Source organism: Sulfolobus acidocaldarius SUSAZ (assembly GCA_000508305.1).
GTDB classification, from domain to species: Archaea; Thermoproteota; Thermoprotei_A; order Sulfolobales; family Sulfolobaceae; genus Sulfolobus; species Sulfolobus acidocaldarius_A.
This window is the reverse complement of the sequence record CP006977.1, coordinates 516,268-631,610: the sequence shown is the minus strand read 5'-3', so window position 1 is coordinate 631,610 and position 115,343 is coordinate 516,268. Positions and strand designations below refer to the sequence as shown.

The 115,343-nt window shown below is 33.7% G+C and carries 130 protein-coding genes, 7 tRNA genes, 1 other RNA gene and 1 pseudogene (2 of these 139 only partly in view); 58 read left to right on the top strand and 81 right to left on the bottom strand.

Translation table 11 applies throughout. The annotated features are described in order from the left end of the window. Positions 1–268, top strand: partial view of a hypothetical protein gene (locus tag SUSAZ_03850; protein AHC51194.1) — the 3' portion only. Its footprint begins 62 nt before the window's first position; only the last 268 of its 330 coding nucleotides appear in the window; its start codon lies beyond the left edge, outside the window; the stop codon is at positions 266–268. On the opposite strand, the gene SUSAZ_03845 is transcribed toward SUSAZ_03850, so the two are convergent. From SUSAZ_03845 to SUSAZ_03825, 5 genes are all read right to left on the bottom strand, one after another. Further along, the gene (locus SUSAZ_03845; protein ID AHC52449.1) at positions 251–1,210 is read right to left on the bottom strand and encodes a hypothetical protein; all 960 of its coding nucleotides are present in this window, start codon (positions 1,208–1,210) and stop codon (positions 251–253) included. The two genes, SUSAZ_03850 and SUSAZ_03845, sit on opposite strands and share 18 nt — an antisense overlap. Then, positions 1,207–1,536 (bottom strand): hypothetical protein, encoded by a 330-nt coding sequence (locus tag SUSAZ_03840; GenBank protein AHC51193.1) that lies wholly within the window; start codon positions 1,534–1,536, stop codon positions 1,207–1,209. Before SUSAZ_03840 ends, SUSAZ_03845 begins: the two co-directional genes overlap by 4 nt. Before the next feature lie 17 nt (positions 1,537–1,553). Further along, entirely contained in the window at positions 1,554–2,321 is a 768-nt protein-coding gene (locus SUSAZ_03835; GenBank protein ID AHC51192.1) for a protein L-isoaspartate methyltransferase, read from the bottom strand. Positions 2,322–2,398: 77 nt separating this feature from the next. Further along, complete coding sequence (locus tag SUSAZ_03830; protein ID AHC51191.1) at positions 2,399–2,551, bottom strand: CopG family transcripitonal regulator; 153 nt, start codon at positions 2,549–2,551, stop codon at positions 2,399–2,401. Positions 2,552–2,588: 37 nt separating this feature from the next. Beyond that, on the bottom strand, positions 2,589–3,344 hold the full coding sequence (locus SUSAZ_03825) for a hypothetical protein (GenBank protein ID AHC51190.1): 756 nt from the start codon (positions 3,342–3,344) through the stop codon (positions 2,589–2,591). A gap of 49 nt (positions 3,345–3,393) precedes the next feature. Here SUSAZ_03825 and SUSAZ_03820 point away from each other — a divergent pair, with 49 nt between their 5' ends. Continuing rightward, positions 3,394–3,723 carry a 30S ribosomal protein S25 gene (locus tag SUSAZ_03820; GenBank protein AHC51189.1) on the top strand — a complete coding sequence of 110 codons (330 nt, stop codon included), beginning with the start codon at positions 3,394–3,396 and terminating at the stop codon, positions 3,721–3,723. Between the two features lie 16 nt (positions 3,724–3,739). Here SUSAZ_03820 and SUSAZ_03815 read toward each other — a convergent pair whose 3' ends face one another. Continuing rightward, positions 3,740–4,633 carry a nitrilase gene (locus SUSAZ_03815; protein AHC51188.1) on the bottom strand — a complete coding sequence of 298 codons (894 nt, stop codon included), beginning with the start codon at positions 4,631–4,633 and terminating at the stop codon, positions 3,740–3,742. A gap of 4 nt (positions 4,634–4,637) precedes the next feature. Then, on the bottom strand, positions 4,638–8,384 hold the full coding sequence (locus tag SUSAZ_03810) for a reverse gyrase (protein AHC51187.1): 3,747 nt from the start codon (positions 8,382–8,384) through the stop codon (positions 4,638–4,640). Positions 8,385–10,677: 2,293 nt separating this feature from the next. Between SUSAZ_03810 and SUSAZ_03795 the strand changes: the two genes are divergently transcribed. Beyond that, complete coding sequence (locus tag SUSAZ_03795) at positions 10,678–11,919, top strand: phosphoglycerate mutase (GenBank protein AHC51186.1); 1,242 nt, start codon at positions 10,678–10,680, stop codon at positions 11,917–11,919. A 52-nt stretch (positions 11,920–11,971) separates the two neighbouring features. Here SUSAZ_03795 and SUSAZ_03790 read toward each other — a convergent pair whose 3' ends face one another. From SUSAZ_03790 to SUSAZ_03765, 6 genes are read right to left on the bottom strand one after another with little or no spacing between them, the layout of a single operon-like run. Then, on the bottom strand, positions 11,972–12,508 hold the full coding sequence (locus tag SUSAZ_03790; protein AHC51185.1) for a hypothetical protein: 537 nt from the start codon (positions 12,506–12,508) through the stop codon (positions 11,972–11,974). Further along, a complete protein-coding gene (locus tag SUSAZ_03785) occupies positions 12,481–12,687 on the bottom strand; it encodes a DNA-binding protein (GenBank protein ID AHC51184.1) in 207 nt (68 codons plus the stop codon). Before SUSAZ_03785 ends, SUSAZ_03790 begins: the two co-directional genes overlap by 28 nt. Continuing rightward, positions 12,687–13,238, bottom strand: a complete 552-nt coding sequence (locus tag SUSAZ_03780; protein ID AHC51183.1) for a DNA-directed RNA polymerase subunit E' — start codon at positions 13,236–13,238, stop codon at positions 12,687–12,689. Before SUSAZ_03780 ends, SUSAZ_03785 begins: the two co-directional genes overlap by 1 nt. Positions 13,239–13,242: 4 nt before the next feature. Then, the gene (locus SUSAZ_03775; GenBank protein AHC51182.1) at positions 13,243–13,659 is read right to left on the bottom strand and encodes a nucleotide binding protein PINc; all 417 of its coding nucleotides are present in this window, start codon (positions 13,657–13,659) and stop codon (positions 13,243–13,245) included. Next, positions 13,641–14,891: a translation initiation factor IF-2 subunit gamma gene (locus SUSAZ_03770; GenBank protein ID AHC51181.1), complete on the bottom strand. Its 1,251-nt coding sequence runs from the start codon at positions 14,889–14,891 to the stop codon at positions 13,641–13,643. The genes SUSAZ_03775 and SUSAZ_03770 overlap by 19 nt, the downstream gene beginning before the upstream one ends. A gap of 8 nt (positions 14,892–14,899) precedes the next feature. Next, the gene (locus SUSAZ_03765) at positions 14,900–15,541 is read right to left on the bottom strand and encodes a 30S ribosomal protein S6 (protein ID AHC51180.1); all 642 of its coding nucleotides are present in this window, start codon (positions 15,539–15,541) and stop codon (positions 14,900–14,902) included. 63 nt (positions 15,542–15,604) lie between these two features. Here SUSAZ_03765 and SUSAZ_03760 point away from each other — a divergent pair, with 63 nt between their 5' ends. Further along, complete coding sequence (locus tag SUSAZ_03760; protein AHC51179.1) at positions 15,605–15,976, top strand: sirohydrochlorin cobaltochelatase; 372 nt, start codon at positions 15,605–15,607, stop codon at positions 15,974–15,976. Here SUSAZ_03760 and SUSAZ_03755 read toward each other — a convergent pair. The 4 genes from SUSAZ_03755 to SUSAZ_03740 are packed head-to-tail and all read right to left on the bottom strand — an operon-like array spanning position 15,950 to position 19,146. Next, a complete protein-coding gene (locus SUSAZ_03755; protein AHC51178.1) occupies positions 15,950–16,411 on the bottom strand; it encodes a 30S ribosomal protein S15 in 462 nt (153 codons plus the stop codon). The genes SUSAZ_03760 and SUSAZ_03755 overlap by 27 nt on opposite strands. A gap of 5 nt (positions 16,412–16,416) precedes the next feature. Beyond that, on the bottom strand, positions 16,417–17,436 hold the full coding sequence (locus tag SUSAZ_03750; GenBank protein ID AHC51177.1) for a methionine synthase: 1,020 nt from the start codon (positions 17,434–17,436) through the stop codon (positions 16,417–16,419). Further along, the gene (locus SUSAZ_03745; protein AHC51176.1) at positions 17,429–18,403 is read right to left on the bottom strand and encodes a 5-methyltetrahydropteroyltriglutamate--homocysteine methyltransferase; all 975 of its coding nucleotides are present in this window, start codon (positions 18,401–18,403) and stop codon (positions 17,429–17,431) included. Before SUSAZ_03745 ends, SUSAZ_03750 begins: the two co-directional genes overlap by 8 nt. Beyond that, positions 18,403–19,146, bottom strand: coding sequence for a DNA polymerase (locus tag SUSAZ_03740; protein AHC51175.1), 744 nt, complete (start codon positions 19,144–19,146; stop codon positions 18,403–18,405). Before SUSAZ_03740 ends, SUSAZ_03745 begins: the two co-directional genes overlap by 1 nt. Before the next feature lie 37 nt (positions 19,147–19,183). Between SUSAZ_03740 and SUSAZ_03735 the strand changes: the two genes are divergently transcribed. After that, positions 19,184–20,488 (top strand): cobyrinic acid A,C-diamide synthase, encoded by a 1,305-nt coding sequence (locus SUSAZ_03735; GenBank protein ID AHC51174.1) that lies wholly within the window; start codon positions 19,184–19,186, stop codon positions 20,486–20,488. Here the strand turns inward: SUSAZ_03735 and SUSAZ_03730 are convergent. Next, a complete protein-coding gene (locus SUSAZ_03730; GenBank protein AHC51173.1) occupies positions 20,459–21,223 on the bottom strand; it encodes a membrane protein in 765 nt (254 codons plus the stop codon). The genes SUSAZ_03735 and SUSAZ_03730 overlap by 30 nt on opposite strands. A 61-nt stretch (positions 21,224–21,284) precedes the next feature. On the opposite strand from SUSAZ_03730, the gene SUSAZ_03725 reads away from it, so the two are divergent. Genes SUSAZ_03725 through SUSAZ_03700 form a run of 6 tightly spaced genes read left to right on the top strand, consistent with a single transcriptional unit; the run spans position 21,285 to position 25,207 of the window. Beyond that, entirely contained in the window at positions 21,285–21,848 is a 564-nt protein-coding gene (locus tag SUSAZ_03725) for a hypothetical protein (GenBank protein AHC52448.1), read from the top strand. 40 nt (positions 21,849–21,888) lie between these two features. Then, the gene (locus SUSAZ_03720; protein AHC51172.1) at positions 21,889–22,551 is read left to right on the top strand and encodes a 3,4-dihydroxy-2-butanone 4-phosphate synthase; all 663 of its coding nucleotides are present in this window, start codon (positions 21,889–21,891) and stop codon (positions 22,549–22,551) included. Then, the gene (locus SUSAZ_03715; GenBank protein ID AHC51171.1) at positions 22,548–23,018 is read left to right on the top strand and encodes a riboflavin synthase; all 471 of its coding nucleotides are present in this window, start codon (positions 22,548–22,550) and stop codon (positions 23,016–23,018) included. The genes SUSAZ_03720 and SUSAZ_03715 overlap by 4 nt, the downstream gene beginning before the upstream one ends. Further along, positions 22,996–23,466 carry a 6,7-dimethyl-8-ribityllumazine synthase gene (locus SUSAZ_03710; GenBank protein AHC51170.1) on the top strand — a complete coding sequence of 157 codons (471 nt, stop codon included), beginning with the start codon at positions 22,996–22,998 and terminating at the stop codon, positions 23,464–23,466. The genes SUSAZ_03715 and SUSAZ_03710 overlap by 23 nt, the downstream gene beginning before the upstream one ends. Then, entirely contained in the window at positions 23,463–24,122 is a 660-nt protein-coding gene (locus SUSAZ_03705; GenBank protein ID AHC51169.1) for a GTP cyclohydrolase, read from the top strand. The genes SUSAZ_03710 and SUSAZ_03705 overlap by 4 nt, the downstream gene beginning before the upstream one ends. After that, entirely contained in the window at positions 24,119–25,207 is a 1,089-nt protein-coding gene (locus SUSAZ_03700) for an N-ethylammeline chlorohydrolase (GenBank protein ID AHC51168.1), read from the top strand. Before SUSAZ_03705 ends, SUSAZ_03700 begins: the two co-directional genes overlap by 4 nt. Here the strand turns inward: SUSAZ_03700 and SUSAZ_03695 are convergent. The 3 genes from SUSAZ_03695 to SUSAZ_03685 are packed head-to-tail and all read right to left on the bottom strand — an operon-like array spanning position 25,171 to position 27,580. Continuing rightward, positions 25,171–25,923: a DNA polymerase gene (locus SUSAZ_03695; protein AHC51167.1), complete on the bottom strand. Its 753-nt coding sequence runs from the start codon at positions 25,921–25,923 to the stop codon at positions 25,171–25,173. The two genes, SUSAZ_03700 and SUSAZ_03695, sit on opposite strands and share 37 nt — an antisense overlap. Then, positions 25,920–26,237 (bottom strand): RNA polymerase Rpo13 subunit HTH domain protein, encoded by a 318-nt coding sequence (locus SUSAZ_03690; GenBank protein ID AHC51166.1) that lies wholly within the window; start codon positions 26,235–26,237, stop codon positions 25,920–25,922. Before SUSAZ_03690 ends, SUSAZ_03695 begins: the two co-directional genes overlap by 4 nt. Before the next feature lie 2 nt (positions 26,238–26,239). Next, positions 26,240–27,580 carry a hypothetical protein gene (locus SUSAZ_03685; GenBank protein ID AHC51165.1) on the bottom strand — a complete coding sequence of 447 codons (1,341 nt, stop codon included), beginning with the start codon at positions 27,578–27,580 and terminating at the stop codon, positions 26,240–26,242. Between the two features lie 400 nt (positions 27,581–27,980). Between SUSAZ_03685 and SUSAZ_03680 the strand changes: the two genes are divergently transcribed. From SUSAZ_03680 to SUSAZ_03635, 10 genes are all read left to right on the top strand, one after another. After that, the gene (locus tag SUSAZ_03680) at positions 27,981–30,716 is read left to right on the top strand and encodes a helicase (protein ID AHC51164.1); all 2,736 of its coding nucleotides are present in this window, start codon (positions 27,981–27,983) and stop codon (positions 30,714–30,716) included. A gap of 44 nt (positions 30,717–30,760) precedes the next feature. Beyond that, complete coding sequence (locus tag SUSAZ_03675; GenBank protein AHC51163.1) at positions 30,761–31,051, top strand: 50S ribosomal protein L14; 291 nt, start codon at positions 30,761–30,763, stop codon at positions 31,049–31,051. Position 31,052: 1 nt separating this feature from the next. Next, positions 31,053–31,307, top strand: coding sequence for a tRNA pseudouridine synthase A (locus tag SUSAZ_03670; GenBank protein AHC51162.1), 255 nt, complete (start codon positions 31,053–31,055; stop codon positions 31,305–31,307). Positions 31,308–31,371: 64 nt separating this feature from the next. Beyond that, positions 31,372–32,079, top strand: coding sequence for a pseudouridine synthase (locus SUSAZ_03665; protein ID AHC51161.1), 708 nt, complete (start codon positions 31,372–31,374; stop codon positions 32,077–32,079). Between the two features lies 1 nt (position 32,080). After that, entirely contained in the window at positions 32,081–32,644 is a 564-nt protein-coding gene (locus SUSAZ_03660; GenBank protein ID AHC51160.1) for a methyltransferase, read from the top strand. A gap of 27 nt (positions 32,645–32,671) precedes the next feature. Continuing rightward, positions 32,672–32,755, top strand: a tRNA-Ser gene (locus tag SUSAZ_03655). A 480-nt stretch (positions 32,756–33,235) separates the two neighbouring features. Further along, positions 33,236–34,294 carry a glycosyl transferase gene (locus tag SUSAZ_03650; protein ID AHC51159.1) on the top strand — a complete coding sequence of 353 codons (1,059 nt, stop codon included), beginning with the start codon at positions 33,236–33,238 and terminating at the stop codon, positions 34,292–34,294. Between the two features lie 246 nt (positions 34,295–34,540). Beyond that, entirely contained in the window at positions 34,541–35,905 is a 1,365-nt protein-coding gene (locus SUSAZ_03645) for a phosphoglucomutase (GenBank protein AHC51158.1), read from the top strand. Next, positions 35,902–36,297 carry a hypothetical protein gene (locus SUSAZ_03640; GenBank protein ID AHC51157.1) on the top strand — a complete coding sequence of 132 codons (396 nt, stop codon included), beginning with the start codon at positions 35,902–35,904 and terminating at the stop codon, positions 36,295–36,297. The genes SUSAZ_03645 and SUSAZ_03640 overlap by 4 nt, the downstream gene beginning before the upstream one ends. A gap of 98 nt (positions 36,298–36,395) precedes the next feature. Next, the gene (locus tag SUSAZ_03635; GenBank protein AHC51156.1) at positions 36,396–36,773 is read left to right on the top strand and encodes a hypothetical protein; all 378 of its coding nucleotides are present in this window, start codon (positions 36,396–36,398) and stop codon (positions 36,771–36,773) included. Between the two features lie 57 nt (positions 36,774–36,830). On the opposite strand, the gene SUSAZ_03630 is transcribed toward SUSAZ_03635, so the two are convergent. Next, positions 36,831–37,283, bottom strand: a complete 453-nt coding sequence (locus SUSAZ_03630) for a hypothetical protein (protein ID AHC51155.1) — start codon at positions 37,281–37,283, stop codon at positions 36,831–36,833. 28 nt (positions 37,284–37,311) lie between these two features. Further along, positions 37,312–37,998: a D-arabino 3-hexulose 6-phosphate aldehyde lyase gene (locus SUSAZ_03625; GenBank protein ID AHC51154.1), complete on the bottom strand. Its 687-nt coding sequence runs from the start codon at positions 37,996–37,998 to the stop codon at positions 37,312–37,314. A gap of 70 nt (positions 37,999–38,068) precedes the next feature. On the opposite strand from SUSAZ_03625, the gene pyrG reads away from it, so the two are divergent. Then, positions 38,069–39,658 (top strand): CTP synthetase, encoded by a 1,590-nt coding sequence (gene pyrG / locus SUSAZ_03620; protein AHC51153.1) that lies wholly within the window; start codon positions 38,069–38,071, stop codon positions 39,656–39,658. On the opposite strand, the gene SUSAZ_03615 is transcribed toward pyrG, so the two are convergent. Continuing rightward, positions 39,629–39,925: an ArsR family transcriptional regulator gene (locus SUSAZ_03615; GenBank protein ID AHC51152.1), complete on the bottom strand. Its 297-nt coding sequence runs from the start codon at positions 39,923–39,925 to the stop codon at positions 39,629–39,631. The two genes, pyrG and SUSAZ_03615, sit on opposite strands and share 30 nt — an antisense overlap. Positions 39,926–40,059: 134 nt before the next feature. On the opposite strand from SUSAZ_03615, the gene SUSAZ_03610 reads away from it, so the two are divergent. Both SUSAZ_03610 and SUSAZ_03605 read left to right on the top strand, forming a co-directional pair. Then, positions 40,060–40,323 carry a Sm ribonucleo gene (locus tag SUSAZ_03610; protein AHC51151.1) on the top strand — a complete coding sequence of 88 codons (264 nt, stop codon included), beginning with the start codon at positions 40,060–40,062 and terminating at the stop codon, positions 40,321–40,323. Between the two features lie 33 nt (positions 40,324–40,356). After that, a complete protein-coding gene (locus tag SUSAZ_03605) occupies positions 40,357–41,568 on the top strand; it encodes an S-adenosylmethionine synthetase (protein AHC51150.1) in 1,212 nt (403 codons plus the stop codon). Here the strand turns inward: SUSAZ_03605 and SUSAZ_03600 are convergent. From SUSAZ_03600 to SUSAZ_03590, 3 genes are read right to left on the bottom strand one after another with little or no spacing between them, the layout of a single operon-like run. Then, complete coding sequence (locus tag SUSAZ_03600) at positions 41,560–43,377, bottom strand: hypothetical protein (protein ID AHC51149.1); 1,818 nt, start codon at positions 43,375–43,377, stop codon at positions 41,560–41,562. The two genes, SUSAZ_03605 and SUSAZ_03600, sit on opposite strands and share 9 nt — an antisense overlap. A 2-nt stretch (positions 43,378–43,379) precedes the next feature. Then, positions 43,380–44,240 (bottom strand): RIO-like serine/threonine protein kinase fused to N-terminal HTH domain, encoded by an 861-nt coding sequence (locus SUSAZ_03595; GenBank protein AHC51148.1) that lies wholly within the window; start codon positions 44,238–44,240, stop codon positions 43,380–43,382. Between the two features lie 33 nt (positions 44,241–44,273). Beyond that, on the bottom strand, positions 44,274–46,058 hold the full coding sequence (locus SUSAZ_03590) for an RNA-binding protein (protein AHC51147.1): 1,785 nt from the start codon (positions 46,056–46,058) through the stop codon (positions 44,274–44,276). A 32-nt stretch (positions 46,059–46,090) separates the two neighbouring features. Here SUSAZ_03590 and SUSAZ_03585 point away from each other — a divergent pair, with 32 nt between their 5' ends. Genes SUSAZ_03585 through SUSAZ_03565 form a run of 5 tightly spaced genes read left to right on the top strand, consistent with a single transcriptional unit; the run spans position 46,091 to position 48,978 of the window. Beyond that, positions 46,091–46,342: a hypothetical protein gene (locus SUSAZ_03585; GenBank protein AHC51146.1), complete on the top strand. Its 252-nt coding sequence runs from the start codon at positions 46,091–46,093 to the stop codon at positions 46,340–46,342. Then, positions 46,342–46,806 carry a hypothetical protein gene (locus SUSAZ_03580; protein AHC51145.1) on the top strand — a complete coding sequence of 155 codons (465 nt, stop codon included), beginning with the start codon at positions 46,342–46,344 and terminating at the stop codon, positions 46,804–46,806. The genes SUSAZ_03585 and SUSAZ_03580 overlap by 1 nt, the downstream gene beginning before the upstream one ends. Then, positions 46,778–47,461, top strand: a complete 684-nt coding sequence (locus tag SUSAZ_03575; GenBank protein ID AHC51144.1) for a hypothetical protein — start codon at positions 46,778–46,780, stop codon at positions 47,459–47,461. Before SUSAZ_03580 ends, SUSAZ_03575 begins: the two co-directional genes overlap by 29 nt. A 48-nt stretch (positions 47,462–47,509) precedes the next feature. Then, the gene (locus SUSAZ_03570; GenBank protein AHC51143.1) at positions 47,510–48,217 is read left to right on the top strand and encodes a glutaredoxin; all 708 of its coding nucleotides are present in this window, start codon (positions 47,510–47,512) and stop codon (positions 48,215–48,217) included. 53 nt (positions 48,218–48,270) lie between these two features. Next, on the top strand, positions 48,271–48,978 hold the full coding sequence (locus SUSAZ_03565; GenBank protein AHC51142.1) for a hypothetical protein: 708 nt from the start codon (positions 48,271–48,273) through the stop codon (positions 48,976–48,978). On the opposite strand, the gene SUSAZ_03560 is transcribed toward SUSAZ_03565, so the two are convergent. Beyond that, positions 48,968–49,486 (bottom strand): deoxycytidine triphosphate deaminase, encoded by a 519-nt coding sequence (locus SUSAZ_03560; GenBank protein AHC51141.1) that lies wholly within the window; start codon positions 49,484–49,486, stop codon positions 48,968–48,970. The two genes, SUSAZ_03565 and SUSAZ_03560, sit on opposite strands and share 11 nt — an antisense overlap. 146 nt (positions 49,487–49,632) lie before the next feature. Here SUSAZ_03560 and SUSAZ_03555 point away from each other — a divergent pair, with 146 nt between their 5' ends. Beyond that, entirely contained in the window at positions 49,633–51,429 is a 1,797-nt protein-coding gene (locus SUSAZ_03555; protein ID AHC51140.1) for an ATP-dependent DNA ligase, read from the top strand. Between the two features lie 53 nt (positions 51,430–51,482). Continuing rightward, a complete protein-coding gene (locus tag SUSAZ_03550) occupies positions 51,483–52,463 on the top strand; it encodes an RNA procession exonuclease-like protein (GenBank protein AHC51139.1) in 981 nt (326 codons plus the stop codon). On the opposite strand, the gene SUSAZ_03545 is transcribed toward SUSAZ_03550, so the two are convergent. The 14 genes from SUSAZ_03545 to SUSAZ_03470 all read right to left on the bottom strand — a co-directional run bounded on the left by SUSAZ_03545 (position 52,456) and on the right by SUSAZ_03470 (position 66,733). Beyond that, a complete protein-coding gene (locus SUSAZ_03545) occupies positions 52,456–53,565 on the bottom strand; it encodes an FAD-dependent oxidoreductase (protein ID AHC51138.1) in 1,110 nt (369 codons plus the stop codon). The two genes, SUSAZ_03550 and SUSAZ_03545, sit on opposite strands and share 8 nt — an antisense overlap. Beyond that, positions 53,562–54,956: a hypothetical protein gene (locus tag SUSAZ_03540; GenBank protein AHC52447.1), complete on the bottom strand. Its 1,395-nt coding sequence runs from the start codon at positions 54,954–54,956 to the stop codon at positions 53,562–53,564. Before SUSAZ_03540 ends, SUSAZ_03545 begins: the two co-directional genes overlap by 4 nt. Further along, positions 54,922–56,574 (bottom strand): nucleotide pyrophosphatase, encoded by a 1,653-nt coding sequence (locus SUSAZ_03535; GenBank protein ID AHC51137.1) that lies wholly within the window; start codon positions 56,572–56,574, stop codon positions 54,922–54,924. The genes SUSAZ_03540 and SUSAZ_03535 overlap by 35 nt, the downstream gene beginning before the upstream one ends. A 2-nt stretch (positions 56,575–56,576) precedes the next feature. Next, positions 56,577–56,843 carry a hypothetical protein gene (locus SUSAZ_03530; GenBank protein AHC51136.1) on the bottom strand — a complete coding sequence of 89 codons (267 nt, stop codon included), beginning with the start codon at positions 56,841–56,843 and terminating at the stop codon, positions 56,577–56,579. After that, positions 56,836–57,498, bottom strand: a complete 663-nt coding sequence (locus tag SUSAZ_03525; GenBank protein ID AHC52446.1) for a hypothetical protein — start codon at positions 57,496–57,498, stop codon at positions 56,836–56,838. The genes SUSAZ_03530 and SUSAZ_03525 overlap by 8 nt, the downstream gene beginning before the upstream one ends. Next, a complete protein-coding gene (locus SUSAZ_03520) occupies positions 57,473–58,363 on the bottom strand; it encodes a porphobilinogen deaminase (protein AHC51135.1) in 891 nt (296 codons plus the stop codon). Before SUSAZ_03520 ends, SUSAZ_03525 begins: the two co-directional genes overlap by 26 nt. Next, complete coding sequence (locus SUSAZ_03515) at positions 58,360–59,622, bottom strand: glutamate-1-semialdehyde 2,1-aminomutase (GenBank protein AHC51134.1); 1,263 nt, start codon at positions 59,620–59,622, stop codon at positions 58,360–58,362. The genes SUSAZ_03520 and SUSAZ_03515 overlap by 4 nt, the downstream gene beginning before the upstream one ends. After that, positions 59,619–60,629 (bottom strand): delta-aminolevulinic acid dehydratase, encoded by a 1,011-nt coding sequence (locus SUSAZ_03510; GenBank protein ID AHC51133.1) that lies wholly within the window; start codon positions 60,627–60,629, stop codon positions 59,619–59,621. The genes SUSAZ_03515 and SUSAZ_03510 overlap by 4 nt, the downstream gene beginning before the upstream one ends. Further along, on the bottom strand, positions 60,583–61,827 hold the full coding sequence (locus tag SUSAZ_03505; protein ID AHC52445.1) for a glutamyl-tRNA reductase: 1,245 nt from the start codon (positions 61,825–61,827) through the stop codon (positions 60,583–60,585). Before SUSAZ_03505 ends, SUSAZ_03510 begins: the two co-directional genes overlap by 47 nt. Further along, entirely contained in the window at positions 61,817–62,473 is a 657-nt protein-coding gene (locus SUSAZ_03500; protein AHC51132.1) for a siroheme synthase, read from the bottom strand. Before SUSAZ_03500 ends, SUSAZ_03505 begins: the two co-directional genes overlap by 11 nt. 57 nt (positions 62,474–62,530) lie before the next feature. Continuing rightward, positions 62,531–63,439 carry an endonuclease gene (locus SUSAZ_03495; GenBank protein AHC51131.1) on the bottom strand — a complete coding sequence of 303 codons (909 nt, stop codon included), beginning with the start codon at positions 63,437–63,439 and terminating at the stop codon, positions 62,531–62,533. A 153-nt stretch (positions 63,440–63,592) separates the two neighbouring features. Then, positions 63,593–63,817: a hypothetical protein gene (locus tag SUSAZ_03490; GenBank protein ID AHC51130.1), complete on the bottom strand. Its 225-nt coding sequence runs from the start codon at positions 63,815–63,817 to the stop codon at positions 63,593–63,595. Positions 63,818–66,234: 2,417 nt separating this feature from the next. Continuing rightward, a complete protein-coding gene (locus SUSAZ_03475) occupies positions 66,235–66,510 on the bottom strand; it encodes an elongation factor 1-beta (GenBank protein AHC51129.1) in 276 nt (91 codons plus the stop codon). Positions 66,511–66,520: 10 nt separating this feature from the next. Beyond that, entirely contained in the window at positions 66,521–66,733 is a 213-nt protein-coding gene (locus SUSAZ_03470) for an RNA-binding protein (GenBank protein ID AHC51128.1), read from the bottom strand. A gap of 39 nt (positions 66,734–66,772) precedes the next feature. Between SUSAZ_03470 and SUSAZ_03465 the strand changes: the two genes are divergently transcribed. Together SUSAZ_03465 and SUSAZ_03460 are read left to right on the top strand one after the other, a co-directional pair. Continuing rightward, positions 66,773–67,135 carry a peptidyl-tRNA hydrolase gene (locus tag SUSAZ_03465; protein AHC51127.1) on the top strand — a complete coding sequence of 121 codons (363 nt, stop codon included), beginning with the start codon at positions 66,773–66,775 and terminating at the stop codon, positions 67,133–67,135. Further along, positions 67,132–68,253 (top strand): tRNA pseudouridine synthase D, encoded by a 1,122-nt coding sequence (locus SUSAZ_03460; GenBank protein AHC51126.1) that lies wholly within the window; start codon positions 67,132–67,134, stop codon positions 68,251–68,253. The genes SUSAZ_03465 and SUSAZ_03460 overlap by 4 nt, the downstream gene beginning before the upstream one ends. Here SUSAZ_03460 and aspC read toward each other — a convergent pair. Then, entirely contained in the window at positions 68,250–69,539 is a 1,290-nt protein-coding gene (aspC, locus tag SUSAZ_03455) for an aspartyl-tRNA synthetase (GenBank protein ID AHC51125.1), read from the bottom strand. The genes SUSAZ_03460 and aspC overlap by 4 nt on opposite strands. Before the next feature lie 3 nt (positions 69,540–69,542). Continuing rightward, positions 69,543–70,049 carry a transcription elongation factor NusA gene (locus SUSAZ_03450; GenBank protein ID AHC51124.1) on the bottom strand — a complete coding sequence of 169 codons (507 nt, stop codon included), beginning with the start codon at positions 70,047–70,049 and terminating at the stop codon, positions 69,543–69,545. Between the two features lie 69 nt (positions 70,050–70,118). On the opposite strand from SUSAZ_03450, the gene SUSAZ_03445 reads away from it, so the two are divergent. Further along, positions 70,119–70,289: a 50S ribosomal protein L40 gene (locus SUSAZ_03445; protein AHC51123.1), complete on the top strand. Its 171-nt coding sequence runs from the start codon at positions 70,119–70,121 to the stop codon at positions 70,287–70,289. On the opposite strand, the gene SUSAZ_03440 is transcribed toward SUSAZ_03445, so the two are convergent. Beyond that, positions 70,286–70,846 (bottom strand): nucleotidyltransferase, encoded by a 561-nt coding sequence (locus tag SUSAZ_03440; protein AHC51122.1) that lies wholly within the window; start codon positions 70,844–70,846, stop codon positions 70,286–70,288. The two genes, SUSAZ_03445 and SUSAZ_03440, sit on opposite strands and share 4 nt — an antisense overlap. A gap of 70 nt (positions 70,847–70,916) precedes the next feature. Here SUSAZ_03440 and SUSAZ_03435 point away from each other — a divergent pair. Beyond that, positions 70,917–71,008 (top strand) — tRNA-Cys (locus SUSAZ_03435). Between the two features lie 39 nt (positions 71,009–71,047). Continuing rightward, complete coding sequence (locus tag SUSAZ_03430) at positions 71,048–72,670, top strand: acetolactate synthase (GenBank protein ID AHC51121.1); 1,623 nt, start codon at positions 71,048–71,050, stop codon at positions 72,668–72,670. 16 nt (positions 72,671–72,686) lie between these two features. On the opposite strand, the gene SUSAZ_03425 is transcribed toward SUSAZ_03430, so the two are convergent. Beyond that, positions 72,687–72,788: transfer RNA gene (locus SUSAZ_03425), tRNA-Lys, on the bottom strand. 316 nt (positions 72,789–73,104) lie between these two features. On the opposite strand from SUSAZ_03425, the gene SUSAZ_03420 reads away from it, so the two are divergent. From SUSAZ_03420 to SUSAZ_03410, 3 genes are all read left to right on the top strand, one after another. After that, the gene (locus tag SUSAZ_03420) at positions 73,105–74,034 is read left to right on the top strand and encodes an NAD-dependent dehydratase (GenBank protein ID AHC51120.1); all 930 of its coding nucleotides are present in this window, start codon (positions 73,105–73,107) and stop codon (positions 74,032–74,034) included. Beyond that, on the top strand, positions 74,015–74,257 hold the full coding sequence (locus SUSAZ_03415) for a hypothetical protein (protein AHC52444.1): 243 nt from the start codon (positions 74,015–74,017) through the stop codon (positions 74,255–74,257). Before SUSAZ_03420 ends, SUSAZ_03415 begins: the two co-directional genes overlap by 20 nt. 61 nt (positions 74,258–74,318) lie before the next feature. Next, positions 74,319–74,414, top strand: a tRNA-Lys gene (locus SUSAZ_03410). A 2-nt stretch (positions 74,415–74,416) separates the two neighbouring features. Here SUSAZ_03410 and SUSAZ_03405 read toward each other — a convergent pair. The 10 genes from SUSAZ_03405 to SUSAZ_03360 form a co-directional block, all read right to left on the bottom strand. After that, the gene (locus SUSAZ_03405) at positions 74,417–74,695 is read right to left on the bottom strand and encodes a signal peptide protein (protein AHC51119.1); all 279 of its coding nucleotides are present in this window, start codon (positions 74,693–74,695) and stop codon (positions 74,417–74,419) included. Further along, positions 74,692–75,078: a 30S ribosomal protein S8 gene (locus SUSAZ_03400; GenBank protein AHC51118.1), complete on the bottom strand. Its 387-nt coding sequence runs from the start codon at positions 75,076–75,078 to the stop codon at positions 74,692–74,694. Before SUSAZ_03400 ends, SUSAZ_03405 begins: the two co-directional genes overlap by 4 nt. A gap of 32 nt (positions 75,079–75,110) precedes the next feature. Beyond that, positions 75,111–75,899, bottom strand: a complete 789-nt coding sequence (locus tag SUSAZ_03395) for a UDP-diphosphate synthase (GenBank protein AHC51117.1) — start codon at positions 75,897–75,899, stop codon at positions 75,111–75,113. Then, positions 75,884–76,924 carry an acetyl-lysine deacetylase gene (locus SUSAZ_03390; GenBank protein AHC51116.1) on the bottom strand — a complete coding sequence of 347 codons (1,041 nt, stop codon included), beginning with the start codon at positions 76,922–76,924 and terminating at the stop codon, positions 75,884–75,886. Before SUSAZ_03390 ends, SUSAZ_03395 begins: the two co-directional genes overlap by 16 nt. Continuing rightward, a complete protein-coding gene (locus SUSAZ_03385) occupies positions 76,872–78,035 on the bottom strand; it encodes an acetyl-lysine aminotransferase (GenBank protein ID AHC51115.1) in 1,164 nt (387 codons plus the stop codon). Before SUSAZ_03385 ends, SUSAZ_03390 begins: the two co-directional genes overlap by 53 nt. Beyond that, positions 78,032–78,889 (bottom strand): alpha-aminoadipate--lysW ligase, encoded by an 858-nt coding sequence (locus tag SUSAZ_03380; protein ID AHC51114.1) that lies wholly within the window; start codon positions 78,887–78,889, stop codon positions 78,032–78,034. Before SUSAZ_03380 ends, SUSAZ_03385 begins: the two co-directional genes overlap by 4 nt. Further along, positions 78,886–79,056 (bottom strand): sulfonate ABC transporter, encoded by a 171-nt coding sequence (locus tag SUSAZ_03375; GenBank protein ID AHC51113.1) that lies wholly within the window; start codon positions 79,054–79,056, stop codon positions 78,886–78,888. Before SUSAZ_03375 ends, SUSAZ_03380 begins: the two co-directional genes overlap by 4 nt. A gap of 64 nt (positions 79,057–79,120) precedes the next feature. Further along, positions 79,121–79,543 carry an AsnC family transcriptional regulator gene (locus SUSAZ_03370; protein AHC51112.1) on the bottom strand — a complete coding sequence of 141 codons (423 nt, stop codon included), beginning with the start codon at positions 79,541–79,543 and terminating at the stop codon, positions 79,121–79,123. Next, positions 79,543–80,328: an acetylaminoadipate kinase gene (locus SUSAZ_03365; GenBank protein AHC51111.1), complete on the bottom strand. Its 786-nt coding sequence runs from the start codon at positions 80,326–80,328 to the stop codon at positions 79,543–79,545. Before SUSAZ_03365 ends, SUSAZ_03370 begins: the two co-directional genes overlap by 1 nt. Position 80,329: 1 nt before the next feature. Further along, positions 80,330–81,382, bottom strand: coding sequence for an N-acetyl-gamma-glutamyl-phosphate reductase (locus SUSAZ_03360; protein AHC51110.1), 1,053 nt, complete (start codon positions 81,380–81,382; stop codon positions 80,330–80,332). Between the two features lie 60 nt (positions 81,383–81,442). Here SUSAZ_03360 and SUSAZ_03355 point away from each other — a divergent pair, with 60 nt between their 5' ends. After that, a complete protein-coding gene (locus SUSAZ_03355) occupies positions 81,443–81,871 on the top strand; it encodes a hypothetical protein (protein AHC51109.1) in 429 nt (142 codons plus the stop codon). Here SUSAZ_03355 and SUSAZ_03350 read toward each other — a convergent pair. Together SUSAZ_03350 and SUSAZ_03345 are read right to left on the bottom strand one after the other, a co-directional pair. Beyond that, positions 81,851–83,644, bottom strand: a complete 1,794-nt coding sequence (locus SUSAZ_03350) for a hypothetical protein (protein AHC51108.1) — start codon at positions 83,642–83,644, stop codon at positions 81,851–81,853. The two genes, SUSAZ_03355 and SUSAZ_03350, sit on opposite strands and share 21 nt — an antisense overlap. A gap of 84 nt (positions 83,645–83,728) precedes the next feature. Continuing rightward, positions 83,729–84,316, bottom strand: coding sequence for a hypothetical protein (locus tag SUSAZ_03345; protein ID AHC51107.1), 588 nt, complete (start codon positions 84,314–84,316; stop codon positions 83,729–83,731). Positions 84,317–84,489: 173 nt separating this feature from the next. Between SUSAZ_03345 and SUSAZ_03340 the strand changes: the two genes are divergently transcribed. Continuing rightward, positions 84,490–84,780: a hypothetical protein gene (locus tag SUSAZ_03340; GenBank protein AHC51106.1), complete on the top strand. Its 291-nt coding sequence runs from the start codon at positions 84,490–84,492 to the stop codon at positions 84,778–84,780. Beyond that, on the top strand, positions 84,777–85,571 hold the full coding sequence (locus SUSAZ_03335) for a hypothetical protein (GenBank protein ID AHC52443.1): 795 nt from the start codon (positions 84,777–84,779) through the stop codon (positions 85,569–85,571). Before SUSAZ_03340 ends, SUSAZ_03335 begins: the two co-directional genes overlap by 4 nt. On the opposite strand, the gene SUSAZ_03330 is transcribed toward SUSAZ_03335, so the two are convergent. Together SUSAZ_03330 and SUSAZ_03325 are read right to left on the bottom strand one after the other, a co-directional pair. After that, the gene (locus SUSAZ_03330; GenBank protein AHC52442.1) at positions 85,531–86,385 is read right to left on the bottom strand and encodes a hypothetical protein; all 855 of its coding nucleotides are present in this window, start codon (positions 86,383–86,385) and stop codon (positions 85,531–85,533) included. The two genes, SUSAZ_03335 and SUSAZ_03330, sit on opposite strands and share 41 nt — an antisense overlap. Positions 86,386–86,391: 6 nt before the next feature. Continuing rightward, positions 86,392–86,682 (bottom strand): hypothetical protein, encoded by a 291-nt coding sequence (locus SUSAZ_03325; GenBank protein AHC52441.1) that lies wholly within the window; start codon positions 86,680–86,682, stop codon positions 86,392–86,394. A gap of 58 nt (positions 86,683–86,740) precedes the next feature. Here SUSAZ_03325 and SUSAZ_03320 point away from each other — a divergent pair, with 58 nt between their 5' ends. Then, the gene (locus SUSAZ_03320; GenBank protein AHC51105.1) at positions 86,741–86,968 is read left to right on the top strand and encodes a hypothetical protein; all 228 of its coding nucleotides are present in this window, start codon (positions 86,741–86,743) and stop codon (positions 86,966–86,968) included. A gap of 23 nt (positions 86,969–86,991) precedes the next feature. After that, positions 86,992–87,066 (top strand) — tRNA-Val (locus SUSAZ_03315). Positions 87,067–87,305: 239 nt separating this feature from the next. On the opposite strand, the gene SUSAZ_03310 is transcribed toward SUSAZ_03315, so the two are convergent. Beyond that, a complete protein-coding gene (locus tag SUSAZ_03310; GenBank protein ID AHC51104.1) occupies positions 87,306–88,496 on the bottom strand; it encodes a tRNA(Ile2) 2-agmatinylcytidine synthetase TiaS in 1,191 nt (396 codons plus the stop codon). A 113-nt stretch (positions 88,497–88,609) separates the two neighbouring features. Then, a complete protein-coding gene (locus SUSAZ_03305) occupies positions 88,610–88,861 on the bottom strand; it encodes an AsnC family transcriptional regulator (GenBank protein ID AHC51103.1) in 252 nt (83 codons plus the stop codon). A 56-nt stretch (positions 88,862–88,917) separates the two neighbouring features. Here SUSAZ_03305 and SUSAZ_03300 point away from each other — a divergent pair, with 56 nt between their 5' ends. Next, positions 88,918–89,415, top strand: a complete 498-nt coding sequence (locus SUSAZ_03300) for a hypothetical protein (GenBank protein ID AHC52440.1) — start codon at positions 88,918–88,920, stop codon at positions 89,413–89,415. On the opposite strand, the gene SUSAZ_03295 is transcribed toward SUSAZ_03300, so the two are convergent. The 6 genes from SUSAZ_03295 to SUSAZ_03270 all read right to left on the bottom strand — a co-directional run bounded on the left by SUSAZ_03295 (position 89,406) and on the right by SUSAZ_03270 (position 92,868). Beyond that, positions 89,406–89,713, bottom strand: an RNA gene (locus SUSAZ_03295) — archaeal RNase P. The genes SUSAZ_03300 and SUSAZ_03295 overlap by 10 nt on opposite strands. Positions 89,714–89,723: 10 nt before the next feature. Then, positions 89,724–89,903 carry a preprotein translocase subunit SecG gene (locus tag SUSAZ_03290; GenBank protein ID AHC51102.1) on the bottom strand — a complete coding sequence of 60 codons (180 nt, stop codon included), beginning with the start codon at positions 89,901–89,903 and terminating at the stop codon, positions 89,724–89,726. Then, positions 89,890–90,663, bottom strand: a complete 774-nt coding sequence (locus tag SUSAZ_03285; protein ID AHC51101.1) for a geranylgeranylglyceryl phosphate synthase — start codon at positions 90,661–90,663, stop codon at positions 89,890–89,892. Before SUSAZ_03285 ends, SUSAZ_03290 begins: the two co-directional genes overlap by 14 nt. Further along, a complete protein-coding gene (locus tag SUSAZ_03280; protein ID AHC51100.1) occupies positions 90,638–90,937 on the bottom strand; it encodes a transcriptional regulator in 300 nt (99 codons plus the stop codon). The genes SUSAZ_03285 and SUSAZ_03280 overlap by 26 nt, the downstream gene beginning before the upstream one ends. Before the next feature lie 139 nt (positions 90,938–91,076). Continuing rightward, the gene (locus SUSAZ_03275; GenBank protein AHC52439.1) at positions 91,077–91,412 is read right to left on the bottom strand and encodes a hypothetical protein; all 336 of its coding nucleotides are present in this window, start codon (positions 91,410–91,412) and stop codon (positions 91,077–91,079) included. Between the two features lie 301 nt (positions 91,413–91,713). Next, positions 91,714–92,868: an MFS transporter gene (locus tag SUSAZ_03270; protein AHC51099.1), complete on the bottom strand. Its 1,155-nt coding sequence runs from the start codon at positions 92,866–92,868 to the stop codon at positions 91,714–91,716. Between the two features lie 379 nt (positions 92,869–93,247). Here SUSAZ_03270 and SUSAZ_03260 point away from each other — a divergent pair. Further along, positions 93,248–93,523: pseudogene (locus SUSAZ_03260) on the top strand (Fuselloviral integrase). Next, positions 93,426–93,499: transfer RNA gene (locus tag SUSAZ_03265), tRNA-Ala, on the bottom strand. The pseudogene SUSAZ_03260 and the gene SUSAZ_03265 overlap by 74 nt on opposite strands. A 302-nt stretch (positions 93,524–93,825) precedes the next feature. Both SUSAZ_03255 and SUSAZ_03250 read left to right on the top strand, forming a co-directional pair. Then, a complete protein-coding gene (locus tag SUSAZ_03255) occupies positions 93,826–95,019 on the top strand; it encodes a cell division control protein Cdc6 (protein AHC51098.1) in 1,194 nt (397 codons plus the stop codon). Then, positions 94,997–95,524, top strand: coding sequence for a hypothetical protein (locus tag SUSAZ_03250; protein AHC51097.1), 528 nt, complete (start codon positions 94,997–94,999; stop codon positions 95,522–95,524). Before SUSAZ_03255 ends, SUSAZ_03250 begins: the two co-directional genes overlap by 23 nt. Before the next feature lie 14 nt (positions 95,525–95,538). Here SUSAZ_03250 and SUSAZ_03245 read toward each other — a convergent pair whose 3' ends face one another. The 3 genes from SUSAZ_03245 to SUSAZ_03235 are packed head-to-tail and all read right to left on the bottom strand — an operon-like array spanning position 95,539 to position 97,368. Next, positions 95,539–96,054 carry a nicotinamide-nucleotide adenylyltransferase gene (locus SUSAZ_03245; protein ID AHC51096.1) on the bottom strand — a complete coding sequence of 172 codons (516 nt, stop codon included), beginning with the start codon at positions 96,052–96,054 and terminating at the stop codon, positions 95,539–95,541. Continuing rightward, the gene (locus SUSAZ_03240; protein ID AHC51095.1) at positions 96,009–96,827 is read right to left on the bottom strand and encodes a hypothetical protein; all 819 of its coding nucleotides are present in this window, start codon (positions 96,825–96,827) and stop codon (positions 96,009–96,011) included. The genes SUSAZ_03245 and SUSAZ_03240 overlap by 46 nt, the downstream gene beginning before the upstream one ends. Further along, entirely contained in the window at positions 96,811–97,368 is a 558-nt protein-coding gene (locus tag SUSAZ_03235) for an adenylate cyclase (GenBank protein AHC51094.1), read from the bottom strand. Before SUSAZ_03235 ends, SUSAZ_03240 begins: the two co-directional genes overlap by 17 nt. Here SUSAZ_03235 and SUSAZ_03230 point away from each other — a divergent pair. The 6 genes from SUSAZ_03230 (at position 97,367) to SUSAZ_03205 (ending at position 102,561) form a co-directional block, all read left to right on the top strand. Continuing rightward, positions 97,367–98,383, top strand: a complete 1,017-nt coding sequence (locus SUSAZ_03230) for an RNA methyltransferase (protein ID AHC51093.1) — start codon at positions 97,367–97,369, stop codon at positions 98,381–98,383. The two genes, SUSAZ_03235 and SUSAZ_03230, sit on opposite strands and share 2 nt — an antisense overlap. 11 nt (positions 98,384–98,394) lie before the next feature. Then, on the top strand, positions 98,395–98,892 hold the full coding sequence (locus SUSAZ_03225; protein ID AHC51092.1) for a hypothetical protein: 498 nt from the start codon (positions 98,395–98,397) through the stop codon (positions 98,890–98,892). A 61-nt stretch (positions 98,893–98,953) separates the two neighbouring features. Next, entirely contained in the window at positions 98,954–99,919 is a 966-nt protein-coding gene (gene radA, locus SUSAZ_03220) for a DNA repair and recombination protein RadA (GenBank protein AHC51091.1), read from the top strand. Positions 99,920–99,956: 37 nt separating this feature from the next. Next, the gene (locus SUSAZ_03215; GenBank protein ID AHC51090.1) at positions 99,957–100,475 is read left to right on the top strand and encodes an HIT family hydrolase; all 519 of its coding nucleotides are present in this window, start codon (positions 99,957–99,959) and stop codon (positions 100,473–100,475) included. 27 nt (positions 100,476–100,502) lie between these two features. Beyond that, positions 100,503–101,717, top strand: a complete 1,215-nt coding sequence (locus SUSAZ_03210; protein AHC51089.1) for a threonine dehydratase — start codon at positions 100,503–100,505, stop codon at positions 101,715–101,717. 166 nt (positions 101,718–101,883) lie between these two features. Further along, complete coding sequence (locus tag SUSAZ_03205) at positions 101,884–102,561, top strand: prephenate dehydratase (protein ID AHC51088.1); 678 nt, start codon at positions 101,884–101,886, stop codon at positions 102,559–102,561. On the opposite strand, the gene SUSAZ_03200 is transcribed toward SUSAZ_03205, so the two are convergent. The 5 genes from SUSAZ_03200 to SUSAZ_03180 all read right to left on the bottom strand — a co-directional run bounded on the left by SUSAZ_03200 (position 102,539) and on the right by SUSAZ_03180 (position 108,137). Then, positions 102,539–103,504 (bottom strand): AsnC family transcriptional regulator, encoded by a 966-nt coding sequence (locus tag SUSAZ_03200; GenBank protein ID AHC51087.1) that lies wholly within the window; start codon positions 103,502–103,504, stop codon positions 102,539–102,541. The genes SUSAZ_03205 and SUSAZ_03200 overlap by 23 nt on opposite strands. Positions 103,505–103,541: 37 nt before the next feature. Then, complete coding sequence (locus SUSAZ_03195) at positions 103,542–104,945, bottom strand: FAD-dependent oxidoreductase (protein AHC51086.1); 1,404 nt, start codon at positions 104,943–104,945, stop codon at positions 103,542–103,544. Between the two features lie 2 nt (positions 104,946–104,947). Continuing rightward, positions 104,948–105,961 carry an adenylosuccinate synthetase gene (locus SUSAZ_03190; GenBank protein AHC51085.1) on the bottom strand — a complete coding sequence of 338 codons (1,014 nt, stop codon included), beginning with the start codon at positions 105,959–105,961 and terminating at the stop codon, positions 104,948–104,950. Positions 105,962–106,089: 128 nt separating this feature from the next. Next, positions 106,090–107,133, bottom strand: a complete 1,044-nt coding sequence (locus tag SUSAZ_03185) for a 5-formaminoimidazole-4-carboxamide-1-(beta)-D-ribofuranosyl 5'-monophosphate synthetase (protein ID AHC51084.1) — start codon at positions 107,131–107,133, stop codon at positions 106,090–106,092. Between the two features lie 2 nt (positions 107,134–107,135). Continuing rightward, positions 107,136–108,137 (bottom strand): 5-formaminoimidazole-4-carboxamide-1-(beta)-D-ribofuranosyl 5'-monophosphate synthetase, encoded by a 1,002-nt coding sequence (locus SUSAZ_03180; protein AHC51083.1) that lies wholly within the window; start codon positions 108,135–108,137, stop codon positions 107,136–107,138. Between the two features lie 41 nt (positions 108,138–108,178). On the opposite strand from SUSAZ_03180, the gene SUSAZ_03175 reads away from it, so the two are divergent. The 4 genes from SUSAZ_03175 (at position 108,179) to SUSAZ_03160 (ending at position 112,441) form a co-directional block, all read left to right on the top strand. Further along, positions 108,179–109,537: an adenylosuccinate lyase gene (locus tag SUSAZ_03175; GenBank protein ID AHC51082.1), complete on the top strand. Its 1,359-nt coding sequence runs from the start codon at positions 108,179–108,181 to the stop codon at positions 109,535–109,537. A 31-nt stretch (positions 109,538–109,568) separates the two neighbouring features. After that, a tRNA-Thr gene (locus SUSAZ_03170) sits at positions 109,569–109,670 on the top strand. Between the two features lie 62 nt (positions 109,671–109,732). Then, positions 109,733–110,617 (top strand): thiamine-monophosphate kinase, encoded by an 885-nt coding sequence (locus SUSAZ_03165; protein AHC51081.1) that lies wholly within the window; start codon positions 109,733–109,735, stop codon positions 110,615–110,617. A gap of 69 nt (positions 110,618–110,686) precedes the next feature. Beyond that, entirely contained in the window at positions 110,687–112,441 is a 1,755-nt protein-coding gene (locus SUSAZ_03160; GenBank protein ID AHC51080.1) for a hypothetical protein, read from the top strand. A 35-nt stretch (positions 112,442–112,476) separates the two neighbouring features. Here the strand turns inward: SUSAZ_03160 and SUSAZ_03155 are convergent, their stop codons facing one another. From SUSAZ_03155 to SUSAZ_03140, 4 genes are all read right to left on the bottom strand, one after another. Then, positions 112,477–113,055, bottom strand: a complete 579-nt coding sequence (locus SUSAZ_03155; GenBank protein ID AHC52438.1) for a hypothetical protein — start codon at positions 113,053–113,055, stop codon at positions 112,477–112,479. After that, a complete protein-coding gene (locus SUSAZ_03150; GenBank protein ID AHC51079.1) occupies positions 113,052–113,777 on the bottom strand; it encodes a phosphoribosyltransferase in 726 nt (241 codons plus the stop codon). The genes SUSAZ_03155 and SUSAZ_03150 overlap by 4 nt, the downstream gene beginning before the upstream one ends. Before the next feature lie 80 nt (positions 113,778–113,857). Further along, positions 113,858–115,276, bottom strand: coding sequence for a glutamyl-tRNA amidotransferase subunit B (locus SUSAZ_03145; GenBank protein ID AHC51078.1), 1,419 nt, complete (start codon positions 115,274–115,276; stop codon positions 113,858–113,860). Positions 115,277–115,317: 41 nt separating this feature from the next. Next, positions 115,318–115,343, bottom strand: the 3' end of a protein-coding gene (locus tag SUSAZ_03140) for a uracil phosphoribosyltransferase (GenBank protein AHC51077.1). 625 nt of this gene lie beyond the right edge of the window; only the last 26 of its 651 coding nucleotides appear in the window; its start codon lies off the right edge, out of view; it ends in the stop codon at positions 115,318–115,320.

Here is a 115,343-nt window from a genome sequence, read left to right as displayed (position 1 = left end):
TTACGATTATAATGATAGTATAAAGGACTTTGGAGTATATCTAAAGCCTTATCATTTAGTTTACAAGAACGATAGGAAGTACATTTACATTGGTAAATACTGGTACAAATTGGAAAAGAATAAAGGTAAACTTAGATGGATTTATCTAGGCAGGGAGAAACCATATCCAAATATGCCAGATCCACCTAACATACCTGATTATACAATAGTTAGAAATAAAGATGGTGAATATATAATAGATTCAAAAATTTTAGACTATATCAAATGAGAGTTGGTTCTTTATCTTGTCGTTTATTTTAAGAGCTATACCATTTAGTATTGTTACTAGATCCTCATAATCTAATTTTGTTAACTCCGCAATTGCCAAAATAGACACTACAGATGGTGAATTCATAAATGCGTTTATTGAAGCGTTTCGAGCAAGAACTCTAGCAGCACGTTTAAATGAGGCTAATAAATCATAAGGATTACCTAAGGTGAGAAGTTTTGCATAACTCGTTCTGCTCAATATATTACTAAGTTCATCTGGTCTAGCCATGTTAATTATATCTCTAATTATATCTGATGAAATTTTACATATAGACCTCTCCTGCTCCTTTAACGTGAATGCAAGGGAAACTGCGACATAGTCAACATAGCCACATATAATCTCTTGTGCCTTCATCCTCGCATCTCCGGTTATATTACTAATAATTTGATATAATCGATCGATGAAATAGTATTCTAAGTAGGAATTTATCCGAGATGGCGTTTTATTCCCTGCTTTATCTAGAGAAAATCTAAGAGCCTCCTTATAGGTTCCTTTCACAGTAGAAACTACATCCTCTAATGATTGTGGTCTTACATCAACAAGCTCCTTTAAGTACCTAACATTTACGCCATCTTTCTTGCCTAGAATACTAGCCGATATTACAGCTTCTATATCCTCCATAGTTAGTATAAATTCGTACAAATCCAAAATTTGAGCAGCCACCTTAGAGTTTAATGTATATTGTTTCAATGTTGCAACAGTTTTTACTGCCTTATCCCTCAATAAATTTTCCGCATCCTCTAACTTTGAGGGAATCTCTGGAATTAGACCTTTATCTTTAAGTATTGTAACAGCATCTTTCCAGTTCTTAGTGTCTAATAGCTCTAATACTGTGGATTTGGTTAGAGTATTAGCTTTGTATACCCTAGCTAATGCTGTTATATATACGTTTGTACTCATTTATAAGCCTCCAGAAGTTTTGATATAACAAAATCTACAGCCTTATCTAGATTAGCTTCTGCTAACTGCTTTATTTTATTAATCTCCTTACTTCTCTCTTCACCATATTTTAATCTAAGTTTATTTGCTTCTTCTGCATACTTCCTTTCCAACTCAGCAGAAATATTGGTTACGTATTCTTCTGCTACGGATTTCAATTTTTGGGTAAGACTTTCAGAAAGTAAAATAAGTTTCTTTCCGTCTTCAGCGATCTTTTTCTCTATCTCTTTCAGATTAGTTTCATACTTAACTACGGCGTCCGCATAAACTTTAATCTTTGAAGACATCTTGGTATGAATTAATATTAACTCACTTTTATTCGTTTTCTTCCTCTAATTATATATCCAGTATGGATTACTCCTATATTTCTTGGTCTAACAGCATTCTCCTTCATTTGATACTCCCTTATTATTAACTCCTCCGCATGAACGTCTACGAAATCAGTTAGTGATGGTATTACTTTTTCTATTTGATTTACAGTGGGAACAAATATGATTAAGGATCCAGAGGGCTTCAGTGCTTTTCTCACAGTCTCCATTGCATTCCAAGGGTCTGGCATATCTAAGAATATTGCATCTACATTGACCTCTTCTATACCTTCCCTTATATCCTTTAACTTAAATATTATTCTATCTGAGAGTCCTAAATAGGACGCATTCCTTTTGGCAATATCTTGCATATCTTCCCTAACGTCATAAGTTACGATTTTTGTCGAATTACCTAAAAAATATGCAAGTGAAAGAGTAAGGAATCCTGAACCTGTTCCTGCTTCCACAACAGTACTCCCTGGTTGAACGCCTGAAGAGTAGATTATATATCCTATATCTTTTGGATACAATACTTGTGATAGTCTTTTCAATCCTCTGTATAGATCTATAGGCGTTGGCTTCAGTAAATATGCCTTAATCCCAGTTGAAAGCAGTATTTCTGAACCATATTCTAAGCCTATTAATTTACCTAGATCAATGTAGCCCTTATCTGTACTAAAAACCTTGTTTTGGATTAGCTTAACTAAATATATTCTTTTTGGATCAACCCATATTACTACAGGATCTCCTTCATTTAATGGCATTGGGAAGAATATACTAGGAGTATAATTTAAAATCAGTTCTGATGTCTTATTTCACTGATCAAAAATACCAGCTTTCATCACTTACTATCACTTACCCATAGTTCCTTCCTTATAAAATCATTTAATGCAAGTCTTATAACTTCACTTCTAGATGTATACCTTCCCGTGTTTACCAACTCGTCTATGGCTTCTAGGAATTGCTCCGGAAGCTTTACTGTAATTATTCTCATCCTATATCGTATATATCACTTTGAAACGCTTACATTTTTAAGCGTTTTTCCCTAAATTCTCATACTGACCCCATAAATATTGAAAATAAACCTTTCCTATGTCTATGAAATAAACATGATTTGAATATAGCCCATATAACGATTCCTCAGATGACTTTATGATAAGTAAGATACCCTTATCCGTGATAAGACCACTGCCAAACATTGAATTAACATATTTCTTTTGAATGACTTGTGGCAACTCTATCTTTATATTATCTACCAAAATAACCTTGACGTCACTCCTATATGAATTGCTCTCCAACAATTTCACTATATGATCATTTAATATTCCGTCAAACGATAGTGCAAAATAGTAAATATTGGATGGTTCTGCTAATAATTGGGTAATCATATTAGGTAAATTCTCTGAGGACACTGATATGACGTTATATAGTGACGTCGTTGAAGAAAATAATATACTCATTGGAATGATCAATTCTCTCTCTATTCTTTCCACCATATCCATGATATTTCTCTTTACACTAACCCAGACATCCGTTACTGGATTAGCTGAATAAAGAGATGGCTTTTTTCCCACTCTCTTTATCCATCCCCTAGCCTCTAATTTAGATAGAACAGTATATACTTTAGTGTACGATATATTCATGTTGTTGGAAACGTCTTTAGCTGTCATTTTTCCGTTAACTAAAAGAAGGAAATACACTTTTAGCTCATTTCTACTTATACCGAAGACAGATCCTATCTTACCTATTCTTCCTATTATTTCATCTACTGAAATCTGTTTACTCATGAGAAACGTTTAATAGTTTAAAGGATTAAAGTATTAGCTGGTGTAAGTAATGGGCGGAGCAAGTAAAAAGCCAATCGGTACAATAGAAAAAAGAGTAAAGAAAATGGAGGAAGAACAGCAGAAAAAAGGACAGAAAAGAGCCACTTCAAAGACAGGTAAAGAAATAACATCTAAATCTATAACGATAGACAAAGATACTGTATCCAAAGTACAAGAGGAATTAAAGAAAGAGAAAATTATAACACCGTATGCGCTGGCAAGCAAAATAAATGTGACAATTAGTGTAGCTAAAAAGATTCTTGAGGAACTAGAAAGACAAGGGATGCTTGCGAAAGTTACAAAAAACAGAAGAATTGTAGTTTATCAATTAAATTCTTAAAAATTATTTGTTTTACTTAGTTATCTTCTATCTTTTCTTTATCTACAATCCTCTTTCTTTCTACACCTTTCATTTTCTTGGCGTTTTTACAAAGACCTAATATAATATTTTCTAAATTACCTACTTTACCTAATTTATCCTGACTCCCGCTCTCCTGTAGAAGCACTGTTGTCTCGACGTATAATACAGTATCATCTTCTTCAGCTTGCTTGTACACTAATGAGTTCACACTGGTAACAAAAGTTGGCGAACTACCTATAATATCTCCATTTTCGTCCTCTATCATTTCACCAACTAAAATATACGGTATTTCGTTTTCTAGAGTTCTTGATATAGCTACATGTTTAATAATGTCACTACTGTTGTTCTTTGAATATGCCTTAATTGAGCCAATAACAGCAACACTGCTTCCTAACGCCAAAATTCTATTTATTTCTGGCGAAAACAAATCGTCTTCTGATATAATTCCGTATCGCTTGTCTAATGACAAGAACATTGGCTCTTTTCCTGAAGATATTCCTAGCCTCGTATCTTTCTCGGATATTATGACTTTACGATATTTACCTATTATTTCACCTTGAGGTGAAATAATTAGACTGGTAAGAAATATTTTTGGACCGGCTTGCTCTAAAATTGGACCAGCCATTAAGTGAACTTCTCCCTCCATCGCTAAATTAATTAGCATTTCACTTATAGAACCTGGAATCTTCTCAGCTAAATTTCGTATTACACTACGAGATTTCTTCTCGTTTTCATAGACCTCAAAAAGATTCCCTATAGGAAATAATGAGGGAAGGACTACCAGTTTAGCTCCTTTCTCTTTAGCCACTTTTATTAGTCTACGAGCTTTCTCGATGTTAGCTTTTCTACTAGCTTCTTTTAATCTTAAATGAAGTAAACCTATGAGCATTTTTTCACCGTATTTCGTTTATTTCTTCATAAACTTGCTTCAACACTTCTTCATATTTTTCTTGACCCGCCTCAACCATATCCATCAACTGTAACAATTTTCTTGTTCTATCCTCTGAAACAAATCTACCGTAATTTTCATTTAAATACTTATTGACCTCTACGCCTAGCCTTGTTGGTATTAATTTTTTAGTTTTAAGACTTTCTAAGACATAACCTCTTCTAAGAATAGTACCTATAATTGTTGCATAAGTACTAGGTCTGCCGATCTTTTTATTCTTCATCTCCATAACTAAATCTGCCTGAGTATATAAATTAACTGTGCTTTTGATAAACGAATTGGAAATTTCAATTGAAAACTCTGCTGGTATTGAACGACCAAGTTCCCTCAACCTCTCTGCAACGGACCTTGATACATTCCTTACGGGTACATATGCAAATTTAGAGATTTCAGTATCGATACCGGGCAAAGTAATCCCCGTTATAACTTCTATTATATTTTGATTACTATTTATTTTTTCTTTCTTATTTTCGCCATATAATTCTATTTTAACAATTTCTTTGCGAACTTTTAAAGGAATTATTTGACTAGAAATAAATCGTCTAAATATTATATCATAGACTTTGAAATGATTATTAGTTAATTTTTTCGCTAACTCTAACTCACCCTCCTCTATTAACAATCTTAGTTGTTCTACATCGATAGGTTTAGTTGGTCTAATCCCTTCATGAGCTCCGCCGTCTCCCCAACTTCTTGGTTTAAAAATATTAGTGTACTTATTGCCAAGAACATCTTTCAAATAGTTCTCTGCTACACTAATTCCAGTATTTGATATCCTGTTACTATCAGTTCTATGATAAGTTATAAGTCCAAGTTCAAAAAGATCTTGAGCAATTCTCATGGTCTCTGGTGCAGAAAGACCAAAGAAATTGTTAGATTCAGAAAGTAATGTATCTGTGGTATATGGCGGTAGAGGACCAAACTCTTCCTCCAATTGATTAATATCATTAAAAACTACAACAATTTTACTATTCTTTCTAACACCATCTTGCTTAGGTACGTAGATAACTATATCTTGCAACTGGTCTATCTTTCCATAATATACCCTACTCTTATTTCTCTGATATTCGGTGTACCTGCCAACTATCCAGCTTAAGACAGGAGTTTGAACCCTGCCTGCACTCAGATTCTTATTTTCATTACAGTTAAGCTGTTTATTCGATGATAGAGATTTACAATATTCAGGCCAAAACCTAGTCTGTAATATTGACGATAGTTTAAACCCTATCCATCTATCCTCGATTCTTCTTACCAATTGTGATTTAACTAAATTTACGTTAAATTCTCTAGGCTGATTAATAGCTTGTAATATAGCTTTTCTGGTTACTTCATGAAATTCAGCTCTCCTGATATTACTGTTGTAAGGTCTTAAAGCTAAATACAGATCCCATGCTATTTTCTCACCTTCTGTATCAGGATCAGTGCCTATTAACACCTCGTCAGCCTCTACGGCTAAATTCCTTAAAACGTTTATAGATTTCAAACTATCGTAGCGCACCTTTGTTGTCATACACCTAGGACACTTATTTGATTCAAAGAAATCGGTAAACTGATGATTGTTTTCACACTTCTTTATACTATTATATATAGGAATGAAGACTAAAGAGGAATTCTGTTTCATTATATCTACTCCATAAATACCCATGTCCTGAGTCGTTAAGTCGTAAACATGACCACCAGATGCTGTAACCATGAGAACTTTATCACCTAGCACTGTCTCATATACTCTCATATTTCCAATTTGCCTAATACTAGGTCTTGAAAAGAAACTGGATATAGTTTTAGCTTTATTGGGAGATTCTACAACTAGAAGAACAGTCTTAACTTTTTGCAGTGCAGGCGCCACATTACCCTCATTTTTCAGTTTCGATATCTCATTCCTCTCTTCATTAATTTTTGAAATTAGATACTTTATTTCCACGTCTCCTGCTGTCCACTTTTCAACATCTAATTCTCGCCATTGTATATCATCTAATATATATTGCAACTTTTTATTTAGAAGTCTAAACAAATTAAAATCATCGACTAATAGAACAGATAGACCAGTGGTAACATCTCCTGCATATATCCTGGACGTTCTTCCGCTAGCCTGAACATAGGTAAGATAGTCTGGAATTAATATGTCATTATCAGGAGATAATACGAAATCGCCTATCTCGCTTATTCTCTTCAGGACATTTTGATTACTAAGATACTTATTCAACAAATCATATGCTTTAAGTAATATATTATCCTCTAGTTTACCTTCCTTTGCCTGAACTGATAACATGGTTAATGCTGCAGGAGATAGCCTTCGTATTTTATCCTTAACTCTTCTTGATATATATATAACTTCTTGATCCTTTGTAATGAGCGCTATCAAACTTAATAATCGACTTAAAGTGAGTAGATTTACCTTTTCTCCTAATCTGAACTTGAACTTAGGTATTCCGACAAATATTGAGTACTTTACCCTCCAGGGAAGATCTAACCCTCTTACAAGAATACCGTAATGGGTTGCAGAACCGATTAATACGTCTATTTCACCATTAGCGAAATCATCTATTTTAGTTGCTGATGTCGAGGTTATGGCAGCTACATTGAACTCATTACTTAACTCACTTTGTAATCTTTTAATATATTCTTGTTTTTTGTCTACTGGCACAAATATTAATCCGCCGTCGCCCAACTTATGCAGGAGAGATTTAATTAGGTTAAAAGTCTCTTGTTCTTTATCAGGCTGCTTAACATACATGTCATATACTTTTCTAATATATATCACTGAACTTCCTGGCTTAAATCCCACTAATGACGTCAAAATTGGATTACTACGATTTAAGGTTGCTGACGAAAATATAACAGTCTTTGATGCTAACCTATCTTTTCTAATTTTATCTATTTCCTCAAAAATGTATTCATTTTGTTCATTTTTCTGAGTATTTTCTCTATATTTTTTCAAAGTCTCTTTAATTTTGTCTTGGTCATTAGGCGTAAATCCTAATAATTTAAGAATAGCCTGTGCACTCTTGCTAGACTTCAATGCGGTATCCACATCGTCTACAAATAAGAACTGATAACTAGTTGAGGAAATCTGGTCTATATTATCAATCAAAAATCTATTTGTAGATATGAAAATATCAAATATCTTTGACTGTAATCCTTCATCTGCCTCTTTTCTCTCTGAAGCTGACATTCCTGAGTAATAATAAATGACTTTTGGAGGATTCTCCTTTATCTCGGCTAGATTTTGTATATAAGAGGATAATTTATCAATAGCTTGCCTTACAAGGCTTTTAGTTGGGAACACTAATATTGATTTCTTGCCTCTTAAATAGAGGTAAATAGATGAAATAAGACCAAAGGTGGTTTTGCCTAAACCAGGAGGAGCTATTATTGCAAAGCTCTCTCCGCTTAGCAACCTATATATCCAACTTTTTTGAGGACCGAAGGGTGGAAAGCCTAATAATCTCTTAAATATAGAAACAAAACTTTCATAATCATCTAGCACTCTCTGAATATCTTTCAATTTAATTAAATTCCCCTGTTTTTCTATGTCCTTTATTAAGTCCCCAATATTTTTATATTCTTTATCGTCCTCTAGACATATATTGCATACTGATCCTAGAAGTAACCTATATGTCGAAATAGATCTCCCACAATTAGGACATGAGAATAAATATATTGAGGGTGGAATATCACTCAAAGACTGCACACAGTATTTTATTACAGTTAGACTTATTTAAAAAGGTTAAAGTAATATGTCACATGAGTCAAAGTATTAAGTTTAGAGTTACTGAAGCTAGACAGAGAGACGTTGGAAAAAAAGTAGCTAGAATTTCAGAAACTTCCATGAGAAAATTAAATGTAGAAGCTGGAGATTATATAGAAATTATAGGACAAGATGGAAATTCTGCTTTAGCTCAAGTGATGCCTGCATACGATATATCAGATGACGAAATTAGAATAGACGGTTACATCAGAAAGTCTATAAAAGTTGGAATAGGAGATGACGTAACTGTCAGAAAAACCAATGTGTCACCAGCAAGTAAAGTAGTATTAGCACCGACACAGCCAATTAGGTTTGACAATAGTTTTGTAGAATATGTAAAAGATACACTAATGGACAAACCATTAGCTAAGGGAGAGACACTTCCAATACCAATCTACACAGGAACCTTAGAACTGACAGTTGTGAATACACAACCCTCAAATTACGTTTATGTTACAGGTAGTACAAATATTGAAATAAAAGAAGAACCGGTAAAAGAGAGCTCATTAGCTTATCCTAAAGTAAGCTGGGAAGATATCGGCGATTTAGAGGAAGCAAAACAGAAAATAAGAGAAATTGTGGAATGGCCCATGAGACATCCAGAACTATTCCAGAGACTAGGAATTGACCCACCCAAGGGAATACTATTATACGGCCCACCAGGTACAGGTAAAACCTTACTAGCAAGAGCGTTAGCAAATGAGATTGGAGCCTACTTTATAACCGTTAATGGACCAGAAATAATGAGTAAATTCTATGGGGAGAGCGAACAAAGAATAAGAGAGATATTTAAAGAAGCCGAAGAAAACGCACCGTCAATAATATTTATTGATGAAATAGATGCTATAGCACCAAAAAGAGAAGATGTTACTGGAGAAGTAGAAAAAAGAGTAGTAGCACAGCTATTAACACTTATGGACGGAATTAAAGGAAGAGGTAGAGTTATAGTTATTGGTGCCACTAACAGACCAGACGCAATAGATCCTGCTTTGAGAAGACCAGGTAGATTCGATAGAGAAATTGAAATAAGACCACCAGACACCAAGGGGAGAAAGGATATACTTCAAGTTCATACTAGAAATATGCCTATTACAGATGATGTTGATCTAGATAAATTAGCCGAGATGACATATGGTTATACTGGAGCAGATTTAGCGGCTTTGGCAAAAGAAGCTGCAATATATGCACTAAGAAGATTTGTAGACGAGAAGAAATTAAACCTCGATCAACCAACTATTCCTGCAGAGATAATAAAGGAACTAAAAGTATCTATGAACGATTTCCTGAATGCACTAAAATCAATACAGCCATCTCTATTGAGAGAAGTATATGTAGAAGTTCCTAAAGTAAATTGGAATGATATTGGAGGACTGGATTACGTTAAGCAACAACTAAGAGAGGCTGTGGAATGGCCTTTGAGATTCCCTGAGTTATTTACTAAGTCAGGTGTAACACCTCCTAAGGGTATTTTGTTGTTTGGTCCTCCTGGTACTGGTAAGACTATGCTTGCAAAGGCTGTTGCAACAGAGAGTGGTGCAAACTTCATAGCAGTAAGGGGACCAGAAATACTATCAAAATGGGTTGGGGAAAGTGAAAAAGCAATAAGAGAAATATTCAGAAAAGCAAGACAAGCAGCACCAACAGTAATATTCTTCGACGAAATAGACTCAATAGCACCAATAAGAGGACTATCAACAGACAGCGGAGTAACAGAAAGAATAGTAAACCAACTACTAGCAGAAATGGACGGAATAGTACCATTAAATAAAGTGGTTATAATTGCTGCTACTAATAGGCCTGATATTTTGGATCCTGCTTTGCTTAGGCCTGGTAGGTTTGATAGGTTGATTTATGTTCCTCCGCCTGATAAGACTGCAAGGTTTGAGATTTTGAAGGTTCACACTAAAAATGTGCCATTGGCCGAAGATGTGTCACTTGAGGATATCGCAGAAAAAGCAGAAGGATATACAGGAGCAGACCTAGAGGCTCTAGTTAGAGAAGCTACTATTAACGCCATGAGATCTATTTACTCTATGTGCGATAAACAGTCTAGAGATGAATGCAAGGGTAACATGGAATGCTATCAAAAGCACATAAAAGAATGCATGAACAAAACCTCATTTAAGGTAAGTAAAGAAGATTTCGAAAAAGCCTTAAATGTTGTAAAAGCTTCCCTTACTCAAGCTGATATACAAAGATATGAGAGATTTTCAAAGGAGCTAAAGAGGGCGATAGCATGAAGCAATATAAAATTCTCTTCTTCATTGCAGATGGTCTAGGAGACCGTCCTGTCACTAAACTAGAACATAAGACGCCTCTTGAGGCCGTGGAGAAACCAAATATAGGTGAATTACTTAAGAACTCTATAGCTGGGTTAATGGACCCTATATCCCCTGGAATAGTACCAGGAAGTGATACATCTCATTTAGCTATCTTTGGAATAGATCCATTTAAGTATTATAGGGGAAGAGGAGCGTTTGAAGCTATTGGAGCTGGTGCAAGACTCAAAGCAGGAGATGTAGCTTTTAGAGGGAATTTCGCAACTGTAGACAGTAACCTTACTGTGGTAGATAGAAGAGCGGGAAGGAAGGTTGATGAAGCAAAGGAGCTGGTGCAAGAGTTAAACACAAAGATTGGAGAAATAGACGGAGTTCAAGTTAAATTCTATCACGGCACAGAACATAGAGTAGCAGTTGTACTTAGTGGTAAAGGCTTAAGCGATAAAATCAGCGATACTGATCCTCATGAGACTGGAGTTAAAGTTAAAAAAAGTGAGGCAACTGAGGATACGAGAGAGGCTAAGATTACTGCTGAAGTTCTCAATAAACTTACAAATAAAATATACGAAGTGCTCTCTGGTTCAGAATTAAATAAAAAAAGAATTGAAAGAGGAGAGTTACCTGCAAATATAGTACTTCTTAGGGGGGCTGCACAATATGTTGAGCTACCCAAATTTTATGATTATACTAAGATTAATGCTGCAGCGGTATCTGCAACAGCGTTAATAAAAGGTATATGTAGCCAAATTGGAATGAATGTAGTTACTCCCAAGGGAGCCACAGGCGGGCTAGATACTAACTATATAGGTAAAGCAGAAGAAGCGTCGAAATTACTTAAAGAATACGACATGGTATTTCTTCACTTAAAAGCTACTGACGCAGCGTCACATGACGGAAATATTGAAGGTAAATTGTATGCCATAAGTATGATAGATAAAATGATAGGAAGAATATTGGACACTTATGGCTCAGAATTAATAATAGCTATCACAGGAGATCATGCAACTCCTGTTGAGGTAAAGGAACATACAGGTGACCCTGTACCTTTCCTGCTATACGTTCCATATAATATAGTGGCTGATAGCGTAAACGATTTTAATGAAAAGCAATTACATAAAGGGTCTCTAAGAATAAAAGGGTTAGATGTAATAAATCTATTACTGAACTACTCATATAGATACGAGAAATTTGGAGCATGAAGAGGCTCGAAAGGTCTGAAATTATGATGACCCCGCGCAGGTCGGATTTAGTTTAACATGAAGTGATCTGAAATTTTTTGAAAATCTCCAAAACTCTTCTTTTAATAAAATCGTTATTCAGCATTAATACTACGCCTGCATTAGGTTGACCGTATATTATCATATCACCAAAATTGCCATATATTATTACAGGAATAACCAAAAGATCCTCCTCTCCATCAACCATTAAAATCCTATCCTTTTCATTATAAACTAAAATATCTTTTATCACTCTTATAGTTGAAAGCCGTATAAGACCAGGTTCATTTTTAACTTTTAAGTATTCAAATTGTCCAAAATTTTCTTGAACTAACTTTCTCTTAGTTTTACCATCTACTATCGCCAAAAATGGTCTGATATTGAATTTAAGTATAGTTTGGGTGACGACATCGCCTACTGTTATTAGCCTACTGTTGGACATATTTTTAAGAAATTGCTTTAATTTATTTTCATTAATAAAAAGAACCCCATATGGTTTGCTAAGTTCTGCCCTTAAATTTCTTGGCAAGATAAAGCAAAGATCTATTTCACTATTATTGCGTATCTCCAAGGAGTTGTAGCCCCAAACATCTGTCCAACTTCTGATTTCTCATTTAGTATTATTATCATGCCATTCCACTCATCACTAAAGGAAGACGAATGACAAAGGGGACATATACTTGTTTCTGGAGGTACTAATGCTCTACAGTTTTTACATGCCTTAAAACTGGTACCCTTCTTCTCCGACATCACTTACTCGCCTTCGCAATTTCTTGATTTATCCATTCTATTTTCCCTAAATAGGGTTGCTTCATAGTTAATGCTATTCTAGGAAGTCTCCCACTACTCATAGATGCACTAATTATCATTGCTCTTACTCTATCACCTTTTTGTATGCTCTTCTTACTCTTCTCACCTATTAATATTCCTCTATTAGAGTCAAACTTCAAATTGTCATCAGTTATTTGAGATATATGAACTAGACCATCAACGGGACCCATATTAACATAAACACCGTAATTGTCGACTTGGCTTACTTCTCCTTCAATCACTTCATGTATTACAGGTGAATAAACTAACATATCAAATTCCACTTCATGATACGTAGCACCATCACCGAATATAATGAAACCTTCTTCACTAGCCTTAGCGTTTACAATACCTAATACAACACCGATATCTTTAATGAGCTTCTCCTGATATTCTTGCCTTAAAATTTTTATAGCGATTTCATCAACAGACTGACCAAAATACTCAGGGGGAATTCTAACAATACCTTTAGCTCTAACTAGCTTAAACATCAAACTAGATAATAAAATTAAGACTTATATTTTTACCTTTTGGTACGAGGTATATAACCTTTATTCCTTCTTTTAGTGCTCTGTTCTTCAATATCCTGTCTGAAGTGAAAATTATAAAGTTATACTGCTTGCATAGCTCTAATAATAAATTGTCCACTAGGATATTATCACCTTCCTCTATTAGTGTCCATGAATTCTTATTGGTCTCTAAATATAACATTGCGACTCTGGCTCTCTTCTGTTTTATGACACTTTTCTCCTCATTCAAAAACTTATCAAGCTCCATGATAGTAGCCTTTGAGACATAAAATTCAGGCTTATATTCAAGATAAGAAATTACCAATTCAAAAGGATCAATACCGTCATATACGTTCATAAGAATATTCGTGTCTACTAAGATCTTTAGCTTATTATTCCCCATCCTATTAATCTCCATCTTCCGCCTATTTGCCTACTAACTACTATTCTCAAATTCTTGTCCCATAATACTATAGGTCTTTTAAGTTCTACCTCAACTCTACCTCCCTTTACAGATTTTGTAACACCTATAGTGGTAGCTGAACCAAAGCTTATCATAAGGGATTCCTTAGGTCTTATGGAATCAACCTTAACTAATTCCTTTGTTCCTACAACTCTCTCTAATAACTGAAAATTCTCAATGGTCACTTCGGTTACTACTGGTATATCCCTATCAGCCTTCACTGCAACACTACCTATCAAATTGTCAGCCTTGACATATGATGGATCAAGTTTTGTTCCTATTGCTACTAATCCACCAGGTTTAGCTTCTTCAACCTCTAAGTCCATAAACCTTATAGATGATACTGTAGTATAGAGTGGAATATATTCAGCTTTTCCATCAGGTTTCTCAATCCTTATACCTGGCAATATCTTTATTTCGTCTCCTACCTTAAATTTACCTTGGATTATACTGCCCCCTATAACACCACCGCTCAACTTGTCATAACTGGTTCCTGGCTTATTTACATCAAAGCTTCTTATTATGAGCATTATTGGATCTTTACTCAAATCTCTCTCAGGTGTAGGTATATGATCCTGTAATGCACCAATAACAGCATCTATGTTAATCTTATGTAGCGAGCTTGCGGGAATTATAGGCGCATTTTCAGCCCACGTACCCTTCAGAAATTCCCTAATCTGTTTATACTGCTTTATAGCTTCTTCTCTACTTACTACATCTACCTTATTTTGAACTATTACCAATCTCTTAACATCAACTATACCAAGAGCGACAAAGTGCTCCCTAGTTTGTGGTTGAGGAAATGGTTCATTTGCAGCCACAACTAAAATTGCACCATCCATCAATGCAGCTCCGGAAAGCATAGTAGCCATTAATATCTCATGACCTGGTGCGTCTATAAATGAGACCTTTCTTAAAAATTTTGGTTCTTCACTAGAATTGCATTGTGAACATGATGGTTCAGTTACATAACCATCTGGTAATTTACAAGACTCACATAAACCTATGTTAGCTTCGGCATATCCCAGTTTGATTGTCATGCCTCTTTTTAGCTCTTCAGAATGTTTCGAAGTCCAAATTCCAGTTAGAGCCTGGACTAAAGTAGTTTTACCGTGGTCTACATGACCCACAACACCTATATTGGCTTCAGGTTGTACTCTTGGCCATGCCAAACGGATCATCACCTAATCATTATAGTATTAATTTGAACTATTTCAGGAGTTATCATATTCCCCCTGACAGTTCTCTTTCTCCTTAATCCATCTTCTTTAGGATAATAGCCTGGTGGACCACTAACTAGTATTTTTCTCTTGGCTCCGCCTCCTACGTCAAATCTCATAGAGAAGCCTGAGTTATCGGAACCTCCAGTTATCTTTAATTTAAGATTAATACCTGATACATTAATATCTATAACGTCAGCGATTTTAGTTCCAACCAAATTAGGTAATTTAGACTGATCTAAAGATAGTTGAAAGGCTCTAGTCCTATATGCTAAAGCCTCAAACTCTTCAGCACCAAATTTTTCTGCCATAGATTTTGATATCCACACTTCTCCGTCAGGCACTGTATTATCTACTTCTATCTTAAAATGACCTTTAATCTTTACTTTTTTATCACCTTCTTGCTTAGTTATTTCCAGTGTCAGAAAATCATCTAAGTTTAAAGCCTGTTTAATTTTATCATTAATTCTCGCCAAAGGTATGGCTTTTCCTTCTTTCTCACCCTGATTTGATTTAACCTTATCGGAAGCTTTTACTTTTAGTTTTTCCCTCTTATCCTCTTTCGTTTTGGGATCAGATACCACAATCTTAAAGTCAGGCAATATTTACCACTATTAAGGTAAATTAAAAAACAAGTATTTAAAATCGAAGTCGAAAGTTTATCTATGATAGGATTATTATTAGTGCTTCATGGAAGCAAGATAAAAGAGTGGCAAGAAATTGTAATTAATTATGCAGAGGAACTAAAACAACATTTTCCACTGGTAGAGTATGGATTCATAGAAATTAATGAACCTAAAATTGATGAAGCCGCTAAAAAGTTAGTAGAGAGAGGTGCTGATACAATTGTTGTAGTTCCATTACTGTTTGCTGCTGGCATGCATTTCAAGAGGGATATACCAAATCAATTAAAGGAGACGTCTAATAAAGCTAAGATCATTATAGCAGAACCAATAGGATTCGATAAAAGAATAGTAGATATACTTAAGGAAAAAGCAGAAAAGGCTTTATCAGTAGAGGGAACCAGTTACCAATAGTTCGGCTTTGGCTGGGTCGTAACTCCACTCTTGTGATAACTTGCCTGTTTCTTTGTAATAACTTGCTAATCTTCTTATCTTGGATTCAACTTCCTCCAATCCACGTTTAGCACTTTTATCCTTAGGGTATTCAAATAAGTGACGTCTAATGTTTACTGCCCTTCTCATAAGATTAAATAGATCTTCAGGTATCTTAGGCTTCATATTCCTATCCTGAAGAATTGCCGTAAGCTTCCTCCCCGTTATTTGTTTTACTAAAGGCACACCATACTGATCTCTCAACACCATTCCTATCATGCTAGGCGGATAGCCTCTCTTTGCTAACTCCTCTACTAATAGCTCTACCTCCTCTCTTGTGAACCTCACCCACTTAGGAGGTCCGCTCCTAACAGGTCTTATTGAGTGTGAGTTTCCCTTTGCCCTCTTCTTATTCAATCAGCTCACCTATTAATTAATGGCTTGAGTGTAGTATTTGTGTAACCTTTCTTTTTAAGTTCTTCTCTTACAATCAGCGTACCTTTTACCATATTAATAAGTTTCTGGAGAGCTATTTTTCTTGGAAGTAATTTTAAACCACAATCAGGATTTACCCATATCATTTCAGGTTTAAAATACTCGAGTAATTTTCTCAGATCTTCAGCTACTTCTTCCACACTTTCGATTTTCCTGTTGTGGACATCTATTACCCCTACTCCGATCTCCCTATCCCATTTCTTAAATAATTTCACAGGTGTATAATTGTAGTTCTTTAGGGCAAGATTAATTTGATCAACCTTCAATTTGTCCAAGTGGGGTTCTAAATACGAATATTCACCATAGCATACATGTAAGACTACTTTAACATTTACACCTTTAATAGACTCATTTATTGAATCAATAGCCCATTCAACATCTTCTTTTCTTGTATGTATAGCAGGCTCATCGACTTGAATAACCTTTATCCCTATATCAACTAAGTTCTTTATTTCTTGATTTATAACCTTAGCGAGGTCGAAAGCCATGTCCCTCTGAGTTTTATAATACTCGTTATAAGACCATTCTGAAATAGTATATGGTCCAGTAATTGTTACTTTAAGATTCTGCGTATAAGACACGCTTTTAGCAAAGTTTACTTCATCTAAAAGCATAGGATTGTTGTACTTTATTTTTCCAGTAACTGAAGGTTTCCTATAATAATGATCTCCCCAAACTCTAACGTGTCCATAAAATTTAAATCCTGACAGTCTCTCTGCAAAAAACTCCACCATTTCGTCTCTTCTCATTTCACCATCAGTTGGAACATCAATCCCTGCTTCTTGATGATCCCTAACTACTGTTACAACTGCATCATTAAATGCCTCCTCAAGATCCTCCTGGTTAACCTTTCCAGCTCTGTGTAGTCTAATAGTTTCCCTTAGCCACTTTGGTCTAGGATAACTTCCAATAACTGTGGTAGGTAAAATAGTGATTTCATCAGACATTTGCGACCAACCTCTTAGTTTTTTGAAGTAATTTAAGCTTTCTCCTCACCACAATCTCAGGTATGAAATCATTGAAACTCGAATTACCAATAATCAAACTTTTAGCACCTTTCTCATGAACTTTTTCAATTATCCTTCTAATGGTAGATATTTTATCCATTTTAGTATTTCTTGAGTCTATTACTCCTAGATAGACATTCATATCTTTCACATAACCGTATAATCTTCCAAGTTTAGTCTTGTTCTGTTCTGTTACGTCGAATCCAAAATAATCTGCAGGCAAGTTTAGTAAATACTGAATTCTATCAAACCTAATATCAAAATATGTTAAAACGTGTTTCTCCTTATTAATTCCATTAAACAGTTTTTCATATACTTGCTGAGAACTTTGAAGTAATCCTGCTTTAATTCCTTTCTGAAACAATGAAGGTTCATGAACCTCTACAACATCGTAATAGTCAATTAAGTCTCTCAATAAGCTATTAGTACTTTTAGCATAATCATCAATTATGTTTCCAACATCATCATAATAATTGTTTTCAGCCAGCTGTAGGAAAGTTAATGGACCTAATATTACTATTTTAATTTTTGACTTTAGATCCTTAGAAATTTCTTTTACTCGCTTAAAGTACTGTACATAGTCATTTTGAGATTTATAACCTAACTTTTGATTTATCACAATCTTTCTATAGTAGAAATTATTATCGAAAAACCTCTCCAAAGCGCCTTTTTCTACACCCTCTAGAAAAGATGTCGTGAGATCAGCAACATCATCCCATCCTACCATACCGTCTGTAGTATAATCTAGCTCGTATTCCTTTACCTCTTCTAAAATTCTTTTTTCAAACTTGATTAGCTCTTCATATGCCTTACTTTTCTCTATCTTGCCGCTTTTGAGCCTAGATATTACCTTAGCTATCTTTACAGGTTTAGGGTAGCTTCCTACTAATGCAGTATAAAATTTCATCAGGATAGTTTGGGTGCAAGTAAATAAGTAACTTTCCCTCCTCCTTCCATATTAAATTCCAATTCTAAAGGCTTCTTGGTAGAGAATGCTAAGCTAGTATAATCTGAAAGATTTGTCAAAGATAAGATATCACTGAGGTAATTTACATCATATGGAGACTCAGCCTCATTCTTAAACTCCATATCAGAAATAGCTCCAGTATCCTTGCTAAATTCATTTTCTATTTGACTACCCTCCTTTCCCTCCCCTTTCAAAATAACTCTATCCTCCACTGCAATAATATCCACTGTATCTGTTACTGCAGATATCTCGTTAATTGTAGTCTTAAACGCTTTTGATGATAATGAGGCTTTAACTTCAAATTCTAAATTAACTTCAGGAACCTCGGGCGGGGATACCTGAATATTATTTATTATAAACACTCTATTTAAGGCACCGCCTAATGTTATTTTAACCCTTTCAGGAGAATCAGACTCTATTGAAATTTCCTCTTTTCTTTTGGCGACACTCAAAATTTTAGCTAAGTACTGGCTGTTAAAACCAAATTTAAATTCGTCTTCTACTTCATACTCCTTGAATAGTTCTTTATACAATTCAATATTAATTAAGGATACATGCGCCTTGTCTACAGCCACTAGTCTTATGCCGTCTTGACCTATTTCAAACAAACCCTCATCTATAAACTTAGTCAAAGTCTCCACTATGTTTTTCAAGTCTCTTACGTCATCATAAACTATACGCATAATTAACAATTTATCTGACATAACTTTATTTTTTATCATGAGGTTTCCCCGTATTATTATTTCCTCTGATAGAAGTAACTCAGGTAAAACGTTAGTTACAGCCGGGCTAATCAAAGTATTATCGAATAGATATAAGGTAAGAGGATATAAAGTAGGTCCAGATTTTATCGACCCTATGTATCATAAAATAGCTAGTGGACACCCAGTGATAAACCTAGATTTATGGTTAATGGGAGAATCAGGGGTATATTCAAGTCTCACAAAATATGGTAAGCACTTTGACGTTGGAATCATAGAAGGAGTAATGGGTCTTTATGATGGATTATACGAAGATTATAGTACATATAAATTATCTGAATTGACTCATACACCTCTGATCCTTGTGATCAACTGTAGCAATCTATCTTCTACAGTTGGAGCTATAGTTAAAGGATTGAAAGAATACAGAAACGCTAACGTGAGAGGTGTAATATTCAACTACATTGCGTCTGAGAAACATTTAGACTACTGCAAAAAATCGATACCTGAAAACGTTGAAGTACTTGGGTATCTCCCTATAGATAAGAGTCTTTCTATACCCAGTAGACATCTAGGTCTTTATACCACGGAGGATTTTAAGAACGCAAAGGATGTCATTAATGCAACAGCTAACTTGATTGAAATGAATGTAGATGTTGACAAAATAGTGGAAATTGCAGAGGAAGCAAATGAACTACAGGACTCAAATGAAATTGAGGAACGAAATATAGTAGGTAAGGCTTATGTGGCGTATGATTCAGCGTTCTCGTTTTATTATAACGAGAATATAGATATTTTAAAAAAGAGGTATGACGTGGAATTCTTTAGTCCACTTAATAATGATGCCCCAGCTGACCAACCCTCCTTTATTTACATAGGTGGTGGATATCCAGAGTTACATTTAGAGGAACTCGAAAATTCTACTAGAACTAAGGATTGGATAAAGAGAAACGTGGAGAAAGGAGTAAAGCTTTTAGCGGAATGTGGTGGATTCATGTTTTTGTCAAACGAAATAATAAATGAAAAAAGTTACAGAATGATAGGACTATACGATATACAGATAAAGGCAAAGGATAAACTGACTATTGGCTATACCGAACTTGAGACGGAAAAGGATAACTTACTTTCCATCAATGGAGAAAGTATAAGAGGACATGAATTTCATGTATCGAAAGCTATAAGTGTTGGAGATGTAAATTTTGCCTTCAAAAATAAACATGGAAAGGGCATATGGAATGGAAAAGATGGAGTTTACGTGGAGAATAGTTTAGGATCTTACTCACACTTCCACTTTTCAAGAACTAGAAGATTGTTGTCTTTTTAACTCTAATCTCTTTACTCTGTTTATTGCGTCCAATATCCTATCTATATCATTACTATATAGTCTTAATTTATATGGAAGTTTTAGAGTAGTAGGAGATATTTCAACGTACTTCTTATCCCTGTTCTCTAATATAGATGCATTTACGAGATGTCTAGAGTGTAAAAATACTGCACTTCTATCAGTTGAAACTATACCTTTTTCAGTTATCTTGTATGTAAATGGTGCCATTATTTCCATCATTTGAACCCTCATTATTCTTCTGTTAACAAACATACCAAATAGGAATAATGCTTCTGAATAGACTAGGAATACTATCAATTTTTGTATCTGCGTCACATTACTAACATATCTGAGAACTACAAAATTATAGAATATTAGTATGACTATCAAGTAAACAAACATTATTCCAAATGATTTTAGATTAGCACTAGTTATTGCTTGGAACTTTTTAATATACTCCTCATCATTTTGTATTAACTCACCAGCCTTCTTCTCCTCAAGTATAGTTCGTGCATTAACTATCTCTGAAAGGTATTTCCTCTCAGATAGCATAGGATTACTTCTAGCCATTAAAGTAGTCATTATTATGAAGTAAATTATCAAATATGCAATATACACTGGCAAGAAATATTTCGAATAAAGAGACAGTACAAAAGATATTATAACTATAGAAGTTTGTGATAGTAAAATCATTTTCCAGTTGTATGGATTGTAAGGCTGATTTTGATTAGACATATCAACTATACACTATTTATCAAAGCTAATAAAATATACGTTAAAATAAACTGAACTATAAATGAGCAAAAAAATCCTTCCGCTAATACTCTTAATCATAGTCATATTGCCATTGAGATGTGATATCCTATTTGGGTATACGTCATTATACTCGAACACGATATCTTATCCTGGATTACCTGAATTCGAGATAAAGATAATTCAAAATTTCACTTATAAACCACTAGATATAAACTACTCCATAGCCCAGTCTGGAAGTATAGTGTTGTCAATTTCTAATAACGTATCTCCATTGCGTATCATCTACCCTAAAAATCTAACTTTAATTATCAATAGCCAGAATTCAACTTTGAGCATTGTATTAACTGGTAATGCAATAATAAATTATTTCAGTCAAAATAATGAAACAAATATAGATATCGTAAGTAACCCTCAGAACGCTACTATTATTATTTATTTTACCGGTAGCGAAAGTGAATATAATAGTTCTAATTTTCAGCAGGGAAACGAAACTACACACAATATAGAAAGTGGTGGCATATTAAATACAGATTATATTTTTATTATTATAGCTGTAATTGGCATAATAGTATTTTTAACATTAAGAAGATATAAAAACAGATAGTACATACGCTTAAATATTTTAGATTATTATGTATTAAACAATGCTGGATAGGATCACTTTAAGAAGGCATTTAGAGCAAGGTCTTCCTATTTTAATATATGATTTTGATGGAAGAGAAGAGGAAACAGATATGGTTTTCTACGGAGAGAAAGTGACATGGAAAGTAATTAATACTCTAAGGACACAGGCAGGCGGATTAATATGTTATGTCACCAGCAAGGATATAGGACAACAGATCGGCATTACTTTTATCTCCGAAATAATAAAAAATAATTATCCAAAACTTTACAAAAGACCAAAATATGGGGATGAGCCGGCATTCTCGTTATGGGTAAACCACATCGATACAAAGACAGGAATAAGTGATGAAGATAGGGCTAAAACTATAAGAGAATTACATACAGTCATAGAATTAATTGAGAATAATAACATAGATGAAGCAATTCAAAAATTCTACAATGAATTTTATTCACCAGGTCATGTACCAATTTTACTTTCTAGGGGTTTATCGACAAGAAAAGGACATACTGAACTGACAATGGCTTTATTCAGTTATTTAGGATTAAAGAAAAGCGCTATAATAGCAGAGATGCTAGATAACAATATAAGTTTATCGAAAGAAAAATCGCTCATTTATTCCCGAAATAATGGGTTTCCTTTGATAGATGGGAAAGAGATTATTAAGGAGGTGGTAGGACTATGAGGAGAAAATATGGCGTAGCAGATACTACATTTTCTAGAATAGATATGGGCGCAATTGCAATTAAGACTATTACAAAGGAAGACCCTGAAGCAGAAATAGTAAGATATACGGTACCAGGAATCAAAGATTTACCTGTCGCTGCAAAGAGATTACTGGATAGCGGCTGTGAGGGGGTAATTACACTTGGGTGGGTTGGAAAAAGTATGTTAGATAAATATAGTTATTTAGCAGCAAGTATAGGTTTGATAACAACTCAAATAATTACAAGTAAGCACGTAATAGACGTTACAATCCATGAAGATGAAGCCGAGGACGAGGAGCAACTTAAAAATATAGCAATAGACAGAGTAACCAAGCACTCAATAAACTTAGTTAAGTTAATAAGAGATGGTAAAAATTCACTAACACCTTTTGCAGGAAAAGGTTTAAGACAGGGTTATGGAAATGCAGGACCAATTGAAGATTAATTTAGGTATAGTAGTAAGTGAATTTAATTATGATATAACATCTTTAATGTTGCAGAGAGCCTTATCTCATGCAGAGTTTCTTGGAGTTACAGTGAAAGTCGTAGTGAAAGTTCCTGGAAGCTATGATATGGCTGTAATAGTTAAAGAACTGCTAAAGAGAGATGAAATAGACGGAGTAGTAACTTTAGGAGCTGTAATTAAAGGTGAAACTAAACACGATGAAATAGTTGCAACGCAGACTGCAAGAAAACTAATGGATTTATCAGTAGAATATGGTAAACCTGTCACTTTAGGAATAATAGGGCATGGAGTTACCCATGAGCAGGCTGTTGAAAGAATAGAAGAATACTCCATGAGGGCAGTAGAAAGCGCTGTTAAATTAATTAAAAGATTAAAAAAGCTAAGAGAAATAGACCTTACAAAGGAAACTAACGTGAGCATAGAATGAAAACTATAATATTAGATTTAGTGGGATATAAGGAATGGACAGAAAGTCTGGGATGCGATAGGGAATGGAGAATACAAGCTTTTCAGCATTATTTTGCATCCATTCTATATAGTAAATTAGCTGAGGTTAATGCTTTCCCCATACCAATTAGATATGACTCTTACATTGTATTAGTGGATGGTGTAAAGGAGAAGGAAGTGCTTCATGTAATTAGAGAAGTGAGTGAAAAATATTCACCAACGAAAATGCAAATTTGTAAAGGATATGGTGAAACAATCTATGAATCAATATTCAATTGCGTAGATACATTAGATGATAAGCCTGATGATAAAATAGTTGTAGCACATTATGATATCAATGGTATAACAAGATTAGATAAAAGAACAGCTATGCAAGAAATTGAAGAACTAAAGGGTAATGTATTTTCTTTGTCGGAAAAAGTTGGCGGGATAGCTTATTATTTTGGTGGAGATAATGTAGGTCTCTTTGCCAGCAAGAAAGATTTAGATTCAATGCTTACTATTACTAATTTATATGATAACGTAAAGACTGGAATTGGAATAGCAGAGAATCCCAGAAAAGCCTTAATGAAAGCAACTACTGCATTGGAATACGTAAGAAAAAATAGGGAAATAAAATGGAAAATTTTAGAATAAATGTAGGTGCTGCTTTTTTAGGGTCTGAATTTGATTACGTTGAAAAGGTAAACGTTGAAATTTCTGATGGAATAATATCTCACATAGGTCACGGATATGACACTAATGCAAAAGATTTTAGAAATTTCATTCTATTTCCCCCATTAGTAAACTCACATACACATACAGCCGATTATTCATTCCCTGAGTACGGTATTAGACAAAGCATTAAGGAAGTCGTAGGTGACCCATTAAGTCAAAAATACACTTATTTTAAGTCAATAGATCCAAGTATTATACGCAATGGCATAGAGAATTTTATAATAGATTCACAGAAGTTTGGTGTCTTAGCAATAGTAGATTTTAGAGAACAAGGTATAAATGGTGCCAAATTGGTCAGTGAGCTCAGAAGACGAAATGATATTAAGTACATTATCTTAGGAAGATTGGATTTCTTTGATACTTATGAATTGAATGAGTTGTCTAAAATTACAGACGGCTATGGACTCCCTTCAATTTCCTCAAATAGTAAACAGGAATTACTTGAGATTTTTAATGCTTTTTCAACCAAGATAAGAGCAGTTCATATTTCTGAGACCTTAAAACAGTATCTTTTGGATGACTTTAGATACATCACTGAATCCTATAAGCCTAATCTCTTAATTCATGCAACTCATTTTAAATATCCTGACTTTCGGGAATTAGGAACGTCAGTGGTATTTTGCCCAAGGAGCAACATGTGGTTTGGTGTGGGAGTTCCTAGAATAGTAGACGCAATAAATGCAAACATAAATATCCTTTTTGGTACAGATAATGCAGGTCTCCTTTCTCCAAACTTATGGCTAGACCTAGAATTAGGTCTATTAATAACTAGGATTCAAGAACCAATGTCCGATTATTCAAAAGAAATTTTGAGAGGAGCTACATATAATGCGTATAAACAATTTAACTTAAATTGGGGTATAGAAGAGGGAAAAGAAGCGAAGTTTGTACTTATAAGTGGAAATACAATATTTAATGCTGTAAACAAACATATTGCTATTATTAAGAGAGCTTCTGGTAATCTCATCTACGATAATCTGGGTGCTATCCAAAATATAAGCTGACCACCAGACTGCACTGGAGCTTCTATTTTCATCGGAATATTATTTCCAAATCTAACTGTTAAGTTTTCAGAGAATGCAGAAGCCCTAAGTGCAGTTTTTAGTACCTCAACACCATATGATGATTTTCCACTTGATTGTATTTCAAGCCCCTTTAGAGGCTTATCCATTACCAAATAAGCTTTGTATCCTCTTCCACTTTCTTCTGTGCTAAAGATTATTTGGTTATCATTACCTTCAATCTGAATCTGCTCACTTATACTGCTGGCTTCATCCACAACATTTTTTATTATATTTCCACTGCAAGTAAAAGATATAGTTAAGCCAACTTTTGGTTCAACTATATTTTCTATATTAGTTATTTTCTCGCCCTTGAGGTAAATAGAACTCTTAAGTCCAGTTTTTTCGTCTCTTACTGTTATCTTCATCCCAGCATCTGTCTCCTCTATATTTATTACTGCGCTCTTACTCTTAGCTTTATTAAGAACTTTCTTCAATTCATTTAACTGTATTTTTATCCCTAGTGGTTTTTCTATAATATATTCTTCCATGTACTCCTTGGATATTTTAAGTAAAACCATCAATGTTTTATCTTCAGTTAAGTATCTTGATATTACTTCCTCTTCGGTAAAGTATAAAGTTATAGAATCGGTTACATTAGATACGCCTTGAATAATATCATAAAAATCTTTAGCACTGCCATATATTGCTTTAATCATTCTTCTTCCTCATCAGATTTCTTAGTCACTTTTCCTTTTTTAGGCTTTTTCTCTACTCTTCTTTTCTTCTTATCGGCTTTTGAGTACGATCTAGCTACGTCATCAAACATTTTTTTAGCTTCCTCGATACTTAATTCGTTCCTTAATAGTTTGTCCCATATTTCTGTATCTTTTAGTAACATCTCAATATCTGAAATAGTGACTGTAGAAAACTCTCCCCCCTCATCATCCTCTTCTCTGCTAATTTCTTCGTGCTTTAATTCTGCCTCAGTTTCTTCCGGCTCAGGCTCCTTTTTAGAATCGTCCTCAGACATAATTACTCACCAATGTCAGCCTGAACTAAATATATAAATCTACCTAATAAATCCCTTACAATAAAAAATCCTCTGGGTAATTTTTGTAAAGTCTCATATACAGCTAAGTACATGTCATTATCTTGTCCACCAAAATATCTACTCAAATATTCCGATTCTCTAGGTTCCAATACATTTAATACAAAAGTAAGATATGCATTTCCAAACAGATCTTTGACATAATCTACTGTCTGCGAAATTACCACAAAACCAAACCCGAACTTTCTCCCTTCTGAAAATAATCTTTTAACCAACTCCCTTGATGAATCCTTACTCAGTAGAAATGGTGCTTCATCTATGATTATCATTTTCCTTACGTCAGGAAACTTCTCCAAGTACATGTAGCTCTGTATTGCCTTAAGAATAGTCTCCATTACTATGTGTTTAACCTCATTGGTTGGTATAGTAGAAAAATCAAGTACATAATTCTTTTCTAGGATATCAGTAATATTGACGTTATTTTGGGTAAATATTGTAGAGGAAAGAAATATCAAATAAGGTTCTATTGACTGGTATTTGGATATATCCTGTGAAGTTATGGCGGCTTTTTTCTTACGTTCGAGCAAGAGAAGCAAATCCCTAAAATTTGGCGTAGGATTCTTCCATGTGTCTATATCATCAGGATCTATTCCTTTCTCCATATAAGCCTCAAGTATTAGGTTAGATAGCTCAATTGTCTGGATATTGCCCAGATTAAAGAGACTCTTGAGCATGTAACTTACTTCTAATGCTCTTTCCTTTGGACTTCGACCAAATAGACTTAGTGGATTTATGGTAACTTTTGACATATCAATTTTAACTGCATTAGGAATAGAATATTCTCCATGAAGATCAAATATGGTAAATGAGACGTTAAGCTTTTTTGAAATCAGAGTAGCCAAACTGGACTTGCCCGATCCGCTTGTACCTATAATTATTGAGTTGAAATTTTTAGAATTACTAAAGTTAACACAAAAATCCTGATTTAATTTTATCCACTTGTACTTAGAAGTTGTGATGATATTGTCTAAAGAAGAATCTAGAATGCTACCCTTAGATAAAACTCCAACTATTTTACCTATGCATATACCCTTATTTTCAGTGTGAATTTTTGGAGAAATCGAATAAGGAAAGATTATCCATGAAAGAAGAACCAACGGAACATCTGTAACCTCTCCAAAAAATGAAAGACCGATAGAAGAAAGAAGTGAACCAAAAAATAAATAATAATTTTTAAGAAGAATTAATTCAACTACACTTATGACTAAAGAAATAGCGAGTCTCTTGATAGAAAACTTATGACCGTAAGTTCTTATCTGATCCAACCATGAATCTGATATATTCCTTCTTATAATCCACGTAATTATTGAAATGAAAAATAAAAGATAAAAATATCCTATTAGACTTGGCAATAGAACATTTGTTAGGAATGAAATTGTAATATTACCTGCTATAAGTTGATAAATGAATAATTGAACAGGAAAATAGGAAAATGAAATAATTAAGGAACCAGTCAAAATAAAGATTATTACTCCATTTATAGCTATAATAACACTTATGAGATATAAAGTGAATATATATAGATTTATATTTGAAATATTCAAATATCCAGTATTAACTAAATACGTAAATATGAGAAATTCAAGGACTAAAAAGACTATTATTATAATGTGTTTTCTCAACATATCTTATATTAGTCTCAGAAATAAGGTTATTATGTAGTTTATGATAAGTGTTTCTCAGACATTTATCAATAAGTTGAACGAACTTGGCTATAAGAGTCTTACCCCTATACAAAAAATAGGAATACCAATTATACTTAAGGGTAAGAACACTATTGTTATTGCACCAACTGGCTTTGGAAAAACAGAAACTGCTATTTTCCCAGTTTTTTATAAAATACTAAGCTCAAATACTGAGAAAATTTCTACTATATATATCACTCCGTTAAGAGCATTAAATAGAGATCTTGAAGATAGATTAAGTAAGATAGGTAGTGTATTAGGAATAAAAATAGCGATTCGACACGGAGATTCGACGGAGAGGCAAAGAAAAAGGATCTTAGAAGATCCACCTGATTTACTTCTCACAACACCTGAAACATTACTCTATTTACTAGTAAACCAGAAAATAAGAGAATTACTAGGAAATATAAGATGGATCATTATAGATGAATTACAAGAAATGCTTGATGAGAAACGGGGTTATGAATTACTTTTAGCTATTCAAAGATTAAAGAGGTTAAGTAAGCATGAAATTCAACTAATTGGACTCTCAGCAACAATAGGCGATATCGAATTAGCGAAGAGGTTTATTGGAAGGAATGTAGAGGTCGCTGAATACAATACCAGAAAAGATGTAAAAATAGAGCTGGTCATACCAACAGTTTCAAAGGATCTTGCTGAGTTATCATATAAGACAGGCTTACATCCAGATACGCTGGCTAGAATAAGAGAACTTGAAAGATTGATAAGAGAGAATAGACCAGTTCTTGTTTTCACTAACGTTAGAGAGAGTACAGAATTTCTAGCCTCTGAATTATCAAAATTGTCTCAACTAAAAGTGAGAACACATCATGGATCTCTATCAAGAGAAATAAGATTAGAAGCTGAAAAAGAATTTAAGACTGGCAATCTTGATGCATTAATAGCCACTTCAAGCTTAGAACTTGGAATAGATATAGGAGCAATAAATGGAGTAATTCAATATACCTCTCCAAAGCAAGTTATAAGACTTGTACAAAGAATCGGAAGAAGTGGGCATTCAATAAATAAAGTTTCTAGTGGTTTTCTATTACCTTCTCATGATATTTTTGACATATTAGAATGCAAAAGTATAATTGACAATTTAAAGGAAGGATACCTAGAAAAACCAATAGTAGAACCTAAACCTTATGATGTTATGGCCCACGAAATAGCAGGTCTAGTACTAGAAGGCATTACAGATAAGAAAGAAATCTTTAACTTAATCAAATCATCATTTCAATACAATGACTTAACAGAAGAGGAATTTGAAGAAACATTAAGTATACTTGAATCTGCAAGAATAATTAGAAATAATAAAGATAAGATATCACCGGCAGGAAGATTATGGAGGTATTATTACAGTACAAATATGATACCGGATTCTATAAAAGACTACATAGTCATAGACCATATTTCTAACACTAAAATAGGAACGTTAGACTATGAATTCGTGGCTACACTGGACGAAAATACCGTATTCATACTGGGAGGAAAAATTTGGAGAGTAGTATCAATAGAGGAAAATCGTATTTATGTCGAAAACGCACAACTAAAAAGCGGAGTCTTGCCAAGCTGGTTTGGTGAATCAATACCAGTTGAAAGAGAAATTTCCATTAAGGTCTATGATTATATCGAAAGAATAGAAAGAGGAGAGCAAATAGACCTACCAAAAGAAATACTCGAAAAGATCTCTTCGTTACTAGAAGAGCAAAAAAGACGAGGATACCCTGTTCCAACTAAAAGTAAAATCCTTGTAGAAATAAACAATGATCTAATAGTTTTACATGCAGGATTAGGAAGTAGAGGTAATAACACCCTAGGTGCGTTACTATCACTTTTATTAACCCAAGTAAAAGGAGTGAGAACTACATATAGGTGTGATCCCTATCATATAGCAATAGCCTCTTTAGTTCCAGTATCAAAGGAGGAATTTACAAAAGCAATAAAAATACTAAATAGTTTAAGTTCTAGTGAATTTGAAGACCTTCTAAAGAGGGCTATAAAAGAAAGTCCACAATATAAATGGAAACTCTTGATTGAAGCGGAAAGATTCGGTCTTATAGACAAACAAAAAACCGATATAACATTCTCGCAGACTCTCCTTAAAGCTTATACTGATACCTTAGTTGGAGAAGAAGCAGTGAAAGAACTTATGTATAAAAACTACGATGTAACACTTAAGGAATTCCTAACTCGACTTACTTGGGAATGTATAGAAGTACCAGGCTTCTCCCCACTAGCTAAAGAATTCCTTAACAAACTATTTGTTGCAGCACATTCAGATGAAAAAGGAGTAATGATAGAGATCTTTAAACGTAAATTGTTAAATAATAAGGTTAAAATAATTTGTATGGTGTGCGGGTGGAATAATATATATTATGCTGCTGAGGTACCGGATAGATGTACCAAGTGTGGCTCAATATTCCTAACCGTAACTGATGAGGATGATAAAGAAAGTGTCGAAATTGTTAAAAAGGTCATTAAAGGTTCAAAGATCTCGAAGAACGAAAAAAAGAGATTTGAAATACTTCAGAATATCTCATCAATGTTTTCAACTTACAAAAAATATGTCGCCATAGGATTAAGTGCAAGAGGAGTAGGAATAAATAACATTGGGAAAGTTCTTAATAAGCTCAGTGATGGAGAGGACAGGTTTTTTGAGAGTCTACTTGAGGAGGAAAGAAAGTTTTTAAGAACACGCAAGTACTGGCAGTAAGTTTATATTTTTATACAACTCTTGTTTTTTAGGTTAGGTAGAATATGCCTGCGATAGAGATTGGTAGGATTTGTGTAAAAACTAGAGGCAGAGAAGCTGGTAAAAAATGTGTAATTGTAGATATCATAGATAGTAATTTTGTCCTAGTAACAGGACCAAAAGAGATTAATGGAGTCAAAAGGAGAAGAGTTAATATACTTCATATTGAACCAACAGACAAGAAAGTAGAAATAAATAAAGGAGCAACAGATCAAGAAGTAAAACAGGCTATAGAGCAATCAGGTTTGACTGATTTTATAAAAGAGGCAGTTAAACCGAAAATACCTGTGATTTAGTATGATTTATGAATTTATAAACAAGATAGATTCTTTTTGTAGTTATGAAAATAGATGGAAAATCTTGAGAGAAGAAGACACTGAGGAGAAATTTGGCTTTTATGCAGATAAGAGACCAATCGAATCTTTGATAAAAAACTCCATAATCAATCTAGATAAACCACCTGGTCCAACAAGCCATGAGGTAGCTTATTGGGTAAAAAAGCTTTTTAACATTACCAAGGCAGGACATGGAGGAACCCTAGAACCCGTATAACGGGTGGGGAAATCCCAAGGTTACCGGAGTATTACCGATAGGATTACAGAATGCAACAAAATTAATGAATTACATTAGCAAGAGTGGAAAGGAATACATTTGCTTATTACAAATGCACTGTAATGTAGACCCAAAGGAGTTAAAAGAAATAATAAGCCAATTCGTAGGCGAAATATATCAGAAACCGCCAGTAAGATCCTCAGTAAAAAGAAGGATAAGAAAAAGGAGAATTTACGCCATCGATATTTTAGATATTCAGGATAAATTAATACTACTAAGAGTCGAGTCTGACGCAGGAACTTATATGAGAAAATTGTGTCATGATGTAGGTGTTATAGCAGGCTGTGGTTCACATATGAGAGAGTTAAGAAGAATTAGGTCTGGTATATTTACAGAAAAAACTAATATGGTTACACTCCAAGAAGTTTCAGAATCATTATACCTATACAGAAACTGTAAAGATGAGAGTGATTTGAGGAGAATTCTACTCCCTATGGAGTACGGGGTATGCGGAATTCCAAAAGTTATAGTGAGCGATACGGCAGTAAACGCAATAACGTATGGAGCTAAATTAAACCTACCTGGTATACTGGCTTATCAGAACTTTCGTAAAAATCAAGACGTAGCGATTCTAACTCTTAAAGGTGAACTTGTGGCTATAGGAGAGAGTATTGTAGAAAGTAAGCAATTAGAATCTGGTAAAAAAGGCGAAGTTATAAGGCCTAAAAGAATTTTTATGGAAAGAGACATATACCCAAAAAGTTGGAAATGAGATGAGCGAAAAGATAATAGTGAATGATGTAGTGAACGGAATACCTCTAAGCCTGGAAAGTAGTAGAGGTTTATTTTCCAAAGATAAGCTAGATCTAGGTACAAGAATTTTACTAGAGAACTTAGTTTTGCCTAATCATGGAATTGTAGCCGATATAGGATGTGGATATGGACCAATAGGTATATACATTGCTCTTGTAAATCAGAACCTTAAAGTCTACATGATCGATGTCGATAAGAAAGCAATACACTTTACATCGAAAAATGTTAATAAATACAATCTTAGTAATAGAATAACAGTGATTAAAAGTAATCTATTTGAAAACGTACCAAATGATCTAAAATTTACTGGAATTTATTCTAATCCTCCCTTAAAAGCAGGAAAAGAATTCATAGAAAGACTTTCTGAAGAAGCAGGAAGACGTCTTGAAATCGGAGGAATAATAGAGGTAGTGGTATATAAGGGAGAAGCAAATGTTGTTATGGAATTTTCTAAGTTTCTAAATGAGGTGAAGGTTTATAAGAGAGCTAAGGGTTATTCACTAGTTCTAGCGGTTAAGTATTAAAGGGTGAAAAAGTATCTATATAATGCTGCCGGGGTGCCCGAGCGGTCCAAGGGGCTGGCCTTGAGAGCCAGTAGGGTTATCCCTGCGTGGGTTCAAATCCCACCCCCGGCGCTGTGGGGGACACCCCCCACTCCCCCGTTGCTATTTTTCAATTTTAGGTAAGTCTCAACTACGTCAATTAAGGAACCAACGTAAGTTTCCCTTGTCCCACAGTTCACATTCTCTATCTTATATACATAATCCGCCCTTTCCTCTCGCGTATAATATAGTCACCGTATTTGCAACGCGTCTTATTTTTCGCCATCTCCACACCCAATACTACAATTACAATTAGCAGTTATAGGCTATGTAAACCATTAATTTTTGAAATGGAAATATGCGCTTAGTTGAAACAAGACGACAAAATATTGATTAACATAAAATTATTGAATTTTTATTAGATATTATGCATAAAAATCAGTTCAAGTCACTTTAAATCGTTGTTCTCTGTTAATTTATCGGAAAGATACAGGTCAGAATTGAAAAGATTTTTGAAATACTGTAAGGGTTTTAATGTTATACTTCATGTTATTGATAAGGAAAGGATGATTCATGTATAAGGTCTGGATGTTGACTCCACTCTTTCTTCCAGTGAGAGGAGGTACAGAAGTTCATGTGTTCAATTTAAGCAGGGAATTAGTTAAAATGTCTATCGACGTTGAAGTTCATACAACGAGAGATACTTACACGGAGAGAGGGAAGCTCCTTCCATTTGAGATCATAGATGGAATAAAGGTAGTAAGACATAAAAGAACGTGGATCTATAGAGATTCTCCTTCAGTTCTCCACTTTCATAACTTAGGGAGGAAGTTAAGTACCTGGAACCTTTACACTTTTCTCTTTTTCTCTTTACCGTTAGGAGAAGCTCCATTGGTAATGACCCCACACCACATTTTTGTAAGTGATCAGGGTAGAGTCATAAACTGGTTAAAGAGAGACATAGGAAAGAGAGTCGATAAATTAATTGCAGTAAGTGAATGGGAGAAGGAGGAGATGATAAACCTTGGGTATGACGGCTCTAAGATAGTCGTAATCCCAAACGGAGTTGATGATATGGCATTTAATTATCCCAAATCTGAAGGTCGTGAAGACTATTTACTTTACATTGGTAGAATAAGTCCCGAGAAAAACCAGCTCTTTGCGATTGAATGTATTAAAAATCTGAACGTGAAGCTTATCCTGATAGGACAAGTTAGGGATAAGGACTATCTAGAGAAGATTATGACAAGAGTCAGTGAATTGGGTCTTGAAGATAAAGTGAAATATTTAGGCGTAGCCAGTGAGGAGGAAAAGTACTCCCTGATGGATAAGTCGTTGGCTGTTATTCTTACTTCAGATATAGAGGCAGAAGGTATCGTCATAAAGGAGGCTATGGCCAGGGGAGTCCCGGTGATAGTTGGTAATAGAGCTAAGGTTCTATCAACGATAGTGAAGGATGGGGTAAACGGGTTCATGATTTCCAGTTGCCAGGACCTGAAGGATGCTGTGGAGAAGCTTAGAGACCCTAAAATAAGGAAAGAGATAGGGGAGAATAACATCTCTATTTCTAGGGAATGGAGATGGAGGAACGTAGCTTTAAGGGTGCTTGAGCTCTACAAGAGTTTAAGCTAAAAATCTTGTCCATGACAAGATGATATCACAAGACAAATTTTAGCCATTAGCATAAAGACTTAGGCAACTAAGATTACGCATTTCTGATTTCCATGTATTTGAATGCTAACTTAAAAAAACACGTAGTTTTTCATAACATAATTGTTATCTAAATAGTCTTCGTTGTACCAAATTTATGAAGGATTTTTGACCCTTAAAATTAATAGAAGAATTACGTTTATATAATTTGGTAAGCTAGTTAAAAGTATGGGTAAATTATTCGGCACTGATGGAGTTAGAGGCTTGATAAATAGGGATCTGTCTCCAGAGCTTGTCCTTAAACTTTCACGAGCCATAGGCTCGTTCTTCGGTAAGGGCAGTAAACTATTGGTAGGGAGAGATGTTAGAGCCGGAGGAGATATGTATGTTAAACTAGTTGAAGCGGGACTATTAAGTACAGGAGTAGATGTTTTTTATGGCGGACTGGCACCTACTCCTACTTTACAGTATGCTGTAAAAACGTTAGGATATGATGCAGGTGTAATTGTTACTGCAAGTCATAATCCGCCAGAGTATAATGGAATCAAAGTAATAGATAAGGACGGAGTTGAAATAAGAAGAGAGAAAGAAAATGAAATAGAGGAAATTTTGTTTAGTGAGAGGTTTAATAGTATTGAATGGAAAGCTCTTACTAATGACGTGAAAAAAGAAGATAGAGTGATTCCGACCTATGTGAAAGGGATATTACAGCATGTAGATACTGAGAAGATATCTAAAAAAGGATATACTGTATTAATTGATTCTGCAAATAGTGTAGGAGGGTTAACAAGTCCATTAGTAGCAAAAGAGTTAGGATGTAAAGTATATACCATAAATGGAAATTTAGATCCGTTATTTCCAGCTAGAATGCCTGAACCCACATTTGAATCTCTAGAAGAAACCGCAAAAATTGCATTAACACTAAAAGCCGATCTATCGATAGCCCATGATGGAGATGCTGACAGAGCAATTTTTCTTGACTCCGAAGGCAGAGTTCAGTGGGGAGACAGAAGCGGGACCTTATTATCATATTGGAGTCATGTGAAGAACCCTAAGGGTAGTAGAGTAATTGTTACTGCGGTATCCAGCTCTAGTCTCACAGAGGAGTATTTAGTAAAATACGGTCTTGAGGTTTTATGGACAAAAGTAGGTAGTGTTGACATTGCACATAAACTGCAGGACGAGAAAGGATTAGCAGGTTTTGAGGAAAACGGTGGTTTCATATATCCACCACATCAATACGTTAGAGATGGTGCAATGAGCTTTGCCTTAATGCTAGAATTTATGGCAAGTGAGAATTTATCTTCAGCCCAATTATTTGATAGATTACCTAAATATTATCTAGTTAAAACTAAGGTAAATTTAAAACCACAATATGACATACAGCGGTTATATGGAGATCTTATAAAGTCCTATGGTAATAGGAGAAAAGTGATTACTATTGATGGTGTTAAAATAATAGGAGAAGACTTTTGGTTCCTGGTCAGAAAGAGTGGTACAGAACCTATCATTAGGATACTAGTAGAGGCTAAAGACGAAAGTAAAGCAATGCTTTTAGCTGAAGAATTAAAAAAATTTGTAGAAAGCAAATGAAGTATAGGCTGTTAGACCTATTAGCATGCCCTATTTGTAAACACTTTCCCTTAGAATATCACATTTTTTCGTACAAGAAAATACAAAGAGAGATAAAGGATGAAAAGAAACCATTATGCGAAATTTTCTGCTCATTTAAGAACATAAATATTAGTGAAACTAAATCATCAGATCTACCATGTGATGAATGTTACCAATATGAGATCGTAGATGCCCTGCTCTATTGTCCAAATTGCAAAAGATGGTATCCAGTTATAGATGAAATACCTAGAATGTTACCTGATAAACTTAGGAAAAAAGAAGAAGAAATAGATTTTCTTAAGAAGTATAAGGATAAGATACCAACAAATATAGTTGAGGAAGGACTGCCATTTAATCTGAAAGAAAAATAACCCTAACATATGTTTATTAATCTGCAATCACATATGATTTATTGGTGTAATAGGTGGAAAGTAGTAATTATCTCTCAAACCTTGACGAATGGATAAAAATGCAGAAAAACCTTCTTGCAACATTAAAGGAGTTGGAGAAGAAGTATCAAAATTCTAGTTCTGACAGATTAGACTTAATACTTGCAACTAGAGTAGCCTTTCAACATATATTAAGGACAATAAAAGCTTTCGATCAATGGCTACAGGATCCCCAGATAATAAAACACATGCCCAAAGAGATGCTCGAAGATGTAATGAAAACAACTTGGGAGTTACTAGAGAATCTTTTAGAACTTGATATAAGACATACCAGTGAATTTAAGGACTTAGTAGTCAAATTAAGCAAGGAAGGAAAACTAGATCCATTAATATGGAGCAGACCAGTAGAAGAAGGACAGCAACCTCAGCAGACTAGAAGAGGATTTATGCCAATGTAAAATTAATCTAACTTTTAGTGAAAATTTATCAAAAATTATTGTATTCTAATTTAAAAATTAATATCTTCTCCTTGACCTTAATCTATTTTCTTCATCTATTGCAGTTATCTTAGATTTAATATCATTTATTTTTTGTGTTAAATTATTCTTAAAATCTTCCTCTATCTGTTGAGAGTCTAGAAATTCTATACCATTATTGGTTAATTTAAGTTTCTTACTTTGTGGATCAGTCTCGATGAAACCTAAGTACAATAATGTGGTTAGGTCTTCCTTTAGTACCGGACTATACACGTTATTCCCAAGGACATTAAATTGATATCCTAGATCTAGCCCCTTTTGCTTCAAATCATTAAGAGCTGCAACTAGTGCTTTTTCAGATACTCCACCTACAGTTTTTAGGAAATATAATAATAATACTTTCTTCTTATCTTCTTTTAATGCGTCAGGAGTTATCACTTGTCTATTAACCATCTTAACATCTTTTGATTTAGTCTGACCGGGTTGAGACAAAACAACACCTCGATAATTCATATACTAATTAGGCATTAATTATTTTAACTATTTCTTCAGTTGCCTTGAATGGATCATAAGCCCTCGTAATAGCACCGCCTACCACGAATATATTTACAGGTAAATTCGCTAGCTCTTTTATTCTATCTTTATTTAATCCACCTGCAACAGAGATAATCACATTCAAATTACTTATTTCCACTATTTCATTCTTTAAATCTACTATACTTATACCTCTCTTTTTCTGAACGTCTAGCCCAACGTGTAGACCGATTATATCAACTTGCAATTTCTTTAGTTCTTGAGCTCTTCCTATAACATCTCTTACATTTATAAGATCTGCCTGTACTAGAAGACCTAACTCATGAGCCCTTTTAACTGCGCTTTCTATTGTAGCATCGTCCATTATCCCTAGAACTGTCATAATATTAGCATCTCCTGCTTTTGCTATTTCAACTTCAACGTCTCCAGCATCAGCAGTTTTCGTATCAGCAAGAATTATACCATTTGGATTCAATTCTCTCAATCTCTTTAAACCCCTTATCCCTTCTGCTTTTACAAGAGGGGTTCCTGCTTCTATTATACCAGCACCAGCTTTAATTGCCTGAATAGCAACTTTCTCAGCATCTTGAATATTTATAAAATCTAAAGCAACTTGTATAAGCTTCGCATTTTTTAGATTAGAGATAAGTCTCATCATAATCGCCTCATACATAACTCATACTCTTAAACTAAACAATTGACTTTTAAAACTGGTGTTCATAAAATTATAGCTGTGATTTCCCTTGACTAAGTACATTATAGTTACAGGAGGAGTTCTATCTAGTGTAGGAAAGGGTACTATAGTTGCTTCAATAGGTTTTCTCTTAAAATCTAGTGGTTATAATGTAACTGCGATAAAAGTTGATCCATATCTAAATGTAGATGCAGGGACAATGAATCCATATATGCACGGCGAAGTCTTTGTGACAGATGATGGAGCTGAAACAGATCTGGATTTGGGGCATTATGAAAGGTTTATTGGGATAAATACGACACGTTATAACAATATAACTGCAGGTAGGGTTTACTTTGAGGTTATAAGGAAAGAAAGAGAAGGGAAGTATTTAGGACAAACAGTTCAAATTATACCTCATGTGACAGACGAAATAAAGGGATTAGTTAAGAAAGCAGTTGATGATACTAATGCGGAAATTGCCATAATCGAAATAGGAGGCACTGTAGGTGATATAGAGGGTTTGCCTTTCTTGGAAGCAGTTAGACAAATGAAGCTAGAAGAGGAAGAGAACCTTATGTTTATTCATGTAGCACTCGTTGAATACTTAAGGGTTACAGGTGAATTAAAGACAAAGCCATTACAGCATAGTGTACAAGAGCTGAGAAGAATTGGAATCCAGCCTGACATGATAATAGCAAGATCCATATTACCTCTTGATGACGAAACGAAGAAGAAGATCGCATTATTTACCAATGTAAAACCAGATTATATACTGTCTAATTACGATGTAGAGTTAACCTATGAAGTCCCTCTTATTTTAGAGAAGCAAAATATAACAAAAAAGATATTTAATAAATTAGGATTGGAACCAAAGGAACCAAACGTTGCTGAATGGTTAGAATTTGTGGAAAATATGAAGAACCCTTCAAAAGAAGTTAAAATAGCTTTAGTAGGAAAATATACTAAACTTAAGGACAGTTACATCAGTATTAAAGAAGCGATTTATCACGCTGCTGCAAAACTTAGAGTAAAGCCCACATTGGTATGGGTAGAGTCTTCAGACCTAGAAAAATCAGAAGATGAAATTAATAAACTTAAGGACGTTAACGGTATTATTGTTTTACCTGGCTTTGGATCCAGAGGCGTGGAAGGAAAAATACAAGCCATAAAATTTGCTAGAGAAAATAACATACCATTTCTTGGCATTTGTTTTGGAATGCAACTAGCCATTGTAGAATATGCTAGAAATGTGTTGGGATTAAAAGAGGCTAATACGACCGAAGTAAATCCAACTACGAAGTATCCGATTATAACTCTCTTGGATAATCAAAAGAAAATAGTTCAGGTAGGTGGTACCATGAGATTAGGAGCCCAAAAAATTATACTAAAGGAGGGCACTTTAGCATATTCTGTATACAATTCTCCACACATATATGAGAGACATAGACATAGATATGAGGTGAACCCTGAATATGTTGATCTTCTTCAGAAATACGGTATGATAATATCAGGTGTAAGTGAAAATGGATTGGTTGAGATTATAGAATTGAAAAACCATAAGTTCTTCCTAGGTACTCAAGCACATCCAGAGTACAAGAGTAGACCTTTATCACCTTCTCCTGTTTTCCTAAACTTCCTTAGTGTCGCCAGTGCTTAAAGATATGACAATAGTAGTATATTTTGATTTCACTATTTTCTTTATACCTTTCATGCCATTTTCGTATTTTATTTCAATTAGCCCTGCATCTTCTAGTTCAGCTAACTGGCTACTTATATTCCCTTTTGTCATATGAAGAAACTCACTTAACTCGGTTACGCTCATTGGCTTTTCTGCAACCAACTTGAGTATATTTACTCTGCTCATTACACTGAGAGCCTTAGATACTTTAATTATGTCCTCTGGTTCAGTCAATATTAATTCCATATCTGCTATATTATTTGTAAAAATTTATAAGCGATACTATTCATCGTAAAACTATGTAAGTTAACGTGAACAGGAAAAAATAAGAACTCTTTTATATTAGACATTATCAGAAAAAGAAAGTGAGGAGACTTACTGTGCAAGCCAAGATAGAAAATCCTTTAAAGAGTTTGAAAACAGCGTTGAATAAAATCGTGCTAGTTAAACTCAAAAATGGCGAGGAATATGTTGGGAGATTAGAACAAAGCGATGGAACAATGAACTTAGTATTAAAGGACTGTACTGAATATAGGGAAGGAACTAGCGATCCAGTTGCCAAATATGGAAGGGTACTTATTAGGGGAAGTAACATTCTATTTATAAGCATAGACTATGAATCAATAATGGGTAAGGAAAAATAATTTTATAATAAACTCATGAGAAGAGGAGTCCTAATGACAAAAAATATAAATGTACAACAAAGTCACTGGGCTAATCCTGATAAATTAGAAGTTGAATTAGCAGAAAGAAAAGGAGTAGGACACCCAGATTATATTGCTGACTCGGCATCTGAGGAAGCTAGTAGGAAACTATCTCTTTATTATCTAAAAGCATTTGGTACAATATTACACCACAACTTGGACAAAACACTAGTAGTAGGAGGACAAGCAACTCCTAAATATAAAGGAGGAGATGTGGTTCAACCGATTTACGTAATTGTATCTGGAAGAGCTACAACAGAGGTTAAGACACCTAGTGGAGTTGAAAATATACCTATCGGAACAATTATAATTGAAAGTGTAAAGGACTGGATAAAGGAGAATTTCAGATATCTTGATGTGGAAAAGCATGTAGTTGTTGATTATAAAATAGGTAAGGGTTCGACTGATTTGGTGGGACTATTCGAGGCTAACAAGCAAGTTCCACTTTCTAATGATACGAGCTTTGGAGTTGGATTTGCACCTTATTCAACACTTGAAAATTTGGTTTTAAGCACTGAAAGATTGTTAAATTCCAAAGAGATAAGATCTAAAATACCTGAGATAGGCGAAGATATAAAAGTGATGGGACTAAGAAAAGGCAAGGAAATAGAGTTAACTGTAGCTATGGCTACAATTAGTCAATTAATAGATGACTTAAATCATTATTTACAGGTAAAAGAGGAGGCTAAACAGAAAATACTAGATCTTGCATCAAAGCTTGCTCCTGAATACAGTGTAAAGGTAAATATTAACACAGGTGACAAGATTGATAAAGGGATCGTATACTTAACTGTGACAGGAACTTCTGCTGAACATGGAGATGACGGTATGACAGGACGTGGAAATAGAGCTACAGGTCTGATAACACCAATGAGACCAATGTCTCTTGAAGCCACAGCGGGTAAGAATCCAGTAAATCATGTAGGAAAATTGTATAATGTATTGGCGAATCTTATAGCACAAAAAGTACATAAGGATGTTAAAGGAATAAACGGAGTACAAGTTGAAATATTAGGACAAATTGGTAGACCTATAAATGATCCACTAATAGCAAATGTCCAACTTGCAGCTGAAAACATTACTACCGAAATCAAAAGAGAAGTAGAAGGAATAACAGATGAACTGTTAAGCTCTGTGACAAAATTATCAGAACTAATACTTGAAAGTAAAACAATGCTATTTTAACCTAGACTTTCTATAATTATCTATTAGTTTCTTAAGATCTATTTTAGACGACTCTTGGCTAAGTCTTTCCCTATATAAAATATTCAAGTCTTTAAGTAAAGATTCTGGAATTATTATATAGTCGTCTCCTACATACTTTATCATATCATCTGAAATCTGCTCATCAAATAAGAAAATTTTCTTGTTCAGCAATCTCATATATATGGGAAAATTATCCTTCTTAAGGACTATATACTCATTTTTGATAACCTTATCAAGTATTTCAGCCATATTTTCTATCATCTTCTGTTTATTTACTATAGCAAAATTTAGATTTTCAATAACTTTTTGCATATTCTGAATTTCTAACTTTAGTTCATAGATTTTTCTATCACGTTCAACTTCTGCGTTAAATTCAACCCTAATTTCGTCTAACTTATGCTGTAATATACTATTTTGGAATACAAGTTCCCTTATTCTGCGTTTTAATCTTTCTATTTCTTTTTTATATTCCATCAATTCTTCAGCTTTCACATAAGTATCAGGAACTGTTTGAGTACTGTTTTTATCTTGAACTATTTTGATCTCTTCATCAGATTTCCCGATCTCTTTCTCTATTTCATTCTCTATACACTCATTTATTGTACTACCTTTTATTATACACTCTAAGATCTCGTGCTCCTCGATATCTAAGTCCATTCTTCTCAGAATTCCTTCCGCTTGCCTTAATTTTTGAGACACTTCATGATATGCTTTGAGCGCTGCTGCTAAAGAGTCTCTAACGTGAGGATCATTTATTTTAATTCCATGATTCTCCGAAAATCTGGAAACTAATTCTGTTTTTTCATCAATACTTAAAGAATTTTGAGGGATAAATAATCTGCATCTCAGTTGTGCTGAGATCTTTTTCACCGTATCTGAAGCCGGATTTACATCAGTAGCTATAAGAACTGGTTTTCCGTATTTTTTTATTATTTCTATTATTTCCTCTCTGTCTATATTTCTTTTGCTATCTAAATAGATAGGATTTGAATAAATATCGATAATTGATATTCCAACTTCTATTCCTGGATCCACACCTACTATTACAGGTTTCAGTAGCCTTTTACTATCCTTAAACTCAATCTTGTTTTTGTATATCGATTTAATTTCTACCTTAAGATCATGGCCCCTCATTTTCTTTACTATACCGTATAGACTCTCTCTCGGAGCATATACTATAAATACAGCTCTTTCAATTCCCATTTTACTTCTTTTTACAACGTAATCATAATCAAAACCATGTTTATTCAATTCTTCTTTAATCTTTTTTGTAGCTCGTAGAACTAGTCCCCTTAAATTCCTTTTGTATCTATTACTACTCATCCCCCCTGGTCCTATGGCTCTACCTCTTGATACGATAATTTTAGTCTTACTTTCCCTTAGGGAGATTGCAGTACCTACATTTTTAAAGGCTAGTAACGCATTATAATAAGCAGTCTTGATCGGATTTAGTTTACCTTGAACCTCTATACCTAAACTTCTTAGAATTTCCCTTAGGTCTTTGAATTCTCCTTCTATATACGTTACCTGAACTAACTCTACATTATCAGGCAACATTGATATAATCTTAATTAATTTTCTCTCATTCGGAGCTAATTCATAAATATTATCTAACGCTATTTTGGAAGGTCTTATTTCCCAAACTAGTCTTAGTAGTTTTCCTATGTTTATCCCTTCTTGCTTATACTCAATTTCGCCTTTGTCATTTAATACTACAATTGCATAAAGGGGAAGCCTAGATGAAAGAGGACTACTCCCAGCTTCAATATCTACACCTATAATTTTCATAACTACCCCTTAACATAGTTTAAGGTTTCTTGCACTCCCTTTATTATATTATATTTCTTTGAGAAATAATAAAGGATATTGGTTATATCCCTAAGTAAGATCTCCTCATTCTGTATATTTGTACTTTGAGGCCAATCAATAACGTAAGATCTGTCGTTATCGAGAGAATATAAAATGTTATATTCACTTAAATCTCCATGTATAATATTACACTCCTTATACGCTATCCTCACAGTGGACAGAATGTCATTTAAAGCATTCTCTGGATCCGAAATCTCGATTTTATACAACTCTTTTCCATAAATATATTCCATAGCTATAGCATTAAGTGAAGATCCTAAGGGAGAGGGCACTTGCCCATAATTACTTTTAACACATTTCAAAGCGTTATATTCTTTTTCTGCGTTATGTACAGCCCTTCTTATCCAACTAGAATCTGTATCTTCTCTATATTTTTTATAATTTCTATAACTTCTTCCAAGTTTATGATACTTGACTATGATAGGATCCCCGTCAAAATTATAGCCAATATAAACTTCACTTTCCTTCCCTGTTCCTATCATAATTCCTAATTTATTTAGAATTTTATTTACGTACAAATTCTTGGTCGAAATTACATTAAGACCTGTGAATGTTATTTTATATGCATTTTCACCTAGAACCGACTCTTTTGATACGAGCCTTAAATCATATAGTTTATATAGGGAAGACAAAGTTTCTCTCTTACTTATCCCCAACTCATCTGAGATTTGACTTAATTTTATCCAGTCATGAGTTGCAGTTTTCTCGTATAGAAACTTGAGAAGCCTATAGTCCATAGGTCCTATTAATGATACTCTTTCCGCTAAAGTGAGATTAGGCATTTCTTAACTATATTTTTATCAAATCGAATAGCTTTATGTCTTTCTTGAAATTAACCTAGATTTTCCAGGCAATTGCCTTATAATTTCTTCTTTTAAAATTCTAAGCCCCTTAACTCCACTCGATTGTGATAGATACCTCAATATCTTTTCAGATATCTCTTCTAAATCCTCATCTCCAGGTCCTATTACAACATAGTTTTTAGTCCTTGTTTCTACACTGTACACACTACCATAAAGGAGACCTACTTCGTCGTTCTGATTCATTATACCAATTGCTAATTCAAGTTTCACATTTTTTATGAAATTCTTTCTTCCATAGATCATAAAAGAGCCTTTAGCCAAATATTCACCACTAGGGGGAGACTTACTAACTTGATTACCATAAACCCAGAAAACATCTACACTACCTAAACCTGTCTTCCAAGCTCTAGAATAACACGCAGCTATATATGCAGCGTCTAATATATCGTCTTCAGATACTTGTCCTGAATTTGCTTTTAACACCGTAGCAGCTGCACCTTGAATATCGGCATGAAGAAAAATATCCTTTTCATCAAGTAGTTTTCTAACTATGCTCTCGTTCTGATCTGAGTCTCTTCCTGCAATAACAATATGACCATTTCTTGTCATACCCCAATGATATTTTTCATACCACTCCTTTTTCCTAAGCGATATTCTTATCTCTTCTTTCCTTTCGTCTATTTTAAATTGTAATTCTGAAAGTTTTTTCCTTAATTCTTCTAGGACTTCTCTCGCTTTCTTTGTCTTTTCAGAATATTCCTTAGCTAGATCATAATATTTAGAGGCATTCTTATAAACTGTTAATTTAGGATCTATGTCTATCGAGATATTGTTTATTTTTAAGGTTACACTATTTTTCTTATTACTATTTTTAATAGTGTTCTCTACCAATTCATAATTAGTGATAATTGTTTCTGCAATTTGTCTCATCTCAGACTCTTTTTTAGCATACTCCTCTATTTGACTCTTCAATTCCTCTATGGTTTTTTCTAGGTTGCCCTTTTCCTTCTCTAAATTCTTGTCTACCTCTGTTTTTACGATATCCTTTTCCAGTTGTGTGAAATAATCGTCTAATGCGTCATTATATGAGTTGTACTCTACACATTCATCTGTTTTAATTGGTAGTACTGTTACGTTTCTAATAAGACAATTGAAGAATTTTCCTCCTCGTATGGTGTTTAGAAGATCATTTATCCTATTTTTTACCCCATCTAACTCTTCTAAACTGTTAATTTTTATATTTAAAGCTTCTAAAATTTCCTGGGGAACACCTAATATTCTGGTTAAATTACCCTTATTAATCAATTTCTCTATTTCGTCGCTTGTTAAAGAGGCTGGTTGTGGGGGAGGTAAATATTCAATTCCTAATCTTATAATTCTATCTCTAAATTCCTTATATTCAGTGGAAAAGAGGACTTTATTATTCCCATCTGTTATAACCAGAAGCCCTCTCGGTAGTAATTCTATGTATATCTTTCTGTCAATAAGATCAATTTTAGCAATCCTTTCATTGCCCAATATATCGATAGATTTTATTATTTTTTCTTTTATTAATTCTCTAATTAATCTTACTTCTCCTTCACTTGACTTTTCTCTATCGTATCTCGTAAAATGAATTCTCTTGCCTGGCTCCACTATTAGAAATTTATCCGTATTCTTAGAGTGTAATTTAAATAAATAGGCTTTTATTCCAGTAATCTTATATACATTATCTATCCTACTACCTTCTATTATACTTTTATTTTCTGTTATCCACGCTAAAAGATCTATATAAGACATTGAATTTTTTTTGTTCACTTTTTTACCCCTTATTACTCTAATTATTAGTCGTGGAGAAAGAAGATAAAATAGTAATTGTTAGAGGCATAATAGGTATTTGCGCAGGTATAATATCGTTTTTCTTAATACAAAACATATTGGCTTCACTAATTACTCCCATAGCCTCATACTTACTATCTATTCTTATCGTTAACATTCTTTTTCGAAATGTAAGTAAAAGTAAATGGGATCTTTTTGGAAGAGGAGTTGCAATACTGTTTTCTGCATGGCTTTTAATATTTCTGGCATTATATAACGTATAGTGCAGGGGCAAAAGTTTATTGCAGATGCGATGCTAGGTAAACTTTCTAGATGGCTTAGAATATTAGGATACGATACTTTGTATAGTAAGGACTTCGAAGACTGGCAAATAATAAAGATAGCTAAAAATGATAGTAGAATTATACTAACGATGGATAGAGGACTATGTTACAGAGCTAAAAAGAATGATCTAGAATGTTTTTACGTAAATACTGAATTGAACATAGAAGAGATACTAGCCATGCTTGCTATAAAATACAAGATTGATTTAAATGCAGATCCGAATTATTCAAGATGTACTAAATGCAATGGTATCTTAAAGAAGGTTGATGAGAATAGATGGAAATGTACTAGATGTAAAAAAGAGTATTGGAAGGGGATGCATTGGAAGAGCATTCAAAATATAATTATTAAGGCTAAAAGTATAAGTGAAAAATATGAGTTTAGAACAACTAGTAACAATTAATGACCTTAACGTGGATATTGGAAAACAACTTATTAAAATTGCTCGTGATTCTATAAAGAATAGATTTAAATTAGCTGATTTAAACTTAGATGAGTATAAAAATCCTGTTTTGAATAAAAGAGGTTTAGCTTTTGTCACTATAGAAAAAATTGAAGAGGAGAGAACATCATTAAGGGGTTGTATAGGATATGTGGAGGCTGTGGCTCCATTAAAGGAAATAGTTTCTAAGGCAGCAGTAGCTGCAGCATTTTCTGATCCTAGATTTCCACCTTTGTCAAAAAGTGAGTTAAATGATATCTTAATAGAAGTTACCATACTGACTAAACCGGAAGAAATCAGTGTTGAGGATAGATGGAAATTACCATCATTTATAAATGTGGGAGAAGATGGACTTATAGTAGAATATGGAATAATGTACAGTGGACTTTTATTACCGCAAGTTGCTTCAGAATATTGTTGGGATTCTGAAACATTTCTAGCTGAAACATGTATAAAAGCAGGCTTGAAACCTGATTGTTGGTTAAATAAAAGGGTGAAAATAAAGAAATTTAATGGATTGATATACCGCGAGATTAACAAAAACACTGATGAAATCATAGTTCTTAGACCCAGCGACATTAAATGTAAAAAGTCTCAGCATTCGAATTTACAATAGATACATTTTTATTCAACCAAATAAATGATTATCTTTAGTGTGAACATGATGGAAGGAGAATTTGCAGAATTATTTACAGATGAAATAAGACAAGCATTAATTGACGCCTTAAAGGATATGAAGTCAACAGTTCAGGTTCATTTATTTATTGATTCAAAGGATCCCCACTGCCACTACTGCGAAGTGACAGAAAAATTTCTAAACTTTGTGAAGGACGCGTCACCAAAAGATAGTGCTGGAAAATCCTTACTAGAAGTCACTGTTGTGGATAAGGCTAACCCCGACCAAGCTAAGACATTCGAAGAATTCGAGGTTACTAGGGTTCCTACAGTGGCCTTTCTTGGAGGTAAATTAAGATGGACTGGTGCACCATTAGGAGAGGAAATAAGAGCATTAGTAGAAACTATAGTAAGGCTTTCTCAGGGTGAAAGTGGTCTAAGTAAGGAAACTGTGAATGCAATAAAGGAGAAACTAAATGGTTTTACAAGGATAACTACAGTTGTTACTCCCTCCTGTCCTTACTGTCCTTACGCAGCATTACTAGCACATATGGTTGCTTTTGAAGCTTGTAAAGTAGGTAAATGCAATGTAATATCAGAAGTTGTAGAGGCATATGAAAACCAGGATATAGCTGAAAAATATCAAGTTATGTCTGTACCAACAATCGCAATAAATGATTCAGTGGAGTTTATAGGAGTACCTTATGAAGAGAACTTCATAAATACCATACTTGAGAAACAATCTGAGAAACAATAACAGGCCTCAATTATAACTAATTTTTTAATACAGAGGAGAAGAGTAGTTAGTGAATGAAGACCATTTATATAAAGTTATCTGAAGAAGAATATAAGCAGTTAGAGGAAAGGGCTAGGAAAGAAGGTTATGTTCTGGTTTCTGAATACATAAGGTCAATTCTTTTGAGTAATGAAAGTCAGAGAACAATTACGAGAGCAGAGGCTAGCAATGACCTAATAAACCAACTAATGTCAAGGTTAGAGAAAAAAGTTATTGACTTTATTAACCCATTCACTGCTCAACTAGAAGAACTCAAAAAAAAGATAGCTGAATTATCAGAAAGAATAGAAGAACTAGAAGACAAGAAGATTGAAAAACAAGATCAGATCTCCAATAAACCTTTAGAAGCTAGACAGCAACAGAGTAAAAAGGATGATAAACAGATTCAGCAACAGTCTCCCAAAAAAACTGCAATCGAAATACTTAATGAACAAGGAGTTATATTTGAATCTGAGGTAAAGCTTAGAGATCCAGATGCCTTCTTTAATAAATTAGAAAGAGAAGGAGCAATGATAATAAATACACAGAAGGAAAGAATTGCATTGAGTAGAGAGTTCTTTGAGGAATTTCAAAACAAAGTAAAAGAGATACATTCATCTGATAAAGAGGAAACTGCGAGCAAACTGGAAACAAGAGAAGCCAAATTATTTAGAAAACTTGTGGAAGAAGGATTAGCAATCTATAATTCAGAAATAAAAGGATGGGAAATTCTTATAGCTTAAATCTTGGTATGGTTACTCCTTTCTGTCCTTGATATTTACCTTGGTAGGGGTTCTCTACAGGCGTTAATGTCCTAGCAAAGATTAAGTGGAGGAAACGGGTTCCTCTCCTTATTTTCACAGGAAATGATGAACCGACCACCTCTATTGTTAGTTGACCTTCAAATCCTGCGTCAACAATTGTTGGTGGGATGAATAGCCCAAGTCTAGCGAAGGTTGAGCGTAAGTTCACAAACGCCATAACATCATTTGGTAATTTCATATACTCTTCTGTAACCAGTAGTACATGCTCATGTGGACTTATGATGAATTCCTCTCCCCTTTCCTTGTAAAAGAATGAGTAGTCCGGGTTGTCTGGGTCAAAGACCTTATCTGTCTTCTTAAACCTAGCAATCTCATTACCTACCCTGAGGTCTATACCATTCTCCCTCACAGAGTCACCATAAATAGGCTCAACCTTAATCCAACCCTTTTCTAAATAATATTTTAAATCCCTATCACCAAGAATCATATTGAAATTCCTCTTATTCCTTGTTACATTATTAAATGTTATTAATCAGTATTACACAAAACAAATATATCAGAGTAACTCTGAGTCTTCACTGATCAGCTATTTTATGTCATCATTTTTATTTATGTTCAGGGTAAATAATTTATGTGGAGTTTAAATTAATTGCTGAATATTTTGACAGATTGGAAAAAATTTCATCAAGAATTCAACTCACAGCTCTCTTAACGGATTTGTTAAAGAAATCAGATAAGGAAATAATAGATAAAGTAATATATATTACTCAAGGTAAATTGTGGCCAGATTTCTTTGAAAAGCCTGAAATCGGACTTGGAGAAAAACTTATGATTAAAGCACTCTCGGTTTCAACTAACATAAAAGAAGATGAAATTGAAAAGCAATTACGAATTCTAGGTGACCTAGGAGAGGTAGCTTACAAACTTAAGAGAACTAATTCATCACAAAATGTCCTATCGTATTTAGGTTCCACTAAGGTAACTAAGCTAACTGTAGAAGAGGTTTATGAATCACTGAGTAAGATAGCATTGTCTGAGGGAGAAGGAAGTAGAGATATGAAAATACGTTCCCTAGCAGGGCTCCTCAAAAAAGCTGATCCATTGGAGGCTAAATACATAATTAGATTCATTGATGGTAGATTGAGAGTTGGCATAGGTGATGCCACAATCATGGACGCGTTAGCAAATGTATTTGGTGGTGGAACTGCGGCACGGCCATTAATAGAACGCGCATATAATTTGAGAGCTGATCTAGGAAATATAGCTAAGCTTTTAGCAGAAAATGGCATAGAAGCTATAAAGTCGATTAAACCAGAGGTTGGAATACCGATTAGACCTATGCTTGCTGAAAGATTAACAGACCCATCAGAAATATTAGCCAAAGTTGGCGGTAAAGGAATAGTAGACTATAAGTATGATGGAGAGAGAGCTCAAATTCACAAAAAAGGTGAGAAAGTTTATATCTTCTCTAGACGATTAGAGAATATAACCAAACAGTACCCAGACGTTGTTGAATACATTAAAAATTGTATCAAGAGTAATGAAGTTATTCTGGAAGGAGAAATAGTTGCGATAGATAAAGAAAGTGGAGAGATTCTTCCCTTCCAGAACCTAATGCATAGGAAAAGAAAGAATGATATAGGTGAGGCTATAAAGGAGTATCCGATCAATGTATACTTATTTGATCTCATGTATAATGACGGTGAAGATTATACGCAAAAACCCTTACCAGACAGAAGAGAAAAATTAGAGGAAATTGTAACACAGAACGATATAGTTAAGGTTGCAGATCACAAATATATTGATAAAGTCAATGAGTTGGTAGAGTATTTCCATCAGGCTATTAGCGATGGTACAGAAGGTGTTATAGTAAAATCTGTAGGTAAAGACTCAATATATCAAGCAGGAGCCAGGGGATTTTTATGGATAAAATTAAAGAAAGACTATCAAAGTGAAATGGCTGATAGCGTTGATCTGGTTATTGTGGGAGCTTTTTATGGCAGGGGTAAAAGGGGAGGTAAACTGAGTTCCTTATTAATGGCAGCATATGATCCAGATAAAGATACTTTCTATACCGTGTGTAAAGTAGCATCAGGCTTCAGTGATGCTGAATTAGAGGAAGTACAAAAGATGTTATCTGACGCTAAACTAGATAAAAAAGATCCTAGAGTGGAATCTGAAATACAACCAGATATATGGGTAAAACCAAAATACGTAGCTGAAATCATTGGCGCCGAAATAACGTTATCTCCATTACATACTTGTTGCAAAGGTGTTGTTTCAGAGGAAGCTGGTTTATCCATAAGATTTCCACGCTTCATAAGATGGAGAGATGATAAAAGCGTTGAAGAAGCCACAACGCCAAATGAGATATTAGAGATGTATCAGAGTAGACTGAAAAAGAAAGTTGAAGATATAACAGAGACATAGAAGCTAATATTATATGATAAAACTTCATAAACTTTTAGGATGACATAGAGTAAATGTATGATATACTGAAGAATGGAGCGATTTTGATAGGTAAGAATTTTACTGTAGATGGGCATTATAAAAGGCTATTCAGGGCTATAACACATTTTCATTCTGACCACTTAACGGAATTAGAGAAAAGTCTTAAAGAATGTACTAGTATTATAGGTACGCCTGCGACTATTGAAGCATTGGATGTACTTGGGTATACAGTACCTAAACATAAGAAGTTTCCTTTAGAGTATGGCATAGAAATAGAACTTTCAGGTGAGAGAATAAAACTGGAAAAGGCTGAGCATATACTAGGAGCTGCTCAAGTACTAATTAAAACAGACGAAACGGAAATTGCATATACAGGAGATTTCAGAGAACCTGGAAAAGGAACTAAAATATTAAATCCAGATATCCTAATTATCGATGCGACTTATGGAAATCCAAGGTTAGTAAGGCAATTTAAGCAAGATATTGACATGCTGTTTGCTGATTATGTTTCGGATGAACTTCTGAAAAGACCTGTTAAAATTTATGGTTATTATGGGAAGATTCAAGAAGCAATGAAAATACTGAGAAAATATGGTGTTGAAGCACCTTTCTTGGTAGATAATAAGATAGAGAAACTAACACGTATCTTTACTAAGTATGAAGGGGATTTAAAAAACATATTTAGCTTAAATACACCGGAAGGTAGAGAAGCATTAAAGAATAATTGGTATGTAGCCTTTGAGCATGCTACACAGTTTAAGAAAAGGGATAAATTTCATGCTAATTTCCTGTTAGATGGATGGTTGATAGATAACATAATAAAAACACTAGATCAGAATTCTTTTGTTATAGGTATGAGTAGTCATGCGGATTTTGAAGAAACTGTATACTATATTGATAGTACATCAGCAGATTTGATTGTTGTTGATGGAAGCAGAAGTCAGTACGCGAAAGATTTAGCTTCATATATAAACACGCACATGAAAAAGAAAGCGCTTGTCTTACCTAGATAACAAGTTTTTCTCCTATTAATTTGCCTTCTTTAAACCTGTCTGGCGAAAATCTCGTTATTTGGTTGTCAACATATCCATCTAAAATAAGCTTAGATAATATTTTCCCAGAATAAGGAGAAAACATCATTCCGTGGCCACTATATCCTGCGTCTATATAAAGACCTTCAGGCCACTCATTAGAAAATCCCATAATATGTGAATTATCAGGAGTCATTTCATAATATCCACTCCAGCCTCTCATAATTCCTATGCCTTCTGCACCTTTTACCAGACTTCTGACTCCTCTTAAAAACTTAGACAGTTCCTGAATAGAATTAGAAAATTCATAAAATCCATATTCATGTGGTGTTGAAGTTCCTCCAATTATCTCTCCCTTCAAGGTATGTGAGAAGTATACCTGGTTAGTTTCATCTATCACTAATGGTTTTACCATATATCGTAGACTTTCTGTTATAAATATCTCCTTTTTTTCAGGAAAAATGGGGACATTAAAATTATTTTTCTTCATAAGTTCGCCACTCCATGCTCCTGCTGTTATAACAACAGTATCACCATTCACTACTTCGCCAGTGGAAAGTTTTACCCCTTTAACCCTGGAATTTTCTATTATTATTTTATCAGCTTCTCTATAGATGAACTGATACTTATCCTTTATTTTAAGGTAGTAGCTATACAGAAGATAATCATGATGAAATGATCCGTTTTGAGGTGCAAAGTAGCATTCACCATCAAATTTTAGAAACTCAAATTCATTACACCTAATAAACTTACCACTTATTCCTTCTTCCCTCCATATACTATCTAATTTATTTATTGTTCTAATTTCCTCATCGGTCCTTAAAATCCATAAATAACCTGTATTAAACATAAAAACGTTTAGAATAAGTTCTTTGTACTGAGACCATAAATAAGGTATTGCACTCTTTGCAAACTCAATATTTTCCTTACTGTTAAAATGATACCTATATCTTGACGCATTTCTACTGCTACTACCGTATCCAACATTCTTTGCTTCAATTATACTTACGTCTTTAATTCCTTCCTTATACAGATGATAAGCTAGGCTTAATCCATGTGAACCTGCTCCTACTATTATGATCATAATATCACCGGATATATGGGTGATCTATAAGAGATTAGTCTGGAACTTTTTAAGTAGTCGCCAAGGTTAATAGTACATGCCTTTCCTTGACAATGACCAGTTCCTAAACCAGTTATTCTTTTGAGCCTTTCTACGTCCTTTTCGATTCCCAATGAAAGAGCAAAATTGATATCCTCCATGGTTATATCTTCACATTCACATACGATTCCATCATTTCCATAATTATACGGAGATTCATTTTGCTGATTAAAATTATATTTTTTCAATTCTTCTAAAAATCTATCGATTTCCTCTCCCTTAGAGGCTTTCCCACTCAAATAACTTAAGTATTCATTATCTATTCCTCTCATTCCTCCTACTATGAATAGATTCTTATTTCTGCCTAATTGATCATGAACAGGAACATATAAATGCCTACCAGCATCATATATATATCCAATTCCTATACTTGAAGTAATTTCCAGTCTGGGTTGTTTAGAAACCGAAAATACAATCAAATCTGCCTCTAAAGTAGTTTTATCTGTCTGAACTATAAGTTTTCCGTTATTACTCTCTATATTATAGATATTTCCATTAGAAATCTCAACTCCTTTTTTATCTAATTGTTCCTTATAATAAGGTGATAGGGAAATAGCAATATTATTAGGAACAAGAATAGTAGATTTTTTTGCGTGTAATGCGGTCCTAGCTGCTAGATCGCTATAACCTAATACAAGAATTTTCTGAAATTTGTTTTTAAGCCTTTTAAGATAAAATTCCCTCGAAACTATGCCAGGTGTATTATTTCCTGGAAATATGGGCTTAAGACACCTGCCTCCCCCGGCTAGAACGATTTCATTAGCTTTTACAATCAAGATCTGATCTGCCGTATCGAATACCAGCCCTTCGTCAAATTTTCCTAAAAATTTTCCGCTTATAATGTGATTCTGATAATACTTGTATAATTTTTTTAATTCTTCGATTATAAACAACCTTTCTAAAGTATATTCGTCAAATAGGATATCACCTAACTCTTCTCTAGTTATTAATAAGGAATTTTCCCTCATACTTGCTAGACCAGAAGTTCCACCACCTATTATTAATCTCTCAACAGTCACGTCTCTAATCTCTTTATTTTTCCCGTTATTAATTGGCTTATATTTATACGGTAAATCTTGCAAATTCGAGATTATAGGTAATAAACTAGGTGTTCTAAGAAGCCTGTTAGTGTGAATAAGCCTGAGACTACTCGGAATCGTCATGAAGGGTTTTTTAACATTAATCTTTTGTTCAAATACGTTGACTCTATTTCCTTCAGAATCTACTTGTTCGACGTAAGGCATACCTTGTTCTTCATAACTTATGCCAATTAGCTTTCTAGCCTTTTTCGATATTGTTGCGGGAATACTCATAAATTTCTATCAATTTTGAAATTGGGGCACCATCAAATTTAACATTATTTATCCTGAAGAGACTCAGAATTGTAGGTGCTATATCTATAATTCTCAGGCTATTAATACGCAATGTATTCTTAAAATTATTATTTTTGCTATAAATTATAACTATACCATACAAATCGTTCTCTCTAAAATATCCATGCTCGCCTGTAGCTGTAACATAAGGTTTAACGTTTTCTAGTACTTCCTGATTAGCTTTAACCATACTACTAATTCCATAATATCTCCTAACTCCCATAATTGTAATATCTCCTTCTCGATCTGACGAAGGTACTTCGTTTGCGTAAATAGACGTAAAAATTTGTTCATTTTCATCTTTTAAATTCTCCAAGTTTTTAACAATTCTTTTTACTAATTTAGGAAACTCCTTAATAGAAACTATACCTCTATTTTCACGACCACGCAAATTAATCCTAATTTGACCACCACCAACATAATAGGCTTTAGTTTTAGACCAATCAATCTCATCTTCCGACCTTAATTTTAAAATATTCATTTTTTCAAGGAGTTTATTTACATAAACCCTCTTTTTTATTTTCTCTATTCCATGATCAGACACTATGAAAATTAGAGGAGCATAATCTAGTTGTAATTTTATGAATTCGTCGGCCATCAAATAACCTTTAAGAATGTATTCATACGCTTTATCATCATCTATTCCGTATAATAGATGCTGTAAATTGTCTACTATAGGTAGATAAGTTATAGCTAAATCCCAGTTTATATTATCTAGTAAATATTTGGTGTAATTTTTAAAAAAATTGAATGTTAGATCTATGGTTTTCATATATTCTTCAAATGTTATTATTCCTTTACTTAATGACGGATAGTCTCCATCTAGCATCATTCCATATTTTAAACTTACATAATTCCATACATTTTCCATTATAGAGGGTTTATTACACCATTCTTTATTATAGAAGCTTACAGGACTTAAGTATATGCTATCTTCTCTTGCATGAAGAAATGATATACCTGTTAACTCATTCTTGCCACATTTACCGTGTATTTCTATAGGTCCATACCAATCTCCCTTCGATATTTCAATACTCTTTTCTCCCGATGGAGAACTATATGATACGTAATAACCGTTACTCTGTCTGCTCTCCACTAACCATATTTTTCCTAGGACTTTATTTTCACCACTTCTAATTACTTTACCATCACTACATTTTCTAATTCTACTTCTATAAGGATCTAAAAGAACTAATCCTTCCATATTCCACCTGTCGGGTAAAGCTTGAGGAAAAGAAGCCACTAAAACATTATATCCCTCTTTGGCAAGATAAACCCATATCGGATTTACTTTTAGGGCTTTACTATTATATGCAGACAAAGGTTTATCTAATGATGAATTTTTTAAATAAATTTTAGACGAGTTTACACCATTATTTTTTGGGTTAAATCCTGTAGCTAGAGATGCAAGTGCAACTGGTGTTAAAGATGGAAACACAGATTCTAATTTACTGTAGAATCCCTTTTCAATCAAATCTTTCATTACAGGTAACTTATCCTTAATACGCTCAAATACAGAGAAAGATAATCCATCTATTACTACTAATAATACTTTCAAATTTATTCCCTGTTTCTTATCTTATCTTCTATTTCGTTCTTTACATTTTTAGGCATTATCAAATTTACATGGTCTCTTAGAACTTTTCCCTTCTTATCCACCATTACAGCAAACTCATAAACACCATTATTAGTTTCAAACCTTCCATATGTGGAAATTTTATCCCTAAAACTTTGAGAAAACCTAATTTCAAAAGTTTTCTCATCTATTTCTCCAACATTCTTTCTTAAAATTGAAAGAATTAATTTTTTCAATTCACCTTCATCCATTACTATCCCTCAGCAAGTCAGATATTATATTTAAAACTCCGTTTATATCATGTTGCTTTGCTTCATATATATTATTTACTCCTTCTAAAGCAGATGAAGTAATTGGTCCTATACTTACTATTTTAACACAATTAGATATAGAATCTTTTATCAAACTTGCTATCTTGGAACTAGTAACTACCACAATATCTACTCTACATTCTTTAATGAGTGATTTTGCACGTTCAAGATTATGCTCAATTACTTCAAGGTCATAGTCAACAAGAAAAACAACATTCCTTATCAATTCTCGATCTCTTTCATATCCTACCTTACTTCTCACAACTACAGGGTTTTTTAACCCATCATTCAACATCAGCTGAATCATGCTATTCACTGTAAATTCTGAGGGAACCTTTACATCAGAAAACCCCTTATTCGTTATTGCCATTGCAGTCGATCTACCCACAGCGTAAATTTTACTGAGGCGAATACGATCAAAATCCTTAAAACACATAACGCCATTTACACTAGTAAATCCAATTCCGTCAATTTGATCAAGAATCTCATTATCATATTTCACACAACGAATCTCGAAAATAGGAATATTTATAATTTCTACGTTATTTATAGTGGGTATCTTAGAATTTTCAGGTCGTAACAGAAGAATTTTCATGTTTAAGCACCTTTATCATATCCTTAACTACTTTTTCGCCTACAGTAGTTGGATCTCCCCTGTATATTCCTTCTATAGTAATTTTTTTCTTGTTATCGATAACATATGTAGATATAACATTAAACTCGTTATCAGATATCATCGAAGCTAAAATCCCTATGGGCGAATGACAACCACCTCCTAAAAGCTTCACTACGGCTCTCTCCACTAGCGCTTCTTTAAGAGTTCTCTCGTCATTCAATTCTCTAAATAGAGCATTCAGTTCTTCATTTACTCTGCCTACTATAGCTATTATCCCTTGATTAGCCTCAGGCGTTATTATTTTTGGATCTATTTTATAATACCTAACATCAGCGTTTAGCCTTTTAATTGCTGCTTCAGCAATCACTATTCCGTCATATTCCTTCGATCTATATTTTTTCAACCTAGTATCAATGTTTCCTCTAAGATCTTTTACAACTAGATCTCTTCTGTAGAAAGAGATCATACTTCTTCTTCTAATACTACTTGTGCCTATTACTTTGCCAGATTCGATATTAAACAAATCTTTTTCAGCAACTAAGGAATCATATGGGGAATCCCTAGGCAAAACCCCATACAAAACTAATTTCTCGTTCATATCACTTAGCATGTCTTTCATACTATGTACAGCAATATCAGCTTCTCCGTTTATTACTGCTTCATTAACTTCTTTCTCAAAGACACCTTTACCAAGGCTATTTAATGGTTTATCTTGAAATAAATCAGCTTTTGTTTTCACGACTATAAGTTCTGTCTCTATGCCCAGATTCCTAAGTTTTTCCTCTACAATCTTAACTTGAATTCTACTTAAAAGGCTCCCACGTGCAGCTATTCTTATTCTCATAACTCCTGAACCACTTTTCTCAGTATTTCCAATGTAGTATTTACTACTGCATCTTTGTGTGCATATGATGTGAATATGGTTTCAAATTGACTTGGTGGAATAAATACGCCTCTTTGAAGTAACAAGTTATGGAATTTTTGATACATTTCTTTATTAGCTAATTTCGCTTCTGTTGCATTCGAAACCTTTTTGACTCCAAAGAACACCTGAAACATACTTCCTATATGATTTATGACGAAATTATTTGGAATTTTCTTATCTAATGCATTAATTAATTCTTCTAATATTACATTCACAGCTCTATTAGCTACTTCATGAACATTTTCTCGCTCTAAAACTTCTATAGTAGCTAATCCAGCTGTCATAGTTAACGGATTTGCATTAAATGTACCTGCATTGAATACCTTACCGGCTGGTGTTAACATATCAATTATTTCCTTTTTTCCAGCTACTGCTCCTATAGGCAAACCGCCACCAATTATCTTTCCTAATGTGGTTAAATCTGGGGTAACATTAAACGTACCTTGGGCACCACCTAAACCTAATCTAAATCCAGTTATAACTTCGTCAAATATTAAAACAGAATTATAAGTTAGTGTAATTTCCCTTAGCCTCTCTAAAAAATCCTCATCGGGTAGGATAACCCCCATATTTCCCATAACTGGTTCTACGATTACTCCAGCTATATCTTCACTTTTGGATAATTTTTCTACACATTCGGCGTCATTATACTCACAAATTCTAATTGTATTAACTATACTCTTAGGAATTCCATTATAAACATTCACGTTAAATTCGGTAAATGCACTTCCTGCATCTAACAGAAGATAGTCATGTGCGCCATGATAATTTCCATGAAATTTTATTATTTTTTCTCTTCCTGTATACGCCCTGGCAAGCCTTAACGCTAACATTGTAGCTTCAGTTCCACTATTCACAAATCTTATTTTTTGAGCTGATGGAAGATGATGGGATATCTTTCTTGCCAATTCTATTTCAATAGGGCTTGGTGTACCATATAACCAACCTTTATTAACTTGTTCTATAATTTTTTTACTTACATATTCATTAGCATGCCCAAGTATTAGAGGGCCGTAACCTAACACATAATCTATTAATTGTTTATTATCAGCTGTATACAGGTATGCTCCTTCTGCCTTTTCCACATAAAAAGGATAAGGTTTTACTGCGGCTCTTACTGGACTGTTTACTCCCCCTGCAAAAAAATGACTAGCTATATTCCAATATTTTTCACTCAAAATGGAACACCTTCTCTTATCCACTCAGCTATTTTTTCGGCATAGTAGGTTATTATTAGATCAGCTCCTGCTCTCTTTATCGCTGTAGTTATCTCTAGAACGGCAGTCTTTTCATCTATCCAACCATTTATGGCAGCGGCTTTTATCATACTATATTCGCCACTAACGTGATAGGCAGCCAATGGATACTCAGGAAATTCATCTTTAACTATCCTTATTACATCTAAGTATGTATGAGCAGGTTTCACCATTACGATATCTGCACCTTCCTCTATATCTAATTTCACTTCCTTTATAGCTTCATAAGAATTTCTTGGATCCATCTGATATCCTCTTCTATCTCCAAAAGAGGGCTTAGAATATGCAGCGTCTCTAAACGGTGAATAAAAAGTCGATGCGTATTTTGCACTATACGCCATTATAGCTACATCTTTATAGCCAGCCTCATCTAGATCTCGTCTTATTGCACCTACTACTCCATCCATCATCGACGAGGGTGCTATAACGTCTGCACCTGCTTCAGCTTGACTTACAGCTATCTTAGAGTGAATACGCAAACTCTCATCATTATCAATAACTAAGTTACCGTTTCTTCTTAGTACTATACCACAATGTCCATGGCTTATGTATTCATCTGTACATTCATCAGCTATAAGTAGAATTTGGTCTTTAAAGGATTCTCTAAGCATCTTCAAAGCTCTTTGAATTACACCATCTTTCGCGTATGCGGAGGAAGCTACTTCATCCTTATAGGCGGGAATCCCAAATAAAATTATATTTTTTATTCCTTTTTCCTTGACGTTTTCAACGTATTTTATTAGTTTATCGTTTGGAGGATACCTATAAACATCAGGCATACTCTGTATTTGCTCAGGCTCATTTATTCCATCTTTTACAAAAATTGGCAATATAAGATTAGCTGCGTTTAAGTGAGTTTGTGCAACAAAATCTCTCAACAACTTATTGCTTCTCAATCTTCTGGGTCTTAGTATCGGAAAATTGACCATTCTGAAACACCTCGATCAAATATTCAACTATTTGTTTCTTATTATTTGGATCTTTTCTTAAATCTTCTAATATGGGAGAAAAGACCTTTTTAATTAGCGAATATGTCATTTTGTCAATGATTTCTTTAATATTATCTTTATCAGCGTAATTTTTAAGTATCTCGTTAAATGCTCTGTCCACTTCTTTCTCTCTCATCCATTCTATTTCACTCATAAATCTAGAGACTAATCTATTTATATTATAATTATTTAATAACAACTCGAATTTCTGAATCTCTTCATTAATTATTGCTTCAGCTTTCTTAATATCCTCTCTTTTATTTAATACAATATTATCTGAAATAACTCTCAAATCATCCAAATAAATAACATTTGAAGTTTTATATACAACTGGAGGGACAGATAAATCTATTACTAGTTTAGGTTTATCTAAACGCAATTGAGACGGGTTAGAGTTATTTATAGCTATAAATACTAAATCGTATCCATTTACCTTTTGAAAATCTAAAAGTTCTGCATTATAACCAAATTTATTTGAAAGCTCCAATGCTCTGTCCAGGTTCCTATTAAAGATAGTTAAATTTCTTGCGCCATTATTTTTTAACATGAAGGATAACTTTGATCCTATTTCTCCCGCTCCTACTATTGCTATTTTTATGTCACTTAAATCGCCCATAACTTCTAATGATTTCTGTATTGCAATAGAGTAAATTCCTACTTTTCCCTTAGAAATATTAGTCAGTGATCTTACCTTTCTTCCTACCTTAATTGCTGCATTAAATAGTAACTCAATTTCTTCATTACACAGAGAATGTTTTTTACAACTGGTTAAGGCTTCCTTGATTTGACCTAAAATCTCATATTCGCCTATAGCTAATGAATCTAGTCCTGAGGCTACCTGATATAAATGATTTATGGCATCCTTACCTCTTAGTATAATTGCATTACTACTAATGTCCTTACCATGAGTTTCGTTTAATTTGCTTAGAATATCGTTTATTTTATTTCTATCTTTGGTATATAAATATAATTCTACGCGATTACAGGTTTGAAGCAAAGATACTTGTGTATCTGAAAAACGAATATTAATCAGATCTTTTTCTGGTATATAATGCTCGTATAACTTGCTTAATCCAATTGTCTTGTAAGTGTATACTATCGCATAATAATTATCAGTGTCAATTATGTTATCTACCATAGATAATCTCCCTCGCCCTCTGTATTGCTAGGTCTATTTCTCCTCGATCCACATAATACCTGAACTTATCGTCATAAAAAATTTTTGAATAAAACATAAAACGTATAGAGGGTTCAGTTACATTCAACTTAAGAATTTCTTTGACTTTACCCATTGTATCTACTAAGCTAAATATGTTTTCATTTAATATATTACTCCTTATTAAATCTAATATATATTTCGAAGTAAGACTAGATTTACCAAAGGTAGTAATTGCTATACCCACACCTTTCTCTATTCCATATATAGGTACTATAAAGTTAGATGAGTCAGGATTTGTCGGATTATTACATAACTTTCCTAATTTTTTACAAGTCTCACAAATTCTTTCATTTAATTCTTTATCATTAGTCGCAACTACTATAATGTTAAACCTTGATAGAAAGTTCTCTGGAAGATAACGCGCGTCATTCTTTATTAAATGAATGTTATCAAATAGCCTTAACTCATTTTCATCCTTAAATTCTAAACTTACAACATATACAATAGCCTTTGACTCAGCAAATTTCAATGCCCTTTTAGTACCAACCTTTCCACCACCTACTACTAGAACCTTTAATCCTTCAACGTTTATGAATAATGGTAAATATGATGATAAATTTGACACAATCATTTAAAGTAAAACAATAAATTTAAACTCAACGGGTAAATTTATTCAAAATAATTAAAACCACTGATCAAGACCTGTCTGTTTTTCGACTGACTTAGCTTCTTTTATAGCCTTCTTTAATCTCTCTATTCCGTTATTTACACGATCTTCATTAAAATCATGATTTTTAACCAAAAGTTCTACTATTTCCCTCTCATCACATTCTGCTAATTCTAGTCGTTCAGTAGGCTTTTTAACGTCAGGTGTAATGAATAATTTTCTTATCTCTCGTATATCAAAGTTTATTTTAGATAATTGAATTTCGCCTTTTTCTATTGCGTTCTCGATATTATTATATTTCTTTATAATCCTTAATGCCGTCTTTACACCAACTCCTTTAACTCCGTCTGGATTGTAATCTGTGCCTATAAGAATCGCGATGTCTATTAACTGTTCTCTACTAATGCCGAGTTTTTTTAATAAACTCTCTAGTTCTATCAACTCAGGCTTTATTTCTACATAAACATCCTTATTTGGAAGCTTTCTTTTACCTGAAATTGTTATGTTTCTGACTAATCTTTTAGCGCCAAATAATAAGGAATCATAATCTTGGCTGGCAGCAGCCCAGGAGAGATCAATTGAATTTATATAAGCTGCCTCAGCCTCTCCTTCTCCTGGAGCTTGAACTACAGGTATACCCATAGCATCTAATAGTTTTTTACTTTCCTCTACCATTTCATTGCTTAATCTAACAGCAGCCTGCGCATATTTTCTAATTTCTCTATACTCCCCCTCTAACTTAGCTTTCTCTAATTTCTTTTCTGCCTCCTCCTTAGCTCTTTTCCTTCTTTCAATTTCTTCACTCTTTTTTTCAGGTGGCTTTCCATCAAATACAAAAATGGGGATTATTCCACTTTCTATTATGCTTATAGTCCTATAAAATAGCCCATTTAAATGGCTCGTTATTCTGCCTTTACTGTCAATTAAAGGTGTCCCATCAGGCTGTCTTATTGCAGCTAAAAACTGATAAATTGTGTTGTAAGCATCTATACTAATTTTCTTTCCTTTCATCTCATTTAAGTTAATCTCTCTCTTAACATCTTCAACTATTTCGCCTAAATCTACACCTATTATAAATCACCCTTGAGAAATACTAACCATTCTAACATTCTCCTTAACTAATACGACATGTAAATATCCTCTCATTTCAAGCTTCATTAAAGCCTTTAAAAAATCAGAAAAAGAAACTTCATATCCTACGCTTTTTTTAACTTCCTGATATAGTTCTTGATCAGTCACAGGCGAACGTTTCTTCACTCTTTCTAGGATTACATAATGTAAAGGAATTTCCCTCCAAGACATAATCTCACGTAAAGGTACTTGGCTTTATATTAGTTCTTGGCAACTGTTGTCTTGCTTTCTCTAACCAGTTCTGATAGAACTGTATCATATCCTGGGTCACTGATGGTCTGACCTTCTTAAGTGCTACATCAAAATGCTTTCTCTCTACTATCCTCCCTTTTTCAGCCATGCAATCTCTTATTTTCTTTTCTCTGCACTCTATATCGCTCTTCTTGCACTCATTATTTGCCTCTCCCATACATTCAGCCATTTGCTCTCTTATAGCTCTTAACGCTGCTTCCCTCACTACAGCTGCCAGGTCTGCTCCTGTATATCCTTCTGCTTTTTCTGCGATATCCTCAAGTGACACATCTTCAGCCAATGGCACATTTTTAGTGTGAACCTTCAAAATCTCAAACCTTGCAGTCTTATCAGGCGGAGGAACATAAATCAACCTATCAAACCTACCAGGCCTAAGCAAAGCAGGATCCAAAATATCAGGCCTATTAGTAGCAGCGATAACTACTACATTTTCCAGTTTTTCTATTCCGTCCATTTCTGCTAGTAGTTGGTTTACTATTCTTTCTGTTACTCCGCTGTCTGTTGATAGTCCTCTTATTGGTGCTATTGAGTCTATTTCGTCGAAGAATATTACTGTTGGTGCTGCTTGTCTTGCTTTTCTGAATATTTCTCTTATTGCTTTTTCACTTTCCCCAACCCATTTTGATAGTATTTCTGGTCCCCTTACTGCTATGAAGTTTGCACCACTCTCTGTTGCAACAGCCTTTGCAAGCATAGTCTTACCAGTACCAGGAGGACCAAACAACAAAATACCCTTAGGAGGCTCTATACTCATGTTCTCATAAACTTCTCTGTATTTCAAAGGATATTCAACTACCTCCCTAAGTTCTTCCTTGACCTCTTCTAAGCCACCTATGTCAAACCAATGTACTTCAGGTACCTCTATGTATATCTCTCTAAGTCCGCTAGGAACTATATCTTTAAATGCTTTGAGAAAGTCATCCATTCTTACTTCCATCTTTTCTAGTATCTCTGGCGGAATCTTATCTTGGCTAAGATCGATCATCTGTATGTACCTTCTAAGCGCATTCATTGCTGCCTCTCGAACAAGTGCAGATAAATCAGCACCAGTGTATCCATGAGTCATCTCTGCTAATTTATGTAAATCCACATCTTTAGATAGCGGCATATTCCTAGTATGTATCTGTAGAATCTCTAACCTACCCTGCTTATCAGGTAGGGGTATTTCAATTTCTCTATCGAACCTACCTGGTCTTCTTAACGCTGGATCTACAGCATTAGGTCTGTTAGTAGCAGCAATAACTATTACATTTCCTCTATTCTCAAGACCATCCATGAGTGTTAATAATTGAGCTACTACCCTTCTTTCAACTTCTCCTATAACTTCATCTCTTTTAGGCGCTATAGCATCTATCTCGTCGATAAAAATTATAGCAGGTGCGTGTTTCTTAGCGTCTTCAAAGATCTCTCTTAACCTCTGTTCACTTTCACCATAAAATTTACTCATTATTTCTGGACCGTTTATAGATGTAAAATACGCATCAGTTTCATTTGCTACAGCCTTAGCTAATAAGGTCTTACCGACACCTGGAGGACCATAGAGTAAAATACCCTTAGGAGGCTCTATTCCTAACCTCTTAAATAGCTCTGGATGTCTTAATGGTAGTTCTACTAATTCTCTAATTTTTTGTATTATCTCTTTCATTCCACCTATGTCTTCATACGTAACTCTAGGATATCTGGTCTGTTCAACTGGCTTCTCTGATATCGTAATGCTGGTCTCGTCTGATACTATAACTATTCCTTGTGGTCTTACTTGAACTACTGTAAACGGAATTGCCTGTCCCAATACAGGAATTAAAACAGTATCACCCTCCACTAAAGGTGTATCCTTTAATTTTTTCTTAACATAAGATATGAAGCCCGGATCAACAGTAATGGAAAAATTAGATGGTGCTAATCTCACACTTGTAGCTACTTTAGGATTAGATTTTCTTACTATCACCTTGTCTCCTATTGAAACACCTGCATTTTTACGTGTAATGCCATCCATTCTTATGATATATTTATCTTCATCATTCAATACATCCTCTGGTGCCAAAGGCCATGCTATAGCTGCGGTCTTTCTTTGACCTTCTAATTCTACAACTTCTCCAGGATTCACACCTATTTGGGAAAGAAGGTCTATGTCTATTCTTACCTTACCTCTCCCTACATCCTTTTGTTTAGCTTCAACTACTCTTAATACAAGCTCCTTCTTACCTGAAGGAGAAACTTCAGCACCTGCACTCAACTCTATCTCCAAAAAATATTACTTTATTGAGGTATAAGAACTTGAGCCTAAATGTATCTAACGATTTTGTTTACAACTACTTTTGAGAAAATATTATTTCTTATTAAAAACCTAATCTAGTCACATTAACTACTTCGGCATGACTTACTCCTTCAATCCCATTTACCAATTCTTCTAATTTATCCGTTCCACCTTCTGTGTTTTCAGGCATTTGTATATACGCTATCAATGCTTTTAATCCATAGGCTATAGGCTCTGTCTCATTCTTTACCAACCTATATCCTTCTGGCAATCTTTTCTTTATTTCTTCACTTAATTGTGTCAAATTAATTTCATCACTTTCCGGAAATACTTTAAGTATTACAAGTACATCTGCCACTTTAATCACCTTATGGACCTTCAAACCCACATTTCGGGCAGACATATACCACTACTTGTTTTCTACAGTAATAGCAACGCCTTATTAGAACTTGCCCACAATTAGGACAGTAGAACTCATCACCCTTCTCTCTGGGATGCAAAATCTTTCCACAGCTTGAGCATACAATCGGTTCTATCTCTTCTTTTAAGCTTAACCTAAAACTTACACCCATCGCATACATATTTTTAAATTAGCTTAAAAATTCACTCTTTACGATACTATGAAAATGGCTGTGCTCGTTAGAACAGACCTAGATATGGGAAAAGGGAAAATTGCAGCGCAAGTGGCTCATGCAGCGGTTTCATTAGTACTAGATATTGTTCAAAATAGATCCAAACTGGAGTGGAAAAAATGGTTAGAAACGTGGATAAGTCAAGGGCAACCGAAAATAGTCTTAAAGGTAAAAAATTTGGACGAATTGTTAGAAAGGTATAATAAGGCATTACAAAGTGGACTTCCAGCTATTATAATACAAGATGCAGGAAAAACTCAAATTGAACCCGGAACTATTACATGTATAGGTATAGGACCAGGACCAGAAGAAATGATTGACAATATAACTGGTGATCTGAAATTACTATGAATTACTCTGATCTGGACTCCTTCTTAGGTCTAGAGAAATACTACATTCAAGAGGAGTGGGAACCATTACAAATATCCATAAATAGACCTGAAGGGTTTAAGGTTATAGAAGAAATATCTGAAACTCCCGTAAATGAATGGAAAGGAGAAAGTAACGGAACTTATTCAGCTTATCTTTTAACAAAAAAAGGAATAGATCATTTTTCTGTAATCAATATGCTAAAAAAACTTATGAAGAGAAAAATCCATTATCTAGGCATAAAAGATGCGAATGCCATAACTCAACAAATAATTTACGTAAAGGGAAATCCACCAATTACTTCTTACGATAGCGGAAAATTTGAAATTCGATTTGTAGGACATTTTTCTCGTCAATTAAATCACACAGGTAATAGATTTGAAATTGAATTAAGCACAACAGACCAAAATGAGTTACAGAAGAGATTGCATAAATTATCAACTACAAAATTTCTCTTTGCGTACATAGGCTATCAAAGATTTGGAACAAAAAGACCTGTAACACATATAGTCGGAAAATATTTATTACTTAAAGATTGGTGCCAAGCGGTAGATTGGATAGTAGGACATCCATTCTCCACTGAAAATGAAAATTTGATTTATGCTAGAAGAGCGTATGAACAAAAAGACTTTGAAACATCATTGCAACTATTTCCCCGCAAATTTAAGGACGAGATAAACATATTGAAGTCTCTAATGAATGGAGATGACTGCCTTGCAGCAATTAAAAAAATTGTAACTCCACATGCATTTTTTGTAGAGGCTTATCAATCTTTTTTATATAATAAATATTTGTCGAAAATTGCAGATAGATTAAGAGGAAAAGAGTCTGAGGATTTAATGATAAGAATTCCGTCAGATTTATCTAACGTTAGTGATGACAATTTAAAGGAAATTGTACATGAGGAAAACATAGAAAATACAAGATTTAATGTAAAGGAATTAAAGATAAGACTCAGAGATTTTACTAGAAGTCCTTTTATGAAACTAAGAAATATTAAAATAAAACAAAACAAAATTTCCTTTTCATTAGACAGAGGCATGTATGCTACAACAGTATTGAGGGAAATATCAAGATATGATCCAAAATCTTACACTTAAGGTACGAGTCTCTTTTTATCTCTTGGGAATGGCACTATTTCTTTAACGTTATGAATTCCAGTTAACATCACTAAAAGTCTAGCAAAACCCATTCCAAATCCTGTGTGGGGAGGCATACCATAGTCGAACCATCTTAAGAAGAATTCAAAGTTCTCAGGCTTTAATCCTCTCTTTCGTAAGGAATCTTCTAGCACTTCTCTCTTATGGTTTCTGGTGCTACCTGAAGCTATCTCTAACCACCTGTATATTAAATCAAAACTTTCACTTACATTCGGATCGGTATCTTTAGACTTCGTATAGAACGGTCTAGACAGAGTAGGCCAATCTGTAATGAAGTATAAGTCTTCCTTTAACTCGTTATATAACACTCTAGACTCAGGTGTTCCTATATCGTCTCCAAATTTTATATTGTAACCCTTACTCTGTAGTATTTCTATTGCATCCTTATATGTGAGACGTTTTATAGGAATTTTTACATCAGGTAAGTTATGAGATAATATCTTCAATTCGTCTGAGGCCTCACTTTTTACAGAATTAACTATGTTATAAATTAGTTTCTCTAGAAGTTTCATCGTGTCTTCATAATTTCCAAATGCCATTTCTACATCCATACTTATGAACTCTGCTAAATGATATGGTGTGTCTGAATCTTCAGCTCTCCATGCAGGAGCAATCTCAAACACCTTTTCAACTACGCCAGCTAATAGCTCTTTGTATAACTGTGGACTTTGAGCTAAAAATGCAGTCTCTCCAAAATAAATAACAGAAAAGAGCTGAGCACCGCCCTCTGTGGCTGAGGCTATTATTTTCGGTGTAAATACTTCCACGAAACCCTCTTTATATAAAGTTTCTCTAAACGATTTCAGAGTAATATTTTGTATTTTTAATATAGATTGCATCTCCTGCCTTCTAAGATCTAATACTCTCTCCTTAAGCCTTGTATCTATATCTGCTTTAACTTTTCCACTTACATCTAACGGTAAAGGAGATTTGGCTTTGCTTAAGATTTTAATCTCTTTAGCATGAACTTCAACACCATTAGGTGCTCTATTATCTGCTTTAACAACTCCTTTTACCATTATTACGCTTTCTTGGCTTATATCTGATATTTCTTGAAATGAGGGACTTGATTTATCAACTACAATTTGTCCTATGCCAGTCTTATCTCTAAGTAATAAAAATTTCTTGCCTCCTAAATCCCTTATGTTATGCACCCAACCCGCTAAAGTAACTTCTTTTCCATCAAGATCTTGGGTCACATTTTTAATATAGTAGTCTTTCATCAATTCTCATTCCACCCTTATTCTAACTTGTGTAGAATGAATTTTAGATAATGCTTCTTCAAGAGAAGTTTCGTCGGCGGGTAAAAATCTTTTCTCTTGTTTTGATATTCTAACCACATATTGTACAGTTCCATCAGGTAACCACACTGTATTTACTCCTAATACTCTTGCTGGGGTGAGAAGTTGTACTGCAGTCGATTTTATGCTGTTTGACTTCTCTAATACTCTTACTCTAAGACCTATCTTTTCTTGTAATGCTTTAGCAACCTTTATCCATTTTTGATAAGACATCTGTGAACCGCTGGTAACTATAAGTATCAACAAATTGCCGACTTTGTACGATTTATGATAAGTAGAGTCTTTAAGCTCTCTAAACTGAGTTTCCTCTAATTCTATTAATTGTTTCAAAAGATCTACTTCAAAATTTTCTACTTCTCCTTTTTCTACTAGGGACTGACAACGGTTACATAATAAACCGCTTTTAACACAGATATAATCTAGTGGTATCTTCATCTTTTTTCACTCCGTTGTTACAATAATTTTTTGAACACTGAAACTGTTATATGTCATAAGGGGTTAAAAATGCCACTCACTGATCCAGTAAAACTACAAATTGTGCAACAAAGAGTATTTTTGAAAAAAATTTGTAGAGATTGTGGAGCATTAAACTCAATTAGAGCAACAAAATGCAGAAGATGCCACAGTTCAAATTTGAGAGCTAAAAAGAAAGAACTGCCTGCAAAGAAGAGCTAAAACATTATTCCGACTGATCTTAATCTCTCTGCAATACTTTTTGAATTTTCTTCAAATAAGTCAATATGTTTTCGTATATATTCCTTATTTATACTTAATTTACCTTCACCTATCATACTTACTATTCCCCTTAATTCGTCTTCGTCTTCTTCCCTGAAAGCGTTAGCCTTTAGAAGTAGGTAATCTTCAAGGGTAATTATTTTAAAGTATTCTTTTCCTATCTTAATCTCTTTAGCACTATTGATTATCTGTTCTGGTACAAAAAAGTCTTGAATGTTTTCATACATATCTACCTGAAGTGACTCAGCATCAAGTCCCACTATTAGCCTAGGAGTATCTATAGGTGTCTTTCCAAAATCCCAACCCCTTTCAAATGCAAAATCTCTAATTTTATCCTCATCAATCACTGTACTTATTGAAAGTACAAATAGATCTACATCACTCTCTATTCCCTTTTTACCCAATGATATATCCACAATTGTATCCCCAATGATTACAAAATCTGTTAATTCCCTTATTTCACTGAGAATTTCCCCTACCTTACTAAAATGTATCAAATCACATCAGTATGATATGGAAGTGAAAACATTAAAATACTTTCAAGGAATTATTAATCAATAGCTAGATGCCGGGGTGGCCGAGCGGTCTAAGGCGGCGGGCCGCAGAGTATAACACGCTGAGACCCGTTATTTTCGCGGGTTCAAATCCCGCCCCCGGCTTCTTAAAAAAATATAAGGATATATGATATTTGTCATCTCATGAGTCAGCCTAAAAGGAAAGAAGAGACTGTAGGTAAAGAAATGAAGGGAGAAGAGGCCATAGCTTATACTTTGAAGGATATAGGAATAAAGGAAGTATTCTTGACATATGATACACCAAGTTTATTGTTAGATCAACTTATTAAATATGAAATTAAACCAAATTTATGCAACTCTACGAGAGAAGCAGTTATTTTAGCAGACTCCTACTCTAGGGAAAACAACACAGTTGGAACTATCATACAAATTCCCGGTGTAAAATTATTAGAAGCAACTGATATAGTATCACAAGCATATGTTGATTCGCAACCACTACTAATCATTTCGTCCCTAAGATCATACAGGGATACAGGAAAGAGTAGGGTTGGCGAATTAAGAACACCTGATGATTTAATGGAAATTTTTAAACCTATCACAAAAATGGCTGAGAGAGTTCTTAACATAGAGGAGCTTATTTTTACTATAGAGAAAGGATATAAAGAGGCATTAAGTAACAGAAATAGACCTGCATATGTGGAAGTACCAGAAGACCTATTTAAACTAAAAGCTTATCCATTAACACCTGCAGAACAAAAACCTGAAAAGAAAGCCCCTGATAAGAATACAGTTGCAAAAGTTGCAGAGTTATTAAATAATTCTAAAAATCCTGTTATAATAGCAGGATATGGTATTTTAGCTTCAGGCACTCATAAAGAACTATTAGAACTCGCGGAATTACTTGACATCCCTGTTATATTAACCTTCAGAGCCAAAGGCTCTATTCCTAGTTCTCATCCATTATTTGCAGGTGAGGGTTTAGGGCTATTTGCAACAGAAGAGGGTAGGCATATAATAGAAGAGAGTGACCTAATAATAGGGTTAGGAACGAAATTTAACCAATTATCAACAGCTGGATGGTCAATGAAAATTAAAGGATACCTAGTAAACGTCAACGTAGATGGAGAAGATATATCAAAAGTATACATGCCTCATGTTCCTGTAGTAGCTGATGCAGGACTTTTCCTGAGAGAATTATTAAATACAATAAAGACTAAGATTAAAGAACCAATAAAAAGAGGTACAGCTGAGAAGATAAAGAAATTTAAAAAAGCTGTCTCGTTACCCACTCATTCAGAAATATGGCCCTATGATGTTGTGATGGCACTAGAAAACTATAACTTCAGTAAGATATTTGTAGATATCTCGTCCACTACACTAGATCTGGTTAGAATACCAGTTGAAAAGCCAAACACTTGGTTTACAAGTGAATCTTTAATTAATAGAAGTATAGGAGTTGGCGGTATATCAAGATCTAATGACGAAAATGTTATAGCCGTAACTGATATAAAAGGTGTTCTAGATAATGCTAGCATATTAGCTGCCAGAATGAATAAAGCTAAGGGTAAAATTCTCGTACTTAATGATGGAAAATCCAGCATATTAGATGTCGTCACGTCGGATATACCATCTATAGTTAAAACCGGACAGATAGAGCGATTTGATGAAGTATTAAGCAGAATGTTTAATGCAGTGAATGTATCAAATATAGAAGAGCTCAAAAAAGCCATAAATGAAAATACAGGAAATCTTAAGGTCATTAACGTAAAAATTGATCCTAATTTTGAATCCGTGTTGTTTAAATGAAAAATACAAAATAGCGCGGGCCCGCCGGGATTTGAACCCGGGACCTACGGGTATCCCCTCTACCTTGATACGGCTTAGATTAAGAGCCCGCCGCTCTACCTGGCTGAGCTACGGGCCCAGCTAAAAATGATGATATATGGGAAGTATAAAAAGTAATCGGGGAATTGTAACTTAACATCTTTGAGGTACAAGCAAACTGTAATAGCTTTAGATCGTAAATATTAGGCTAGTCATTTGATCATAAATAGCTTAGATGAAAAAATTCCCTAACCAAAATATACTATTTTACTGTTATCTGTTTCGGCTTAGAAATGAGTTATCATATATGGATATGGTATTTTTAGACAAGGTTTATATAATGCTAAAATTCTAGTACGTCTTTGTATTAAGATATTACATTTATATCTGGTAATTAAGTATGATATAAATGAATCATGTTGTACGTTGTTACTGGAGGAGCAGGATATATAGGTGGTCATCTAGTCGATACTTTAGTAAACCAGAATAAAGAAACTATAGTTATAGATAATTTCATGAATGGTAGATACATTAACAATAAAGCACTGTATTTAAATTTAGATTTAAGAGGTAATAATATTCTAGGTTTGAAAGTTCCAAAAGAGAGTATATTATACCACTTAGCAGCAAATCCAGATGTAAGAGATTCAATGACAAATACAATAGATCACTTTGAGATGGATGTAAAAGCCACACTAAATATATTAGAGGTTGCGAGAAAAAATGACGTATGTCTCTTTATTTTTGCTTCATCCTCAACAGTTTATGGGGAACCATCAAAGATTCCTACTCCTGAAGAAGAGCAAACGAATCCCATATCTAATTATGGTATTTTTAAGCTACTGGGAGAACAGTTAGTGAATTATTATTCAAGGGTATATGGAATCAAGAGTATTATAGTTAGGCTAGCTAATGTTATAGGAGGAAGAGTTACACATGGGGTAATTAAAGATTTTATCAATAAATTGAGATCTGACCCGAATAGATTACAGATACTGGGAAATGGGAAACAACGTAAAAGTTACATATATATTACAGATGTAATAGATGGATTTCAGGTTATGGAGAAATCTACTACTGATCAAGCTTCTGTATATAATCTGGGAAATGAGGATTGGATATCTGTGGATGAGATAGCTCGTATTGTTGAGGAGCAATTAAAACTTACTCCCGTTCATGAATACGTTGATGTAGGAGAAGGTAGAGGATGGCCAGGTGACGCCAGATATATGTTATTAGATATAACCAAGTTGAAGAAGTTAGGATGGAAACCTAAATATTCTTCAAAAGAAGCAGTGAGACTTGCAGTGAGGGATTATATCGAGAATGGCATGGCAAAGAATTAAGATAAAAGTTATAGGTTTAGTTCTGATAGCGGTTTCTATTGTAATTGTTTCATTGTCGTTCGCTATTATTTTTTTAAATCTACAGATAACATTTGGCTCGTTTAAGATTTCTGATATATTTATTAAAATAATTAATTTTTCTATTATTTTAGGCGTATCAATCTATGTTGCATATGTTGGATATTTAATGATATCCAGTAATTATGAAAGGAGAAAAGATTGAAGCTCTATTTCCAAACTGTCCGATTACTTTTTATACTTCCCATATATCATCATTTTTAGCTGGGCCCGTAGCTCAGCCAGGTAGAGCGGCGGGCTTTTAACCGCGGGTCGCGCGGGAAGCGACCCGTAGGTCCCGGGTTCAAATCCCGGCGGGCCCGCGCTATTTATTCTTTTCTAACTCATCTCTAATCATTTTTATTATGTGATGCTTACCAGCTTTTTTATCAACCAGAATCATTCCTTGTATACCAGATCTGGGATGAATTTTATCAGAAATAATTAGTGGATTTAACCCTAAAGAATTAGATACTTGATATAAAATATTTATATCTATTTTTCTACTTATTTTTCTAATTTTCCTGCCTTGTTCTCTACTATCAGCAATAAAATAAGCTACCCAAATAGCTATCTTTTTTTCTTTATAATCTCTTAAGCTCATTCTCTCAGAAGCAGAGCGTTTATAATTCCATCTTGTCCAGGTCTTGACATGACTTTGGCTTTGCCTAGCTCTGTCTGTATTAAAGTTCCTTTAACTATAATACCTCTTCTGGCATATTCTCTGTTAGCTGGCGATTCGAGTACACTTATAATCTTTACTTTCTTAGCTGTTTTAGATTGTGGATCATATACATTTGCGTAACTAGCATATCTAAGCCTTAGTTTAAAATTTCCGCCTGCAACTCTATCTTTCTCTTTGATATCTTTGTCGCTAATTTTAGTCTCTGTTGGCGGAGAGCCTAATTCATACTTGCGCTTATCTCTATTTTTACCTTTTTGACCTCCTGTTATTTTACGTGAATCACTACCTTGATAATAACTCATACGAAAATTACTAACTCATTTAGAATATAAAATTAAGCCCCAAAGTTTCTTTTCCTTTTCTGAAATGACCTTATTGCTCTCCATAAATCTATTTTTCGAAAATCAGGCCAATATACATCCACAAAGAATAGTTCTGAATATGCTAAGTGCCAAAGTAAGAAATTGCTGATCCTTATCTCGCCTGATGATCTTATGAGTAAATCAATATCGGATAACTCTTGATCATATAAATATTTTCTAAATGTAGACTCATCTATGGATTTTGAATCTATTATACCTAATTTATAATCATTCATGATTTTCCTTATAGCGTCCAATATTTCTTGCCTGCCTCCATAACAGATCGCCAGTATAAGTTTCTTCTTGTTATATTTCTCAGTAGTACTTTCCAGGTCAACTACTAATTTCTTTAGATCTTCTGGTAATTTATCTAGCATTCCAATTGCCTTTACTCTGACCTGATACTTATGTACTAAATCGCTTGTTAATAATTCATCTAATCCTATTTTTAAATACTTAAATATCATAGAAAGTTCTTGCTGAGTTCTTTTTTCACAATTTTCAGCTGAGAGTGCGAAAACTGTAACTGTACTTATACCTATTTCAAGTATCCATGTCAAAACGTCTCTCAATTTCACATATCCCGTGTAGTAACCCTGATCTAAAGGAAGTCTGTTATTTCTAGCCCATCTTCTGTTACCATCAGGTATTATCCCAACATGAAATGGGAAAGGACCATCTTTTATCTGAGACCATAATATCTTCTCATATATCTTATAGATTGGGCGTAGTAATGCTCTAGTTATCATATCTTTGGCCATAAGGCTTCAATCGCGTTAATATATACTTTAGTTGCTATAAATATTTCATCCAATGAAATTTTTTCATGATCTGTGTGCTCTAAACTAGAATTTCCAGGACCATAAGCTAATATCCCTTTTAATGCTAGCTCTTTCAATATGTTCATATCACTAGTTCCCCTCTTTCTTAGAATTGTTGGTTTATAATTTTCTTTTATGATACTTCTCATAAAGACTTTAACTATATCACTGTTAACGTCCACTTTTACCGGGCTTATATCTTCAACTTCATGTATCTCGCAACCTTCAAATTCTCTGTATATCTCTGACATTATTTGATCTTTAGAATTTTTAACTGAATATCGTATATCGAAGTGAACTACTGCACTAGAAGGTGTTACATTCAAATATTCTCCCGACTTAAATATGGTTGGAACTATGGACACATCATCGTATCCGGTGTTTATTCTGGTTGTGTTAATGATCTTCTTTGAAATTTCTAAAATTAAATTGGAAGTAGCCGAGGACGAATGCTCTGATCTTGCTCTGCATAAAATATCTAGGTGTATAACGCCTCTATACTCCACGACTACACCAAAAGTGTTTGTTGGTTCACCTACTATTATGTAATCATATTTCTTACCAATACGTAATATCTCTCGTGCTCCTTTACTCTTATTTTCCTCATCAGATAATGCGCTAACAGTAACCTTGTAACCATTTTTATTCAATATGGAAGCTGCGATAATCATGGAAATTAATGGACCTTTATCGTCTACAGCTCCTCTGCCATATATAATCTCTCCTTCCTCTTTAGGATTAATAAAGCCTGGAACTGTATCTACATGTCCTACTAATAATATATTACCATCTCCCAACAGATAGGAATTTGTGCTAGTTATTTTAAGGCTTAAATCTAACTCACTGGCTATCTTCTCAAAAAAATCTTTAGCCTTATACTCTTCTCCGGAAGGTGTATATATCGATAAAAATTCAAGAAGAAACTGCTTTATTTTCAATTTTAAGTAATCCTTCTCTAAGAACATTTGACGCTTCCTCCATATTTTCATAAGTTATCAGATATGATGGCAAAAATCTAATAACCGTAGATCCTGCTTTCACTGCTAATATACCCTTTTCTTGCAGATATTTTAAGACTTGACCTGGCTGAAACCTTATATCGATGCCAATCATTAAACCTTTACCTCTAACCTCCCTAACAACCTTTAAATCAGCTAAGTTCTTTACCAATATGTTAGAAAATTGTTGACCCTTCTGGTTAGCCTGTTCAACTACATTTTCTTTTTCAATTACTTTGCATGCAGCTGTTACTGCTGCCATTGCCATTGGATTACCACCATAAGTACTTCCGTGATCTCCTTCTTCTAATTTATTTGCAATATGGTCTGGAAGAAAGACCACACTTACAGGAAATCCTCCTCCAATAGCTTTACCTGCTGTGAGAATATCTGGTACAATATTATAATGCTTATAAGCCCAAAGCTTTCCTGTTCTTCCGAATCCTGTTTGAATTTCATCAAAAATAAGTAAAGAGCCAGTGTTCTCTGTCTTTTCTTTTAATGCTTTCATAAATTCAATATTAGCAGGAATAACTCCAGATTCTCCCTGTATAGGCTCAACTATTACTGCAGCTGTCTCATTATCTATCTTAGAAAGATCCTCGATATTATTAAAGGTTAAAAATTCGACTGGTCCAACTAAAGGTTCAAATGGTTCTCTATATTTTTTATTCCAAGTTACTGAAAGTGAACCTGCTGTTCTTCCATGAAATGCGTTCTTAAATGCAATTATCTTTTTTCTTCCAGTTATCTTTCTTGCTGTTTTTAATGCTGCCTCCACTGCTTCAGTTCCACTGTTAAGTAACATAGCATTATCCATTTTATCTGGTTTCACCCTATCTAGTGCCTGCAACATCTCGTCCTTAATTGGAGTAGAAAATGAAGTTGATAAAATACTAATATTTTCTAACTGGTTTTTTAAATATTCTAAAATTATTGGATTTCTATGCCCAAGGAATGCTACACCTATTCCTGTGTGAAAATCCAAATATCTTCTTCCTTCTATATCCCAGACGTACTGTGCCTCACCTTTAACAATCGTTAACCCTCTATCCCCATACAGTTGAATTAATTTCATTTCTTAATCCACTCTCTAAGTTTATTTAAAAGGTATGACGATACATTGAAATTATTAACTCTTACAGTATTTTTATATTCCGGTACACCATTTATCTCATTCACTAAATATCCCCTTTCAGGATCCTCAAAAATATCTATACCCAAAAAGAATCCACCCATTATATCTCTCACTTTAAGAGCTAAATCCCTTAGTTCGTCATCTATTTTTAACGGTAAAGCTCTGGCACCTAATGCCGTATTTGTTTTCCAGTTATGTTCATTAACTCTATATATTCCAACTGGCGCCTCATCTCCCATTACAAATATTCTAATGTCTCTATTTGGTTTTTTAACAAATTCTTGTACTAAATAGATCTGCCTAAATTGACTTGTTGTATATTCCTGATATTCTAGAAAGCTATATAAAATGTCTTCATCTACAGCCTTCGCAACCATTCTTCCCCAACTACCTTCTATTGGTTTTATTACGGCAGGAAATCCAATTTTTTTAGCTAAATCAACAGCTTTATCTTTTGAAAAAGTTACAACAGTTCTAGGAGTCTTAATATTATGTTTAGCTAATAAAGATAATGTATACAGTTTGTTACCGCATTTAAACAAACTTGTCGCATCATTTACTACATTATAATTCCATCCCTCAAAAATTAAAGATGTGGTTAATGCCCTTGCATGACTAGTATTTCTCTGTATTATAACATCTGCCTCTAATTCGTTATGATTTTCGCCTACTCCTACTATAGAATAAAAATCCTTTGTAAATATAGGAATTGCCTTAAATCCACTTTTTCTCGCTTCAGTTATTATGTCCTTCTCTTCCCATCTCAGCAGGTCGTATGATACCCCTATTATCACTCTCCCCAGTCCTCTCCTACTTGCTCTGCTAACCTTAATGCTAGTTTTCCATTAGAATTGAATACTTCTAATTGAGCACCGCACTCATGCTCAACTATTTCTCCTGGTAAGGAGTCGTCTGGTACGTTTACATCGTTACCACATATTGGACATTTTAATAGTACCATGATGGATCGAATAGAAATATAAAGTAAGCAGTTGAAAAGCTTTTATGAAATAAAAGGTTCGAAATTAGTACCAAACTCTAAGTACTATAGTACTATTTGTACTTATAACACCTTGAAGACTTCTTATATCATCTATCGTCTTATTTATCGATATTATGTTCATTCCTCTTACCAATGCAAGAACATCATAATCGCCTGTTGTTTCATAAACGGCTTCTACCCCAGGTATCTTTATTATCTTTTTAGAAATTTCAGGAGTAGGAATTTGAGGATTAGTTTTAACCATAACTATTGCTTTTATCTCGTTTTCCAACTCATAATCAATTGTAAATCTCTTTATTACACCCAATCTTATTAACTTCTCTACTCTTTTCCTTACTGCAGCCTCACTTATCTTTAATTCTTTGGCTATCATAGTGAAAGGAGTTCTCGCATTCTTCCTTAACATCTCTAATATCTTAATATCGCTATCATCAACATCTGCCATTATTCAATCACCGTACCTTTTCCTTCTAATGCATTCTTAATTGGATCTTCTACTAATCCAGATGATATTATCACTTTCTTAACTCCATTCTCTATTGCTTCTGCTGCCATTAATATTTTTCTATTCATACCTGGTCCTATTTTTTTAGATAATTCCTTAGCCTCTTCCACTGTTAACTTATTAACAACTTTGTTATCAACCATCACACCTTCCACATCAGTTAATAATATTAGGTTATCAGATCTCAATGCTGTAGCAAGAGCAAACGCCATCTGATCCCCATCCACATTTAGTAATGTAGATTCGTCAGGATCATATGCCAATGGTGATAATATTATTACCTCAAATAAATTACTAAATGTTACTAATAATTCTTTGTTTATGTTTTTAATTTTTCCAGTATATCCACCGTCGACTATTCTCTTTCTTCCTCTTTCATCTATAATTATAATCTTTTTCTTTCTCTCTGCTAACACTAATTTTCCATCTGCACCAGTTAAGGCTATGCTATTACGATAGCTAGAAACCTTACTCAATATATTCCTAGAGATCGAACTCATAACCATAATGAATACTTCTAACTCCTCCTTAGTGGTATATCTGCTTCTTATTCCTTCTGGTGAGGTAACAAATTTAGGTTCTATTCCCAGCTTACTAGATAATTCTGTTACCTGATCCCCTCCTCCATGAACATATATTATTTTGTCATTTGTCTTTATTATACTTTGAACCACTCTATCCAAATTTTGTTTTAAAACCCTACCGCCGGTTTTTACTACTATCATATTAAGCAGGCCTCAATGGAGGAATTCTTAAACCTTCGTCTTCTTCGAAACCTCTGGAAACATTAAAAGCTTGAACTGCCTGACCTGCAGCTCCTTTCATAAGATTGTCTATTGCTGAAAACATAGTTATTCTACCTACTCTTTTCTCTACTGCAAATCCGATATCTACAAAGTTACTTCCAATCACATATTTTGGATCTGGGTATGGATGTATATTGCCTCTGATTACTCTAACGAACTTTCTACCTCTATAAAATTCAATAATTTTTTTCCAAAATTCAATTTCGTTGAGATTGTCCGAAATAAGCCAACCATGTACAGACGCAAGTGCACCTCTAATTGTGCTAACAGCGTGAGGTACTAAACTTATTTTTACTTCTTTTTTCGATATATACTGCAACTCTTGCTCAACTTCTGCAGCATGTCTATGTCCCTCAGCTTCATAGGGTCTTATAGCATTCTGTCTTTCTGGATGGTGACTTCCTTCGTTAGGTTTTGCCCCTCCTTCGCTACTACCAACCTTTACGTCACTAATCAACCTATAGTTATCTAATATATTACTATATACTAACGGAGCTGCTGCAAGTATAGTAGCTGTGGAATTGCAACCAGGTGAAGCTATTAATTTTGCTCCTTTTAATTCCTCATAGTGTATCTCTGGGATTCCATAGACAGCTTTTTTTAATAAATCAGGATACGGATGGTCAAACTCGTACCATAATTTATACAATTCTGGATTTTTTAATCTGAAATCAGCACTTAAATCCACTACCTGTAATCCCATTTCCAAAAGTTTAGGTACATAATCTACAGAAACTTTATGAGGTAAGGCTAAAAATACGGCTTCGGCTTTTTCTCCTATTTTATCCCATGAAAACTGTGAAAAATTGATATTATAAAATCCTCTTAGGTTTGGATGAATAATTGATATTGGTTTACCTGCATATTCCCTGGATGTTATATAGGTTACTTCTACTTTGTTATGCATAGCTAATAGCCTTAATAATTCTCCACCTGTATACCCTGATCCACCAATAACTGCTACTCTTATCATTCATAACTCAAAAAGTAATATTGGTTTTAAACATTTCTACTCCTAAATAATATTAATAGTGTGAGTACAAACATTGAAGAATTAAAAAAATTTCTAGAAAATAAAATAAGTGAATTGAAAAAAGAATTAGAATATTATGAGTATCTTTTAAGTCTGTTGGAAACAGAAGGATATAAAAATACAATCAAGGTAAACAGAGGAATTGCTGATATTATAAAAAATACTAAGGGAGAAATAATAGCTGAGATATACTATACTCCACCTTTAGTTAGAGTTGTGTTCAAGGGTAAGATAACTGTTAATCGAATATATGCTAACGTAATTAATAAGATTCTTGAGAATGAAAAAAACAAAAATAAAATAGAATATAATATCATTTTCGAGAAAGACGAATTAAAAGAGATAACTATAGACAGTATTAAAGATGAACTACTTTACAACAGAATAAAGGCAGCACTACAATCCGTATTAGAAAGAATTTCTCACTAATACGTCTGTCTTAATCATTATAGGACGTGGATCATTAATAAACCTTATCAACATTTCTCCCTTACCCAAAAATATTAAAGACCTTAAACTTTCTTCGATATTTAGATCAGCAAACCTCATCACTTCATTCCAGAACTTCTTATCACCATTATTCATAAATGCTAATAGTCCTATATTTTCTAGAAATACATCCGATAATTCTCCTAAATCATCGAAGTTTTGAGTAGCCATAAAAATTCCAATACCAAATCCCCTTCCTCTTTTTATTAAATCTGCAACTATTTGATAATCTCTGTCCTCGGATCTAAGAAGAGTCCATGCTTCATCTATAACTAAAACCAATTTTAATCTATCATCTGCTATATTATATTTATTAATAAATTTTATTATTATACTATACATTACAAGTCTTCTTAGTTCCTCTGATTTTATACTAGATAAATCAACTACATTTATACCTTCTGAAATTGCAGATATTAGGTCTATATCTTCAAGTCCCGCATCCAAACTCTTTATGGCAGACACTATTCTGAGCAAATATGCCTTCACATCCTCATTTATATCATACTTTTCTATTTTATCAATTATATAGTCCCAACTAACCTCATAATAATTATCTGAGATACTTTCTAAAAGGATCCTATATAATAATGCAGATACAAACCTGTCTAACTTAAATGAGTTTCTAATAATGTTTTCTAACTGAATTAAATAAATATCCTTATTCACATTAGAAAATTTAAGGAGATTAATACTATTTAAAAGCGGATTTATGTATTTATATTTATAACCATACTTCTTAAGCCTTAAAGAAATATCTTTCTTTACATCAAAAAACACTATAGGTATATTATAAAGAATGTTTGTCTTAACTCCCAAAGATAATAAAAACTCTGTTTTACCAGAACCTGTGGGACCTATAATTAATGCATGAGGGTTAATTACTCTATTAATATTCCAAAACACGGCTCTTCTATCATTTATCTCCTGACCTAGATATATGCCGTCTGTAATTATTTCGTAATCTGGTTGCTTTTGTAGAGAAAATACTGATAAAAAGGGAATTTGAGAAGGAAACACTATCTTCTTAAGGCTAAGTTTGTCATTTAACAAATCCTCTATTTCATGTTTATATGCTAACCTGCTTTTCACACCTATACCTTCTAATCCTTTCTTTACAACATCAGCCGTTGCTAGTGCTTTTTCTTTACTATCAGAGTTAATGATAAAGAAAATAAGATACTTAAAAGGCATTTCTCCTTCACTTATTTTCTTTATCATATGCTGAATCATCATTAACTCGTTTTTTGCTCTTTCATTTGAAGGGTCAGCATCAATTATCACTCTTATATTTTGAGCTTTTTGAAATAAATCGCTTAAAAATTTGTTTTTATCAACACTACTTTTTCTAAATACAATATCTATCTGACCAGCTATATCCAGAACTTTATGAAACGAGGAAATTTTTACACGTAAACTTTCATCACTTAGATCTCTATAATCAAATGGTATGTCATCAACTATTAAAAATGCTTTAACCTTATCCTCTATTTTTAAATATCCATCTTCTATGACTATACTTTGATTTGTTTTGTGGTTCTTAACAAATATTTTACTTATGTTACTTCCTAAGAAAAATTTATAAAATTTTCTCATTATTTGAGGATCTACGAAAAAAAGTGATACAATTGCCAATATTATAAAGACTAAATTAAAAGATATGATACCTAATATTAGAAGTACCACAGTAACTACAATAAACGCCTTGTTCATTAAAATGATCTAAAAATATATTCAGAGTCAGAGTGAACCGCAATAACTAATTAATTCAACATCATAAATTAATAATTCTACTACTCATAACTCTATGTTTGCATGAATCATCCGTAAATCTTCTTCAGTTTTATTTAATTTTTTCATAAGCTCTGCAACCAGTCCATCTAAAAAGATTTGAGTAGTGTCCTCAAATAGAGTACCCAGTGGTGCTAAAGGTTCTGTTATGCCTAAAATTTGCCTTGCAAAGTAATCCTCATTAGTTGAGTATTTAGTTCTTCCTGGAATCTCTACTACTACATCTGATATTTTTGCTAGTGGGCTGTCGGCATAACTAGTTATTGAAATTAAAGTTGACTTAGCAGCTTTTGCAGCCTCTGCTGCAGTTAATATTAGCCTAGTTCTGCCTGAACCGGATATTGCAATGGCTATATCCCTTTCGCCGATTGCAGGAACTATAGTATCTCCCAGCACATAAACATTATAACCTAAATGAAGTAATCTCATTCCAAAAGCTTTACCAACTAATCCACTTCTACCTGCACCCATTACAAGAATCTTACCGTTTTTATTTTGATTATAATGATTAACTAAAACTTCAATCATTTTTGAAACTTGCTCAGGTTTTAACATACGTACAGCACGCATGATGAATTCAGCTATATCATACATCGTTTTTATTGAGATAAGAGATTCAAACAAGGAAGTATTTGTAGGTGATGATGACAATTTGAATCTCCATTTATAACTCATTAATTCCAATTTAAAACATTACTTCTCCATAGATCCATAAGACGGCGAATTTTTTATACGTTTCAAAATGCAAATATTAAAAATAGTTAGAAATGTCATCAACTACACGTTGGACGCCAAAATGGAAAACCGTCAAAATAAAACTAAATGATAAAGATATAGATATCTGTTTTGATGAGATAACTAAACTTTACGCATGTCCAATATGCGCACCGGAATGTAAAAAAGGCAATACGCCAAACTACGGAGCTTACTTCTTTTCATTGGATGATTTAAAGGAGCACATACTCTCACATAATTTCTCTTACTGGCTAAAAAAGAGGAAGACAGAAGAGGAAGAAGAGGAAGAGGAGAAAGTAAAAGCAGAAGAGGAAGAAGAATGAAGAAGAAAAAAAACATAATTATGGTAGGCAACTTCACAATAGATATCTTTAACAATGATAATAAAAAAATAGGAGGATCACCAATTTACTCAGGTTTTGCTGTATACATGCTAGGAGGAATTCCGCATGTAGTCTCCTCAATTAGCAACGCATATGAAAATATTTTACCTCCATTTTTAAGCAAATATAAAATTTTCAACAGTAACAATATGACTACTTTTAAATTAATTTACAAGGAAAATGGTAAAAGAGATCTCTTGCTAGTTTCTATATCTGAAAGAAAATTAAGCATAGAGAATCACAAGTCCGATGGTCTAATAATAAATCCAGTATGTAATGAAATAGATGTTAACACATTATCAAATATCTCTTTTCCTATAGCTGTAGATATTCAAGGATTCGTTAGAATGTGTGAAGAAAACAGATATGTTATTTTGGGTAACCAGTTTAAGTTACCTTATAATAGGAATTATTTAGTTGTACATGCTAACTATGATGAGCTAAGTAAGTCTATGTATACCGTATCTGATTTAATTACTACTGGATTTAAAGAGGTACTAGTATCATATGACGAAGATGGCTTTATAACCTTTACATCTAGAAATAGTTCTTATAAGTTTAAGCCAGAAAATATAGGTCCCTACAAAACAGGTACTGGTGATGTACTTCTTGCATCTTATTTTATGTACAGACTAAATGGAATAGACCCTGAGAAAAGTACATATCTTGCAGGGAAATTTACTGAATGGTTCAGCAATTCAGGCTATCGTCTATTGTCTGACATAGGTTAAAATTTTTCCATTTTCCCAATCTTCCACAAAAAGTAATATTATCATCTTTTTCACCTATCTTATTATCTTCATCTATTAATATACCATCCTTAATAACCCTATACCTGAAAGAGATTATTTCATCCCTTAACAATATCCTTTTCCTCTTGAGATCACTGTACACTTTATCCCATGATGGAACTATATTTAAAAATGGAACCAAAACATATACAACATCAAATGAAGGATTTAACCAATCAATCGAAAATACATGAGAGAAAGAAACACCTTTGTCCCCATTTACTACAATCTGAGAACCTTGTCTTTTCTTGGTTGTAAATACAGCTTCAGCTATACTAATACTTCTAAAAACTTTACTATTATCAAATATTCTTCTTGGTATGGTGGAATATATTCTATCCCATAGGATTATCTCTCCCGTATTTAATACCAATTTATCATTTCTAATAAAATATGAACCAATCAGTCTAATTCTAGCTTTTAATGATAAATTTTGTATTATCTCACTCAGATTTTTTATATAATACATTTTATTATCAGGAAGTAACCAATCTGGAATTTTATCTATCGTTAGTTTTGCACTTAAGTAGTTCTCTTTTTCATAAATTACATCTGTCTCTATCTGAGCAAAATCTAACAAGCTAGTGAAACATTTTTCTTTCACTAAAGGAGGATGTAGAGGAATATTAAAACCAGATATTTCGTCATAAGAAAACACTCCTCCTATTCTATTCTGATTCTCTAAAACTATAGAGTCTCGTCTACGAGAAGAGATCAATAAACCTGAGATACCTGCGCCTAAAATAACTTCCATTTGACACTATACTAAAGCTCCTGAAGATAAAATCCTATCCCACTTGTAGGATTTGGGAAAACTTTTATCAGTATCATTTACTGTATCCTTCGTATCGGCAACTAATCTCTTAACAAGAGCCTCGATATCGGAGCTGGAATCAACCTTTATTCTCTTACCATTATATTCTATTTCAGGGTAACCGTCATACAAAGTATCAAACACAACTTCAAAATACACTTTGTTCTCACGCAGATATTCTATCAAAGTGCTAGGAATTTCAAAGTAATCCTCTTGTCCAACTACCAGTCTTAGCATACTAAAATGTTACTACTACTGTTTATACTTATAAGCCAGTGGAGGAAATAATATGGAGATGAAATCCTTTTTAGGGTCAACTATTTTGCAAATATCCGGAGTAATAGGATATGCAAAAGACTATGAGGAGGCTAAAATTCTTACAGAAAAATTTAAGGGAATTTTTAAAGATTTATCTGTAAAAATGCTAGATTTAAGCAAAATTGAAGATCGACTATTAGCCATTAACTTAGATCCTGATATAGGAGACTTCAAAGAAGGTTATGTTATTGCGATAGGCATATAAATCCTCATTATATTCTAATTATTGGGCCCGTAGTCTAGTCTGGTTAGGACGCTGCCCTCACACGGCAGAAGTCCCGAGTTCAAATCTCGGCGGGCCCATGTGGGGACCCCACTTCCATTTTTCAATAATCCCTCTCCAGTCTATTATATAATGACTTACTATTTACTTAATGGGATCTTGTGTAGTACCCTTAGGAAAGCTCTACTTCTCGATCCTAAATCTAGTTTCTCACTTTCTGTGATTAGACCTAGAATGCTTTAATAATTTCATCTAATTTTATCAAGTATACAGTAAAACAACATTAAGGCATTAAGAATATTTTGTTTAACTTAAAACTCTAAGATATCAACATATTAAGAATATTTTCTAACTTGATTAAATCTAAATCTTCATGTGTCTGAAGCTCCAAATATATCGGCCTAGTTAAATGCCTGTGATATCTAGATTGGTATTCATCTTTTAACAAAAACCTAGGAATCTCTATTGCAACCTTTTCCGCGTTAAATTCATAGCCACATTTTTTACACTTATACCCTTTCTTAACTCCTAAAGAAGTTGCTGATCTATGGCATTTAGGGCATTTAGGGTTACTATATTCGTAGTAGTTTAATGATAAAACTCTCATTCTCTCTGCCTCGAAAATTTTCCCATATTTATCTGAAGGTCTGACTGTGGCAATAATCTCTATCTCGTCGCCATTCATAAGGAATTTTGAAGCTAAATTTAACTCCCCAGTTTCCTTGTAAAAGATAACTATTTCTCCTTCATCCGAACGTAATAAGACGTCTCCTCCCTCTAGAATTATTCCCTCTTTAACTTTAATTTTTTTCTTTATTGTTCTGTAGTAATACTCTTCATCATCATTACTAATATGTGCATCTGATCCCTGATTAGTCTTGTATATCATAGCTAGTTCAACGTTATTAGAACTTCTTATCTCTTTCAACGCCTCTAACATAACTGAGAGAGTATTTCCTCTAACACCATATAATATAGGGTCTTTTCCTTGAGGTGTGATAAGTAACCTTTTCTTGATGTAATCAAAATTATTAAACGTTTTAGGAAAATTTCTTTCCTCAAATTTTATCACACTATTTACATCCACAATTCTATAGCTAGAGGTATCATGCCTATAAGTAATAAGTTCGTATGTGAACCCCCCCATTGGCAAATAGCCTATTGCAGCAATACTCCCTATTATTCCCCTATCGCCCTTTGTAAGTACATTACATTTCTTTGAGATTCTTATGGTATAGTCGAAAGGAACTATATCCTTTACAGCTTTTTGATAAAAGTTGTACAAAAAATTTCTGCATTCTTCATAGTCATCTTTCTTTATTATTGCTAGACCAGGCTTCCTATTATACTTCATTGCTTTTGATACTTTTTCAACGTAATCTGTACTCTCGGACCATATTATTTCTGCTAACTCTTCAAGGTTTTTTTCACTGGATAATATGATTTTGATACTTGCATTTCCTCTAGTTTTCCAGGGAATATTTGGATTTAACCTAATCAAATAGGGCAAATCAAGAATCTTTAAGTTCTTATCCTTGATTAAATGTTTAATTAACAGTGCTGAAAAATGCGTAGTACAGCCTGCTTCAGGTGAGTCATGATCGTCTATTCCTAATATATATTTTACTTCTTTACTAGACTCTTTCCCTCTACCACTATCATTGTTAATGTTGATCTCACCCTAGGTAACTTTCTGACTGTATTTGTCACAAAATCCTTCAGCTTATCTAACGTATCAGCTTCTATTTTAGCTACAATATCATAAACGCCGTATACTATGTGGACTTCTGTCACTTCATTCAGACTTTTAAGTTTTTCAAAAACCTCTTCTTCTCCACCTGCATCAGTGTTAATTAGAACTATAGCCGAAGCCATTTTTAAACCCAAGAAGGTTTATTAGAAATAAAGTTATAAGAACTTTATGATTATAAGTGAAAATATATATTATAGATTATCACAAAGATGATCCAAAGAAATGTACAGGGAAAAAACTAATAAGACTGGGTTATGCAAAACCTACAAATAAGGGAATAGGTATAGTATTGGATCCATTTTCAGAGACAGTATTGGGAATAGAGGATTCTGAGATATTAATAAAACAAGGACTAACGGCTGTAGATACTTCATGGAATAATACGACAATAAATGAATTCAAATCAACAGGATTTCATAGGAGATTGCCAATCTTATTTGCAGGAAATCCCACAAATTATGCACTAGCATATAGGCTTTCCACGTTAGAAGCAATATCTGCTACTCTATATATACTAGAGCAAACAGAACTTTCCTTCTCAATCCTAAATACTGTAAAATGGGGTAAAACTTTCTATGAACTGAATAAGGATATATTAGAGTCGTACAAGGGCAAGAAAAGAGACGAAATTATTGAAATAGAAAATGAAATTATAGATAAAATAAGGGGAGCCTAACAATAACCCAGCTTTTGTATTTAGGGGGATTCTACTAAGCGTCCTTAGGAGGGTTGAACCTCAACTCATCCCCTCCTTACTTGCTCCTGGGAGGACTGCCGTTTCAGCCGGTATAATAGGTCTCATTTATGTAGCCTAGTTACCTAGACTACATATAAACTCATTTTCATATCCTATTATACCGGTTACGTTTCTGTGCAGTAGCCAGAGCACTAAACCCTGCAGATCTAACTGCTCCCATGAGGCTTGGAGGCTGGAGTTTCCTCAGGATATTCCCGTAACCCCCTGTTAGGCTCCCCTAAAATATGTTATAACGGGGGCGGGATAATAAAAGATGCTATAATTACACCAGCTATTAAGACAATACTCGCAACGACCACTACTTTAGGCGAAATTTTTACCTTTTCCTTTTCAGTCTCATAATATCTTACTAAACCTGCCATTGAAGCTATTGGAACGTCTTCCTTTTTCTTTTTACTTGATGGCATTACTAGTCCTCCTTATACTCTTTATCTCTTTTATTATTTTTAAAGCTTTTTGATGATCTCTCTCTATCACATTTCCTGTAACTATGATATCCGCTCCTGCTAGTACCAAGTTTCTTGCCCTCTCTTCGTTGGTCACACCACCGCCTACAATTACTACACCGTCTTTTACCGTATTCTTTACGACCTTTATAGCCTCAGGCTTTACTGTTTCACTTGCTCCAGATCCAGCTTCTAAATATATGTATTTCATTCCCATGTAATTTGCAGCTAAAGAGTAACTCACTATAAGTTCTATGTTATCATAAGGAATAACTCTTGCTCTTCCAATATGCCCAGCAGTACCACCATGTCCTATTATAAGATAGGCAGTTGGTAGAACTTCTAATCCTATTCTCTTTATAATAGGAGCAGCCACTATTTGAGCTCCAACAATATAATATAAATCATCTGAATTTAAAAGCGAAAGAAATAATATCGCATCAGCCTTATTTGAAATTAAATTTACATTACTTGGAAATATTATCAAAGGAATACTAAATTCTTCTAAAATAGATAAAATATTATCTAGCTTATCCTGCGATATACCAAGAGTTCCGCCTATTAGAAAAACGTCAGTTCCTGCCTCAATAAGCTTACTAGCAATATCATGCAATGAGTCTAAATCAAATATCTTATCAGGATCAAAAAGGGAAAAATGTAAAGTTTTCCCTTCCTCTAATATTTCGCTAATATATCTAGCTACCTTCCCCCTGAATTTCATCTTGAGCCTTCTCCTCTGTATCTTTTAAATTCTGCTCAATCTTTCCTTCATAGTATCTATCTATAAATTTACCGTATGCATTTGCCTCATCATAAACAAGGGGAACGTCAAATTGATCCTCAAGCTTACAATTACCGCACATCACTTTAGCATTACCCTCCTTAACCGTGATTGATATAGTAACCTTTCCACATCTAGGACATTCGAAAACACTAGGAATTTTTGGTTTTGGCCTTTGAAGTTGAAGTTTTCTTCTTTTCTTTCTTCCTCCCAACTCTTTCTGCACCAGATATTTTTAGCCTAAACCCGCTATTAAATACTTCTACAAAGATAAGATACAATATACCTAACACAAACGCAGAAATAACTCCTATATAAACAGTCTCAAGCGCTGAAAGCAATATTATTACCTCTTATCTTGATAATATTCTTCTCAGTATAAATGACTTTTCAAACGTATATAACTCTACTAGTATCTTCTTAAACGTATCCACATCCAAATTTATGACTAATATGTCATCTTTATTTATCACATAATCCAAAGAAATTAGATGATAGCATTTTAATTTCTGTTTATTAAAGAAAAAGAAAGGACAAGTACAATATTTATCCTTTACCATTAGATAATCCTTATCTTTACCTAGAAAGACAAACACAGAAACAAGTGAACTTCCTACCTTTAATTTCAATATCCGATCTTCAATAATTGCCTGTTTACTTCTCTTTAGCTTGTAATAATCTCTTAACATTATATATGCTTTCAGTTACAACAAATTCAAACAAAAATCTTTCGTCAGATCTTTTAGTATATTCTGCCACATAAAACAAATCGGAATGTCTACCTTGTCCAAATAATCACTGATTATATGTTAATTTTTATGTTGAGTTCATCTAATATCTTATTTATTTCATTTCATGATAATAAAAACACAAAAGTAATCCTAGTTCTAATGCTCAAATAAAATATTCTGCTAACTACTGATATCCTTTCCAGTAAGGTAAAACGAGGAAGAACCAAGAACTTAACGGCAATACTTACATCAGACCGCTCTACCGAGATAAAACACTATCATTCCAGTATTTCAAGAAGAATACTGTAGCAGTAATTATAACCGGAATTATCAATGCAACAAAAGCATAACCTAGACCTATAAACTGAGATAAAGCACCAACCACTATTGGAACTATGAAAAACAAAATGTTATTATAGGCTAAGAAGTATGAGTTGACTGCGTTCCTCTCTTCACTGGAAGTCGCTCTAGCTATAATTATAGTGGATATAGGAAAAACTGATCCATGAGGTATACCCAGAAGAGCCATAAAGATTAGGTAAAAGGCTAAATTCGGAGAAAATACAACTCCTATTACTCCTAAAATAGTTATTACAACTGAAATAAGTAACGGATATCGAAGTGATCTAAAAGGTCTGATTGTCATGAAAAGTCTGGTCAAAAATGATGTTATAAAGAAGGGTATATATGAGAAGTAAGCCAAGTTCTTAGGAAGCCCTAACTCGTCTATTCCGTAAATGGTTATAAATGTAGTGAAAGCTGCAAAGGGGATATTATAAGTTGTAATAGAGAGTATAGATGAGATAAGTCCCTTATTTCGCAGAACAGATATCCCACGAATTTCTCTTTTCGCATCAGGGAATTTTATTAACCATGATAGGACAAAGGACAAAATAGAAAATGGAAGAAAAGCTAGAAAGACTGATTTATAGCTGAAAATCGAAAGAATATAACTTTCTAATAGTGGACCGATTATGAGACTAATGCTCAAACTCGTGGAATATAGTGATAATAACCTCTCCGCTAGTCTTTTGTTTTCTACTAAAGATGCTGAGGTTACTAGGTTAGGCATTATTAAACCGTAAGCGACTCCGGCAATAGCGGTAAAAATCCATACTGTTAAAGGAGTAGATAGGTAGAATCCTATTAGAAGGACAAATATTAAGAAATTACATGAAATAAATACTTTCCTTCTAGAGGAAGATGATAAAACTGGATTAATAAGTGAAGTTGAAATGAGTGTCGCCATAAATATCAAGCCCTCTAAAACACCTGCAAGAAAATTATTGAACCCAAACACATATTTAGTTAGAGGAGCTAATGTAGTCGTCACCATATTATTAGTTGACCTATTTGCTATGGCTACTAACGATAACGTTAAAGCGATGTACAAAAAAGATCGTTTGTCGCTCATAATGATGCATTACTTCAATAGTCAATTAAAAACTTACTATTTTCCTTTACTAATACAAAAGAATGTTTAAGATATGCTTGGAAAAATTTAACCTAACTATTTCCTGGGATTTAATCAAAATCTAAGTTAAGTTGTTACAAATTCATGGATCCATAGGAAGTCATTGGAGATTGTTTAACTAACATAGATGACAAGCCAAAGAGCCCTAATATAAACGGTAAAAAATAATATATTTTAAAAATTTTTAGTTTTAAGAAGAATTAACCGGGGAGTTTAATTTACATTACCAGAGATTATAACCTCTTCTTCCAATCTCATAAATCATTATAGATACATGTACGGTTAAACCTTATTTTATTAAAATGGTATAACAAATATCATGGGTTATAGGACTTTCATCACTGGACAATATAAGATTCGTCAGAGAGGTAACAAGTATTATGTTTACTCCATAGAGAAGGGTAAAGATGGTGACGTAAAGGAACATTACATTGGTCCCTTAGATAAGATCGTGGAAGTGTACTTGGGATGTTAGGGGGTACCCCCTAACCCCACAGTGGACCGGCCGGGATTTGAACCCGGGACCTCTCGGATGCCAACCGAACACTCTTCCAGGCTGAGCTACCGGCCCACAATATACTACGTAGATCACTGATATTAATTTTTTATCGCCTTAATCCAAAACCAGAGACCCCTTTAGTTCCACTGGAGACATATATCCAAAATAAATTATGTATATCATCTATTTACACAAAAATAAAACATGATCTAGTAACATAAATAAAACTCAATTATACAAATCATTATTTCCAGGTAATAACTAGGTCTAGCTTTAATTCCAGTTGAAATAAAGGGGCAGGTAGTATTCATAATACTATTAGTTTTCCAGTTGAAATAAAGGGGTGATTTACTGGGGGGTTAATTGTTATAAAACATTCTCTCGTTATAATATAAGCAATGAGTGACATCATAGATAGTATTTTATCAACCCTGAAAAAGGGTAGGATTTTTAGGTCACGTGATTTATTATTACCTGACTATATACCTGAAGCCTTACCTCATAGGGAAGATCAAATTAGAAAACTAGTAGAGATCTTAGCTCCAATTACAAGATCTGAAAAACCTAGTAATGTTTTCATATATGGTCTTACTGGTACTGGGAAAACCGCTGTAACGAGGTTTGTGTTAAGTAACCTACAAAGAAAATTTGCATCAAAGTTTACATTTATATATATAAATACAAGACAGAATGATACACCTTACAGGATATTAGCAGACGTATTAGAAGCTTTGGGGATCCGCGTTCCATTTACAGGTCTGTCGACTGCAGAATTATTCAAAAGATTTGTAAAAAGACTCAATACATTTCAAACAATTGTTTTAATCACCTTGGATGAGATAGACGCACTTGTGAAAAAACATGGTGATGATATACTGTACAGATTGACTAGAATCAATTATGATTTATCTACAAGTAAAGTCTCTGTTATTGGGATTACAAACGATGTTAAGATGGTTGAGAATTTAGATCCTAGGGTAAAGAGTAGCCTAGGGGAAGAGGAAATAATATTTCCACCTTATAATGCAGAGCAGTTAGAGGATATACTAAAGCAGAGATCTAAAATTGCCTTGAATGAAGGAGTGATTTCAGAGGAGGTAATTAAACTATGCGCAGCTTTAGCCGCGAGAGACCACGGAGATGCAAGGAGAGCTTTGGATCTGCTTAGAGTTTCAGGGGAGATTGCAGAGAGGGAGGGAAGAGATTTAATTACAGCTGACGATGTAAATAGGGCAAGAATAGAGCTAGAAAGGGATAGAGTTTATGAAGTTATATCGACTTTGCCTTTTCACTCTAAACTGGTTCTCATATCCATTGTTTTAGGTTTAAACTCTAACTCGATGTTGACCACAGGAGAAGTTTATGATATATACATAAAATTAGCAGGTAAATTAGGAGTTGAAAGCATAACGCAAAGAAGAGTTAGTGATATAATAAATGAGCTTGATATGGTAGGAATAATTACTGCGAGAGTAGTAAACAGAGGAAGGTATGGTAAGACTAAAGAGATTAGTTTAGCTGTAAGCAAAGATATAGTTATTAAATCTATAAAAGAAAGTGATGAGAGAATTGGTAGTTTGTGGGGTAGATGATGGTTATTTTCCTTTATCATATAAAGGTGGTAAGGGTAAAACAATCTTACTATCTTCATTCTTTCAAAGTTTCAACCTAATTGATATTGATTTTGATTATATCACTGTAGATGGTGAGGACGGAAATACTATATTTAAGAGTATAACAAAAGGGTGCAATGTTACTTTTTTAGATGGTGTGATATATGGAGGTTTTAATTATATAACTCCAGATAAAAATTATATCGTCTTTTACTCCAAGATGCCAAACGTTACTAGTATAGATAGAGCATTAATGAAGCATTTTCCTCTAAAGAGAGGCAAAATAATTCCCTTCTTACAAAATTTAACTGCGTTACCTACGAGACAAGGGACAGTATATATTAATACAGACCTGGAGCTGCGTCTTTGTAAAGAATTGATAGAGAGGTACCAGTTGTTCACTTCTACTCCTATTCCGATAAAAGTATCTCATGAGCTAGCTAGTAGTTTATCAAAGTTTATATTCAAGAGGAGAACTATGTAAGTATCTTCAGTTTTCTATAGACCAGCAATCGACCTAAGTCTCTCATCACCATGTATCTCTAATAAATAATCCAATACTGATTTTGGAACAAGTTTTTTCCACTCTTCATTTCCTTCTATAATGTAACGTCTAATAAGAGTGGAATTATATTTATGTCTATCAAAGGGTGGTGGCTGTAAAACCTCTACATTTGCCTCTTTGAACAATCTATTTACTAATGGATTCCTAGAAATTATTACGTCAAAGTTAGGTGCAAATGTTTTTATATGTGAGACCCAAACGCTGTTCATCATTATATCTGGTATTGGTATTATGTAGACTTTTGATAGATCTAAATTTTCTTTGTCCAAGGTTCTTCTTATCATTTCTATACGTTCTCCTGCCGTAAATGGATTGGATAATGTATGACTCTCCTGAGCACTTCCTATAACTATGATTAATTCATCAACATGTTTCATTGACCATTTTACAACCTCTAAGTGACCTATGTGGAATGGTTGGAATCTTCCTGGATATAAGCCTCTATGCAAACATCTTCACCTTCTTTTACTCCCAAAATATTTGAAGCACTGCTCATATTAATTCCAATCTCTATAAATCCGTAACCATTGCTGTATAAAACCAATTCATTTTCCTTTCCTTCTGCGAACGTTCTCACAACTCTTAGTTCTAATTGTTTGTCTCTAAGCGAAACTAAAGCCTTCTGCTCTGTTCTTAACTTAACATTACGAATAGTTGTAGCAATATTTCCAAAATGATCAATATACACTATTTTTCCACAGGCTTTCACTCTATTTTCATTTATTCTATCCAATGTATAAGAAAAGTCTAATTTTACAATTTCAGATTTGCTAATCTCCTCTCCAAATACACTTAGATCTACGCCAACTGAAATATAACTTGCGATTGGGGCAAAAATATCTCTACCGTGAAAAGTATTTGATATGGATTTTGATAAGTAGAATTTTTTGTTTGATATTAGTATGATTTTCTCTATATTATCTTCAATTATAGTGGGATATAATACACCATTATCTGGAGCGACAAAATAATAGTTATTAGTCTTAACTAGTATTGCATTTCTTTGGGTTCCAACACCAGGGTCTACTATTATCAAAAAGATAGTGTTTTTCTTAAAATATCTATACGATGTATTAAGTAAATAGGCTCCTGTAAATATATTGAAGTTCTTAGCGTTAGGAGTTATGTAGGTTATATCTATATCAGGATTTATTTTCTTAATTACTCCCTCTAAGGTTCCATTATAATTATCCGAAACTCCATAGTCAGTGAGTATCGCTATTGTTCGTCTTTTTAGCATGTTCTACTAGTAATTCTAAGTAAGATTTAATAGTTTTTTCATATTGAATTTGATGTTTTTTTACAAATTCGTCCACAAACGAAATCAGTTCTTTTTCAGTTTTATTAATCCCTTCTATTTCTATAAATTCTCCCAGTTCCTTTATTGAATCTAACGAAATTATGAAATCAGCATATTTATAATTTTTCCGTATTTTTTCTACTTGAAAAGATCTTATGAAACCTAGCTTTCGTAGAATTAGATCCATTTTATGGAGATCAGTAACCTCTACTTCAATTTCTTCTCTAGTCTTCGTCTCTTTGGACTGTTTAGGTCCCTTATAAGTTAGAATGACTTTCCCATTCGTGTTTCTTAATCTTAACGCCTCATCACTTTTTCTAAAGTCCCTTATAGGGTTATTATAATATATGTCTATTTGATGTTCTTCACTCATAAAGGTATAATTGTTTCTAATTCTCTCTTCTATTTCTTCTAAAGAAGGACTTATTACCCTTAGTTTAATCTCTCTTTCTATATACGACATGAATATACATTTGAAAGAGTACATTAAAAAATATGACAAGTTATTTTCATTATCACCTTCTTATCAAGCAGTCAGACTAAGTAATAAGTATGGCTTCCTGGACTATATGGTTGAGAGATATATAGACATGTTTAACAGCCTCGAAGACGCGGAAAGTTTTATGAGATCCTGTACAGTTCCATTAGAGGAAAGTATAAGGTGCAATGATCTAGTAACTACATGTAGTACGATGGAACATAGATTAGAGGAAAAGAATTTCAAGCTGGAGAAAGTCCAATGGCTACCTCATGGGTATAGAGTTATTAAAAAACCTAATAAACCTAGCTTGGGTGCAACTACAGAATATCTAAACGGTTACTATTATATTCAGGGATTGGCTTCTATGGTTCCTGCATATGTCCTAAATCCCCGTGAAGAGGATACAGTTCTTGATATGGCTGCTGCACCAGGTGGTAAAACCACCCAAATGGCTCAACTTATGAAAAATAAGGGCTTAATAATAGCAACAGAAAAATCTAGAAGAAGAGCACGAAGTCTGATTTCTAATATTAATAGAATGCATGCAAGAAATATTATTTTAATAAGAAGTGATGCCAGCACATTATCTAAAACAAGAATAAAATTTTCGAAGATTCTTTTAGATGCGCCATGTAGTGGGGAGGGGATTATCTTTAAGGATACAGAGAGAAGGAAGAAGACTTCGCTTAGTGATTTAAAGAACTTTAGTTTAACTCAAATGGGTCTTCTAACTATAGGATATGATTTATTGGACAAGAATGGAATACTAGTCTATTCTACTTGTAGTATAGCTCCCGAGGAGAATGAATTAGTGGTAAACTATGGGATTGAAGAACTTGGTTTCAGAGCTACTAAAATAAGCGGATATCCTGCAGATAAAGGAATTAATGAATTTAGGGGAGTAAAGTTTAGTCATGATGTTAATAATTGTATTAGATTTTATCCCCATGAGCATGGTACAGAGGGGTTCTTCGTTTGCGCTCTTCAAAAAGACTAAATTTTATTGTTTTGGACAAATCTAGATTAATACAATTATTATACCCAATATATAAAAAATATAACTGTAATGAAGAATATTCATTTCTAGAGAATAAGCTTATAATAAAATTTAAATCTTCCTTTGAGCAAATAGAAATTATAGAGAATAATTCTAAAGTTAGAGAAGTCTTGGATGAGTTAGAAAAAATTGGCTTATTTCCATATAGTATTGGTGAGCCTATTATTTTAAAAAAGGGTAAAAACGTAAGACCATTAATTCCTCTAGCTAAATATCTCTCCCAGATATGTAAAAATAAATTAATACTAAAATCGAAATTGGCAGAGAAAATTACGTATGGAAAAACTGTAAGACTAAGCCTAGGTTCTTTAAAAATAGAAGAAGATTCATATTTAGTCTATAACGAGAATAATGATTTTATATGCTATTCAAATGTTAAAATAGATAAGAAAGGCATTAAGATAATACCTGAGTTAGATATAGGTTGGTATTTAAGGAAGGGTGGCTAAATATTTATTAGATACAATAACATACATGAATCTTTAGATAAGTTGGATATGTGGTGAAATTATGTCTAATGATGGAAAAAAGGTTAAGAGTCTTTCAGATTTATCTGGGGTAGGTCAAAATATACTTAATAAATTAGTAGAAGCTGGTTATTCGTCGTTAGAAGCCGTTGCTGTGGCAACTCCTCAAGATCTTAGTGTTGCTGCTGGAATACCACAAACTACAGCACAAAGAATAATTAAAGAAGCTCGTGAAGCTTTAGATATAAGGTTCAAGACAGCGCTGGAAGTGAAGAAAGAAAGAATGAATACCAAGAAGATAACTACTGGCAGCCAGGCATTAGATGGTTTGTTGGGTGGTGGAATAGAGACAAGAACTATGACTGAATTTTTTGGTGAATTTGGTTCAGGGAAAACACAGTTATGCCATCAGATAAGTATTAGTGTTCAACTTCCCCAAGAGAAAGGTGGACTAAATGGTAAGGCTGTATATATAGATACGGAAGGTACTTTTAGATGGGAGAGAATTGAAGCAATGGCAAAAGGAGCAGGATTAGAGTCAGATGTTGCTATGAATAACATTTACTATATGAGGGCTATAAATAGTGATCACCAAATGGCTATAGTTGATGATCTTCAGGAATTGATCACTAAAGATCCTGCTATTAAGTTGATTATTGTAGATTCAATAACATCTCACTTTAGAGCCGAATATCCTGGAAGAGAGAATCTTGCTGTGAGGCAACAAAAGTTGAACAAACATTTACATCAATTAGTTAGACTAGCTGAAATGTATGATATAGCAGTAATAATAACCAATCAGGTTATGGCTAGACCAGATATGTTTTATGGTGATCCTACCACTGCTGTAGGAGGACATACACTATATCATGTTCCCGGAATAAGAGTACAACTTAAGAAAAGTAGAGGAAATAAAAGGATAGCTAGAATAGTCGATGCACCACATCTGCCAGAAGGAGAAGTAGTATTTGCTATAACTGAAGAAGGAGTTAGAGACGCTGAAGAGTGAAGAAACTTATTTTTAATTCCCATAGCTTATTACTTTTATGGATATTTTATGGGCTCCTTGGAGATCAAAATATGTAACTTCTGCTTCAAAAATAAAAAGTGAGAAAGAACCTTGCATATTTTGTAATTTTGCATATGATAGATCAAGAGATAGAGAAAATATGGTGGTTTTTAGAGCTACCTATACGTATATAGTTCTAAACACATTTCCGTATAATCCAGGTCATATTATGATTGTCCCATATAAACATGTTAGCAGTGTAGAATTACTTGATGATAATGAACTTACTGAACTTTTCAAGATGGTAAGGACAAGTATAAAGAAATTAAGAAGAGTGTACTCTCCTGATGGATTTAATATTGGTATAAATATAGGTAGGGTTGCAGGGGCGGGAATAGAACAACATGTGCATATACATATTGTGCCTAGATGGAATGGTGATGCTAATTTTATGCCAGTTATAGGAAATGCAAAAGTATTGCCTGAATCTCTTGAAGATACTTATAATAAGTTATATTTAGAATATACTAAGGATGAGGAGGTCCTCGATCGCTGAGTGATGAAGAGAGCAGGGGTTTTCCTGATGAGCTATCTTAATTATTTTGATCAAATAGTTAAAGTTCATGAATCAATAAAACAATATATTCATAAAACTCCACTAGATTATTCTTCCACGTTTTCTAATATTGCAGGAGCTAAAGTTTATCTTAAGATGGAGAATTTGCAAAAGACTGGTTCATTTAAAGTAAGAGGTGCATTCTCTAAACTAATTAGCCTTTCGCAAGCTGAAAGAGAAAGAGGAGTAATAGCAGTATCTGCGGGCAATCATGCACAGGGTGTAGCATATGCTGCAAGCGTCTTAGGGATTAAATCTACTGTTGTTATGCCTGAAACTGCTCCTATATCAAAATATTTAGCTACGAAAAATTATGGAGCTAATGTTATTCTTCATGGAAAGTTTTTACATGAAAGTATGAAAAAAGCTGAAGAGATAATAAAGGAAACTAATGCTGTTTTAGTTCATCCATATGATGATTTAAATGTAATATTAGGTCAAGGAACTCTGGGACTAGAATTACTGGAAGCAGAACCTGATGTTGTTGTAGTACCAATAGGAGGAGGGGGTCTAATATCTGGTATATCTATTGCATTAAAAGCTAAAAGGAACAATCTAAAAGTTATAGGTGTACAGTCTTCTGCATCACCATCTATGAAGGTATCAGTAGAGTTAGGAAGATTAGTAGAAATTGAGCCATCTTTTTCTATAGCTGACGGAATTCTAGTAAAAAATCCGTCAAAGATAACTTATGAAGTGATAAGTGAGTTAGTTGACGATATAGTTTTAGTTGATGATGAAGATATAGCCAACGCAATACTATATCTATTAGAAAGAAATAAAACCATAGCGGAGGGCGCTGGGGCTGCAAGTGTTGCTGCGATTATCTCAGGAAAGATAAAGGTAGGCTATGGTAAAAAGGTAATTCCAATAATTAGTGGAGGAAATATAGACATGTCATTGCTTGCTAGGATTATAGATAGAATGCTCTTCAAATCTAAAAGAGTAGTGAAAGTTAAAGTATTAGTTCCAGATAAACCTGGTTATTTAAATAGAGTATTAAGTAGGGTAGCACAAATTAGAGGGAATGTAATTGACGTAATTCATGATAGAATGAGTACTGATGTTAAGCCTGGTTTCACGAAAATCCATGTGGTATTTGAGATCCCTGTTAGTGAAAGTTTATCAGAATTTCTATATTCGTTGGCATTAGACGGTATTGAAGCAACCTTGGTAGAGTAAAGTTTTTATACCAAACTTCACTCAGAGTGTTGATCCAAATGGAATTTACTATCTAGGTCCTAAAGGTAGTTTTTCGTATGAGGTAGCAGAAAGTTTTAGTGGAGAAAAAATAGCCGTAAGAACGATAACAGAAATTTTCAAAAGTGTTAATCAGAACTCAAATAGTATAGGTGTTGTACCTATCGAAAATAGTAAAGAAGGTCCAGTACACGAGTCATTAGACAATTTATTCAGATACGAGAATATTTATGTCAATTATGAAGTAGAGAAAAACATAAATCTTGTAATCGCTTCCAATCAAGCAATAAATTCTATCAAAGATGTGAAAAAAGTCTATTCTCATCCTCATGCGATTCAAGAAGCCAAAGAAAAACTAGAGGAATTAGGCTTACATAATATAATTCCTGTCGAGAGTACATCTATTGCAGCAAAATATGCATCAGAAGATAAATATGCTGCTGCAATATGTTCAAGGTATGCTGCTCAGATAAATAATCTAAATATTTTATTAGAAAATGTGGAAAATGGGGTAAATTTAACTAGATTTGTAATAATTTCCAACAGATTTAAAATATCTGGAGAAAAGACGATGATATTCTTTACTATACCTCACAAACCTGGATCTTTGTATAAAGTATTAGAAAGATTTTATGTAAATAACATTAATCTTACAATGATATATTCTAGACCATTAAAAGTAGAACCATGGAAATATTATTTTTATGTAGAATTTGAGGGAGGATTAGACGAGGATAAAGTAGATAGTGCGATAAAGGAAATATCTCAGATAACTCTTTCAGTAAAGATTAAAGGGTCTATGTCTAAATTACAATACCCGGTTTAAGATTGTCCAGACTAAATAGCAACATATAGCTTTTTGCATTACTAATTTCAATTGCTTTTTTTGCTGTCTCAAAAATCAGGTTCTTATTTCTAGCGTGTATCATAGCGTAGCATAAGTAATCCCATTCTTTGTCTGCTTCTCTTAGCACTACATGAGTAGCTTCTTTTAATTTTGTAGCTATGTTGTAGCAAGAGCTCTCTATGTCATCAGAATTTAACAAAAACATAGCATTTTCTACTATTCCTATTCTTTCCCCATTTACAGTGGCTCCATAATCCTTTATTACCCCTTTCTCTTTTAATTCTTTAATTAACTCAACTATTTCCGATTCTGTTAGATTAAATTTCTTAGATATCTTTTCGAAAGGTTTTTCTACTATAGGTAATGGGTATGATAGATCAGTAAGTAGATCTTTTTGTATTCCTAGTTCATCTGCAGTGGGTACTTTTTCTCTCAGACTGTCATTTTCACTATAAGAGATTCCTCTTAATACATCATATTTTACGCTTAGTTTAAGCGTCTTCTTTGAATACAATATTACGTAATCGTTGCAATTAACTTGATTCATTAAAAGACGAATTTTTTCATTTAGTTTTTCCTTATTTTCAGCCTTTAATACGTACCATATATTATATCTAGGATGATTTCTTACAAAGTTATGAGTCAGTTCCTTTATTTCAAGTGCAATTTTTCGAAATTTTTCTATCTGTTCTAATGGTATATTAGATGCTATTAATGCTCCCTCCATGCCTTTAGCTCTAAAACTAATATACATGCCAATTCTTTTTATAATTTCTAGATGCTTAAGTCTTTTAATTCTTTCTAATACAAGCTCTTCAGATAAACCTAATTTTTCTCCAATTTTTGCAAATGGTCTTTCGTCTACAGGAAAATTGTACTCTAGCTCCATTATAAGTTGCAAATCTGTTTTATCTAAACTCATAATAATACATCAGAGTAAAGAAACTAAAAAATAGTTTTCATAATAAACCTAGTTTTCTTCCTATGCCTCTGGCTGCAAGAATGCCGGTAGCTGCTGCAATATTAATACCTCTTGAGAGTCCCACGCCGTCTCCAGCCACAAATAAATTGTCTACTACGGTTTCCATATTACTATCTACTACGGCTTTCATACTGTAATATTTTATTTCAGGTGCATAAAGCAATGTATTCGAGGAGTACATTCCAGGAGCTATATTATCTAATCTCTCTAATCCCTCTATTAGGTTACTGACTACTCTATAAGGAAGACCCATACTAATATCACCTGGGGTTACTTCTCTCAATGTAGGTTTTACTGTGGATCTGCTTATTCTTTCCCATGTACTTCTTCTGCCTTTTTCAAAGTCTATTAATCGTTGTATTATCGGTTTTTCTCCTCCTAATCTGGTCATAAGTCTTGCTATACTTTTTCCATATTCTACTGTATCTTCTAAAGGATCTGACAATTTAATTGTGGTTAGAAAGGCGAAATTAGTGTTGTTACTTTTCTTATCTGCAAAAGTTTGTCCATTAACACCTATTGTTCTATCGTCATATACTTCTTTCATTATAAATCCTCTAGGGTTTACGCAAAATGTTCTTACTTTATCATCATACTTCTTAGAATATAGAATTACTTTTGGATCCCATACCGCACTTGTTAGTTCTTCCATAACAAATGCCTCTACTTCTACTCTTACTCCTATATCTAAGGGTCCCGGTGCCATGTCGACTCCTAACTTTTTAGCCTGATCTAAGAACCATTTAGCACCTGCTCTACCGGGTGCAGCTAGTATTGTTTTAGCCTCAATTTCCTCTTTTCTATTCGTTTTTAGTACAAAATGATCTGCTTTTTTCTGTATTTCAAAAACCTCTGTTAACTCTGCTACATTTATGCCGTTATTTTCTATGTATTTTTGAATGTTTTCTATAACCATAGGAGTCTTATCAGTTCCTATATGTCTTTGCCTTATTGGAACAAATTCAGCTCCAACTTTCGCAGCTCTTTTTTGAATTTCCCTAGTTCTTTCCATATTTGGTTCAAATAATCTATCTTTCGGTGCTCCAAACTTGACTAGTATATCGTCAACATAATTTATCAATTCTTGTGCTTTATCCCAGCTTCTCATTATTTCATGAAGCTCTCCACCTACATCAGGTCTTAGATTTATTATACCGCTACTGTAAGCCCCTGCTCCACCTATACCGTAGGTTATATTACATGGTTCACAGAAAGTACATTTCTCTTTTGGTGTTAACAACGGACAAGTTCTTCTCAATGCTCTAAGTCCTTTATCTACTAATAACACTTTCAGACGTTCTTTTGTATTGAATGTAGTAAATTCATATGCGGCTAATAATCCAGCAGGACCAGCTCCTATTATTACTACATCATATAACACGTTCACTCACCTATTTTCTCGGTCCTTAGATCTATTACATCTAAGGCATCTTCACCTGTTCCTATTAGTGTAATAGGAACTTTCAACTCTATCTCTAATTCCTCAATCCATTTCTTTGCATTTGATGGTAGTTTTTGATATTCCCTTACACCTTTAGCATCCTTAAATATTGTATCAAGTTTAGTTATTGCTATTTGTGTTGCAGAGTTTATTTTAAGCGATTCCTTAGCAAGCTTTACATTAAATGGTGCACTTCTTCTTTTTCTTCCGGTTACTGTTGCAACTTCAGCTATTCCCATTTTCTGGGCTTCCTCCCAGCTAATTTCACCTTCTAGTGGTCCCTCTCCTACTCTAGTTACATAAGATTTGAAAACTACAATTATTTCATCGACGTATTTTGGTCCTATTCCTGCTTCACTTAATATTCCTGAAGCAGTAGTATTTCTACTTGTGGTATAAGGATATTCGCCATGATATAAGCTCAGAAAAGTACCCTGAGTACCTTCAACCAGTATGTTATCTCCTCTTTCTATACCTAGTAACAATTCCTCAGGCACATTTATTAAATATTTCTCAAGTTCTCTATAATCCTTGGCAAGTTTTAATTTTCTCAAAACTCTTTTTGCTTCAGCATAGCCTACTCCCTGCCCTGTACTACCTATATTTTTTATTAAATATTCGTCACTTCTCTCTTCCTTTATTTCTTCATCTGTTATTATACCTACATGTGGATCTATGTATAATCTATCTAAACTATCAGTTTCTTTAGCCTCATTAAACAGCAGATTGATAGAAGTAAGTGCACCTGGAGCTAGAAATAATTTAACATTCTTGTTAACAAATAGAGAGGGAATTATTCTTACTTTCCACTGTCTCCCATTATAAGTTACAGTATGTCCCGCATTTATAGAACCTGTTCTTACTCCAATACTTGGAGAATCCTTAAGACCTAAATAGGCAACAATTTTACCTTTTCCTTCATCTCCAAAAAAACCGCCTACTACTACGCTTAACATCAGGCACCGTTTTGATTACTCTTGAGTGTGAATATATAAACTTTGTCTAACTGCATTCATAATTATAAATACGTTGTTTTATTAATGAATTATATATAAAGGGAAAGGCTAATTCATAATTATAAATACTAAGACGTTATCAATTCTAGACTATTACAAGTTATAGCCTCTTTAATTTCCATTGCTATCCTTCTACCTAAACTTACAGGTCTTCCAAAATATAATTTAGAATATTGACTTCCTATACCCATAAATGCATTAGTTCCTCCACCTATTCTAGGTGCAACATCAAATACTACTAGATCGAGTTCAGGTGTAGCCATTGCCTGTAATGTGAAGGGACCAATTATGCCTGGCGGTTCCAGTGTTTTTGTAGCATTTACAAAGGAATATCCTATTTCAAATACTTTTTCCAATAAACTTTCTCTAATTGTGGCTGGTTCATGACCAACCTCAATATATCTAGGTAATCTTGATAGCTTTATCTGTATTTCTGCAGGTAATCGGTAAAAGGTATCAAGATCACTTTGTATTCTTCTATCAATACTTATTAGTTCTACTCTTTCATGCAAAGGACTGTAGAAATAATTTAAATTAAAATGAGCACCTAGTATATATTCTTCTATTATCATGCTTTTTATTGCCTCATCGTCTATTATTCCCACTTTCAACAGAGTATTAAGTTTCTCTTCAAAGTCCTTCCTATTTGCCGCTATAAAGAATCCTCTTTCTACGCGCCTTTTGGCTTCAGGTAATTTAACTATTACAGGAACGTTAACCTCTTCAGCTTTAAATATCTTAGGTCTTTTTATCTTAGCATGATCTAATATCTTGTAGTAATTCTTATTTCCAAGTCTTTCTTCCCACCTCAGAATTTTTCTATTACCAAAAAATTTTGTTTTCATTTTTTCTAAGTTATCATAACCCACATATACTGCTAAACTTCTATTTGGAACCATAATTGCATTATTTTCTACAAGTAAATTGTCTATTTTTTCTGACGATATTTCTTTAAAATCCTCCAGCAAGATACATCTATCTACAATTCTCTTAAATTCCAGGTAAGCTCTCTCCCTTCCTTTTTTACATAAAGCTATAGTTTCAAATCCTTCATCTTTAGCTCCATCAAAAACGTCCAATGCTGAATGACTAGCTAATGTTGCAATTTTCAAACTCATGTAAATATCGCCTCAAGTTTGTTACTATTTAATCCTAATCTTATTTCTCTGGATATTCTTCTTCCTACGCTCATTGGTTCATCCCAGTAAAGCCAACTATATGGACTTCCTGCTATGTATAAGTTAGTCCCAGCAACAATTCTCCCGGAGAATTCGAAAACTATTATGGAACCGTCATCCTTTACTACAGATTCAAGGCAAAATGGTCCAATCATTCCGGGAGGCACAACTTCCTTTACTGTATTAACAAAAGACATTCCATAGTCATATACTTTTGGCAATAAACTTTCTCGTGCAACAGCAGGTATGTTTCCTACTACAACAAACGTAGGATCTGCAAGATTCTCAGGTAGTCTCCTTAATCCGTCAACATTAGTTTCATATCTAATATCAATTCCAGTTATTTCCAATCTATTTAGGATTGGGCTATAAAAGAATTGAAAATACATTGGTACTCCTATTACGTACTCCTGAATTATTACATCATTCACATCTTTTATTAATTTAGAAGAAATGAGTCTATTAAGACCTTCTTTGACCTCACTTTTACTTTTAGCTATAAAATAGCCCTTACCCCCTTTTGCACCAGGCAATTTTACTATAACTAGTCTATCAACATCTTCTACGTTTTCAAATTCTTCTGGTATTTGTATTCCTGATCTTCTAAGTAAGCTCATTTTTTTCTTTTGATTTGATTCCCATGCAAATAGGTTTCTATTTCCAAAAATTTTTGTGGTTATTTTACTAACTCTTTCACTTCCCATATACTCGACCAAACTACCATGGGGAATTAGAGCTCCCCTATTCGAGTATTTATTAACAAATTCTACAGCCTCATCTTGATTATTGTATCCTAGTATTTCATCTATGAAGCTGAACTGTGAGTAAAAATTTACTCTATTTTTGGGTGTAATTTGAACTGTCCTAAATCCTTCTTTTTTAGCTCCATGTAAAATTTGTAATGATGAATGACTTCCTATAGTTAGGACTGTATCCATAACAGCTTATATTTATTTATTGTAAATATAATTTATTATGCGTGGACCACGACATCTGTGTATTGGAATGGAGATATGGTAGTAAAGAAATGAGACAATTATTTAGCAGAAAAAATATCGTAAAAACTATGGCTGAAGTAGAAATAGCCCTATTATATGCATTAAGTAAACTAGGATTAATTAAAGAAACTGACGTTAAAAAAGTAGAAGATATAATAGATAAAATAGACTTGAATAGAGTTGATGAATTAGAGAGAAAGCTGGGTCATGATGTTATGGCTTTAACAGTTCACATGGCAGAATTATCTGGAGAAGCTGGAGATTTCATACATTTTGGTGCTACGAGTAATGACATTATTGACACTGCTAATGCAATAATTGTAAAAAAAGCATTAAAAATTGTAAAGAAAAAACTACGAGATATAATAGTTATACTTATCGAATATAGTAGGAAATATAAAGATACAATAATGGTAGGTAGAACTCATGGACAACATGCATTGCCCATAACTCTAGGATTTAAATTTGCTAATTATGTTTATGAGTATTCAAGGTCGTTAGAGAGAATTTATGAGCTAGAAAAAAGAGTTGTTAGAATAAAGATGGCTGGTGCGGTAGGTACTATGGCGGCTTGGAAGGGACATGGAACTACTATAGAAAAATATGTATCAGAAAGATTAGGAATACCAAATCATCTAATAACCACTCAGGTAACGCCTAGAGATGGTTTTGCTGAACTTATTTCTGATTTGGCAATACTTGGTTCTCAACTCGATAGGTTTGCATTAGAACTTAGAGAGTTAATGAGACCTGAAATTAGAGAGTTAGCGGAAGGAGACGCTTCAAAAAGAGTCGGAAGTAGTACAATGCCTCAGAAGGAGAATCCTGTAAATGCAGAGAAAATAAGTGGTCTAGCTAAAGTACTTAGAGGTTTAGTAATCTCCGAGATGGAAAATATACCCCTGTGGCACGAGAGGGATTTGACTAATAGTTCTTCTGAAAGGATAATAATATCGCATTCGTTTTTAATTATAGATGAAATGCTAGATAGCATGTTAAAAATTTTAAAGAACTTGGTCGTGAATCAAGATCAGATGCAAAAGAATCTTTCGCTAAGCAAAGGTCTCACTATGGCGGAAAGTTTAATGATAAATTTAACATTAAATGGTATGCCAAGACATAAAGCTCATGAATTGACTATGGAGTTATCACGAATAGCCTCAAATACAGGAAAGTCATTATTGGAAGTTGCCAAAGAAAACGAAACGGTTATGAAAATAATAGGTGATGAAAATAAAATTAAAGAAGTTCTAAATCCCTCAAAATATCTAGGAGAATATGAAAAATTAATAGAGAGAGCAATTTCTTATGCAGAAGAAATTCTTAACACATACGTATAAATTTATAATTTTACCTTCATTAATTATGAATGCCGCCGTAGCTCAGCACGGTCAGAGCGCTGGCCTCGTAAGGCCTAAGTAAGAAGTGATCCAGGACAGCCAGTGGTCCCGGGTTCAAATCCCGGCGGCGGCTTCCCAGGTGCTATATAAATGCATTCTGAACATGAAATAATTAAGAATCTCGTATCAAAATACGTGAGTGATAATGTTACAAATGACGATGTTTACGTGGAAGGGAAAAACATGTATAAAATTGATGGCTTTCAATTATCTTATGAGTTTAATTTTTTGGAGTCTTATGATATAGGCTGGAGATCGGTGATAGGAGTAATAAGTGATATATTGTCTAAGGGAGGTTTACCAAAATTTTTCCTAGCCTCTCTAGGATTAAATAAAAATAGATTAAAAGAGATAGAAAATATATTGAAAGGGATAAGCGACGCGGTAAATTATTATAAAGGAAGTTATGTGGGTGGCGATACGAATTCTAGTGATAACAGTGGATGGATTGATATAGTTGGAATAGGAGAAGCACTATGTTACAAAAGCGTAGACAATATAAAAAGAGGGGACAAAGTAATAATTACATCGCCTATAGGTTATAATTCAATAATCTTTATATCTTATGTAAATAATTGGAAGATATCGATTCCATTAAAATATAAACTAAAGTATAAACATCCTATAGTAAATCCGCATTTACAAGATATATTTAGCCAGAATTGCGATAGTATTCATTATTCGCTAGATATAAGTGATGGTCTCATAGTGTCATTATATAATTTGGTTGAGAGATCTAAGTTAGGCATTGAAATTACTAAAATGCCTGTTTCAGAAGATGTGCTAAATATAGCAAATAATTATAAAATAAAATTGCTTGATTTATTAAAATTTTCAGGAGAAGAATACGAGTCTATATTTGTAGTAGATAAAGATTTTTATCAGAAAATTATAAATCAAATGAAGCTATTAGGGCTTAACCCAGTAGTTTTTGGGGAAATAAGTGATAGGCAAGGAGTGTATTTTAATGGTGAGTTGATTAGAAAAACAGGTTGGGACAATTTTTTAGGATGGTTTTAACCAAATTAGAGTAAAAAATGGTGAAATAGTTTATATATTCTTAATCGAGAGTGATAAGACAGAATATGTATGACTGAAACTGTACAAGAGCCAGGATCTCATGGATTTAGACTACTCCCAGCACCATCTAAATTTGAAAAAGGAGTAGTAAAGTTCGGAGATAGAGAGATTAAAGTAGGTGGACCATTACCAAAGCTTAGTGATAACGAGAAATTAACTAGAGTAACTTCATCTTTATGTCCAGCATGTTATAGAATATTACCAGCTGTAATTTTTGAAAGAGAGGACAAACTATACATAAGGAAGATATGCCCAGAGCACGGCGAATTTGAGGACTTGTATTATGGTGATAAAGATCTATATTACAAATTTGATTATTGGGAGTATGAAGGTAAAGGTCCTAAAGTTCCATATGTTGACCTTAAATCACCTTGTCCATTTAATTGTGGATTATGCCCCATGCATCATCAGCATTCTGCTTTGGTAAATCTTGTAATAACCAACAGATGCGATTTGTCGTGTTGGTATTGTTTCTTCTATGCTGAGAAAGCCGGATATGTATTTGAGCCAACTTTAGAGCAAATAAAGTTCATGGTGGATCAGCTTAAGAGACAAGACGTTACATTAGTAATTCAAGTTACTGGAGGAGAACCAACTTTAAGAGAGGATATAATAGAAATAGTTAGGATCTTGAGGGAGAATGGAGTAAAGCATATACAACTTAATAGTTGGGGAGGAACTTTTGGTAGGATGTATTTAGAAGATCCTGAATATGCAATAAAGTATGCAAGGCAGTTGAGAGAGGCTGGCGTGAACACAATTTATATGAGTTTTGATGGAACCACTAGAAAGACAAATCCTAAGAACCATTGGGAGATTCCCTATACATTAGAGGCATTTAGAAAAGCAGGAATGACCAGCGTGGTTTTAGTTCCTACTGTGATTAAAACTGTGAATGATCATGATTTAGGAAATATTGTGAGGTTTGCTGCATATAATATGGATGTAGTTAGAGCAGTTAATTTCCAGCCTGTAAGTTTAACAGGAATGATGAAGAGAAATATGAGGAGCAAATTTAGAATAACAATACCAGAAATATTAAAGAATATCGAAGAGCAGACAAATGGAGAAGTAACTAAGGATAGTTGGTATCCGATCGGAACTTCAGTTGTGTTTTCTAAGTTGATTGAAGCTATAACAGGTAAGGAACAATTCGAAATGGCTAACCATCCAGCCTGTGGTGCAGGTACTTATGTTTTCGTAGAATGGAGAAATGGAGAACCTCACTTCATTCCTCTTTCAAGATTTATAGATTTAGAAGGACTACTAGAGTATTTGAGAGATAAAACTGAGGAGTTAAAAGAAGGAGGAAATAAGTATTGGATTGGTATAAAAGTTTTATATAGTTTAAGGAAGTTTATAGATAAGGAAAAGGGACCTAGAGATTTCGATGTATATGATATGTTACGTAATATTCTGATAAATCATAATTATGAGGCTTTAGGAGAATGGCACTATAGGACATTATTCCTAGGAACAATGCATTTCATGGATCTATACGACTATGATATAGAAAGGGTTATGAGATGTGATATACACTATGTAGCACCTGACGGAAGAGTAATTCCATTCTGTACTTATAACGTACTAAATGACTTATATAGGGATAAAGTACTTAAAGAGTATCAAATACCAATGGATAAATGGGTAAAGACACACGGAGAGAACAGTATAGGAGATGCAATGAAGTACAAGAGAGTAGCAACTACATTGGAGCAAGGAGAACTTTATAAGAAAACATATAAGAATTTTACATCTAGTTAAAATCTAATCTATAGTTATTTTTTATAAAAATTCTTTTATTTATATTCTAGTGCTTTTTCATTCTCTTTTCTTGTCCTTAAAAACCAATCTTCTTCTACCTTTGAAAATTCAAATGCGTTACAAACGTACCCAATCTTTTCTACTATACCACTAATTTTTGTTGCTCCCGAAAATAAAGCGTTATTATATTTTATTATTAAACTTCCTTTTGATGGTGTTTTAGCTCTAAGAAATGTTAGGTTATTAAGCCCATTTATCAATACTTTTATGTCTTTAATTTCAATACTTACATCGGCAGGTTCGTATTCCTCATCTAGGCACACTCCTTTTCTAATACTAGATGCATCTATATAACTTGCGAGTATAGGTATGTTTAAAAAGCTAGAAATTTTCGCAGCTCCTCCTGCAACTTCTTTTTTGCAGCTGGTGAGTACTAAAAAAGATGGGTTGTAATTCGTTTTACTCTTTATTTCAAGGATACCATCCAACACTATTCCTATATCTTCACCGTTACTTGAATCTATAATTAGAAGGTTTTTATTATCTATTACAAGCAGATAGATATAATAAACTCCTTTTATAGCATAAACGTTATTCTGTAGTCTAATAATCATAGTGAAAAGATAGGGATGATTGGTATATTAAATGTGTTACTTATTTTTGACCATTCTTTTCCTACACCGACTAATACTAACGCCCCTATTACTTTTGCATCTGCTTTTTGGATTAACCTAAATGTTGAGTATATTGTTTTACCACTTCTTATTACATCATCTACAACTAACACTTTCTCGCCTTTATATACAAAATCTTTCCTCAAATAGATAGAAGTAATCATTCCTTCCGATTCTTTAATATTCTCGTCTATGTAACTTATGTGAACAGAATCTTTGTGTTTTTTTATTATTATTAATGGTTTTGCTATAGCTTCCGACGCTATGGCAGCGAAAGGTATTCCGTTTACAGCAACTGTTACAATTTTATCGATTTCGTCTCTATTTCCAAAATATTTATGATAGAACATTTCTATTAGAAGCTTTAATAGATTAGGGTAAAAGAGCATTTTAGAGGTATCAATAAATCCATCATCATATTTGATTATTTTGTCTGCAAGAAACTTGGAAAGAAACTCCTTACTTTTAATCTTGTCAAGGATATCCCTTGAATGACTTTCGCTTGGTATGGTATTTCCGTTGACATATCTACACAGTAAACTTTCTTGGATATCGAAGATACTTGATAATTCTTTGTACGTATAAGAGTTCTTTAATTCTCTCAGTAAGTTCACTACTAGCAGTCTTATCTTTAGTTCCCTGTCCTTCTGAGAGTTGAGAATATATATCACCACACTATTTCTATTCTTTTGATGAACGGGGTTTTAAGTGCTGATACTGTGATGAGAAACCCACGCTGTGATTATATCCCTAATTCTTTCTTTATTAACTCATTAACTATATACGGATCAGCTCTCTTTGATGTTTTCTTCATTACTTTTCCCACTAAGTAATTTATAACTTTAGGATCTCTTTTAGCTTTCTCTACAGCATCTTTTTCCTCATAGAGAACCTCTTTAATTACATTTACCAGATAGTCTTCGTCTTTAATTGCGATGAGACTATTTTGCTTTATTATTTCTGATGGCATTTTGCCCTCTATTACTATTTGGGGAAGGATCTCCTTAGCTATTTTAATGGTTATTGTTCCATTATCTAGTAGGGTCAATAATTCTATAAGATGCTTTGTTGTAGCTTTAGACTGAGAAGGTTTTAGATTTTTATCGTTTAACCATCGTAGATAATCATTAATTAATATATTAACTAGTTTTTTATAATTTTTATAATTTTTCGCTGTCTCCTCGAATAAATCAGCTAGTGACTTATCAATAACTAATACGTTAGCATCATATTCAGTTATTCCATACTCTTTGACTAATCTTTGAATTCTAATGTCAGGTAATTCAGGTAATTCCTTTCTAATTTTTTCAATCATATCAAAGCTTATGGTATACGGCGGTAGATCAGGATCGGGAAAATATCTATAGTCTTCTTCAAGTTCTTTAGATCTTGTTAATACTGTGACTTTTTTTGCATTATCCCAGTGTCTAGTTTCCCTATTTACTTTCATACCTTGAGCTACTAATGCCTTTTGCCTGGCTATCTCATATTTTAATGCTTCTTCAACTTCTTTGGGAGAGCCTATATTCTTTATTTCAACTCTTTCACCGCCTTCTATTGATATATTAGCATCGGCTCTCATTGCCCCTTCTAAATCAGGGTTAGATATACCTAAATGTTGAAGTATCGATCTTAATTTTTCAAGAAATTCACGAGCCTCACGCGGATCTGACATGTCTGGTTCTGTAACTATCTCAAGTAATGGGAAACCTGATCTATTATAGTCCAATAATGTGTATCTACTTGTTAACATAGAACCAGTAGGATAGACAATTTTAGCCGGATCCTCCTCTATATTTATTCTCCTTATTCTAACAGTTTTGTTATCTCTAAGTTTTATAAATCCTCCTTTACTTATTGCAATACTTCCAGGACCATCGTATTGGGATATTTGATAGTTTTTAGCCATATCTGGATAAAAGTAATGTTTCCTTACCATTACTACCCTGTCAGCAATTTCTGCATTTATTGCTAATGCGACCATAATTGCAGCTCTAACTGCATTTTCGTTCAAGACTGGTATAGCGCCAGGTAATCCTAAACAAACTGGACAAGTAATTGTATTAGGATCCTTTCCTACATACTCTGTAGGGCATGAACAAAACAGCTTTGTTTTTAATGAAGTTAAATGGACATGAACCTCAAGACCTATCTTTACCATGCTTCAACTAAAAATAGATTTATTGAATATAAATAAAATGGTTATCCGAATGCTCTGTCGCCGGCAT

Excerpts from the sequence above, each read along its gene's own strand:
- SUSAZ_03720 (AHC51172.1), top strand. The coding sequence starts at position 21,889 with ATGCTGGATAGGATCACTTTAAGAAGGCATTTAGAGCAAGGTCTTCCT.
- SUSAZ_03635 (AHC51156.1), top strand. The coding sequence starts at position 36,396 with ATGCAGAAAAACCTTCTTGCAACATTAAAGGAGTTGGAGAAGAAGTAT.
- SUSAZ_03695 (AHC51167.1), bottom strand. The coding sequence starts at position 25,923 with ATGATTAAAGCAATATATGGCAGTGCTAAAGATTTTTATGATATTATT.
- SUSAZ_03725 (AHC52448.1), top strand. The coding sequence starts at position 21,285 with ATGAGCAAAAAAATCCTTCCGCTAATACTCTTAATCATAGTCATATTG.
- SUSAZ_03360 (AHC51110.1), bottom strand. The coding sequence starts at position 81,382 with ATGATAAGAGTAGCAGTTATTGGTGGATCAGGGTATACAGGTGGAGAA.
- SUSAZ_03825 (AHC51190.1), bottom strand. The coding sequence starts at position 3,344 with ATGAGTAAACAGATTTCAGTAGATGAAATAATAGGAAGAATAGGTAAG.
- SUSAZ_03745 (AHC51176.1), bottom strand. The coding sequence starts at position 18,403 with ATGAAATTTTATACTGCATTAGTAGGAAGCTACCCTAAACCTGTAAAG.
- SUSAZ_03290 (AHC51102.1), bottom strand. The coding sequence starts at position 89,903 with ATGCCATCAAGTAAAAAGAAAAAGGAAGACGTTCCAATAGCTTCAATG.
- SUSAZ_03675 (AHC51163.1), top strand. The coding sequence starts at position 30,761 with ATGCCTGCGATAGAGATTGGTAGGATTTGTGTAAAAACTAGAGGCAGA.
- SUSAZ_03390 (AHC51116.1), bottom strand. The coding sequence starts at position 76,924 with ATGTTCTTAGAGAAGGATTACTTAAAATTGAAAATAAAGCAGTTTCTT.
- SUSAZ_03605 (AHC51150.1), top strand. The coding sequence starts at position 40,357 with ATGACAAAAAATATAAATGTACAACAAAGTCACTGGGCTAATCCTGAT.
- SUSAZ_03545 (AHC51138.1), bottom strand. The coding sequence starts at position 53,565 with ATGATCATAATAGTAGGAGCAGGTTCACATGGATTAAGCCTAGCTTAT.
- SUSAZ_03340 (AHC51106.1), top strand. The coding sequence starts at position 84,490 with ATGTCATCAACTACACGTTGGACGCCAAAATGGAAAACCGTCAAAATA.
- SUSAZ_03230 (AHC51093.1), top strand. The coding sequence starts at position 97,367 with ATGAATATACATTTGAAAGAGTACATTAAAAAATATGACAAGTTATTT.
- SUSAZ_03375 (AHC51113.1), bottom strand. The coding sequence starts at position 79,056 with ATGGTACTATTAAAATGTCCAATATGTGGTAACGATGTAAACGTACCA.
- SUSAZ_03650 (AHC51159.1), top strand. The coding sequence starts at position 33,236 with ATGTATAAGGTCTGGATGTTGACTCCACTCTTTCTTCCAGTGAGAGGA.
- SUSAZ_03785 (AHC51184.1), bottom strand. The coding sequence starts at position 12,687 with ATGTCGGAGAAGAAGGGTACCAGTTTTAAGGCATGTAAAAACTGTAGA.
- SUSAZ_03385 (AHC51115.1), bottom strand. The coding sequence starts at position 78,035 with ATGAAATTAATTCAACTGTATGGGGATAGAGGGTTAACGATTGTTAAA.
- SUSAZ_03735 (AHC51174.1), top strand. The coding sequence starts at position 19,184 with ATGAGGTTTCCCCGTATTATTATTTCCTCTGATAGAAGTAACTCAGGT.
- SUSAZ_03420 (AHC51120.1), top strand. The coding sequence starts at position 73,105 with ATGTTGTACGTTGTTACTGGAGGAGCAGGATATATAGGTGGTCATCTA.
- SUSAZ_03505 (AHC52445.1), bottom strand. The coding sequence starts at position 61,827 with ATGGTAGATAACATAATTGACACTGATAATTATTATGCGATAGTATAC.
- SUSAZ_03845 (AHC52449.1), bottom strand. The coding sequence starts at position 1,210 with ATGAGTACAAACGTATATATAACAGCATTAGCTAGGGTATACAAAGCT.
- SUSAZ_03520 (AHC51135.1), bottom strand. The coding sequence starts at position 58,363 with ATGAGAATAAGAATAGCTGCACGTGGGAGCCTTTTAAGTAGAATTCAA.
- SUSAZ_03570 (AHC51143.1), top strand. The coding sequence starts at position 47,510 with ATGGAAGGAGAATTTGCAGAATTATTTACAGATGAAATAAGACAAGCA.
- SUSAZ_03190 (AHC51085.1), bottom strand. The coding sequence starts at position 105,961 with ATGTTAAGCGTAGTAGTAGGCGGTTTTTTTGGAGATGAAGGAAAAGGT.
- SUSAZ_03405 (AHC51119.1), bottom strand. The coding sequence starts at position 74,695 with ATGAGCTTAAGAGATTATAAAGAAAAAAAGATAGCTATTTGGGTAGCT.
- SUSAZ_03840 (AHC51193.1), bottom strand. The coding sequence starts at position 1,536 with ATGTCTTCAAAGATTAAAGTTTATGCGGACGCCGTAGTTAAGTATGAA.
- SUSAZ_03255 (AHC51098.1), top strand. The coding sequence starts at position 93,826 with ATGAGTGACATCATAGATAGTATTTTATCAACCCTGAAAAAGGGTAGG.
- SUSAZ_03795 (AHC51186.1), top strand. The coding sequence starts at position 10,678 with ATGAAGCAATATAAAATTCTCTTCTTCATTGCAGATGGTCTAGGAGAC.
- SUSAZ_03560 (AHC51141.1), bottom strand. The coding sequence starts at position 49,486 with ATGATTCTTGGTGATAGGGATTTAAAATATTATTTAGAAAAGGGTTGG.
- SUSAZ_03350 (AHC51108.1), bottom strand. The coding sequence starts at position 83,644 with ATGAACAAGGCGTTTATTGTAGTTACTGTGGTACTTCTAATATTAGGT.
- SUSAZ_03815 (AHC51188.1), bottom strand. The coding sequence starts at position 4,633 with ATGCTCATAGGTTTACTTCATTTAAGATTAAAAGAAGCTAGTAGAAAA.
- SUSAZ_03835 (AHC51192.1), bottom strand. The coding sequence starts at position 2,321 with ATGCCATTAAATGAAGGAGATCCTGTAGTAATATGGGTTGATCCAAAA.
- SUSAZ_03335 (AHC52443.1), top strand. The coding sequence starts at position 84,777 with ATGAAGAAGAAAAAAAACATAATTATGGTAGGCAACTTCACAATAGAT.
- radA (AHC51091.1), top strand. The coding sequence starts at position 98,954 with ATGTCTAATGATGGAAAAAAGGTTAAGAGTCTTTCAGATTTATCTGGG.
- SUSAZ_03275 (AHC52439.1), bottom strand. The coding sequence starts at position 91,412 with ATGTTAAGAGATTATTACAAGCTAAAGAGAAGTAAACAGGCAATTATT.
- SUSAZ_03465 (AHC51127.1), top strand. The coding sequence starts at position 66,773 with ATGAAAATGGCTGTGCTCGTTAGAACAGACCTAGATATGGGAAAAGGG.
- SUSAZ_03460 (AHC51126.1), top strand. The coding sequence starts at position 67,132 with ATGAATTACTCTGATCTGGACTCCTTCTTAGGTCTAGAGAAATACTAC.
- SUSAZ_03415 (AHC52444.1), top strand. The coding sequence starts at position 74,015 with ATGGCATGGCAAAGAATTAAGATAAAAGTTATAGGTTTAGTTCTGATA.
- SUSAZ_03395 (AHC51117.1), bottom strand. The coding sequence starts at position 75,899 with ATGGCCAAAGATATGATAACTAGAGCATTACTACGCCCAATCTATAAG.
- SUSAZ_03820 (AHC51189.1), top strand. The coding sequence starts at position 3,394 with ATGGGCGGAGCAAGTAAAAAGCCAATCGGTACAATAGAAAAAAGAGTA.
- SUSAZ_03565 (AHC51142.1), top strand. The coding sequence starts at position 48,271 with ATGAAGACCATTTATATAAAGTTATCTGAAGAAGAATATAAGCAGTTA.
- SUSAZ_03270 (AHC51099.1), bottom strand. The coding sequence starts at position 92,868 with ATGAGCGACAAACGATCTTTTTTGTACATCGCTTTAACGTTATCGTTA.
- SUSAZ_03155 (AHC52438.1), bottom strand. The coding sequence starts at position 113,055 with ATGATTATTAGACTACAGAATAACGTTTATGCTATAAAAGGAGTTTAT.
- SUSAZ_03530 (AHC51136.1), bottom strand. The coding sequence starts at position 56,843 with ATGGATGAAGGTGAATTGAAAAAATTAATTCTTTCAATTTTAAGAAAG.
- SUSAZ_03400 (AHC51118.1), bottom strand. The coding sequence starts at position 75,078 with ATGAGTTATTATCAAGGTAGTGATTCACGTAAAATAACAGGAGGTCAA.
- SUSAZ_03715 (AHC51171.1), top strand. The coding sequence starts at position 22,548 with ATGAGGAGAAAATATGGCGTAGCAGATACTACATTTTCTAGAATAGAT.
- SUSAZ_03575 (AHC51144.1), top strand. The coding sequence starts at position 46,778 with ATGAGTTTAGAACAACTAGTAACAATTAATGACCTTAACGTGGATATT.
- SUSAZ_03615 (AHC51152.1), bottom strand. The coding sequence starts at position 39,925 with ATGGAATTAATATTGACTGAACCAGAGGACATAATTAAAGTATCTAAG.
- SUSAZ_03450 (AHC51124.1), bottom strand. The coding sequence starts at position 70,049 with ATGAAGATACCACTAGATTATATCTGTGTTAAAAGCGGTTTATTATGT.
- SUSAZ_03490 (AHC51130.1), bottom strand. The coding sequence starts at position 63,817 with ATGTCTTGGAGGGAAATTCCTTTACATTATGTAATCCTAGAAAGAGTG.
- SUSAZ_03370 (AHC51112.1), bottom strand. The coding sequence starts at position 79,543 with ATGGCAGATGTTGATGATAGCGATATTAAGATATTAGAGATGTTAAGG.
- SUSAZ_03670 (AHC51162.1), top strand. The coding sequence starts at position 31,053 with ATGATTTATGAATTTATAAACAAGATAGATTCTTTTTGTAGTTATGAA.
- SUSAZ_03645 (AHC51158.1), top strand. The coding sequence starts at position 34,541 with ATGGGTAAATTATTCGGCACTGATGGAGTTAGAGGCTTGATAAATAGG.
- SUSAZ_03550 (AHC51139.1), top strand. The coding sequence starts at position 51,483 with ATGTATGATATACTGAAGAATGGAGCGATTTTGATAGGTAAGAATTTT.
- SUSAZ_03740 (AHC51175.1), bottom strand. The coding sequence starts at position 19,146 with ATGCGTATAGTTTATGATGACGTAAGAGACTTGAAAAACATAGTGGAG.
- SUSAZ_03445 (AHC51123.1), top strand. The coding sequence starts at position 70,119 with ATGCCACTCACTGATCCAGTAAAACTACAAATTGTGCAACAAAGAGTA.
- SUSAZ_03600 (AHC51149.1), bottom strand. The coding sequence starts at position 43,377 with ATGAAAATTATAGGTGTAGATATTGAAGCTGGGAGTAGTCCTCTTTCA.
- SUSAZ_03690 (AHC51166.1), bottom strand. The coding sequence starts at position 26,237 with ATGTCTGAGGACGATTCTAAAAAGGAGCCTGAGCCGGAAGAAACTGAG.
- SUSAZ_03145 (AHC51078.1), bottom strand. The coding sequence starts at position 115,276 with ATGGTAAAGATAGGTCTTGAGGTTCATGTCCATTTAACTTCATTAAAA.
- SUSAZ_03710 (AHC51170.1), top strand. The coding sequence starts at position 22,996 with ATGCAGGACCAATTGAAGATTAATTTAGGTATAGTAGTAAGTGAATTT.
- SUSAZ_03830 (AHC51191.1), bottom strand. The coding sequence starts at position 2,551 with ATGAGAATAATTACAGTAAAGCTTCCGGAGCAATTCCTAGAAGCCATA.
- SUSAZ_03680 (AHC51164.1), top strand. The coding sequence starts at position 27,981 with ATGATAAGTGTTTCTCAGACATTTATCAATAAGTTGAACGAACTTGGC.
- SUSAZ_03540 (AHC52447.1), bottom strand. The coding sequence starts at position 54,956 with ATGAGTATTCCCGCAACAATATCGAAAAAGGCTAGAAAGCTAATTGGC.
- SUSAZ_03525 (AHC52446.1), bottom strand. The coding sequence starts at position 57,498 with ATGAAAATTCTTCTGTTACGACCTGAAAATTCTAAGATACCCACTATA.
- SUSAZ_03470 (AHC51128.1), bottom strand. The coding sequence starts at position 66,733 with ATGTATGCGATGGGTGTAAGTTTTAGGTTAAGCTTAAAAGAAGAGATA.
- SUSAZ_03705 (AHC51169.1), top strand. The coding sequence starts at position 23,463 with ATGAAAACTATAATATTAGATTTAGTGGGATATAAGGAATGGACAGAA.
- SUSAZ_03430 (AHC51121.1), top strand. The coding sequence starts at position 71,048 with ATGAGTCAGCCTAAAAGGAAAGAAGAGACTGTAGGTAAAGAAATGAAG.
- SUSAZ_03215 (AHC51090.1), top strand. The coding sequence starts at position 99,957 with ATGGATATTTTATGGGCTCCTTGGAGATCAAAATATGTAACTTCTGCT.
- SUSAZ_03640 (AHC51157.1), top strand. The coding sequence starts at position 35,902 with ATGAAGTATAGGCTGTTAGACCTATTAGCATGCCCTATTTGTAAACAC.
- SUSAZ_03510 (AHC51133.1), bottom strand. The coding sequence starts at position 60,629 with ATGGTCAATTTTCCGATACTAAGACCCAGAAGATTGAGAAGCAATAAG.
- SUSAZ_03365 (AHC51111.1), bottom strand. The coding sequence starts at position 80,328 with ATGATAGTAGTAAAAACCGGCGGTAGGGTTTTAAAACAAAATTTGGAT.
- SUSAZ_03750 (AHC51177.1), bottom strand. The coding sequence starts at position 17,436 with ATGTCTGATGAAATCACTATTTTACCTACCACAGTTATTGGAAGTTAT.
- SUSAZ_03730 (AHC51173.1), bottom strand. The coding sequence starts at position 21,223 with ATGTCTAATCAAAATCAGCCTTACAATCCATACAACTGGAAAATGATT.
- SUSAZ_03625 (AHC51154.1), bottom strand. The coding sequence starts at position 37,998 with ATGTATGAGGCGATTATGATGAGACTTATCTCTAATCTAAAAAATGCG.
- SUSAZ_03320 (AHC51105.1), top strand. The coding sequence starts at position 86,741 with ATGAAATCCTTTTTAGGGTCAACTATTTTGCAAATATCCGGAGTAATA.
- SUSAZ_03780 (AHC51183.1), bottom strand. The coding sequence starts at position 13,238 with ATGTTTAAGCTAGTTAGAGCTAAAGGTATTGTTAGAATTCCCCCTGAG.
- SUSAZ_03775 (AHC51182.1), bottom strand. The coding sequence starts at position 13,659 with ATGGGGAATAATAAGCTAAAGATCTTAGTAGACACGAATATTCTTATG.
- SUSAZ_03200 (AHC51087.1), bottom strand. The coding sequence starts at position 103,504 with ATGAGTTTAGATAAAACAGATTTGCAACTTATAATGGAGCTAGAGTAC.
- SUSAZ_03760 (AHC51179.1), top strand. The coding sequence starts at position 15,605 with ATGATAGGATTATTATTAGTGCTTCATGGAAGCAAGATAAAAGAGTGG.
- SUSAZ_03345 (AHC51107.1), bottom strand. The coding sequence starts at position 84,316 with ATGTATGATATAGCTGAATTCATCATGCGTGCTGTACGTATGTTAAAA.
- SUSAZ_03330 (AHC52442.1), bottom strand. The coding sequence starts at position 86,385 with ATGGAAGTTATTTTAGGCGCAGGTATCTCAGGTTTATTGATCTCTTCT.
- SUSAZ_03595 (AHC51148.1), bottom strand. The coding sequence starts at position 44,240 with ATGCCTAATCTCACTTTAGCGGAAAGAGTATCATTAATAGGACCTATG.
- SUSAZ_03305 (AHC51103.1), bottom strand. The coding sequence starts at position 88,861 with ATGGCTTCGGCTATAGTTCTAATTAACACTGATGCAGGTGGAGAAGAA.
- SUSAZ_03660 (AHC51160.1), top strand. The coding sequence starts at position 32,081 with ATGAGCGAAAAGATAATAGTGAATGATGTAGTGAACGGAATACCTCTA.
- SUSAZ_03285 (AHC51101.1), bottom strand. The coding sequence starts at position 90,663 with ATGAAATTCAGGGGGAAGGTAGCTAGATATATTAGCGAAATATTAGAG.
- SUSAZ_03235 (AHC51094.1), bottom strand. The coding sequence starts at position 97,368 with ATGTCGTATATAGAAAGAGAGATTAAACTAAGGGTAATAAGTCCTTCT.
- SUSAZ_03665 (AHC51161.1), top strand. The coding sequence starts at position 31,372 with ATGAATTACATTAGCAAGAGTGGAAAGGAATACATTTGCTTATTACAA.
- SUSAZ_03210 (AHC51089.1), top strand. The coding sequence starts at position 100,503 with ATGAGCTATCTTAATTATTTTGATCAAATAGTTAAAGTTCATGAATCA.
- SUSAZ_03325 (AHC52441.1), bottom strand. The coding sequence starts at position 86,682 with ATGCTAAGACTGGTAGTTGGACAAGAGGATTACTTTGAAATTCCTAGC.
- SUSAZ_03160 (AHC51080.1), top strand. The coding sequence starts at position 110,687 with ATGACTGAAACTGTACAAGAGCCAGGATCTCATGGATTTAGACTACTC.
- SUSAZ_03180 (AHC51083.1), bottom strand. The coding sequence starts at position 108,137 with ATGGATACAGTCCTAACTATAGGAAGTCATTCATCATTACAAATTTTA.